Origin of the sequence: Daejeonella sp. (assembly GCF_044348475.1) — a bacterium.
Lineage (GTDB): Bacteria > Bacteroidota > Bacteroidia > Sphingobacteriales > Sphingobacteriaceae > Daejeonella.
The window spans coordinates 1-115,343 of sequence record NZ_JBIKSU010000002.1 but is presented as its reverse complement, the minus strand read 5'-3'; the positions used below and the strand labels follow the sequence as shown (position 1 = coordinate 115,343).

General features: G+C 36.3%; 99 protein-coding genes and 5 tRNA genes (1 of these 104 running past the window's edge). 41 read left to right on the top strand and 63 right to left on the bottom strand.

All coding sequences use genetic code 11. The features are described 5' to 3' along the window. From pyrR to ACIQZ6_RS01340, 9 genes are all read left to right on the top strand, one after another. Positions 1–357, top strand: partial view of a bifunctional pyr operon transcriptional regulator/uracil phosphoribosyltransferase PyrR gene (pyrR, locus tag ACIQZ6_RS01380; RefSeq protein ID WP_395807443.1) — the 3' portion only. Its footprint begins 186 nt before the window's first position; 357 of the gene's 543 nt are visible here — the last part of the coding sequence; its start codon lies beyond the left edge, outside the window; it ends in the stop codon at positions 355–357. Then, on the top strand, positions 357–1,295 hold the full coding sequence (locus ACIQZ6_RS01375; RefSeq protein ID WP_395807441.1) for an aspartate carbamoyltransferase catalytic subunit: 939 nt from the start codon (positions 357–359) through the stop codon (positions 1,293–1,295). Before pyrR ends, ACIQZ6_RS01375 begins: the two co-directional genes overlap by 1 nt. A 149-nt stretch (positions 1,296–1,444) precedes the next feature. Then, on the top strand, positions 1,445–4,477 hold the full coding sequence (locus tag ACIQZ6_RS01370; protein WP_395807439.1) for a tetratricopeptide repeat protein: 3,033 nt from the start codon (positions 1,445–1,447) through the stop codon (positions 4,475–4,477). Next, complete coding sequence (locus ACIQZ6_RS01365; protein ID WP_395807437.1) at positions 4,477–6,147, top strand: TonB-dependent receptor; 1,671 nt, start codon at positions 4,477–4,479, stop codon at positions 6,145–6,147. The genes ACIQZ6_RS01370 and ACIQZ6_RS01365 overlap by 1 nt, the downstream gene beginning before the upstream one ends. Positions 6,148–6,193: 46 nt before the next feature. Continuing rightward, entirely contained in the window at positions 6,194–7,237 is a 1,044-nt protein-coding gene (locus tag ACIQZ6_RS01360) for an SPOR domain-containing protein (RefSeq protein WP_395807435.1), read from the top strand. Further along, positions 7,237–7,935 (top strand): MotA/TolQ/ExbB proton channel family protein, encoded by a 699-nt coding sequence (locus ACIQZ6_RS01355; RefSeq protein ID WP_395807433.1) that lies wholly within the window; start codon positions 7,237–7,239, stop codon positions 7,933–7,935. The genes ACIQZ6_RS01360 and ACIQZ6_RS01355 overlap by 1 nt, the downstream gene beginning before the upstream one ends. After that, positions 7,932–8,333 carry an ExbD/TolR family protein gene (locus tag ACIQZ6_RS01350; RefSeq protein WP_395807431.1) on the top strand — a complete coding sequence of 134 codons (402 nt, stop codon included), beginning with the start codon at positions 7,932–7,934 and terminating at the stop codon, positions 8,331–8,333. The genes ACIQZ6_RS01355 and ACIQZ6_RS01350 overlap by 4 nt, the downstream gene beginning before the upstream one ends. After that, positions 8,330–9,151: an energy transducer TonB gene (locus ACIQZ6_RS01345; protein WP_395807429.1), complete on the top strand. Its 822-nt coding sequence runs from the start codon at positions 8,330–8,332 to the stop codon at positions 9,149–9,151. Before ACIQZ6_RS01350 ends, ACIQZ6_RS01345 begins: the two co-directional genes overlap by 4 nt. A gap of 366 nt (positions 9,152–9,517) precedes the next feature. Then, on the top strand, positions 9,518–10,828 hold the full coding sequence (locus ACIQZ6_RS01340; RefSeq protein WP_395807427.1) for a bifunctional folylpolyglutamate synthase/dihydrofolate synthase: 1,311 nt from the start codon (positions 9,518–9,520) through the stop codon (positions 10,826–10,828). Positions 10,829–11,107: 279 nt separating this feature from the next. Here ACIQZ6_RS01340 and ACIQZ6_RS01335 read toward each other — a convergent pair whose 3' ends face one another. Further along, on the bottom strand, positions 11,108–12,529 hold the full coding sequence (locus tag ACIQZ6_RS01335; RefSeq protein ID WP_395807425.1) for an APC family permease: 1,422 nt from the start codon (positions 12,527–12,529) through the stop codon (positions 11,108–11,110). Between the two features lie 288 nt (positions 12,530–12,817). Here ACIQZ6_RS01335 and ACIQZ6_RS01330 point away from each other — a divergent pair, with 288 nt between their 5' ends. The 3 genes from ACIQZ6_RS01330 (at position 12,818) to ACIQZ6_RS01320 (ending at position 17,435) form a co-directional block, all read left to right on the top strand. Then, a complete protein-coding gene (locus ACIQZ6_RS01330) occupies positions 12,818–15,088 on the top strand; it encodes a sodium-translocating pyrophosphatase (RefSeq protein ID WP_395807423.1) in 2,271 nt (756 codons plus the stop codon). A 193-nt stretch (positions 15,089–15,281) separates the two neighbouring features. Next, positions 15,282–16,757: an amino acid permease gene (locus tag ACIQZ6_RS01325; protein ID WP_395807421.1), complete on the top strand. Its 1,476-nt coding sequence runs from the start codon at positions 15,282–15,284 to the stop codon at positions 16,755–16,757. Positions 16,758–16,865: 108 nt separating this feature from the next. Beyond that, entirely contained in the window at positions 16,866–17,435 is a 570-nt protein-coding gene (locus ACIQZ6_RS01320; RefSeq protein WP_395807419.1) for a MarC family protein, read from the top strand. Positions 17,436–17,441: 6 nt separating this feature from the next. Here the strand turns inward: ACIQZ6_RS01320 and ACIQZ6_RS01315 are convergent, their stop codons facing one another. The 6 genes from ACIQZ6_RS01315 to ACIQZ6_RS01290 all read right to left on the bottom strand — a co-directional run bounded on the left by ACIQZ6_RS01315 (position 17,442) and on the right by ACIQZ6_RS01290 (position 25,452). Beyond that, positions 17,442–18,623 (bottom strand): RsmB/NOP family class I SAM-dependent RNA methyltransferase, encoded by a 1,182-nt coding sequence (locus ACIQZ6_RS01315; RefSeq protein WP_395807417.1) that lies wholly within the window; start codon positions 18,621–18,623, stop codon positions 17,442–17,444. Then, positions 18,620–19,798 (bottom strand): ABC transporter substrate-binding protein, encoded by a 1,179-nt coding sequence (locus ACIQZ6_RS01310; protein ID WP_395807415.1) that lies wholly within the window; start codon positions 19,796–19,798, stop codon positions 18,620–18,622. Before ACIQZ6_RS01310 ends, ACIQZ6_RS01315 begins: the two co-directional genes overlap by 4 nt. A 19-nt stretch (positions 19,799–19,817) precedes the next feature. Then, positions 19,818–21,368, bottom strand: a complete 1,551-nt coding sequence (gene guaA, locus ACIQZ6_RS01305; RefSeq protein WP_395807413.1) for a glutamine-hydrolyzing GMP synthase — start codon at positions 21,366–21,368, stop codon at positions 19,818–19,820. An 80-nt stretch (positions 21,369–21,448) separates the two neighbouring features. Further along, the gene (locus ACIQZ6_RS01300) at positions 21,449–23,290 is read right to left on the bottom strand and encodes a UbiD family decarboxylase (protein ID WP_395807411.1); all 1,842 of its coding nucleotides are present in this window, start codon (positions 23,288–23,290) and stop codon (positions 21,449–21,451) included. Between the two features lie 90 nt (positions 23,291–23,380). Continuing rightward, positions 23,381–23,812: a deoxycytidylate deaminase gene (locus tag ACIQZ6_RS01295; RefSeq protein ID WP_395807409.1), complete on the bottom strand. Its 432-nt coding sequence runs from the start codon at positions 23,810–23,812 to the stop codon at positions 23,381–23,383. Positions 23,813–23,844: 32 nt separating this feature from the next. Further along, complete coding sequence (locus tag ACIQZ6_RS01290) at positions 23,845–25,452, bottom strand: MFS transporter (RefSeq protein WP_395807407.1); 1,608 nt, start codon at positions 25,450–25,452, stop codon at positions 23,845–23,847. Positions 25,453–25,597: 145 nt separating this feature from the next. Between ACIQZ6_RS01290 and ACIQZ6_RS01285 the strand changes: the two genes are divergently transcribed. Next, positions 25,598–26,227, top strand: coding sequence for a LysE family translocator (locus tag ACIQZ6_RS01285; RefSeq protein ID WP_395807405.1), 630 nt, complete (start codon positions 25,598–25,600; stop codon positions 26,225–26,227). 89 nt (positions 26,228–26,316) lie between these two features. Here the strand turns inward: ACIQZ6_RS01285 and ACIQZ6_RS01280 are convergent, their stop codons facing one another. The 21 genes from ACIQZ6_RS01280 to ubiE all read right to left on the bottom strand — a co-directional run bounded on the left by ACIQZ6_RS01280 (position 26,317) and on the right by ubiE (position 47,980). Next, positions 26,317–28,218: an amidophosphoribosyltransferase gene (locus ACIQZ6_RS01280; protein ID WP_395807403.1), complete on the bottom strand. Its 1,902-nt coding sequence runs from the start codon at positions 28,216–28,218 to the stop codon at positions 26,317–26,319. Positions 28,219–28,333: 115 nt separating this feature from the next. Then, a complete protein-coding gene (locus tag ACIQZ6_RS01275) occupies positions 28,334–29,821 on the bottom strand; it encodes an NADH-quinone oxidoreductase subunit N (protein ID WP_395807402.1) in 1,488 nt (495 codons plus the stop codon). Continuing rightward, entirely contained in the window at positions 29,818–31,413 is a 1,596-nt protein-coding gene (locus tag ACIQZ6_RS01270) for a NuoM family protein (RefSeq protein ID WP_395807400.1), read from the bottom strand. Before ACIQZ6_RS01270 ends, ACIQZ6_RS01275 begins: the two co-directional genes overlap by 4 nt. Before the next feature lie 55 nt (positions 31,414–31,468). Further along, positions 31,469–33,508, bottom strand: coding sequence for an NADH-quinone oxidoreductase subunit L (nuoL, locus tag ACIQZ6_RS01265; protein WP_395807398.1), 2,040 nt, complete (start codon positions 33,506–33,508; stop codon positions 31,469–31,471). A 1-nt stretch (position 33,509) separates the two neighbouring features. After that, entirely contained in the window at positions 33,510–33,815 is a 306-nt protein-coding gene (gene nuoK / locus ACIQZ6_RS01260; RefSeq protein ID WP_395807396.1) for an NADH-quinone oxidoreductase subunit NuoK, read from the bottom strand. Continuing rightward, the gene (locus tag ACIQZ6_RS01255) at positions 33,812–34,345 is read right to left on the bottom strand and encodes an NADH-quinone oxidoreductase subunit J (protein WP_395807394.1); all 534 of its coding nucleotides are present in this window, start codon (positions 34,343–34,345) and stop codon (positions 33,812–33,814) included. Before ACIQZ6_RS01255 ends, nuoK begins: the two co-directional genes overlap by 4 nt. Next, positions 34,345–34,932: a 4Fe-4S binding protein gene (locus ACIQZ6_RS01250; protein WP_395807392.1), complete on the bottom strand. Its 588-nt coding sequence runs from the start codon at positions 34,930–34,932 to the stop codon at positions 34,345–34,347. The genes ACIQZ6_RS01255 and ACIQZ6_RS01250 overlap by 1 nt, the downstream gene beginning before the upstream one ends. A 60-nt stretch (positions 34,933–34,992) precedes the next feature. After that, positions 34,993–36,063 carry an NADH-quinone oxidoreductase subunit H gene (locus ACIQZ6_RS01245; RefSeq protein WP_395807390.1) on the bottom strand — a complete coding sequence of 357 codons (1,071 nt, stop codon included), beginning with the start codon at positions 36,061–36,063 and terminating at the stop codon, positions 34,993–34,995. Between the two features lie 69 nt (positions 36,064–36,132). Further along, positions 36,133–36,939, bottom strand: coding sequence for a glutamate racemase (gene murI, locus ACIQZ6_RS01240; RefSeq protein WP_395807388.1), 807 nt, complete (start codon positions 36,937–36,939; stop codon positions 36,133–36,135). Positions 36,940–37,066: 127 nt separating this feature from the next. Then, complete coding sequence (locus tag ACIQZ6_RS01235) at positions 37,067–37,618, bottom strand: OmpH family outer membrane protein (RefSeq protein ID WP_395807386.1); 552 nt, start codon at positions 37,616–37,618, stop codon at positions 37,067–37,069. Positions 37,619–37,658: 40 nt separating this feature from the next. After that, positions 37,659–38,189 carry an OmpH family outer membrane protein gene (locus ACIQZ6_RS01230; protein WP_395807384.1) on the bottom strand — a complete coding sequence of 177 codons (531 nt, stop codon included), beginning with the start codon at positions 38,187–38,189 and terminating at the stop codon, positions 37,659–37,661. A gap of 92 nt (positions 38,190–38,281) precedes the next feature. Then, entirely contained in the window at positions 38,282–40,825 is a 2,544-nt protein-coding gene (locus tag ACIQZ6_RS01225; protein WP_395807382.1) for an outer membrane protein assembly factor, read from the bottom strand. A 61-nt stretch (positions 40,826–40,886) separates the two neighbouring features. Then, positions 40,887–41,627 carry an isoprenyl transferase gene (locus tag ACIQZ6_RS01220; RefSeq protein WP_395807380.1) on the bottom strand — a complete coding sequence of 247 codons (741 nt, stop codon included), beginning with the start codon at positions 41,625–41,627 and terminating at the stop codon, positions 40,887–40,889. Positions 41,628–41,901: 274 nt separating this feature from the next. Beyond that, positions 41,902–42,690 (bottom strand): DUF6089 family protein, encoded by a 789-nt coding sequence (locus ACIQZ6_RS01215; RefSeq protein WP_395807378.1) that lies wholly within the window; start codon positions 42,688–42,690, stop codon positions 41,902–41,904. A gap of 15 nt (positions 42,691–42,705) precedes the next feature. After that, positions 42,706–43,590, bottom strand: coding sequence for an NAD kinase (locus ACIQZ6_RS01210; protein WP_395807376.1), 885 nt, complete (start codon positions 43,588–43,590; stop codon positions 42,706–42,708). Positions 43,591–43,599: 9 nt separating this feature from the next. Beyond that, a complete protein-coding gene (locus ACIQZ6_RS01205) occupies positions 43,600–44,262 on the bottom strand; it encodes a CBS domain-containing protein (RefSeq protein ID WP_395807374.1) in 663 nt (220 codons plus the stop codon). 9 nt (positions 44,263–44,271) lie between these two features. After that, the gene (locus tag ACIQZ6_RS01200; protein ID WP_395807372.1) at positions 44,272–45,030 is read right to left on the bottom strand and encodes an alpha/beta fold hydrolase; all 759 of its coding nucleotides are present in this window, start codon (positions 45,028–45,030) and stop codon (positions 44,272–44,274) included. 118 nt (positions 45,031–45,148) lie between these two features. Then, positions 45,149–45,601 carry a GatB/YqeY domain-containing protein gene (locus ACIQZ6_RS01195; RefSeq protein WP_395807370.1) on the bottom strand — a complete coding sequence of 151 codons (453 nt, stop codon included), beginning with the start codon at positions 45,599–45,601 and terminating at the stop codon, positions 45,149–45,151. A 110-nt stretch (positions 45,602–45,711) separates the two neighbouring features. After that, positions 45,712–46,467: an SDR family NAD(P)-dependent oxidoreductase gene (locus ACIQZ6_RS01190; protein WP_395807368.1), complete on the bottom strand. Its 756-nt coding sequence runs from the start codon at positions 46,465–46,467 to the stop codon at positions 45,712–45,714. A gap of 41 nt (positions 46,468–46,508) precedes the next feature. Next, positions 46,509–47,252, bottom strand: a complete 744-nt coding sequence (locus ACIQZ6_RS01185; protein ID WP_395807366.1) for an outer membrane beta-barrel protein — start codon at positions 47,250–47,252, stop codon at positions 46,509–46,511. Continuing rightward, positions 47,249–47,980 carry a bifunctional demethylmenaquinone methyltransferase/2-methoxy-6-polyprenyl-1,4-benzoquinol methylase UbiE gene (ubiE, locus tag ACIQZ6_RS01180; RefSeq protein ID WP_395807364.1) on the bottom strand — a complete coding sequence of 244 codons (732 nt, stop codon included), beginning with the start codon at positions 47,978–47,980 and terminating at the stop codon, positions 47,249–47,251. Before ubiE ends, ACIQZ6_RS01185 begins: the two co-directional genes overlap by 4 nt. A 139-nt stretch (positions 47,981–48,119) precedes the next feature. On the opposite strand from ubiE, the gene yihA reads away from it, so the two are divergent. From yihA to ACIQZ6_RS01165, 3 genes are all read left to right on the top strand, one after another. Continuing rightward, positions 48,120–48,722: a ribosome biogenesis GTP-binding protein YihA/YsxC gene (gene yihA / locus ACIQZ6_RS01175; protein ID WP_395807362.1), complete on the top strand. Its 603-nt coding sequence runs from the start codon at positions 48,120–48,122 to the stop codon at positions 48,720–48,722. A 72-nt stretch (positions 48,723–48,794) separates the two neighbouring features. Next, positions 48,795–49,655, top strand: coding sequence for a UbiA-like polyprenyltransferase (locus ACIQZ6_RS01170; protein WP_395807360.1), 861 nt, complete (start codon positions 48,795–48,797; stop codon positions 49,653–49,655). Between the two features lies 1 nt (position 49,656). After that, on the top strand, positions 49,657–51,372 hold the full coding sequence (locus tag ACIQZ6_RS01165; RefSeq protein WP_395807358.1) for a M3 family oligoendopeptidase: 1,716 nt from the start codon (positions 49,657–49,659) through the stop codon (positions 51,370–51,372). A gap of 219 nt (positions 51,373–51,591) precedes the next feature. Here ACIQZ6_RS01165 and ACIQZ6_RS01160 read toward each other — a convergent pair whose 3' ends face one another. Next, complete coding sequence (locus ACIQZ6_RS01160) at positions 51,592–52,248, bottom strand: phosphatase PAP2 family protein (protein ID WP_395807356.1); 657 nt, start codon at positions 52,246–52,248, stop codon at positions 51,592–51,594. Between the two features lie 75 nt (positions 52,249–52,323). Between ACIQZ6_RS01160 and ACIQZ6_RS01155 the strand changes: the two genes are divergently transcribed. Further along, complete coding sequence (locus ACIQZ6_RS01155) at positions 52,324–54,027, top strand: amino acid permease (RefSeq protein WP_395807354.1); 1,704 nt, start codon at positions 52,324–52,326, stop codon at positions 54,025–54,027. 91 nt (positions 54,028–54,118) lie between these two features. Here the strand turns inward: ACIQZ6_RS01155 and ACIQZ6_RS01150 are convergent, their stop codons facing one another. Further along, positions 54,119–56,059, bottom strand: a complete 1,941-nt coding sequence (locus ACIQZ6_RS01150; RefSeq protein WP_395807352.1) for a KUP/HAK/KT family potassium transporter — start codon at positions 56,057–56,059, stop codon at positions 54,119–54,121. 273 nt (positions 56,060–56,332) lie between these two features. Here ACIQZ6_RS01150 and ACIQZ6_RS01145 point away from each other — a divergent pair, with 273 nt between their 5' ends. The 11 genes from ACIQZ6_RS01145 to ACIQZ6_RS01095 all read left to right on the top strand — a co-directional run bounded on the left by ACIQZ6_RS01145 (position 56,333) and on the right by ACIQZ6_RS01095 (position 65,987). Continuing rightward, entirely contained in the window at positions 56,333–56,818 is a 486-nt protein-coding gene (locus ACIQZ6_RS01145; RefSeq protein WP_395807350.1) for a T9SS type A sorting domain-containing protein, read from the top strand. Positions 56,819–56,863: 45 nt separating this feature from the next. Further along, the gene (locus tag ACIQZ6_RS01140) at positions 56,864–57,475 is read left to right on the top strand and encodes a fumarylacetoacetate hydrolase family protein (protein ID WP_395807348.1); all 612 of its coding nucleotides are present in this window, start codon (positions 56,864–56,866) and stop codon (positions 57,473–57,475) included. 12 nt (positions 57,476–57,487) lie between these two features. Then, positions 57,488–59,194 carry a M23 family metallopeptidase gene (locus tag ACIQZ6_RS01135; RefSeq protein ID WP_395807346.1) on the top strand — a complete coding sequence of 569 codons (1,707 nt, stop codon included), beginning with the start codon at positions 57,488–57,490 and terminating at the stop codon, positions 59,192–59,194. A gap of 61 nt (positions 59,195–59,255) precedes the next feature. Next, on the top strand, positions 59,256–59,717 hold the full coding sequence (gene bcp / locus ACIQZ6_RS01130) for a thioredoxin-dependent thiol peroxidase (protein WP_395807344.1): 462 nt from the start codon (positions 59,256–59,258) through the stop codon (positions 59,715–59,717). A gap of 94 nt (positions 59,718–59,811) precedes the next feature. Then, on the top strand, positions 59,812–60,657 hold the full coding sequence (locus tag ACIQZ6_RS01125) for a transketolase (protein WP_395807342.1): 846 nt from the start codon (positions 59,812–59,814) through the stop codon (positions 60,655–60,657). Positions 60,658–60,728: 71 nt separating this feature from the next. Next, positions 60,729–61,682 (top strand): transketolase family protein, encoded by a 954-nt coding sequence (locus tag ACIQZ6_RS01120; RefSeq protein ID WP_395807340.1) that lies wholly within the window; start codon positions 60,729–60,731, stop codon positions 61,680–61,682. Positions 61,683–61,722: 40 nt separating this feature from the next. Further along, on the top strand, positions 61,723–62,274 hold the full coding sequence (locus ACIQZ6_RS01115) for an RNA polymerase sigma factor (RefSeq protein ID WP_395807338.1): 552 nt from the start codon (positions 61,723–61,725) through the stop codon (positions 62,272–62,274). Positions 62,275–62,304: 30 nt separating this feature from the next. Continuing rightward, positions 62,305–62,925 carry a hypothetical protein gene (locus tag ACIQZ6_RS01110; protein WP_395807336.1) on the top strand — a complete coding sequence of 207 codons (621 nt, stop codon included), beginning with the start codon at positions 62,305–62,307 and terminating at the stop codon, positions 62,923–62,925. Continuing rightward, a complete protein-coding gene (locus ACIQZ6_RS01105) occupies positions 62,922–63,359 on the top strand; it encodes a hypothetical protein (RefSeq protein WP_395807334.1) in 438 nt (145 codons plus the stop codon). Before ACIQZ6_RS01110 ends, ACIQZ6_RS01105 begins: the two co-directional genes overlap by 4 nt. Positions 63,360–63,429: 70 nt before the next feature. Further along, the gene (locus ACIQZ6_RS01100) at positions 63,430–64,632 is read left to right on the top strand and encodes an aspartate aminotransferase family protein (RefSeq protein WP_395807332.1); all 1,203 of its coding nucleotides are present in this window, start codon (positions 63,430–63,432) and stop codon (positions 64,630–64,632) included. 89 nt (positions 64,633–64,721) lie between these two features. Next, positions 64,722–65,987, top strand: a complete 1,266-nt coding sequence (locus ACIQZ6_RS01095) for a DEAD/DEAH box helicase (protein WP_395807330.1) — start codon at positions 64,722–64,724, stop codon at positions 65,985–65,987. Between the two features lie 39 nt (positions 65,988–66,026). Here ACIQZ6_RS01095 and ACIQZ6_RS01090 read toward each other — a convergent pair whose 3' ends face one another. Next, positions 66,027–66,692, bottom strand: a complete 666-nt coding sequence (locus tag ACIQZ6_RS01090; RefSeq protein ID WP_395807328.1) for an SGNH/GDSL hydrolase family protein — start codon at positions 66,690–66,692, stop codon at positions 66,027–66,029. An 85-nt stretch (positions 66,693–66,777) separates the two neighbouring features. Beyond that, on the bottom strand, positions 66,778–67,698 hold the full coding sequence (locus ACIQZ6_RS01085; RefSeq protein WP_395807326.1) for a DUF58 domain-containing protein: 921 nt from the start codon (positions 67,696–67,698) through the stop codon (positions 66,778–66,780). Between the two features lie 209 nt (positions 67,699–67,907). On the opposite strand from ACIQZ6_RS01085, the gene ACIQZ6_RS01080 reads away from it, so the two are divergent. Beyond that, complete coding sequence (locus tag ACIQZ6_RS01080; RefSeq protein WP_395807324.1) at positions 67,908–70,055, top strand: S9 family peptidase; 2,148 nt, start codon at positions 67,908–67,910, stop codon at positions 70,053–70,055. Positions 70,056–70,135: 80 nt separating this feature from the next. Here ACIQZ6_RS01080 and trxA read toward each other — a convergent pair whose 3' ends face one another. Beyond that, positions 70,136–70,456 carry a thioredoxin gene (trxA, locus tag ACIQZ6_RS01075; protein WP_395807322.1) on the bottom strand — a complete coding sequence of 107 codons (321 nt, stop codon included), beginning with the start codon at positions 70,454–70,456 and terminating at the stop codon, positions 70,136–70,138. 78 nt (positions 70,457–70,534) lie between these two features. Next, positions 70,535–74,167, bottom strand: coding sequence for a DNA polymerase III subunit alpha (gene dnaE, locus ACIQZ6_RS01070; protein WP_395807320.1), 3,633 nt, complete (start codon positions 74,165–74,167; stop codon positions 70,535–70,537). Positions 74,168–74,598: 431 nt separating this feature from the next. Between dnaE and mdh the strand changes: the two genes are divergently transcribed. The 3 genes from mdh to ACIQZ6_RS01055 are packed head-to-tail and all read left to right on the top strand — an operon-like array spanning position 74,599 to position 76,925. Then, entirely contained in the window at positions 74,599–75,537 is a 939-nt protein-coding gene (mdh, locus tag ACIQZ6_RS01065) for a malate dehydrogenase (protein WP_395807318.1), read from the top strand. A gap of 17 nt (positions 75,538–75,554) precedes the next feature. Next, complete coding sequence (locus tag ACIQZ6_RS01060) at positions 75,555–75,983, top strand: retropepsin-like aspartic protease (RefSeq protein ID WP_395807316.1); 429 nt, start codon at positions 75,555–75,557, stop codon at positions 75,981–75,983. A gap of 48 nt (positions 75,984–76,031) precedes the next feature. Continuing rightward, entirely contained in the window at positions 76,032–76,925 is an 894-nt protein-coding gene (locus tag ACIQZ6_RS01055) for a hypothetical protein (protein ID WP_395807314.1), read from the top strand. A gap of 180 nt (positions 76,926–77,105) precedes the next feature. Here ACIQZ6_RS01055 and gyrB read toward each other — a convergent pair whose 3' ends face one another. Continuing rightward, positions 77,106–79,064 carry a DNA topoisomerase (ATP-hydrolyzing) subunit B gene (gene gyrB / locus ACIQZ6_RS01050; protein WP_395807312.1) on the bottom strand — a complete coding sequence of 653 codons (1,959 nt, stop codon included), beginning with the start codon at positions 79,062–79,064 and terminating at the stop codon, positions 77,106–77,108. A gap of 161 nt (positions 79,065–79,225) precedes the next feature. Here gyrB and ACIQZ6_RS01045 point away from each other — a divergent pair, with 161 nt between their 5' ends. Then, positions 79,226–79,819, top strand: coding sequence for an OmpH family outer membrane protein (locus ACIQZ6_RS01045; protein WP_395807310.1), 594 nt, complete (start codon positions 79,226–79,228; stop codon positions 79,817–79,819). Positions 79,820–80,051: 232 nt separating this feature from the next. Here ACIQZ6_RS01045 and ACIQZ6_RS01040 read toward each other — a convergent pair whose 3' ends face one another. Then, complete coding sequence (locus tag ACIQZ6_RS01040; RefSeq protein ID WP_395807308.1) at positions 80,052–80,444, bottom strand: RNA-binding S4 domain-containing protein; 393 nt, start codon at positions 80,442–80,444, stop codon at positions 80,052–80,054. A 78-nt stretch (positions 80,445–80,522) separates the two neighbouring features. On the opposite strand from ACIQZ6_RS01040, the gene ACIQZ6_RS01035 reads away from it, so the two are divergent. The 6 genes from ACIQZ6_RS01035 to miaA all read left to right on the top strand — a co-directional run bounded on the left by ACIQZ6_RS01035 (position 80,523) and on the right by miaA (position 86,296). Continuing rightward, positions 80,523–81,341: a 2,3,4,5-tetrahydropyridine-2,6-dicarboxylate N-succinyltransferase gene (locus tag ACIQZ6_RS01035; protein ID WP_395807306.1), complete on the top strand. Its 819-nt coding sequence runs from the start codon at positions 80,523–80,525 to the stop codon at positions 81,339–81,341. A gap of 71 nt (positions 81,342–81,412) precedes the next feature. Further along, the gene (locus ACIQZ6_RS01030; protein ID WP_395807304.1) at positions 81,413–82,525 is read left to right on the top strand and encodes a glycosyltransferase family 4 protein; all 1,113 of its coding nucleotides are present in this window, start codon (positions 81,413–81,415) and stop codon (positions 82,523–82,525) included. Continuing rightward, entirely contained in the window at positions 82,526–83,092 is a 567-nt protein-coding gene (locus ACIQZ6_RS01025; RefSeq protein ID WP_395807302.1) for an L-threonylcarbamoyladenylate synthase, read from the top strand. 147 nt (positions 83,093–83,239) lie between these two features. Beyond that, complete coding sequence (locus ACIQZ6_RS01020; protein ID WP_395807300.1) at positions 83,240–84,649, top strand: CCA tRNA nucleotidyltransferase; 1,410 nt, start codon at positions 83,240–83,242, stop codon at positions 84,647–84,649. A gap of 82 nt (positions 84,650–84,731) precedes the next feature. Then, positions 84,732–85,376 (top strand): hypothetical protein, encoded by a 645-nt coding sequence (locus ACIQZ6_RS01015; RefSeq protein WP_395807298.1) that lies wholly within the window; start codon positions 84,732–84,734, stop codon positions 85,374–85,376. A 20-nt stretch (positions 85,377–85,396) separates the two neighbouring features. Further along, on the top strand, positions 85,397–86,296 hold the full coding sequence (gene miaA, locus ACIQZ6_RS01010) for a tRNA (adenosine(37)-N6)-dimethylallyltransferase MiaA (RefSeq protein ID WP_395807296.1): 900 nt from the start codon (positions 85,397–85,399) through the stop codon (positions 86,294–86,296). On the opposite strand, the gene ACIQZ6_RS01005 is transcribed toward miaA, so the two are convergent. The 21 genes from ACIQZ6_RS01005 to ACIQZ6_RS00905 all read right to left on the bottom strand — a co-directional run bounded on the left by ACIQZ6_RS01005 (position 86,268) and on the right by ACIQZ6_RS00905 (position 104,086). Further along, a complete protein-coding gene (locus tag ACIQZ6_RS01005) occupies positions 86,268–86,972 on the bottom strand; it encodes an ion channel (protein ID WP_395807294.1) in 705 nt (234 codons plus the stop codon). The two genes, miaA and ACIQZ6_RS01005, sit on opposite strands and share 29 nt — an antisense overlap. Position 86,973: 1 nt before the next feature. After that, on the bottom strand, positions 86,974–87,288 hold the full coding sequence (locus ACIQZ6_RS01000) for a DUF3467 domain-containing protein (RefSeq protein ID WP_306552188.1): 315 nt from the start codon (positions 87,286–87,288) through the stop codon (positions 86,974–86,976). Positions 87,289–87,380: 92 nt separating this feature from the next. After that, positions 87,381–91,667 (bottom strand): DNA-directed RNA polymerase subunit beta', encoded by a 4,287-nt coding sequence (rpoC, locus tag ACIQZ6_RS00995; RefSeq protein WP_395807292.1) that lies wholly within the window; start codon positions 91,665–91,667, stop codon positions 87,381–87,383. A gap of 84 nt (positions 91,668–91,751) precedes the next feature. Next, a complete protein-coding gene (rpoB, locus tag ACIQZ6_RS00990) occupies positions 91,752–95,561 on the bottom strand; it encodes a DNA-directed RNA polymerase subunit beta (protein ID WP_395807290.1) in 3,810 nt (1,269 codons plus the stop codon). 147 nt (positions 95,562–95,708) lie between these two features. Further along, positions 95,709–96,089 carry a 50S ribosomal protein L7/L12 gene (gene rplL, locus ACIQZ6_RS00985; protein WP_395807288.1) on the bottom strand — a complete coding sequence of 127 codons (381 nt, stop codon included), beginning with the start codon at positions 96,087–96,089 and terminating at the stop codon, positions 95,709–95,711. A 59-nt stretch (positions 96,090–96,148) separates the two neighbouring features. Further along, positions 96,149–96,667 carry a 50S ribosomal protein L10 gene (rplJ, locus tag ACIQZ6_RS00980; protein ID WP_395807286.1) on the bottom strand — a complete coding sequence of 173 codons (519 nt, stop codon included), beginning with the start codon at positions 96,665–96,667 and terminating at the stop codon, positions 96,149–96,151. A gap of 2 nt (positions 96,668–96,669) precedes the next feature. Continuing rightward, positions 96,670–97,368, bottom strand: coding sequence for a 50S ribosomal protein L1 (gene rplA, locus ACIQZ6_RS00975; protein WP_395807284.1), 699 nt, complete (start codon positions 97,366–97,368; stop codon positions 96,670–96,672). A gap of 22 nt (positions 97,369–97,390) precedes the next feature. Beyond that, a complete protein-coding gene (gene rplK / locus ACIQZ6_RS00970; protein WP_395807282.1) occupies positions 97,391–97,834 on the bottom strand; it encodes a 50S ribosomal protein L11 in 444 nt (147 codons plus the stop codon). 154 nt (positions 97,835–97,988) lie between these two features. Further along, the gene (nusG, locus tag ACIQZ6_RS00965; RefSeq protein ID WP_395807280.1) at positions 97,989–98,531 is read right to left on the bottom strand and encodes a transcription termination/antitermination protein NusG; all 543 of its coding nucleotides are present in this window, start codon (positions 98,529–98,531) and stop codon (positions 97,989–97,991) included. 9 nt (positions 98,532–98,540) lie between these two features. Next, positions 98,541–98,735: a preprotein translocase subunit SecE gene (secE, locus tag ACIQZ6_RS00960; protein ID WP_395807278.1), complete on the bottom strand. Its 195-nt coding sequence runs from the start codon at positions 98,733–98,735 to the stop codon at positions 98,541–98,543. A 17-nt stretch (positions 98,736–98,752) separates the two neighbouring features. Further along, positions 98,753–98,823: transfer RNA gene (locus ACIQZ6_RS00955), tRNA-Trp, on the bottom strand. Positions 98,824–98,935: 112 nt separating this feature from the next. Then, a complete protein-coding gene (gene tuf / locus ACIQZ6_RS00950; protein ID WP_395807276.1) occupies positions 98,936–100,123 on the bottom strand; it encodes an elongation factor Tu in 1,188 nt (395 codons plus the stop codon). Between the two features lie 61 nt (positions 100,124–100,184). Continuing rightward, a tRNA-Thr gene (locus ACIQZ6_RS00945) sits at positions 100,185–100,256 on the bottom strand. 68 nt (positions 100,257–100,324) lie between these two features. Further along, positions 100,325–100,397: transfer RNA gene (locus ACIQZ6_RS00940), tRNA-Gly, on the bottom strand. 105 nt (positions 100,398–100,502) lie between these two features. Beyond that, a tRNA-Tyr gene (locus ACIQZ6_RS00935) sits at positions 100,503–100,586 on the bottom strand. A gap of 10 nt (positions 100,587–100,596) precedes the next feature. Next, positions 100,597–100,669, bottom strand: a tRNA-Thr gene (locus ACIQZ6_RS00930). 228 nt (positions 100,670–100,897) lie between these two features. Then, on the bottom strand, positions 100,898–101,209 hold the full coding sequence (gene hpf / locus ACIQZ6_RS00925; protein ID WP_395807274.1) for a ribosome hibernation-promoting factor, HPF/YfiA family: 312 nt from the start codon (positions 101,207–101,209) through the stop codon (positions 100,898–100,900). A gap of 93 nt (positions 101,210–101,302) precedes the next feature. Then, positions 101,303–102,184 carry a tyrosine-type recombinase/integrase gene (locus ACIQZ6_RS00920; RefSeq protein ID WP_395807272.1) on the bottom strand — a complete coding sequence of 294 codons (882 nt, stop codon included), beginning with the start codon at positions 102,182–102,184 and terminating at the stop codon, positions 101,303–101,305. A 69-nt stretch (positions 102,185–102,253) separates the two neighbouring features. Further along, positions 102,254–102,445 carry a 30S ribosomal protein S21 gene (rpsU, locus tag ACIQZ6_RS00915; protein WP_090700886.1) on the bottom strand — a complete coding sequence of 64 codons (192 nt, stop codon included), beginning with the start codon at positions 102,443–102,445 and terminating at the stop codon, positions 102,254–102,256. Between the two features lie 221 nt (positions 102,446–102,666). Next, entirely contained in the window at positions 102,667–103,197 is a 531-nt protein-coding gene (locus tag ACIQZ6_RS00910) for an adenine phosphoribosyltransferase (RefSeq protein WP_395807270.1), read from the bottom strand. Next, the gene (locus ACIQZ6_RS00905; RefSeq protein ID WP_395807268.1) at positions 103,187–104,086 is read right to left on the bottom strand and encodes a helix-hairpin-helix domain-containing protein; all 900 of its coding nucleotides are present in this window, start codon (positions 104,084–104,086) and stop codon (positions 103,187–103,189) included. Before ACIQZ6_RS00905 ends, ACIQZ6_RS00910 begins: the two co-directional genes overlap by 11 nt. A gap of 161 nt (positions 104,087–104,247) precedes the next feature. Between ACIQZ6_RS00905 and ACIQZ6_RS00900 the strand changes: the two genes are divergently transcribed. Beyond that, positions 104,248–106,005, top strand: coding sequence for a lysophospholipid acyltransferase family protein (locus ACIQZ6_RS00900; protein WP_395807266.1), 1,758 nt, complete (start codon positions 104,248–104,250; stop codon positions 106,003–106,005). Positions 106,006–106,102: 97 nt separating this feature from the next. After that, positions 106,103–107,272: a hypothetical protein gene (locus ACIQZ6_RS00895; RefSeq protein WP_395807264.1), complete on the top strand. Its 1,170-nt coding sequence runs from the start codon at positions 106,103–106,105 to the stop codon at positions 107,270–107,272. Between the two features lie 87 nt (positions 107,273–107,359). Here the strand turns inward: ACIQZ6_RS00895 and ACIQZ6_RS00890 are convergent, their stop codons facing one another. The 6 genes from ACIQZ6_RS00890 to ACIQZ6_RS00865 all read right to left on the bottom strand — a co-directional run bounded on the left by ACIQZ6_RS00890 (position 107,360) and on the right by ACIQZ6_RS00865 (position 115,057). After that, positions 107,360–108,742 (bottom strand): hypothetical protein, encoded by a 1,383-nt coding sequence (locus ACIQZ6_RS00890; RefSeq protein WP_395807262.1) that lies wholly within the window; start codon positions 108,740–108,742, stop codon positions 107,360–107,362. A gap of 80 nt (positions 108,743–108,822) precedes the next feature. After that, positions 108,823–111,627, bottom strand: a complete 2,805-nt coding sequence (locus tag ACIQZ6_RS00885; RefSeq protein ID WP_395807260.1) for an outer membrane beta-barrel protein — start codon at positions 111,625–111,627, stop codon at positions 108,823–108,825. Between the two features lie 385 nt (positions 111,628–112,012). Further along, complete coding sequence (locus tag ACIQZ6_RS00880; RefSeq protein ID WP_395807258.1) at positions 112,013–112,519, bottom strand: DUF962 domain-containing protein; 507 nt, start codon at positions 112,517–112,519, stop codon at positions 112,013–112,015. Between the two features lie 201 nt (positions 112,520–112,720). Further along, positions 112,721–114,283 carry a ribonuclease Y gene (gene rny, locus ACIQZ6_RS00875; protein WP_395807256.1) on the bottom strand — a complete coding sequence of 521 codons (1,563 nt, stop codon included), beginning with the start codon at positions 114,281–114,283 and terminating at the stop codon, positions 112,721–112,723. 153 nt (positions 114,284–114,436) lie between these two features. After that, complete coding sequence (locus ACIQZ6_RS00870) at positions 114,437–114,727, bottom strand: cell division protein ZapA (RefSeq protein WP_395807254.1); 291 nt, start codon at positions 114,725–114,727, stop codon at positions 114,437–114,439. Between the two features lie 21 nt (positions 114,728–114,748). Then, on the bottom strand, positions 114,749–115,057 hold the full coding sequence (locus ACIQZ6_RS00865; RefSeq protein ID WP_395807252.1) for a hypothetical protein: 309 nt from the start codon (positions 115,055–115,057) through the stop codon (positions 114,749–114,751). Positions 115,058–115,343: the final 286 nt, after the last annotated feature.

Sequence of the window (115,343 nt, the reverse complement as noted above, 5' to 3'; positions counted from 1 at the left end):
GAAAGCGGGAACCTAGATATCACTTTCTTCCGGGATGATTTTCGTCGCAAAGATGGATTGTTAATTCCAAGCAGTACGGAGATAGATTTCATAATTGAAGAAAAAAAGGTAATTCTGGTTGATGACGTTTTATGGACTGGCAGAACCATACGTGCAGCTATGGATGCCTTGCAGTCATTTGGCAGACCAGAAAAAGTTGAACTACTCACCTTGGTGGATAGGCGATTTTCAAGGCATCTACCTATTGAAGCTGATTATATCGGAATCAAGGTAGACACAATAGATTCACAAAAGGTTATCGTAAATTGGAAAGAAACTGATCATGAAGACAAAGTAATCTTACTATCAGAAAAATAATGGCAGAACAAATTCTTACTTTAAGTACTAAACACCTGCTGGGAATAAAAGATCTTACAAGCAGAGATATCGAATTGATTTTTGAGACAGCTGATACTTTTAAAGATGTACTTAATAGGCCAATTAAGAAAGTCCCTTCTCTAAGAGATGTAACCATCGCCAATATATTCTTTGAAAACTCTACCCGTACACGTTTATCCTTTGAACTTGCGCAAAAAAGATTGTCAGCAGACACTGTAAATTTTGCAGCCTCATCTTCATCTGTAAGTAAAGGCGAAACATTGATTGATACGGTAAACAATATCCTATCTATGAAAGTAGATATGGTAGTTATGAGGCACCCCTATGCAGGGGCAGGCATATTTCTAAGCAAACATGTTAATGCTCAAATAGTAAATGCTGGAGATGGAGCACATGAACATCCAACTCAGGCTCTTTTAGATGCTTTTTCAATCAGAGAAAAATACGGTGAGGTTAGCGGAAAAAAAATTGCAATAATTGGCGATGTACTTCATTCAAGGGTAGCCCTTTCGAATATACTTTGTCTTCAAAAATTAGGAGCAGAAGTAATGGTTTGTGGACCAAGCACACTGATCCCTAAATACATTGGCACGCTAGGTGTAAAAATCGAACATGACCTTCTAAAGGCGCTCAACTGGTGTGATGTTGCCAATATGCTACGCATTCAACTGGAGCGTCAGGATATTAAATATTTTCCATCATTAAGAGAGTACTCCATGATGTATGGACTTAATAAACAACTACTTAACTCGCTTGATAAGGAAATAACAGTGATGCACCCAGGTCCAATTAATCGTGGGGTGGAGATTACCAGCGATGTGGCTGATAGCAAACAATCTATCATCTTAGATCAAGTAGAAAATGGAGTTGCTATCAGAATGGCAGTTCTATACCTTCTGGCCAATCAACGCAAGTAATTAATTAAATCACTTTGAAGTGACTATTTTTTTTTAAATAACTTCATTAATAAAAATTCGTTACTATTCTGTTTTCAACACATGTTAATTACTAATGTAAAAGTCTGAGACGGTTTAGATTAAATTAGCACTTATTATTTTGCTTACATATGTACAGAAATTACACAATCTTCACTTTGATTCTTGCATTTCTTACAATTCCGGCGCTAGCTCAAAACTCGGCATGGTTTAATTTGAACCAGGACTATAAAAGCGGAATTGAATTAGTAGAAAAAGGAAAATATGCTGCGGCTTCCAATCAATTTAATCGCGTACTAAAGAATGATCAAAAATCAAACGTAAAAGCAGAAATTAATCCTGAGATCAACCTTCTAAAAGAAAATGCAAGGTATTATATTGCATTATGTGCATTAGAACTTGGGAATAGCGATGCAGAATCCTTATTTGAAAGCTTTATTCGTGCTAATCCTGCAAACAACTTTACGAAGCTTGCATTTTACCAGGTTGGACGCTCCTACTTTGCGCTGAAGAATTATCCAAAGGTAATTGAATGGTTGAAAAAATTAGAAGGAACTGGTTTATCTGGCAAAGAATCGTATGAATATCGATATAAATTAGCCTACTCCCATTTTGAAATCAAAGAATACGACCAAGCAAAAGTTCTCTTCGCTGAGCTGAAAGATCAAAAAAGCATTTATAATGAACAGTCCATTTACTATTTTGCTTATATCAGCTACCTTCAAAAAGACTATAAAAAAGCATTGATAGAATTCGAGAGATTAAAAGGATCGGGTTTGTATGAAAATAGTTACCCATATTATATTTCTGCGCTATATTTCCTTGACAATCGGTATGATGATGTATTAAGTTATGCCATTCCTATACTCAAGTCAACAAAACAACTCTATGAAACAGAAATGTTTCGAATTGTTGGGGCATCCTACTTTGCAAAATCAGATTATACCAATGCAGGCATTTATTTTCAAAATTTTCAAGGAAAAGATCAGGGAAAAACGCAGAACAATCAGGATAATTATCAAATCGGCTATACTGCATTTAAGCTAAAAGATTATAAAAAAGCAATTTTGGAGCTTGAAAAGCTAGAAACTGCAGATGAATATTTTCAGAGTGGAATGATTGCTTTAGGTGAATCATTTCTTAAAACCAATACAAAACAAGCAGCTAGAAGTGCATTTTTTAAAGCTTCTAAATTAACATTCGACAAACAATTACAAGAAGAAGGTCTTTTCAACTACGCTAAACTATCTTATGAACTTGAATTCCATCAAGTAGCGCTAGATGCTACTCAACAATTCATAAAAACCTACCCAAACTCAGTAAAATTAGATCCAGCAAAAACTTTATTGGGAGAGATCCTGCTGACCACAAAAAATTATAAAGATGCCATAGATATCCTTGAAAGTATCCCTAATAGAAATCGTGAAGCTAACGCGGTTTATCAAAAGGTGACTTTTTATAGAGGTCTAGAATATTATAATGAGCGTGCTTTCCAGAATGGCATTTCTATGTTTATGCGATCCAATAAATATGCTGAAGACGATGAAATTCATTCACTATCAACTTATTGGCTGGCAGAAGCGATGTATGAGGTTAGAAAATTTGGAGAATCGGTTGATAATTTTGAAAAATTCATGAGCCTTCCGGCTTCACGAAAAACTGAAGTATATAATTTTGCTCATTACGCATTGGCTTACGCTGCCTTTGAGCATGAGAGTTATAGAAAAGCTGCTACATACTTCACGCGTTTCCTTCGTGGCAATGAAAAAGACGCAAATACAATCAATGACGCTATACTTCGATTGGCAGATTCATATTTTGTTTTAAAAAATTATGAGGAAGCACTAGTTTACTATAACCGGATTATTGCATCAAAAACTTCAAGTGAAGATTATGCATTGTTTCAACGAGGAATGATACAAGGCTTACAGGGGCAGAACGACTCAAAAATTGCAACTCATCAATCCTTATTACAACAGTTTCCAAAATCAAACTATTCGGATGATGCAAGTTTCGAAATTCCCTATACTTATTTTATTAAAGGTGATTTTGAAATTGCAAAAACAGATTTAAGCGCACTGATTCAAAAATATCCAAGAAGTAGCTATGTACCTCGTGCATTAATTACGATTGGCCTGGTAGAACTTAACCAAGATCAGGAAGAAGCGGCAATAGTGACATTTAAGCGCGTAGTGAGTGAGTACACTACTACAGACGAAGCAAAATTAGCCTTAGAATCCATCAAAAATATCTACCTGCAAAAATCGGATGCTACCGGTTTTCTAGATTATGCGAATACGACAAGTATTGGAAACCTAAGCACGTATGAACAGGATAATATCACTTTCCAGGCAGCAAACAATCGGTTTCTTACGGCTGACTATCAGGGTACATTTGAATCAGTAAATGCCTATTTTGATAAATTTCCAAAAGCTGTACATGACAAACATGCCCGCTTTATTAGGGCTGAAAGTCTAGTTAAACTTAAAAGGCCAAATGAAGCGATTCCGGATTATGAGTTTATTCTTAATGACTGGACCAGTGATTATACAGAACGTGCCCTGATTAGCATTTCAAAGATCTACCTTGCTCAAAAGAAATACAACGAGGCAATCGTCCACCTTAAAAAACTTGAACTAACTTCTGAGTATAAAGCTAATTATAGTTTTGCTGTTAATAATTTAATGGAGGCTTATTCGAGTATGAATTTACCAGATGAAACACTTCAGTATGTAAAATTCATAAAAGAGTCTAATAAATCATCTGAAGAAGACCTATTCAGAGCAGGACTTTATTCAGGAAAAGCTAATCTGATTATTGGGGATACCATTCAAGCAGTTAAAGACTTTACTGAAGTTGCAGAAAAAACACAAACCGTAACAGGTGCCGAAGCAAAATACAATATGGCTAATATTCTATATCTGAGAGGTGAATACAAAACCTCTCTTTCTTCAGCATTTGACCTAACAAATAAAATGCCTTCACATGATTATTGGGTAGCAAAAACCTATATTCTAATTGCCGACAACTACATTGGTTTAAAAGATACTTTCCAGGCAAAAAGCACGCTCCAGAGTATCATTGAAAATTACGAGAATAAAGATGATGACATCCTTACACTCGCCAAAGAAAAATTGGATAAACTGAAAAAAAATAATAGATAATGAATATTCCGACTTTAAAATATACACTGATAGTTAGTTTGTTTGTTTTATCTGTTACAGCTCAGTCACAGGATAAAAAAAACGAAACTACCACCGGTACACAATCTGCAAATATTACTGAAGAAATAGAAGTTATAAGGCCATATAAGCCAGTTTTGGCAGATGCTGTTAAGATTCGCAGAAACCCTGACATGAACAGCACCAAGCCATTTAAACCAGTTTTAAGCTATAGTGTAATTGATAAAAAGCTTAATCTGAATTCGAACATCAAAGAACTTCAAGCCCAGAAAATGGAAGACGAACGTCTACCAGTGCTTTCTAATAACTATTTAAAAGTGGGTGCGGGAAATTTCAATACTGCACAGGCTGAAGCTTATTTTAATTCAGGACGTGATGCAGCATTACAAACAGGAGCTTATTTTAAGCACCTTTCGCAGCAAGGCAATTTAGAGAAACAGCAGTTTTCAAATCAGGAACTTAGCATTTTTGGAAGGTCAGTAGCTGATTCATATAGTATTTCAGGAAATTTAAGCTATGACCGCCGATCAACTTTTTTCTATGGATTTGCTCCTGCATCGAGCGCTCCAATTGATATGAGTAAACAACGCTTCAGTACTATTGCTGCTGAGGCAGAAATAATGAATAATTATGCTCAGTCCTCCCCGTTTAATTATGCAGCAAGTATAAATGCTTACCAGTTTAGTACTATTGAAGATGCACAAGAAAGCTCAATACTATTAAAAGGATATGTTAATAAAGAAATTAGTCTTTTTAATGTTGGGCTGAATGCATCGGCAGATTTCACGTCTACAAAAGACGCTGCCTATAATCTGGGAAACAATATACTAAGGGCGAATCCTTATGTAAATTTGAAAGGCAAAGGATATGAATTAATATTAGGAGCAAATATTGTACAAGAATTTGGCGCAAAAAACCGCCTCAATATTTTCCCATCTGTATCGGCAGAGCTTCCTGTAATTCCTGAATATGCAGTTGTATTTGCAGGGGTTAATGGAGATGTATTAAAAACCTCTGTACGAGATCTAGCTCTGGAAAATCCATTTTTGAATAAAGATCTATCAATTAAAAACTCATTGGAGAGTATCAATTTACAAGCTGGAGTTAAAGGAAATGTAGGCGCAGAATTTGGATACAAAATCATGGGTTATTTTAAAAACATTGATGATATGCAGTTAATGGTAAATAATCAAACGATAGTTAACCGCTTTGATGTGATCTATGATAATGGCACGAGTACTATATTTGGTCTGGAAGGTGAATTAAATGTAAAAGCATCTGATGTATTTAGCATTGGTGGTAAAGCACAAATCTTCAAATATGATCTGGCTAATCAAACTCATGCCTGGTTCAAACCAACTGTCAGACTAATCTCTAATGCTAGCGCTCAGGTTAATCAAAAGCTTTTTCTGGATACCGAACTTCTTTTTCAGGGTGAAACATATGCAAGAATTAATACAGCTGGAAGTGGATTTTCTTCAAGTACCCTTAAAGGGTTTATTGATCTTAGTGTAGGTGCAGAATATAAGGTGCATAATAAAATTGGAGTTTATTTGAGAGCTAATAATTTAACCGGACAATCCTATCAGAGATATTTATATTATCCTAAAATGGGACTTACCTTATTAGGCGGAGCGAACTATTCATTTTAAGGCTTAGTTTGGCAGCTTAACAATTTAAATTTAAATTAGCCACATAATGGATATAGGTTTTTACATTAGAGAACTATTACTTGAACAGGATGAAATAAACGTTGCTGGATTAGGAACTTTTATGAAAATAAGGGTTGCTGGTTCATTTAATAGCGCTAGTCATGAATTCTATCCCCCTAGCTACCAAATATTATTAAAGGAGAGTGAAACCAACGATTTAAGTCTAATTCAGTTTATTAGTGTTGAAAAAAATCTAAGTTATTCTTCAGTAGAAGAACTCATTAAAAAATTCTCAAAAAGCATATTAGAACACCTTAATAGTTCCGAATCGGCAGAAATACAACATATAGGCGTACTTTACAAAGAAGATGGACTACTTAAATTAAGGCCATCGCTTAGTTTAGGAGCCATTGATCATTTTTTCGGTTTAAAACCTGTTTCTGAATTAAAAACAGAAGTACTTCTTGCAATAAATGAGGAAATGCCTGTTAATAATGTTCATGAAGATCTAGAAGAAGAAGAATATGAAGAAATCAAGAAGACGCGAACTTGGATTATCCTATTCATCAGTTTTTTTACGATTTTAATTGCAGTTTCAGCATTGTTTTATTTCAATTTTGATTTTAATACTTTCATTAAAAACAAAAGTGCCGGCCTGTTTTCTTCTAATAATACAGTTGAGCAGGAAACACCTGAATTAATTGATTCAACAAAAATAAGTTCAGACATATTAAAAAATACTGTTGATAGTGCATCAATAGTATCCGATAGCCTAAAGCAACAAACGGATACTGCACTAACAAGTGCTAATGAATCTGATGTTCTAAGTAATACAAGCGAAGTCGTTAATTATGAGATAATTGTAGCTGCATTTTCAATAAAAGCTGAAGCCGAAATTTTCATTAAACAAATCGGGTCAAAAGGAATCCAGGCAAAGGTTGTTGAAAATATGCCTGGGAAAATGCTTAAAATCAGTGCCGGTACGTTCTTAGATGAAGAATCAGCTAAAAAAGAATTAACCAGAATACACAAAAAAATAAATAAAGATGCCTGGATAGCCCGGGTAAAACCATCCATAAATCCAAAATAATGTTTTTACTTCAAATTGATACGCTTAATCCTATTGCTGATACCGCAGCAGCTACCACTCAGACGATGCAAACCGGTGAAGAATTAAGGTTTATTGAACTCCTTTTCAAAGGTGGTTGGGTAATGGTGCCATTGGCATTACTTGCATTCATGGGCCTAGTTATATTTGTAGAGCGGTATTTAACCATTAGAAAGGCTTCCAAAGATGAAATGAACCTGATGTTGCAGGTAAAGCAGAGTGTTAAATCTGCAAAACTAGATTCAGCCCTAGCTATATGCAGAAATAGTAATACCCCACTTGGAAGAATGCTTGAAAAAGGCCTTTTACGCATTGGCAGACCAATCAAAGATATTGAAGGTGCAATTGAGAATGTTGGAAAACTAGAAGTGTCAAAACTGGAAAAGAACATCAGTATTCTTGGAATTATAGCCGGTATAGCGCCAATGCTAGGTTTTGTAGGTACAATTATTGGGGTTATTACTATTTTTCATGAGGTATCTGTTAAAGGAATCATCGAAATAGGAACCATTTCTGGCGGACTTTATGTAAAAATGATCACTTCAGCAACTGGCTTGATTATTGGTATTATTGCCTATGTATTATATCATATTCTAAATATCATGGTCGACAGAATTATCCTTAAAATGGAGACTGATGCTATTGAGTTTATTGACCTTTTAGAAGAACCAGGCAAATGAATTTAAGAAAACGCCAAAAGAGAGGAACAGTTGAGGTTCATACATCGGCTTTGAACGATATTATGTTCTTTTTGCTGCTGTTCTTTCTCCTAGCATCAGCTGTGGCAAATCCCAATGTGGTTAAGCTATTCTTGCCAAGATCAAGTTCAGGTCAATCAATCCCACAAAAAACGATCAATGTTTCAATTACAAAGGATCTTGAATACTTTGTAGAAAAGAAAAAGGTCAATGCTTCTGATCTATTTCAGAATATAGAGGTTTATCAAAAAGCATCTCCTGACCTAACCATCATTCTATATGCCGATCGTACCATTGCAATTGAAAATGTAATAGAACTGACAGATATTGCCAATAAACTGAAGATAAAACTTGTTTTAGCTACAGAAACGAAAAAATGATAGAATATCGCAGACAAGAAGAGAACAATTATCCGAAAGCATATGCCATTTCAACTGGTATTATGATCGTGTTTCTGGTGATTAGCTTTTTCATTATTGCGAGCCGTGTTGAACCCGATACAGGTACAGGTGGAATCATTGTCAATTATGGTACCTCAGAATTCGGTATGGGCGATGATTACATGAGTGTTGAAGAGCCTTCAACTTCACCAGATGCCAACAATACTTCACCAGATAAAGTGATTGTTGACAATAACACTTCAGCTGATGTGAGTTCGGAGGTTACAGATAAAGCCATTGCAACTCAAAATAATGAAGATGCACCTGAAATTGTTACTAAAGAAAAAAGTACGGCTAAATCACCTTCTGTAAGTGTGCCGGCTAAAGACAACAAGCCTGCAGTTAATCAGAATGCGCTTTATAAAGGCAAAAAAAACGATGGTCTTGGAAAAGGTGATGGAACAAGTACCGTTGCCGGCAACCAAGGAAGCACTAATGGCGACCCACTTTCGCCCGACTATGGAGAAGGTGGATCAGGTAATGGAAGTTATGCACTAGACCTAAAAAGCAGGAAGTTTACTAATCTGTCTGTTCCGAAAGATAATGGTCAAAAATATGGTAAAGTAGCTGTAAGAATATATGTAGATAAAAATGGTATTGTGGTGAATGCCATTCCTGGTGTAAAAGGAACTACCCTATCCGATAAAGATATCTGGGAAAAATGCCGTATAGCCGTTATAGGATCTTCTCTAAACAAACTAGAATCAGCACCTGATGTACAAATCGGGGTAGTGATGTTTAATTTTAAGGTTAAATAATTCAGCCTCCAATTTTTTATTTCCCCACAAACGATTGGCCATTTTATCAGAACTATTCATTCAAATCTATGTTCTTAAGGTATTTATAAAAAGTTGAAAACTACAGTTATTGTAATTAATCGTAATTTTCCTGCTCATCTTATTTAGCGATGCTCTTGTTTCCTAAGTTCTAAAAACAAGCGCTAATCAATCAACAGATGATTCAATTTATACCAAGCAAAATTTTTATCTACAGACCAAAAAAATAGTAATTTCAAAGTTCCTGAAACAGAAGATATTTTAAATATCAGGCCGTTTTAATTTACCTTACATTTCCAGAATAGGATTCTCTTCAGGATATTAGCAAACAAAATCATTAGGACATTAATGAATTATCCTGAAACTCTCCACTATCTATATTCAAGGCTTCCGATGTTCAGTAGCCTTGGAAAGGGCGCAATTAAACCGGGCTTACAGAATACAATAAAATTCTGTCAGGAACTTGGAAATCCACAAAAAAAATTCAAATCTGTTCATGTCGGTGGCACCAACGGCAAGGGTTCAACCTCGCACATGCTGGCTGCCATACTTCAGGAAGCGGGGTACAAAACAGGCTTATACACCTCGCCGCATCTCCGCGATTTCAGAGAGAGAATCCGGATAAACGGAGAAATGATCGCTGAAATAGAAGTGATTCAATTTGTAGAAGCTCATCAGCAGTATATAGAAGAATTGGAGCCCTCATTTTTTGAGGTTACTGTAGCTTTGGCATTTGAATACTTTTCTGCACAACAGGTAGACATCGCAATTATCGAAGTAGGGCTAGGTGGTAGTCTTGATTCTACTAATGTGATTTATCCGGAATTAAGTGTGATTAGTAATATTGGCTATGATCACATGAATATTTTAGGAGATTCCTTAAATGAGATCGCATCGCAAAAAGCCGGTATAATAAAACACCAGGTGCCAGTAGTTATTAGTCAACGACAAGATGAAGTTGAAGACATATTCATCAATAAGGCATTTGAAATGAATTCAGTTCTTACTTTTGCAAGTGATGAATGGGATATATTTAGGTCTCAAACACAAAATAACTCATCTAGATTACTGAAATTAGAAATCAGACAAAAAATAACTACTGAAATTCCTGTTTTTAGTTTTAACAGTATTGAATTAGATCTTACCGGAAGCTACCAATTAAAGAATCTGGCAGGCGTATTAAGCGCTGTAAAGCAATTAAAACTTATTGGCTATCAAATAGATGACCAAGATATCCTGTCTGCTTTAAGGCAGGTAAAAAAGCTTACTGGCTTGATGGGGCGCTGGCATTCGCTAAATTATAATCCACAAATTATTTGTGATACCGGACATAATGAAGATGGGATCAGGGAGGTAATCAAAAATATCAATTTAACACCTCACAAGGAGCTTCATATGGTTATTGGCATGGTGAAAGACAAGGATATTTCTAAAATTTTGAGTCTATTACCTCAAAAAGCATATTATTATTTCTGTGAGCCAACTATTCAAAGAGCAAAGCCGGCAAATGACTTGCAATTAGAAGCAGCTAAATTTGGACTGAAAGGTGCTTTTTATCCAACAGTACAAGCCGCTTTTGATCAAGCAAAAAAGAATGCAGGAAATACCGACCTTATTTTTATCGGTGGCAGCACCTTTGTAGTAGCTGAAATTATTTAAAAATTAGAATACTATTCTTTTTATGGATTCCTTTTGATACTATCATGCAAAAGGTAAACAAACAGCAGGCTTTAATCGTTTCAGCAAGAATTGCACAAACCCCAGTGGCTAGTAATTCACTTTAAAAAAATCATAAATAAGCGCTTTTCTCCGACACTTTAAGCAATTAAATAATAAGCTTAGCTGCTAAACTTCCATTGCGGTTTACCCTAAAACAAAGAACCGGCAACAAAAAAATGTGCCGGTTCTCACAATAAGGATTAAATAAAAATAACTCTTTTAACTACTCTTATTTTTATCCAATGCTTTCCACATATAAAAAATAGGTACACCTGTTAACACGATGATCAATCCGGGCCAGGTAAAATTGGGCTTGTAAATAATAAGTAAAATACAAAAGCTGATTCCCATAATAATGTACAATGCCGGAAGAAAAGGATATCCAAAAGCTTTGTAAGGTCTTTCTGCCTCTGGTCGTTTAACTCTTAAGATGTAGATTCCCAAAATTGTCAATACATAAAAAATAACCACAACAAAAGAAATCATATCGAGCAGGTCGCCATATTTTCCACTCAAGCATAAAACAGATGCCACCAGACATTGTAACCATAATCCGAATTCAGGAACGGCATGCTTATTTAAATTGGCTGTCTTTTTAAAGAACAAACCATCATTTGCCATGGTATGGTATACCCGGGCTCCAGCCAAAATTAATCCATTATTACAACCAAAAGTCGAAACCATAATCATAAGTGCAATAATTACTGTTCCAACATTACCGAATATCACACTTGAAGCAGCAACAGCAACTCTGTCTTTTTCTGCATATGCAATTTCTTCTAAAGGCAGCACTGCCAAATAAACAAGATTGGCAAGAACATATACAATGGTTACGATCATTGTACCCAGAAATAAACTCAATCCGATATTTCTCTTCGGATTTCTAACTTCACCGGCAATGAAGGTCACGTTATTCCACGCATCACTGCTAAAGATAGAACCAACCATGGCCGCAGCAACTGCACCTAGAGCGGCAGCAATGGTGAGCGACTGAAATGTACCATCAGGGTTTAGCTTTTGCATGCTCCATGCATTCTCCCAATTAGATGTCCATATTTCAGGCTTCATTACAATAAATCCAAAGATAATCAGACCAAAAAGACTTAGCAATTTGGTTAGGGTAAATGAAGTTTGAATCATTTTACCACCCTTTACTCCTTTTGTATTGATATAGGTAAGCAATATAATTATACCAATTGCCAGAACCTGTGCTGCCGATATTTTAACTGAACCCAGAGTAAATAGGATGAGATCTTCACTAACCTGAGGCCATAAATATGCGGTAAACTTTGAAAAAGCCACTCCAACCGCTGCTATAGTACCAGTTTGTATTACAGCAAAGAAACTCCAGCCATATAAAAACCCCACCAATGGGTTGTAGGCTTCTTTCAGATAAACATACTGTCCACCAGCCTTAGGAAACATTGCACTGAGTTCTCCATAGCTAACCGCTGCAATTAAGGTCATTAATCCGGTAATTAACCAAACAGCAATCAGCCATCCGGCAGAACCAACATTACGAGTAATATCAGCTGCAACGATAAAAATTCCTGAACCGATCATACTACCTGCAACCAGTAATGTTGCATCTAAAAGACCGAGCTCTCGCTTCATTTCATTTTGGTCTAAAGCTTCATTCATATTAATATTGAGTTTTGATTTAAGATTAAACTTACATTAAAAAAATATCTGTAATCAATAAAATTATTCAAAATCCGATTATTCTTTATTTAGTGAAAAAAAAAGTACAAAAAACTCAAATTAATAATTTACATAACTAACTCATAATCAGACGCTATAGATATAACATGGAAGAAAAATGATTGAATATCCTAACATTCTTAATTTCAGTGTTTGATTAATAGAATAAGCCTGCTATTTTTGCCGATTGTATAAGAAAAAATAACGAATATAAACAAAGCATTATCCATGGAGTTTTTACAAAACAATTTAATTTATCTAATACCGGCGATGGGGGTTTTTGGCATCGTAATTATGGCTATAAAATCAGCCTGGGTTACTAAACAGGATCCTGGCGATGAAAATATGCAACGGCTTTCAGGTTATATTGCTGACGGAGCTATGGCTTTTCTTAAAGCTGAATGGAAGGTACTTGGATATTTCTCGGTAATCGCAGCTATTTTGTTAGCCTATTCGGGCACACTGGTTGAAACTTCAAGCTGGGTAATTGCAATTTCTTTTGTTATTGGTGCATTTACCTCAGCCCTTGCGGGTTATATAGGAATGAACATTGCCACTAAGGCAAATGTTCGTACTACTCAGGCTGCACGTACAAGCTTAGCAAAAGCACTACAGGTTTCTTTCACTGGTGGAAGTGTAATGGGAATTGGTGTTGCTGGTCTTGCTGTTTTAGGGCTTGGAAGCTTATTCATTGTATTCTATAATATGTATGTTGTAAATACGGGTGGCAGTGTGAATGGAAAAGAGATGGAAAAAGCACTCGAAGTTTTAGCTGGTTTTTCACTTGGTGCAGAGTCTATTGCATTATTTGCACGTGTTGGTGGTGGTATTTATACCAAAGCTGCCGATGTAGGTGCTGATCTTGTGGGTAAAGTTGAAGCAGGTATTCCTGAAGATGATGTAAGAAATCCTGCAACTATTGCTGATAATGTTGGTGATAATGTTGGTGATGTAGCTGGTATGGGTGCCGATCTATTCGGATCTTATGTTGCAACTATATTAGCAACCATGATTCTTGGTCGTGAAATTGTTTCTATCGATAATTTTGGAGGAATTGCTCCTATCCTTTTACCAATGCTAATTGCTGGTCTTGGATTAATATTATCAATTGTTGCTACGGCATTTGTAAGAATTAGTAAAGAAACCGACAGTGTTCAGAATGCGTTGAACATGGGTAACTGGTCTTCAATTATATTAACTGCTATTGTTTCTTTCTTCGCAGTAAAATGGATGTTGCCTGCCGGTGAAATGTTCATGAGCAGAGATATGGTAGGTGGCACCTTAAAAGAGGGCGCTATTGCCTTTACAAGTATGGATGTATTTTATTCCATCATTGTAGGACTGGTTGTTGGAACATTAATGAGTCTAATCACTGAATATTACACAGCAATGGGTAAACGTCCAGTTCTTAGTATTATCAAACAATCTTCAACAGGTCATGCAACCAATATCATTTCAGGTTTAGCCGTAGGCATGGAATCAACAGTTGCTCCAATCCTGGTGCTTGCTGCTGGTATTTACGGATCTTTCTATTTTGCAGGATTTTATGGTGTAGCAATTGCTGCAGCTGGAATGATGGCTACTACTGCCATGCAATTATCAATCGATGCTTTTGGTCCAATTGCAGATAACGCAGGTGGTATAGCCGAGATGAGTGGATTACCGTCAGAAGTTAGAGATCGTACCGATAACCTGGATGCTGTAGGTAATACTACTGCCGCAACTGGAAAAGGTTTTGCAATTGCTTCTGCTGCCTTAACATCACTTGCCTTATTTGCTGCATTTGTTGGTGTTGCTGGTATAGATCATATTGATATTTATAAAGCAGATGTACTTGCAGGATTATTTGTTGGAGGAATGATTCCATTTATTTTCTCAGCACTTTGTATTTCTGCAGTAGGCAGAGCAGCTATGGACATGGTGAATGAAGTACGCAGACAGTTTCGCGAAATTCCTGGCATCATGGAATACAAAGCAAAACCTGAATATGAAAAATGTGTTGCTATTTCAACAAAAGCATCTATTCGTGAAATGATGTTACCTGGTGCAATTGCCCTTATCGTTCCAATCATCATTGGATTTTCTTTTGGTCCTGAGGTTTTAGGCGGACTATTAGCAGGTGTTACTGTTTCAGGTGTGTTGATGGGTATGTTCCAGTCTAATGCAGGTGGCGCATGGGATAATGCAAAAAAATCATTTGAAAAAGGTGTTGAGATTGATGGTGAGATGTATTACAAAAAATCTGAGCCACATAAAGCTTCTGTTACTGGAGATACTGTTGGAGATCCATTTAAAGATACATCTGGCCCTTCGATGAATATCCTAATCAAACTTATGTCAATCGTATCCTTGATTATTGCCCCTCATATTTCTGCAGGTTTGAGTCATAAGGTAACTGTTGAAGTTAAAAAAGAAATAAAAGTGATCAAATCTGAAGATCAGGCCGGTAATACAACCATCGATACCATTGTAAATACAACTGATACAATTAGAAGATGATATTAACACAAAAAGGAATTCAAATTGAATTCCTTTTTGTGTTAACTGAATTCTCATCTGATAAGCTTACTACTATTTATCCTTATCCATTTGGCAAGAACAATCTGGTTTCATTATACCATTTTAATTAATTACGTTTGAAACCAGTAAAAATCATACTTTCACATAAACTATATTAACTAAACCAATTCGTATGTTCCACAAAAAATCTATCGAGCAGTTAATGTTCGAATCAAATGAGACAGGTGAAGGCACATTAAAACGATCGTTAAGCAGTATAAATCTAGTTGCTTTGGGAATAGGTGCAATTATAGGCGCCGGATTATTTTCTCTTACAGGAATTGCAGCTGCAGAAAATGCTGGTCCAGCAGTTACCATCTCATTTGCTCTAGCTGCTTTTGCTTGTGCATTCGCCGGACTCTGCTATGCAGAATTTGCATCCATGATTCCAGTTGCTGGAAGTGCATACACCTATTCTTATGCTACAATGGGTGAGTTTATGGCCTGGATTATTGGTTGGGATCTAGTTCTAGAATATGCTTTAGGAGCTGCTACAGTAGCCGTAAGCTGGTCAAGATACCTCTTAGAACTCCTTCACAAATACAATATTAATCTTCCGCATGAATTCATTGTATCCCCATGGGAAACGATGAAATTGGGAGATGGTACCGTAATTAATGGCGGTATAATTAATTTACCAGCCATTTTTATTGTCAGTGTTCTTTCTCTTGTATTGATTCGTGGTACTCAGGGATCTGCCAATATGAATAACTTCCTAGTAATTTTAAAGGTAACTGTCGTATTAATATTCATCATTTTAGGATGGAGTCATATTAATCCAGACAATTATGTACCCTATATTCCAGAAAACACCGGTAAATTCGAAAATTTTGGATGGTCAGGTATCTCAACAGGGGCAGCGGTAGTATTCTTTGCCTTTATTGGCTTTGATGCGGTATCAACTGCAGCTCAGGAAGCTAAAGATCCTCAAAAAGGAATGCCAATAGGAATATTAGGTTCACTAGTTGTTTGTACTATACTTTATGTACTTTTTGCTCACGTAATGACAGGTCTTGTAAATTATAAAGACTTTGCTGGCGATGCAAAACCTGCAGCTACAGCTTTTGCTATGACAGGTTATACCTATTTACAAGATGCTTTAATCATTGCAATACTTGCTGGATATACTTCAGTTATTCTGGTTATGCTTATGGGCCAATCACGTGTATTTTTCACTATGGCTAAAGATGGTTTATTGCCAAAGTTCTTTGCAGCAGTTCATCCTAGTTTCCGTACGCCATGGAAAACTAATTTATTCTTCCTTGTTTTTGTAAGTCTTTTTGCTGGTTTAGTGCCAGTATCAGATTTAGGACATATGGTAAGTATCGGCACATTGTTCGCCTTTACCTTAGTATGTATCGGAATCATGGTTCTACGTAAATCACTTCCAGATGTGGTCAGACCATTCAGAACTCCATGGGTACCTTTTGTACCTGTAATGGGAATTATAGTTTGTGTGTATTTAATGTACACTTTGCCAGCAGAAAGTTGGTACCGTCTAGGAATTTGGATGGCACTTGGAGTAATAATATACTTTATCTACGGTAAGAAGCACAGTAAAGTTCGTGAACTGAGAGACGGAAAAATAGTTGAAAAAGACAGAGAATAGTCTGAATTTCACTAGTATAAAAAAGGTTTCAGACAATTCTGAGACCTTTTTTTTAATTAAAAGAAATAAAATAGCATTATACTATTAGAAATTTAAAGAATCACAAGCATGGAAAATTTCAACTATAACCAGATTCTGTCTGTTACAATGATACTTTTTGCCATCATTGATATTCTGGGTTCAATTCCAATTGTGATCTCTCTGCGTAATAAAGTTGGCCATATCCAATCAGAAAAAGCATCTATTGTAGCACTACTACTCATGATATTTTTTCTCTTTATTGGAGAGGAAATGCTAAAAATAATCGGTCTTGATATTTCTTCTTTTGCGATTGCCGGTTCTGTGGTGATTTTTATTATTGCAATGGAAATGATATTAGGCATTAATTTATTTAAAGAAGAAGCTCCAGAAAGTGCATCTATTGTTCCACTTGCATTTCCATTGATTGCAGGGTCAGGAACACTAACCACCCTCCTATCTTTAAAATCGGAATATGCTACTCAAAATATCATTGTAGGAATAATTCTGAATATGATCTTTGTATACATTGTATTAAAGAATACCATCTATCTGGAAAAAATACTAGGAAAAACAGGCTTAAATATCATGCGTAAAGCATTCGGGATCATCCTTTTAGCTATTGCCATAAAGCTGTTTAGAAATAACACGGGATTGTAATTGATATTATTTGTTATCCGGCATAATTAACCGGGCAACAAACATAGTATCCGCCTTTCTGGTGTAGCCACTGATCAATTCTAAAGCTTCTAGCTTCATGCCATGTTCAGACTGAAGGAAACTAACTACATCTTCATTTTCCTCTCTGAAAACTGAGCAAGTTATATAAATCAGAGGTTTACCCGATTTAAGATACTTTATTGTATTTACGGCAATAGTCTTTTGCAAGTTTTGAAATCCCTTGATTTTATATTCCTCAAACTGACTGATCATTTCAGGAGTTCTTCCCCATGTACCTGAACCACTACAGGGAGCATCCAGAATGATACCGTCAAACTCATAATGATGGAGTTCAGGATCAGGATTTGTTGTAAGATCTATTAATTTCTTTTGATAGGTACGTAATCCCACTGCAATAAATCGTTCATCCAGATTATCTAGTACACTTTCTCGGATATCTGAAACTACAAGTTTAATATCAGGCTGTTCAGAAAACAATAACAATGATTTACCACCTGAAGCTGCACAAGCATCCCACCAATGTTCATAACGGTTTGGCTTGAAATAGTTCAAGGTATGCTGAGAAGAAAGATCCTGAACTTCAAATGGTTTAACAGCATAACTTGAATCCGGAAATAATGAACCCAGGTTGGTTCCATTTGGCAATACAATGGTAAAATCTCCAATTTGTTTGTATTCAATACCACTATCAAGGAGTATATTCAAAACATTGGACAGTGCCGCAGGATTTACCCGAATAAACAGGTCAGGCTGGATAAACAACGAGGAAAGAAATTGATATTCATCAATCCCATCAGACAAGTGACTTGTAAAAGGGAAAACATCGGTTAATACCAAGCCTTCATTTACTTCTGCATACTTTAGCTTTTCATCAAGCAACAAATCTATTTTATCATTCAAATCAGGACGAAAATGTTGAAGAAAAGGATTGTGTGCCGAGCTGCACAAGAACTCTGCAAGAAAAAGTCTTTGCTCGGTTGTTTTATCTGACAAGGCCCTTCCTAATCTGAAATAATTGTACAACAACCTGGATGCTGATCGACGATCTGTTGAGCCCATCTGCTTATTTTTCTTAAAAAAATCGGGCAGAAATTTAGTAATAGGCCTATCTCCAGGGTAAGTATTGAGAACCTTTATAAAGGATCTGAGCTGCTGTTCTGATCTCATTTTACCGGTTGAAGTTCAAAATTAGTATACCTGAGTAATATTAGCTCATCATTGATGTATCCAAATTTCGGATCTTTAGAAAACTTAAAAACAGTATGCAGGCCCTGATAAACGCTATCTTGCAGGTGATCTGCATAATCTTTTCCATACTTTTCAAGTAGCCCTCCAAAATAATAGCCAATATCAAACCCTTTAAATGAATACTCTGAGGGCTCAATGCTATACTCATCCCGATAGCGTGAAATGAAATTTTTAACATTCTGTGCTTTATAATTCACGAAATAGGATGTAGAGATTCGTGTGGTAAGAGCCTGCATCTTTTCTTGGCTTAAATACTTGGCTTTGATCCAGTTGGGGTGTCCAAATAACTCAATCTTATACCTTTGATTGAGTAATTTATACAGTTTATCTATTGTCGGCAGAAGAAATATTCTATCAGCCGATGCAATGATAAGCAGGTTAACTTTTGTAGGATCCAAATAGCTTTCAATGGCAATTGCAGTGGGCCTTTCAATAATACGAAACTTCCCTCCCGAAATTTTGGCCAAAGAGCTCTTAAAAAAGGAAGAAAACTTTGCATCCTCAGTCTTTTGAGTATTGATTAATACCAAGTTGACTAATTCAGGTTTATAATTCAGATGTATAAATTCAGCTATTTTCTGACCGTGCTGATTAATAGTATTAGTTACCGTAACGAGTCGCGGATTATTGAATTCGGCCGGTATAGATGCGGCTAAAGGTGAGATCTGTAACGTCTGGCCTAATTCCGAGAAATCAGCAAAGGTCTTGATTGCATCCGGAAAAACAGGCCCAATGATCAAGTCATTACTTCTTACCGAACTAGCCATAGCCAGGTTCACCACTCTGGTTTCCTGACTTTGTGTATCAAATACCTGAAGATTAAAATGATGACCGTTTATGATAAGTGAGTCAAGTGCAAGCTTAAAACCCTGATAAAAATCTATGGCTAGGTCAGCTTTTGCAATATCTTTGCGACCAGCAGTCTTAAGATTGATGGAATTTAATTCAAATGGCAGTAAAAGAGCTATTGAATGATTGGTTTGCTTTTTTACAGGTACAATTTCTTTCTGTTTCTCTCTTTCTACTGGCGAAGTTATTTCAACCGGCTTTGGAGCTGTAATCTTTTTTGAGCATGCAGATAAAAAAATCAGCATGCTCAATAGTATTACAAAATTATTCCCACTCAATAGTTGCAGGCGGTTTGGAACTAATATCATACACAACTCTGTTAATTCCTTTTACATTATTAATTATTTCATTGGATATCTTAGCAAGAAGATCGTATGGCAAATGACTCCAATCTGCAGTCATCCCGTCAACAGAACTTACAGCCCTTAAACAGATCACGTGCTCATAGGTTCTTTCATCGCCCATAACGCCAACTGATTGCACAGGCAAAAATATAGCACCTGCCTGCCAAACTTTGTCATACCATCCAGAAGATTTAAGGTTATTGATATAAATAGCATCGGCTTCCTGAAGAATAGCCACCTTTTCTGGGGTAATATCATCTAAAATTCGAATTGCTAGGCCTGGTCCTGGAAATGGATGTCTGCCTAACAGCGCACTATCCATACCTAATGTTTTACCAACTCTTCTAACTTCATCTTTAAATAGTGTATTTAAAGGCTCCACAACCTTAAGTTTCATAAAGTCAGGTAAACCTCCTACATTATGGTGTGATTTTATAGTTGCCGATGGACCTTTAACAGAAACTGATTCAATCACATCAGGATATATCGTACCCTGTCCTAACCATTTTACATCCTGAACTTCATGAGCAGCATCATCAAACACTTCTATAAATACCCTTCCAATTGCTTTTCTTTTGGTTTCAGGATCTTTAATTCCGGCAAGTTGACTTAAAAACCGGTCGCCAGCCCTTACCCCGCGAACATTAAGTCCCATATGCTGGTAAGAATCTAGAACCTGCTCAAACTCATTTTTACGCAATAAACCATTATCAACAAAAATACAATGAAGGTTTTTACCAATAGCCTGATGAAGCAGCACTGCTGCAACAGAAGAATCTACACCCCCAGACAATCCTAAAATCACCTTATCATTGCCAATTTTATCTTTGAGGGCCTGAATAGTGGTTTCAATAAAAGCATCAGGAGTCCAATCCTGCTTGCAAGCACAAATATCTACCAGAAAGTTTTGAAGTAATTGTTTTCCATCTGTGCTATGCGTTACTTCTGGATGAAATTGTATGCCATAAACCTTTGAATTCTTAATATGGTAGGCAGCAATTTTTACAGAATCAGTACTGGCAATGATCTCAAAATTATCTGGTATTGAGGCAATGGTATCTGCATGCGACATCCATGTTTGAGATCCTTCTGGGATATTTTTAAATAGAGGATGTGTATGATCAATAAAATCAAGGCAAGCTCTGCCATACTCACGTGTGGAGGATGCTTTAACCTCTCCTCCAGATTTCTGAGCTATGTATTGTGCTCCATAACAAACGCCAAGAATAGGGAATTTTTGCTGTAGCTCTTCTATGTCAACCTGAGGAGCATCCTCCTGTCTTACTGAATAAGGGCTTCCAGAAAGGATGATTCCTTTAACAGAACTATCAAATTCTCCAGAGGAGTCCTTGAAGACAGGAAGGTGATTAAATGGATGTATCTCGCAGTATACGTTAAGCTCTCTGACTCTACGTGCAATAAGTTGAGTGTATTGCGAACCGAAGTCAAGAATGATGATTTTTTCTTGCATGGGCAAAGATAACTTTTTTGTAGAGAGGCAGAAAGTATTATGATAAACCTTTGAAGGTTTTTATCATATTTTTATTTAAATCAGCGCATTATTCCATAAAGTGCACCACCCTTGTTAAACATACTGTCAACTTTCTTCTCCACTTGTGCATCTTTGATGAGTTCAGGGGCATGATGTTTTTTAATGCGGGCATCGATGATCAGCGGGCCTCTGCAGCCCCAATGTTTATGCTCTGTAAATGAGTTAATGCCATAAATATCATGCGAAGGATTACTTCTAGTAAAGCTTACCCAGACAAAATTATTAATCGTTTTAGCTACAAAACCTGCATCATCACACAAAATAAAAAGTGGCAAGCCATCCAAATCTGCAGAAGCTAATGTACTATTCAGAATTTTTAGTTCGCTTTCTGCCTGCTCATGGGTTAAAAATGGAGGAGCTTGAACGGCTAAAACACCTGGTATAACCATTTTAAATTGATCAAATGGCCTTGGCAGAGCAAAGGAATCTGGCAATTCTGTCCATAAGGTTCGTTTTTTATCTCCTGCAGCAGCAATAACAAGCTTTGAACCAGAATTAATATCAGTCCCGCTGTAATCAAGGGTATCTATAGTTGTTCTGGTATAAAAATGCAGATCGCGACTTAGATCAATGCGCTCCAATATGTGTTTAATGAAACCTGAAATATCACTTGTTTTAAGTAAAGGATCATCTTCCTTGCTAGAAATAAATAAATATTTAGCAAGGCTAAGTTGACTTTTACCTAAAATATGATTCGCTATAGTTAAAATTTCTTGAGGTTTTCTTTCCTTAAGGAAAGGAGTGTATCGTTCGCTACCAATAGCAAATAATAATGGATGCACTCCTGCAGCATCAACCGCATTAACTTCATGAAGTCCCGGAATTTCTTTTGGAATAGCAGAGCCGGTAATATCATGAATCAATGCACCAAAACTAGTATCCTCCTGTGGTGGTCGGCCAACTACAGTAAACGACCATATTGCATTTTTACGATGGTAGACATTGCGAACCTTCAGTAAAGGGAAAAGATGTTTAAGACTATAATAGCCCAAATGATCGCCGAATGGCCCCTCAGGTTTATTCTGACCGGGCTCAACGATACCAGTTATCACAAAATCAGCATCCGATGAAATGCAGAAGCCTTCAGAATCATAAAAATATCGGAAACGACGGTTACCTAGAGCTCCAGCAAATGTCATTTCAGATAAGCCCTCAGGCAAAGGCATTACCGCTGCTAATGGATGAGCTGGTGGTCCACCAATAAATATGCTAACCTTTAATGCCTTCCCTTTTGCATTAGCTTTAGTTTGATGAACACCTATTCCACGGTGCAATTGGTAATGTAGACCTATTTCTTGATTCTGAATATATTCATTTCCGCCAAGCTGGATACGGTACATTCCTAAATTTGCATTCATAATGCCAGGTTTATCGATATCTTCTGTATAAACCTGAGGCATTGTTACAAAGGGGCCGCCATCCATTGGCCAGTTTACTATCTGAGGCAAGGCTGAAATACTAGTTTTGCCAAATTTTATAGGAGAAAAAAGGCCATTATTCCAGGGCAAAGCAGAAAATGCAGTCATGCCTGCGCCTGCATATTTTAATGGATTTTTTAATGCTTTTAATGGGTCAGATTTCAAATCAACCAGGGTCTTAATGGCATCAAGAGTATCCCTGAACATAAATTTAGATCTCTCCAAAGTTCCAAACAAGTTTGATACTGCAGGAAACTTACTGCCTTTAATATTCTCAAAAAGTATTGCCGGACCTTCATTTTCAAAAACACGCAAATGTATCGCAGCTGCCTGGAGATAAGGATCTACCTCTTCTTTTATCCGGATGAGATGTCCATTTTTTTCAAGATCAGAAACACATTCGGCAAGACTTTTATACCCCATGAGTTAAACTAAAAAATTGCATTAATTTAGGATGCAATTTATGAAATTGTGGTTCAGGAAACTGAGTGTTTTAAATTTATGTTTAAAAGATTATAATAGGGTATCGTACCTTTTGCATTCGATACCAAATTTAATTAAAAAGTCAACCCCTTCGTCGCTCGGAAGCCCCTTATATTCGGCATAAGAAGCCTTATACCATACCTTTTTAATGCCAGATGAATAAATGATCCTTGCACAGGAAATACATGGAGAAAGCGTTAAATAGAGTGTTGTGCCATCTAGTGACATGCCGTTCTTAACAGCATACAGAATAGCATTTTCTTCAGCATGCAATGCAAGTGAACAACTATTCTTTGAATCGCGTGGGCAGCCAGAATCTGGCCATTCTTCATCACAATTATGTGTACCTGCAGGAGGTCCATTATAACCAATTGAGATGATCCTAGTGTCTTTAGTTAAAACAGCACCGACCTGGGCTTTCACGCAATGTGAGCGTGAAGCCAGGTCGGTTGCTAGATTCATAAATATCAAGTCGAAGCTTGGTTTTTCCTTCATTAATGCGATGCTTCTACGTCAAGTTTACTCACATCAATTCCTTGTTTTTTCAATTCTGAGCTTACTTTGATAGCAAAGTAGGCCAAATAAGCAAAACATAAGAAAGGAATGATATAGGAGAAGTGAATACCACTGGTATCTGCAAGAATTCCCTGCACTGGAGGAATAATCGCACCACCTAAGATCATCATGATAAGGAATGCAGATCCCTGAGAAGTGTATTTACCTAAACCTGTAATAGCAAGTGCAAAAATACATGGCCACATAATGGAACATGTAAGCCCACCGGCAAGAAATGCATAAATAGCAACCTGACCCGTAGTCAATAGCCCAATAACCATTGCCACCGCTCCTAAAACACCAAAGGTTAAAAGCGTCTTAGCAGGCTTATCCTGACTATAGAAAAATCCGGCAATCAAAATAACCAGACATACTCCATAGATAAAAAACTGCTGAACTGAAGTGCCGTTTAAATGATTCACAAATAAAATTAATGAGAATGCAATGAAAGGCATTACGATGGTAAGAATGGTTTTTGTAGTTTTTGACAGTTTAAATGCACTTACAGCACCCGTCCAGCGACCAATCATCATACTTCCCCAATAAAGTGAAATAAATGGAGCGATTTCAGAATCAGAATAACCTCCAAATTCAGGCAACTGCAACAAGGCCCCCATATTGCTCTGTATAGTAACTTCAACGCCTACATAAGTAAAGATTGCGATCATCCCTAGAATAAGTTGAGGATAACCCATAGCACCCCAGCCTGTCTTATCTTTTCCTGCTGCTTTTAGTGATAATAATAAGGTCACAATCATTATGAACAAAGAAAGATAAACCAATACTGAAATATCTACACCCGTAGCAACTGCAATAGGATTTGCAGCAAGGATCAATAGGAATGCCACGAAAATAATAAATAAAGGCAGATTTGTTTTTCCACTTGCTTCTACTTTCTCATCGCTTGTTACTTTAGGAAGTTTTGAAACCCAGAAGAATAGTGCAACTGCAAGGAATAGACCTGCTAAAATATAGTAGAGTGTATTTATTGACGAAATTTCAACTTCCTTTGGAGCTGCAGCCGTTGCAGTACCAAAAAGAATGACACTCACGGCTATAGGGCCTAAAATACCACCTAAATTGTTCACGCCACCAGCTAAGTTCAATCGGTTAGCACCAGTAACCGGACTACCCAATGCCACAACAAATGGATTTGCAGCAGTTTGCTGAAGTGAAAATCCAATGGCAACAAAGAAAAAAGAAGTCAGTATGAATGAAAAAGAACCTGAGTCAACCGCAGGAATCATCATTAATGCCCCACCTGCCGAAATAACAAGACCTAAAGCAATACTGTTCTTGTACCCTAACTTATTCAGGATATCAACTTTAATAATTTTTGAGGCATAAAACAAAATAAGAGAGCCAATAAAATAACCTCCATAAAAGGTAAAGTCAATTAACTGCGACTCAAATTGTGTTAAATTAAAGTGGGTTTTACAGAATGGGATAAAAATACCATTACTTGCAGCCAAAAAACCCCAGAAGAAAAACACTGTAATCAGCGTATATAATGCTGAAGCATAATTTTTTTGTGAATTGTTATCCATATCTAATTTTGTATGTTTTAAATAATTATCTAACATAAATTAATTTTCTCATATCTCTAAGTTTTAAATGTTTTTATCATTGATACAGTAAAATTCTTTGATTTTAAGTTAATTTGTACTTTCAATAAATGAATAAAAATTCGGAATGATAGAATCGATCATCTCAGGAATTAGTTTGGGATTTGTACTTTCTTTTTTAACTGGACCAGTTTTTTTTGCGCTGATTAAAACCAGTATAGAAAAAGGCTTCAACGCAGGAGTTTCATTAGCAGCCGGCGTGGTAGTCTGCGATATGTTTTATGTTGCTCTCACCATTTATGGAACTTCCTTTTTGGCCTTAGAAAACATGTACAGGATGCAGATAGGAATAGCTGGAAGCATTATCTTATTCAGTATAGGACTTTACTATTTGTTTAAAAAAGTTAAGGTCAATTATGAGGAAAACGCGTCTAAAAGACATTATACGGGTTATTTTCTCAAGGGCTTTTTCATGTGTATTTTTAATCCGGCAATCTTACTCTATTGGTTGAGTGTTACAAGTGGAGTAATTTCAATGTCAGGAAAAATAAAACCTGTTGACATCCTTCCATTTTACGGTTCAATATTGATCACACAATTTAGCTTGGATGTGCTGAAAGCCTATTATGCAAATAAATTAAGGTATAAGATCAAAGAAAAGATGATTTCTAATCTCAATAAAATTGCAGGAGCGCTTATCCTACTATTTGCAGCAAGAATAATCTACAACCTGCTTAGTGGACATTCACTAATTTAGCTCCAAAAGAACTCTATTGGCCAATAAATAAAATCAGAATTCAATTCATAAAAATCAAAAATTGAACAAAGATCCCAATTTTCAATAATTTAGTAAGCCCTTTGGTTCTTTCCTTCTACCCAATTCATAAAGGCTTTATTCACTACCTTATTCCCACCCGGTGTTGGGTAGTTGCCAGAGAAATACCAATCGCCCAAATGAGATGGAATGGCTTTATGAAGATTTTCAATCGTCTGATAAATAACTTTCACTTCAGCTTTTATATCTTTTGGAGTGATGATCTGAGCAATCCTGTCTGATATTTCCTGATCTGTAAACTGGCTGTATATTTCCTGAACATAATTTTTTACCTGTTTATTTCCTAGCTTTTCTGATTCAATACAATTACTATAAACACGTTTAATTACATCTTCTCTTCCGCTTTCTCTCAACAAAGATATGGTCGCTTCAAATGCAACAAACTCTCCCATTCTTGACATATCTATCCCATAACAATCCGGATATCTGATCTGTGGGGCAGAAGAAACTACAATTATTTTTTTAGGGCCTAAACGGTCGAGGATTTTTAGAATACTTTGTTTAAGGGTAGTACCTCTAACAATCGAATCGTCTAGAATTACTAGGTTATCTGCACCTCTATTGATCAGTCCGTAGGTTGTATCATAAACATGTGCAACCATATCCTGCCTATCAGCATCCTGGGTAATAAACGTTCTAAGCTTAACATCCTTTATTGCAATTTTTTCTATTCTGGCAGTCAGGTTCAATACATCTTCAAGTTCAGAATCGGATATTTTGTCGGCTCTATTTAGTAAAGTATCTTTTTGAAAATCTCTTAAATATTTATGAACACCCTCAACCATCCCATAGAAAGCTACCTCTGCCGTATTGGGAATATAAGAAAATACCGTGTTTTTAAGATCATCCTTAATGGCATTGAATATCTGCGGGCAAAGATTGAGTCCAAGCTGTTTTCGTTCCTTATAAATGGAGGCATCACTTCCTCTTGAGAAATAGATCCGCTCAAATGAGCATGATTTTTGTTCTTCAGGTTCTCTAAACTGCTCTTCAGTTACCTTTCCATTCTTTTTAATGATTAGGGCATAACCAGGTTTAATTTCCTTTACTGATTCTAAAGGAACATTAAATGCAGTTTGTATGGCTGGCCGTTCAGAAGTAACAATTACAATTTCATCATCATGATAGTAGAATGCTGGCCTGATTCCTACAGGGTCACGCATTACAAAGGCATCACCGTGACCAAAAATACCGCTGATTGTATATCCACCATCCCAAGTCTTAGCAGAACGTCTCAGGATCGAAGCTACATCAATATGCTCTGCAATCTGGTGGCTGATCTCCTCATTAGAGAAGCCTTCATTTTTGTATTTATCAAACAATATCTGATTCTCATCGTCTAAAAAGTGTCCAATCTTTTCAAGGACGGTAACAGTATCTGTTCTTTCTTTGGGATGCTGTCCCAATTCAAATAACTGTTCCAAGAGTTCATCAACATTGGTCATATTAAAATTACCACTTACTACCAGGTTTCTGGTCATCCAGTTATTCTGGCGTAAAAAGGGGTGACAACTTTCAATACTATTTTTGCCATGAGTTCCATAGCGCAAATGACCCATGAGTACTTCACCAGTAAAGCTGATATTCTCTTTCAGCCAATCCGTATCTTGCAGAAGTTCAGGGCTTTCTTTGTGAACATCGGCAAACTTTTTTTGAACATACTCAAAGATTTCTGCAACCGCATTCGCTCCCATTGCCCGATGGCGACTGATATAGCGCTTGCCGGGTTTTACATCTAGTTTGATCGTTGCAATACCCGCTCCGTCCTGCCCTCTGTTATGCTGTTTTTCCATCAGCAAATACAATTTATTCAAACCATACAGGGCGGTACCATATTTTTCCTGATAATAAGATAAGGGCTTTAAAAGACGGATAAGTGCGATTCCGCACTCATGTTTGATTTGATCACTCATAAGTAGTTCTGAGATTTCAAAAATAGATATTTAATCCCTAAGAAGCCAAGGAAAAAATGCTGAAAATCATCAGCCAATCGTATTAATTCAAAAGAAGTATACATAGGCTTCAGAATCAAAGGAATTGTTGAATTAGTGAAGGAAAAACTAGTAGTAGAAGTAATAAAAATGCTAAAAACATGCCAAGATAAGCTTTGGCCGTATTAGCAATTCTTACATCAGAACTAATTGATTCTTTTAAATATGCATTTAAAGGAATTTTAAAATAGTAGAATAAAGATACCAGGGTACTAATCGCTGCTAGTATTATCATTACCAAAATTATCAATGAACCCGATGAGTTATAGGCATCCAATGCAGTTGAGAATACTAAAAACTTTGCGGTAAAACCAACGGTAGGAGGTAAACCTGTTAGGGAAACTAAAACAAACACAAAACAAACCATTAACACACTAAATTGCCGGCCAAGCCCCCTGTAGTCTTCCAGATTTTGTTTCCCGGTTTGTTCCTCAATCTCATCTACAATTAAAAATGCTGCCATATTCATGATCACATAAATAAACATGTAAAAAATAAGTGTATGATATCCCTGACCAGGGGCTACAAACAGAGCCATAAACATAAATCCGGTATGCCCTATTGATGAATAAGCAAGCATACGTTTCGTATTATTTTGCCAAATTGCAGCAAAGTTTCCAAGCACCATACTTGCAATAGCTATTGAAGCTAGTATTAATTTAATGTCTAAAAATGGATGATCAAGGGCATTAATTAACACAATAAACTTAATTAGCAGGGCAAAACCAGCAATTTTTGGAGCTGTAGACAGAAAAGCAGTGACCGGCGTTGGTGCTCCTTCATAAACATCGGGTGCCCAAAAATGAAGCGGCACAACAGCTAATTTAAACGCGACTCCAACCAGTACCATGGTCAAGGCAAGGCCTAAAGCCATGGGCGGAATATTATTTAATCCGGAAATAAACGCAGGATCATTCAGATAAAGGCTACCTGTAAATCCATACAAAAGCGACATCCCATAAAGCATAATAGCAGAACATACTGCACCAAATAAAGCATATTTCATAGATGCCTCACTTTGTTTTTGATCGCGCGAAATATAACCTACCATTAAATAAGATCCCAAAGACACCATCTCTAAAGCCATAAATACCATTAGTAAATTAGCTGACATGGCCATTAAATTCATTCCAAGATGAACAGCCAAGAGAATAGCATAAAGATCACCAGTGCCTTTTTCATGAGCCAGCAGGGAACGATTATACCTGATAAACAAAACAAACAACAAACTAACCAGGCAAAAAAGAATCTTAAAGAGAATGGAAAGATGATCCATGATTACCATTCCACCAAATAAAGGCGTGTTTTCTACATTCAGGAATGCAAAACTTTGAACCAATACAATCAATAAAACACCAAGTGTTAAACCAAAACTTAACTGAGAAAATCGTTTCGATAAAAAAAGGTCTGACAAAATCACCAAAAGGAATCCAATCACCAAGGTTGCTTCAGACTGAAAATACGTTAAGCTTGCAATCGTATCATTAATTGAAGAAGATATTAACGGTAAATATTCGTTCATCATCCAGAAATTAATTGAATAAAGGCTAAAACAGAAGCATTCATTTTATCAAATAGCAAAGAAGGAAAAATCCCGAGTGCTAAAGCCAATGCTACCAGAGGTATTAATGCTAATTTTTCACGTGCATTAACATCACTAAGTTTGGAAAGCCAATCAGCAGCTCCCTTTAAGCGCAGCTGCCCAAAGAACATACGCTGTAAGGTCCAGAGAAAATAGGCAGCACTCAACAGAATTCCTATTGAAGCCACTACAGACATCCAACGAGGAATAAGTCCATTTACCTGCTCAGAAGTAAAGGCACCAATTAAAGTGAAGGCTTCGGCCATAAATGCAGAAAAACCAGGTAAACCCAAGGATGCGAAAAAAGCGACGATGACAAACGCTGTAAACTGAGGCATAATTTCTGCTAATCCGCTGAAATTTGCAATCTGTCGGTCTTGTACACGCTCATAAATCATTCCTACCAGGAAGAATAGCATAGCTGATAAACCACCGTGACTAATCATTTGAAGCATGGCACCACTTACACCCTCGGTTGTTGAAGATGCAATTCCAAGCAGTACAAATCCCATGTGGGATACTGAAGAGTAAGCAATCAGTCGTTTAAGATCTGTTTGAGCAAGCGCATTCAATGCACCATAAATAATGGAGACGATGCCGATAAGACCAATCCACCAGGCAGATAACATTGCTGAGTCGGGAAAAATGCTGTAGCAAACTCTGATCATACCATAACCACCAACCTTTAGCAGTAAGCCTGCAAGAATTATTGAAATCGGTGTTGGAGCTTCAACATGCGCATCAGGCAACCAAGTATGCAGTGGTACTATTGGCACTTTGATTGCGAATGCAACAAACAAAACAATGAAAGCAAGTAATCTAGCTGAAATACCAAACAAGTTTTTTGCAGCTATAGCTGAAAAAATAGATCCATCAGAATAGTTCGATGGGTCCATCATCAAGATCATATTAAAGGTATGATTACCTGTTGCAGGATTAATAACAGAAAAATATAAACCTATTATAACCAGCAGCATAAACACAGAACCAAATAGGGTGTATAAAAAGAACTTAATGGCAGCATATTCCCTTTTAATTCCACCCCACATTCCAATCAGAAAATAAAGTGGCAAAAGCATTAATTCATAGAAAATATAAAACAGGAAAAAATCCAATGCGCAAAAAACACCAATTATGGCCGTGTTCAACAATAGAAATAGTGAAAAGTAGGCCTTAAGTTTTGTTTTAATTTGCCAAGATGCCAAGGTTGCTACAAAGGTAACAAGGGCAGACAAGATCAAAAATGGCATAGACAAGCCATCAATACCCAAGAAATAATCAATTTCAAGGTTGCCAATATTGCCCAGGTTTAAACGAATCCATGGAAGTTTTTCAACCAATTGGTATTGAGATTCTTTATTAATACCCGCAGCAAATGCAGCGCTATTAAATTTTAAATAAATGAACAGACTCATTACAAATTGAATCACACTCACTCCCAGTGCAATGTATTTATAGTGTTGCTGGAATCGCGATGGCAAGATCAAAATGAACAATGCGGCAATAAGCGGCAAAAAAATCAATAGTGATAACATAGTTAATTGGTCCCTTCCGAAATCCGCATAGCGGTGTTGAATGATTTGATTAAGATCATATAAAATAAGTTAGAATAAAAAATGAGAGCACAACCAATAGCATTGATATAAGATAATGCTGCAATTTACCGGTCTGAAAATTACGTGAAAAATTTCCGATCCATTTTGCACATGTTCCTAATGCATTCACAAAGCCATCAACTAGGATTCTGTCGAACCAATGAGTAATTGCTGATAATATGTTAATCAATGTAGCAGATTTCAATACCAGTGCATCGATAATGTTTCTGTCAAACCAATAGCATACTCTTGAAAATTTTTCAACAGGTACAGTAAATAAATACCTGTAAAGTTGATTCAGATACCATTCCTGCTTAAAAAACCGATGAAAAATATTTTTTTCAGAAATAGACATACCATCATTCTTTACATAAATTTTATAGGCTGTAAAAATGAGTACTACGGTTCCAATATTAAGGATCATTGGAATGAGCCAATGGTAAAGTTTCACCTTTTGAAATAAGCTAGACGAAAACCCATTCCAAAGCCATGAGCTTTCAAATGAAAGCGGATTCAATGAAAAGGCAAAAAATAAACAGAAAAAAGCAAGAATCAATAATACATAGGACATTTGCTTTGGCGCGTCCTGAATTTGATCAGCCTGTTCCCTACTCATTTGTTTTGGTGCAGAAAAAAATACTTTAAAAACCAATCTACTGATATAAAAAACAGTAAGCCAGCTTGTTATAACCATTGCATAGGGTATCATTTTGTATATTCCATTTCTTGATCCGGCCCATTCAAAAGCGGCGATAAGAATAGCATCCTTTGATAAATAACCTGAGCTAAGTGGTAAGCCAATAAGAGCTGCTGAGGCCAGGCACATTCCAATTAGAGTAATTGGCATCCCTTTTCTAAGTCCTCCCATTAACCGAATATCCTGACAATTTAAATCAAGGCTATACTCATTGCGATAGTGATGAAGCTGATGAATTACAGAACCAGCTGCAAGAAAAAGTAAACATTTAAAAAAAGCATGCGTGGCTAAGTGAAAAATACTCTCAGAATATGCACCTATTCCAAGGGCCATGACCATAAATCCAAGCTGAGAAATAGTTGAATAAGCAAGAATACGTTTAATATCATTTTGAGAGATCGCAATTGTTGCCGCCATGAATGCAGTAAATGCACCTATACAAACCATACTATTCAATACAAAAGGATCAAAAACAGGATAGACCCTAGCAATTAAGAAAACACCGGCAGCAACCATTGTAGCAGCATGAATTAACGAGGAAACAGCAGTTGGGCCCTCCATCGCATCAGGGAGCCAGGTATGCAGTGGAAACTGGGCAGATTTTGCCATAGCGCCAATAAAAAAGCCTAAACCCGCAATACTGAGCCATACTTCAGGCATCTGCCGGGAAGCACTTATCCATAATCCTTTATCAAACAAAGATGCTTTCACGAGCCCGATATCACCAAAAAGTGCAGTAATATCAAGTGTGCGGAACTGGCTAAAAATGATTATTATTCCAAGTAGGAAACCAATATCACCGATACGGTTCATGATAAAAGCTTTTTTGGCAGCCTGAGAAGCAATTGGTTTGGTATACCAAAAACCTATTAACAGAAAGGAAGAAAACCCAACTAGTTCCCAGAATAAATAAATCAATAAAAGGTTGTCAGAAATAACCAGGCCAAGCATTGAAAAACAAAACAAGCCCAAATAAGCCCAATACCTATGAATATTAAGATCACCTTTCATGTATGATCTTGAATAGATATGCACTAGTACTGAGATACCTGAAACCAAGGTTATCATTAATACAGAAAGATTATTCAATAATACACCTGCTTTAAATTCAATATCTCCAATTAAAAACCAAGGAATTTGGTAATGTATAGGCTGTTTATTCCAAATAAAATAGAAAAGATAAACTGAAAGAATGAATGATATTGAGCTATTAATTAGAGCAAGATTAGCTCCCTTTCCTTTTTTACCGGCAAGAATTAACAGGAACGAAAATAATGGCAACAAAATCACCAGCAGTGAAATTAAACCAACAAAGCCTGAAAATTCAATTTCTTCCATCTTAATCTTTCAGCTTATCAATTTTTGAAGGATCAATCGTTTTAAAATGTTTATAAACATTTAAAATAATTGCTAGTGCTACTGCAACACCTGCAGCTGCAAGTACAATTGCAAATAATGCAAAAAGCTGGCCCCCACCATTTACTTGATCAAATTTGCCAAAAGCTACAAAATTCAATACTGCGGCATTGATCATAAACTCAATTCCTATTAAAATTTGAATGGCATTTTTTTTAGTCAACACTGCATATAAGCCAATACAGAAAAGACCGGCACTTATGATCAAAAAATGACTTAAAGGAATCATATCTTCTTGTCCTTTCTTGCTAAATGTGCAGCCCCTATTAAAGCCATCATTAAAAAAACAGACAATACTTCAAATGGAAGTAGGTATTTGGTCATACTGAGTATACCAATGTTGTGAGTAGTATTATCTATTTCCTTGATAGTATTGGATGATTTTATCCAATTTAACGCAGAAAAATCTATTTGTAAATTTAAACTGACCAAAATAAATAAAAATGCAAGGCAGATAAATATGCCCATAACTTGATAAAATTTAAAGCTTGTTTTAATGGGCTGAAGAGAATTTAGCAATTCCTTATTTGAAAGCATAAATGCAAATAACATCAAAACAAGAACACCTCCAACATAAATTACAACTTGAGTAATTGCAATAAAATCTGCAAGTGCAAACACGTACAAGGCTGCTAAAGAAAAAAGAGAGACAAAAAACAAGAAAATACTTCTTACCAAATTCTGCATAGTAACAACCATTAATGCAGATATCAGCAGCAATGCAGCAAAAAAGTAGAAGATCAGTTGTTCTGTATTCATTATTTATTTTCTGTGTTTTGTTGCAAAGCTGCTTGTTTTGCAGCGAATCGTTCCGCATTTAATTGCTCTAATGCCAAACGCTTTTCATCAGCTTCTGCAGCTGTCATATCTGAAAATTTATAGGTCATTTCATTCAGGTCGATCATACTGCGATCGTAAGTATCGGTCATCACAATGCATTCTGTTGGACAAACAACAGTACATAAACCACAGTACATACATTTTGCCATATCAATATCAAATTTTGCGGCATACAATCTTTTAGTAGTACCATCCGAAGTTTTACCAATAGCTTCGATTGACTTGATGCTTTCTATGTCAATACAATCTACAGGACAGATCTTTGCACAAAGGTCACATACAATACAATCATCCATCTCAACATCCAACTGATAACGACCAACCTCTGGTACAGGTAGTTGAACATGCGGATATTGAATCGTAGTTATTCCAGAATTTTGAGCAAAATAATCAGGATCTGATATAGCCTTCACTTTTCTACTTTCTGTTGCAGCAAAGAAATGTCTAAGCGTTAATCTTAAGCCTTTAAAAACTGTTTTGAAACCATTTAATACTTTCTTTATCATGTTATCTGGATTTAGGGAACTAACCCGACTCCAATTATTTTTGATTTAAAATCAATGATTTTACATCATTGTTAAGCGCCATATTCCAGAAATAAGCATACATAAAAATGCTAGAGGTGTTAATATTTTCCAGCAAAAACTCATCAACTGATCTACCCTAAAACGTGGTAGCGTCCACCTAATCCATATTTGTATGGCTACAACGCTTAACGTTTTAAAGAGTATCCAAAAAATACCCCAACCTATTCCTGTTGTCCAGTTTGCTAGTGAAACAGACCCTACATTAGGCAGAGGGCTGTTCCAGCCACCCAAAAAGAGTACCACACCTATCATTCCAACTAAAAACATCATAGAATATTCGGCTAAAAATATAAAGGCAAACCTCAAACCCGAATATTCTACATGAAAACCACCAATCAATTCAGATTCTGCCTCAGGAATATCAAAGGGAGCACGATTACATTCAGCCAGAGAGGCAATAAAATAGATGATATAGGCAAGTATAAGATGCGGCGCTTGAAAAACATTCCATGAAAGAATACCTCCAATAGCCTTAACATCCCAAATTCCAAGAAAATTTACAGCTTCTGAACTGAGTATTCCCTGCCTAATCGTTATCTCTTGGAGGTTTAAGGACTGAGAAATCATCACTACCGACAAAAGGGAAATACCGGCCGGAATTTCATAAGACACCATCTGAGCTACTGAGCGCATTGACCCTAATAAAGCATATTTATTATTTGAACCCCAACCTGCCATTAAAATTCCGAGCGTTTCTATTGATAATATAGCAAAAATGTAAAAAACTCCAAGGTTTAAGGAGGCGGGAATAAGCCCCGGAGCCCATGGCAAAGCAGCAAAACCTAGGTAAACAGAAACAAAAATAATTATCGGAGCAAGAATAAAAAGGATTTTATCGGCGGCAGTTGGAATAATAAACTCCTTTTGCAGCATTTTTAAAATATCGGCAAATGCTTGTAATGAACCATACTTTCCAACCTCCATAGGTCCTAAACGATCCTGTATAAAGGCAGATATTTTTCGCTCAGAATACAGTGCAAACAAGGTAAAAAGTGCAGTAAATGCAAATAGTGCGCTTGCAACCAATACATATGTCAGATAGAAATTCAATTTATCGGGCTTATGTACGCAAACTTACATAATCTGCTTAAAAATGCAGTGCAAATCATAGTTTTAAACTTAATCCCAGATTGGTTTATATGACAAATGTATCTTTTCGCCAAAAAAAAGCTGGGTACTTCGCGCAAAAGATGGAGTATAATCAGAAATAAAGAACTGATGTTTTTTTGGAACACCCTCATTGAGTAAATTAAGACTTGTTAATTGATTTTTGAGATACTCTGCAACAATCTCAGCCGTATTAATTATTTCTACTTTTCCATTATAATATGAAGCTATTTCTGGCTTTATTAATGGATAATGGGTACATGCAAGGATTAAGCTATCAATCCTTTTTAATTTTTTGGAAGACAGATAAGAATTAATGACCGTTTTACTGATATTATTATTGAAAAACCCTTCTTCTATCATTGGTGCCAATAAAGGAGTTGGAAGTGAAGAAACCTGGATTGACGGATCAATTGCCTTAAATTTTTGAGCATAAATATCAGAACGAATAGTTGACTTTGTACCAATCACCCCTATTCGGCCATGAATTCGCGATTTGACCATTTTATCGACCACAGGGTCAATCACGTTAATAATTGGAACCTGATTACCTAAAAAATGAACTAATTCATGAAAGGCATGCGCAGAGGCAGTATTACAAGCGATAAGAATCAACTTGCAATTTTTATCAAGCAAAAATTTAGCAATCTTAAGACTGTAAAATTTAATAGCTTCTGGCGATTTATCACCATAGGGCATATGCGCGGTATCACCAAAGTAAATTATTTGCTCATTTGGCAATATCTTCCGGATTGCGTTTGCTACCGTAAGGCCTCCGATACCGGAATCAAAAATTCCAATGGGTAGTGCTGAACTCATGCTTCAAAAATAGGTTATTATTTTTATCCATCAACTTGAAGGTTACATATAATAGGCAAGCTATAAATTATTGGTCAAAAAAAAATGCGAAGCTTGAGCTTCGCATTTTTTTTTAGCTTTAGCTTATTTATTTTGTAGCAGGCGCAATTGCAATTCCAAGCTTTGTTTTAACCACATTGATCAAATCTTCACCACCGTCAAAATACACAACTCCAGGTTGTGATACATCAAACACATAGGCGAACCCTTTTTCTTTTGCAACCAATTTAACTGCATCTTCAGCCTTTTTAAAAACCGGAGTATACAATTCGGTACGCTTGGTTGTTAATTCTTCCTGAGCCTTTTCCTGCGCTTCAGTAATACGTTTCTCTAGATCCTGAATAGTAGCTCCTAACGTAGTCAATTCTTTTTCTAAAGTAGCTCTATTAGCCTCACTTAATGTTTTGTATTTTTCTTCGTAAGTAGTAACTAATTTTTGGCGCTCTGCACCCATCAACTCTAATGAGGTTTGCTTTGCTTTTGCATAGGTCTGAAAACTGGCATCGGCTGTTTTCATTTCAGGCATAGCTTGTAAAAGATCAGCTGAATTAATGTGTCCAAATTTTTGCTGAGCATTTGCCGAATTAAATGTAAGAACCATTCCAACTGCAATCACTCCTATTTTTAATAAATTTTTCATTTTTTCTGTATTCTATTTTTTGTTTATGATTAGTGAGATCTTATTTATTAGTAGTACCTGGCTTATACCCAAGCTTAGTTATTACATCATTACTTTTATCTAAACGCGGACTCGCATACAATAGCGTAATTTCGCTGTTTTTGTCAAATATCATATCCAATTGCTGCGCATCAGCAACTGCTTGAATAGCTTTAGAAACACGATCCTGAATTGGCTTGATCAATTTTGTACGAACCTGAAAAAGTTCACCTTCAAATCCAAATTTCAATCGCTGAAATTCCTTTGCCTCCTTTTCTTTTTCTATAATTTCGTTTTCACGACTTTTACGCATTTCATCAGTTAGTAAAACCTGATCTGCCTGATATGCCTTAAACATTCGTTCAATACCAGCAAATTTAACATCTACCTCCTTCTGCCATTGTGAAGATAATGCATCAAGCTGCTTTTGAGAAGAATTATATTCCGGAATATGCTTCAGGATATAATCACTATCTACATACGCGAATCGTTGTGCATATCCTCCCAAACTTGAAAGAACTAATAATAATGCGATAATAACGATTTTTTTCATTTGTATATAATTGTTTCTTGAATTAGCTTACGAATTAATAGTAGATTTTTAATTATAAAAACTAAAGATATGCTATTACCCATTAATACCAATTAATTGAAGCCTCCATTCATTGCTTGTGAGATACTAAACGTGAAAGGGTTTCTTCCATTATCGGGCACACCAGGTATTTTATCAAATGCAAAGCCATAATCAATACCAAGTAATCCAAAAATTGGCAAGAACACTCTGGCACCAATACCTGCAGTACGTCTTATATTGAAAGGTGCAAATTCTCTGAATGTATTCCAGGTATTACCACCTTCAGCAAATGCAAGAACAAAAATTGTTGCAGTTTGACTGGCTGTGATAGGGTGACGCACCTCTAGAACATATTTATTAAAGATCGGACTTCCTGAACCCTGAGCAATGGTTGGATTTGATCCGGCAGGAATAACTGCATTATTAGCATATCCACGCATGGCTATGATTTCTGAACCTTGAAGAAAATCGAATCCTTGCATACCATCACCCCCAAGTTTAAATCGTTCAAAAGCCGATTGACCAACTGCTTGATTATAGATCCCAAGAAATCCAAACTGAGCTTGTGCTTTTAAAATTAATTTACCATAAATTCTCTGAAACCATTGCGATTCAAATTTCCACTTATGATACTCCGTAAAACGATACTTTTCTTTATCAGTGGCAACAGCATAATTTTTGTTGTTTAACAAAGAGAATGGAGGAGTTGCCTGAACAGTTAACTTTAAATTTGAACCTGAAGTTGGGAATATTGGTGCATCTACGGAATTCCTACTGAATTCTTGTGTTAAGTTAAAATTATAAGAATTACCGGTTGAAAATATAAACTGGTTATAATTATTCAGGATATACTGTTGCAGATTAATTGAAGTGTTAGCCTGAAAATAATCATCTGGCCATTTTAAACGCTGACCCAATGAGAAGGTCACACCATTTAAACGGATTTTTTGCTGATTAAAATCTGTATTTCTAAGTCCGTTAGATTGAAGTGATGTAAAAGCACTTATTCCAAAATAGATCGGTTTTTTACCTCCTAACCATGGCTCTGAAAATGAAAAACTATACGACTGGTAATATTTTCCATTCGTTTGCCCCCTGATACTTAGTTTTTGACCGTCGCCCTTAGGCAATGGTTTCCAAGCACTGGTATTAAATAGATTTCGTGCCGAGAAATTATTAAAAGTCAAACCTAGCGTACCCACAACACGACCTCCACCAAAACCACCAGATAGTTCAATCTGATCAGAAGGCTTTTCAACTACATTATATTCAATGTCTACGGTTCCATCATTAGGATTTATATTAATCGGCTTAGGGTCAGTCTTTGTATCATCAAAGTTTCCTAACTGAGCAATCTCACGAGTACTTCGCACAATTAGTTCTTTTGAGAATTTCTGTCCCGGTTTAGTACGAATTTCTCTAAGAATAACTTTATCATTTGTCAACTCATTGCCTTTTACCATTATTTTATTTATGGTGTACTGCGGGCCTTCATACATCCTTATTTCAAGGTCAATTGTATCACCATATATTTTAGTTTGAACCGGATCTACAGTAAAAGTAAGATATCCATCATTCAAGTAAAGAGATGAAACATCATCACCACCAGGGCTATTAGACAATTTTCTATCTAATTTCTTTTCGCTAAAAACTTCCCCCTTTTTGATTGCAAGTATTGCATCCAATATTTTGGTTGAATATTTTGCATTCCCAGCCCAGGTAACATTACCAAAATAATATTTAGGACCTTCGTAAAGATCAATCTTCACGCCTATAGTGCTATTTCCTGTACGGTAAGTTGTATCTTTTATTATTTCTGCATCTCTATACCCTTTTTCCTGCATTTTAGCGATCATTTTTAGTTTGTCTTCATCATACTTATTCTGAAGAAACTTTCCTGAGCCAAATACTTTATAGATAGCTTTCTCTTTAGTCTTTTTTAAATATTTTTTTAGCGTCTTATTTTTAAAGTCCTTATTTCCAGTAAATAATACTTCGCTTATTTTTACCCGATCATTTTTCTCAACTTTAATATCGAGAATCATATTATTAGCCTCTGCTGTATCTTTTCGCTGAACAATTGTTAGATCAGTAAACAGATATCCTTTTTCAGTGAAATGCTTTTTAATGATATCGGTTGTAGTTTTTAGTAAATTCTCATTAACAACTTTGCCGGTCTTATCATTCAATTTTTCATTCACATCAGTTACCTCACCTTTTTTCAATCCAATTAATTCAATCCTAGTTAAACGAGGACGCTCTATCACAGCGATCTCAAAAAAGATGGTGTCAGATCTAATCTCAGCAATATTCAATTTTACATCGTCAAAAAGTCCTTGAGCCCACAAGTTCTTAACTGCATTAGAGGTGGCATCACCAGGAACAGTTATCCTGTCGCCCTTAGTAAGTTTTGAAATGGTAATTAAAACATCCTTATCTAGAAATTGGGTGCCGCTAACAAGGGTACCACCTATAACCATTTCTTTAGGATTAAGATAGCTTAACTCATCATTAGAAGTGGTCCTTGTGGGTGTTGGCGTTCCTGTTCTTCCAAACTGGGCCATTGCAGAAGTGCCAGATATTAGTAATATAAATAGTATGAGAATACGGTTCATTTGGTGTATTTAACGGTGCTAAAATAAGCTAATCGCTTGTTAAAAAGTGTTAAAAGTGAAATTAGTTCAGCTGCTCACTGGTCATTCCAAAGCGTCTTTCACGTTTCTGATAATCTACAATGGCTTCAAAAAGATCTTGCCTTCTAAAATCGGGCCATAATTTTGAAGTGAAATATAGTTCGCTATAGGCTATTTGCCATAACAAATAATTGCTTATTCTGTACTCCCCGCTTGTTCGAATCATAAGTTCAGGATCAGGCATATCTGCTGTAGTAAGGTGGTGAGCAAACATTTCTTCAGTAATATCTTCTGCTTTCAATTCACCATCTCTGACCTTAACTGCAATTTTTTTCGCAGCTTCGGTAATTTCCCATCTTGAACTATAACTTAAGGCAAGTGTCAGTGTACAATTAGTGTTCCCAGCGGTCTTTTTCATCGTTTCCTGCAACTGAAGAAGGCACCTATCTGGAAGGGAATTTAAATTTCCAATAGCATTTAAACGAACACCATTATCCATCAAGGTTTTGGTCTCTTTACTAATTGTAGAAACTAATAGCTCCATAAGTGCCATTACTTCAAGTTTAGGTCGATTCCAATTTTCAGTAGAAAATGCATAAAGAGTTAAAAATTTAATTCCAAGTTCTACAGCACCCTCTACCGTATCCCGAACAGCCAAAACTCCATTTTGATGTCCAAAAACACGCAGTTTACCCTTCTCCTTGGCCCAACGGCCATTTCCGTCCATAATAATTGCCAAATGCTGAGGCAAACGGTCTTTATCTATCTGTTCAAGTAAACTCATTGACTCCTATTAACATTAAAATTAGTACCATTTAAAACAGAAAAATTGCCTGTTTAAAATAAAATTTTAATAATTAAGCTTAAAAATTGTTTCAAATTTTGGAAATGCAAAGTTATGACTTAATTATGTTATTCTACTACATGAATTAAAAAGAGCATGACACATAAAAATAAGAATTAAATTAAGTCTGCACAGCTAAAAGGGCATAAAGTATTTTATGAAAATTGCGAGAGCCTTTTGTAATTAATTTAATGACAGATTTCATATCCGTACATTAAAAAGTAGGGCATTTACTAGACACAAAAGTATAGGTCAGGCTAATTCCAGCAAACATGTATGTATCACGTGGCCTGAAATCTCCACGCTGATTTCCCGGAATTTGGGCAATTACTGATCGATCAGACAACTGCTGTGATATCGGACTTTTAGGTGTGATTACTGTAAAATCAGGATATCTACCGCTAATATCATCCAGATAATCTGTAAAGGTTGTTCGATAACCAATTTCTCCAATCAAATTTAAATTTCCACGAATGTTATATTTTACCCCGGTGCCATATGGGACACTTATTGCATTATTTTTATACGCAACATCTTCAGTCTGAACGGCAATTAGTTCTATTTCGTTTCCGAGAAATTCTGTAAGTGGATTGAATGAGAATCCCGCAACACCTAGGAATAAATACGGACTTATTTTTCGTGATCCATAACCGTACTTATCACCACCAGACAAATATTTGAAAAGATTGAACTCAACTTGTAAAGAAAGCTCTGAAATTGGAGAATAAAAGTTGAGGTTCCTTTGTCTTTGGTTTAAATTAGATGTATTGGCATCATTTCCCTGCAACTTACCCTGCATAAAAGCGAGCTTTGCTGACCAATAACCGTCAAAATTTCTTTTTAATTGGGCACCAAAAGCGAAATCAGTAAACTTAAAGGGCTTTACAGGATTGATGTCTCCCATATAACCGGAGCTTCCCAAAAATCCGCCAGCTTCCCATGTCTGTGCAGAAGCAAATGTAAAGCTAAGTGAGAAAAGTGCAATAAGTATTAATCTACGCATGATTACAATTGAACATCAATAATTTCTGGTATCAATTCCCCAAAGCAATTTATTCCTTAACGTAGATAAATAGTTTTCATTATTAAGCCTAATTAAATTTATTCCAAAATCAGCCTTTTTCACGCTTATTTTTATGGAAGTATCTATTACTTCGGTTCGTGAATCACAAGTTAAGAGGTATTTTGAGCTCCGTCCTTCAATTTCAAACGAAAGGATATTGGTGTCTGATAAGACTATAGGCCTTACATTCAGATTATGCGGAGAAATTGGAGTAACAGCCATATTTCCGGAGCCAGGGAATATGATTGGACCTCCACAGCTTAGAGAATAAGCAGTAGAACCTGTAGGTGTTGCAACGATCAATCCATCTGCCCAGTATGAATTCAAAAAATCACCATTTAAATACGCATGAACAATCATCATTGCTGAAGTATCACGCTTATGAATGGTCACATCATTCAAAGCAAAATTTTCATTGCCAAATAAATTCAGTTCAGATTCAATACAAAGTTGAACGCGCTTATCAAGTGTATACTCTTTATTAATCAGGCTATTAATTGCAGATGATATATCATCCTTGTTAATACTTGCTAAAAATCCAAGCCTGCCAAAGTTAATCCCAATCACAGGAATATTTGAATCACGTATCAGGGTAACCGTATCGAGTAATGTTCCGTCTCCTCCAAGGCTAATCATGACATCAACGTCAGATGATATCAGGTCTTGGTAATTTCTATAAATCTGGAACTTCTTTGGGAAGAATATTTTCCCCGATATGAAGTGATTATATTTATCATGAACAAGCGTTTCTATATTTTGCTCGGCAAGAATATTGAATATTTGTTGAACATGCGGCAATACAGTATTATTGAATTGCCTGCCGTAAATTGCAATCTTCATGTTGATTTATTAAATATCAAGGTAATTCATAAGTTGATCATATCTGTTCGTTGTACCATCGTCAGATTTTAAGTCATTGAAGGTGGCCTTTACATGATAATCATACCTTAGAAATGAGGCTATTATAGATGATATCTCTGTTCGATTGAGCTTGAGCGTAATTTCAAGTCTAGTTGAATCTGGAAAAGACTGAACAAAAGAACTAAGTATTTGGGCGTTGTCGGATTCTACAATCTGTGCAATATGGGATAAAGAATTGTTTCTATTATCAACCTCAAGAACAATAATCCCACCGGGGTTGTTTGCAGATGTAATTGTGGCTAAGTGCTCAATAATTGCATTAATTGAAATTGAACCCTTATAATTCTTATTCGAATCAAGAACAGGAACAAGACTTAATTTCTGTTCAAATAATAGACGAATGACATCATAAATATGCTGATCTTCAGATACAAAAGGCCTGTAAAGAGATAAAATAAGCTGGCCTGCAAGAAGTGAATGATCATGCTCATCGAGTAAGTCGTAGTCAGAAATAAGTCCGATATATTGATTGCCATCAACAATTGGAAAATGATTTACACGGAACTCAGCCATCCTGTCAATAATCTTCTGAATGGTATCAGCAGTTCTGACCGGCCGTATGGCATCAGATATCAGTTCATGTGCATACATAGTACAAGTCTAATAAATGCGATCTAAAAACTTTTTTAAATGGGCATTAAATTCAATCGGTCGTTCCATCATTGGAGCATGTCCACATTTTTCTACCCAATTCAATTCAGAATCAGGCAAAAGCTCATGAAATTCAAGTGCAACCTCAGGTGGTGTAATTTTATCGTCCCTACCCCATATTAAACAGACAGGAGCTTTAATCATATGAATATCGTTAGACATGTTATGTCTGATAGCAGACTTAGCCATTGCCAGTATCTTAATCACTTTAATCCTGTCATTAACTATCTGGTAAACCTCATCTACTAACTCTTTAGTGGCAGTTGCAGGATCATAAAATGTAAATTCAACTTTTTCTTTTATGAAATCATAGCTTTCACGACGCGGAAAAGAGCCTCCAAATGCATTTTCATAAAGTCCAGAGCTGCCAGTCAAAACAAGAGATTTTACTTCTTCAGGATGGCTTAAGGTATATATCAATCCAACATGGCCGCCAAGTGAATTACCTAAAACAGTAAAATTCTTTAGCTTTTTATATTTAACAAATTTATGAACAAATTTTGCCAAAGACTTAACCCCGGTTGTGAGGAGTGGAAGATCATATAAAGGCAATAAAGGAATGATTACTCTGTAATCTTTTTTAAAATCATTTACTACGTCAGTCCAGTTACTAAGTGCTCCCATTAAGCCATGAAGCAATATAAGCACCTCGCCTTCACCCTCATCAATAAATTTAAAACCGTTTTCTTCTTTTATCGAGAACTCCATATAATTGTTAAGTACATATATCGTTTTACATGCTAAGATATAAGTCTGAATCTTAAATCAATATAAAAACTTAATTTAATACTGAAAAATAAGCATTAAAAATCAGGATTAGATTTTTTTAATTACCCAAGATTTCTTTAACCACTTCCGAAATGGTTTTTCCGTCTGCCTTACCAGATAACTCCTTGTTTACGATACCCATTACTTTACCCATATCTTTCATCGTGTTAGCACCTGTACGAACAATTGCATCTTTAATGTGTAAAGTTATGGCAAGTCTATCCATTTGCTGAGGCAGATAGGCTTCAATAACCAATAATTCCTCATTTTCAATCTGATAAAGATCCGGCCGATTTTGTGCCTGATAAATATCAGCAGACTCTTTGCGCTGTTTAACAAGCTTTTGAAGAACCTTGACCTCCATTTCTTCAGATATACCTTCTTCTGCGCCTTTTTCTGTCTTGGCAAGAAGCAATGCAGCTTTAATGGCCCTTAGCCCCCGAAGACGTTCACTGTCTTTACTCAGCATGGCAGATTTTATATCCTGATCAATAGTTTGTTGAAGAGACATTGCCTAAATTGGTTAATAATTGGTTAGTAATTTTATCAAAACTACACAATCCTAATTAGTTGAAGTTAAATATTAAAAAAATACACGCAATCCTACGATCTAGTGTTGGATTATTCCCTTAAAAGGTGTGAAGTGCTTGCCTGAGCAGTAGGCATTACCAGCAAATCATTAATATTTACATGAGCAGGACGTGAAGCAGCAAACCAAATTGTTTCAGCAATATCTTGTGCATGCAAAGGCTCATATCCATCATAAACTTTTTTAGCTCGATCTTTATCCCCTTTAAATCTAACTTCCGAAAATTCGGTGTCAACCGCACCGGGATGTATTGCAGTTACCTTTATTTTATGTGGCAAAAGGTCAATCCGCATAGCCTTATTTAAAGAGTCTACGGCATGTTTTGTAGCGCAATAAACATTCCCATTTAAATAGGTTTCTTTTCCTGCAATAGATCCGATGTTTATGATATGACCAGATCCATGCTGTATCATCCAGTTGGATACAAGTTTGGTAACATATAAAAGACCTTTGATATTTGTATCAATCATCACCTCCCAATCTGTAGTACTTCCAGAATTAATTGGATCCATACCTTGAGAAAGTCCTGCATTATTAATCAGTAAATCTACTTTCTTCCAATCGTCAGATAAAGTTTCAAGCTTTTCAACTTCCTCTTTATTTCTTACATCCATAGTAAGAATATTAACACGGATACCATATTCTGACACAAGTCGAGTGGCTAGGGCATCTAAGCGCGCAGTTCTGCGTCCTGTGAGAATAAGGTCATAATTTTGCTGCGCAAAAAGATTTGCGCAAGCCTCGCCAATTCCGGCAGTTGCTCCGGTTATTAATGCTATTTTAGACATAATGATTATAAAATTCGAAATTAATCAATTCTTGCGGAATGCTATTCAAAAAATAAGCTGAACTGTATATTCCTGTAAAAAAGCTTATTAATTGGTGCGGTATACGGATTTTCTAATCTATCATTATCCTTTAACACGCTTTTTCTAGATTGTGAAAATTTGATTTCGGGTGACAATTTGAAAAATTCAAAATACAGGTCGAAACCTATACCTGCTTCATACCAAACGGTATTTTTAAGACTCTTTAAGTACTTGGCCTCCGGACTTAAGGCGATATCATCGGTTTTCTTTTTTGAAACTATATCTATAGAATATTTTGCACCTCCAAGAACATAAGCCCTAAAATTCTTTCTTCTATCTGATTTTAATTTTATCCCCAAAGGCAGATCTATCAGTGTTCCCTGTATTGTTCTACTATTAGAGAGGCTTGGATCTTCATATTCATAGTTTACAGTGACATCTGCAAAAACCATACCCGGGGTAAATCGTACATTCGCGTTATTGCCAAGTCTATAATCAGAAACAAAGCCTAAGCCAAAACCAGGTGTAACAGGAGAACTTAAGCTTCTGAGCGGGCTATTAATCATAGGAAGCCCATCGAAAGAATCTATAAAGGGGCCTTTCCAATTCTCTACTTTCTGTATCTTATATTCTGATGATACAAATTGAAACTTAAATCCAAAGTGTAGTTGTTCATCATCTACACCTCCGCCCCAGTTATTTTGTGCAATTGAACTTTTAAACAAAAACAGGGAAAGTATACAAAGCAGTATAAGCTTCTTCATTTAGAACCGATATAAATGGAACAAATTCCAAACGTTAAAGGGCGAAATTTAGTATTAAGAAAACCAACTTTTTGCATTAAAGATTTAAATTTATCACCATCAGGGAATGCCTCAACAGACTCAGGCAGATAGGTATAAGCGCTACTATCCTTAGAAAAAATCCTACCAACGGTAGGGGTTATATATTTAAAATAAAAATTATAGGCCTGCTTAACCGGAAACACCTTTGGTTTTGAGAATTCCAAAATTACGGCTTTGCCTCCAGGTTTTAATACCCTGAGCATATCACTTAGGCCTTTTTCAAGGTCTTCGAAATTACGCACACCAAATGCCACGGTCACCGCATCAAAAGTGTCTTTTTCAAAAAGAAGTTTTTCAGAATCACCTAGGCGAACTTCGAATTTATCCTGCATATTTCTTTTCAGAATCTTCTCCCTGGCAATGCTCAGCATACCATCTGAAATATCTATCCCAATAACTTTATCTGGATTTAGAGTTTGAATTGCCTCAAAAGCAAGGTCGCCAGTACCTGTAGCTACATCTAATATGTACGCGGGTTTATCTTTTATAAGCTCCCTGATAGCTATTTTCCTCCAAATCATATCAATACCGAATGATAAAAAATGATTTAAGAAATCATAAGTTCCAGAAATATTATTAAACATACTTGCTACCTGCTCTTTCTTGGTAGCATCCGAATTCTGATAAGGACGTACAGTTTTAGACATATGCAAAGATAATGGATTAAGCATTGAGATAATGAAGCTATTATTCCTTTTCGAATAATATAGAAGTAAAATGACCCTGAACAGATTGAATTAAAGATTCAATCTTAAAACATTGCGGTCAATATTCTACCTTTGTCAAATGATCATCAAAAGCGCAGAATTTCAATGCAGTAATACCAGGACAGATAAATTACCTCCTCCTGAATTACCAGAATATGCCTTTATTGGCCGATCAAACGTAGGAAAATCTTCTTTGATCAACATGCTTGTTCAGAAAAAAGGGCTTGCAAAAACCTCACAAACACCAGGTAAAACCCAACTGATCAATCATTTTTTGATCAATGAAAACTGGCAGCTTGTAGATCTTCCAGGCTATGGATATGCAAAAACATCTAAAAGCAACCGGGGTGAATGGCAGAAATTCATTAGTTTTTACCTCAGAAACCGTGAAAATTTACAATGTGTTTTTGTTCTAGTTGATAGCCGACTTGATCCTCAAAAAATCGATATTGAGTTCTGTTCCTGGCTTGGAGAGAACGGCCTTCCCTTCCAACTGATCTTCACAAAAGCAGATAAACAATCACATGTTAAATCTGATCAGAATGTCGCTAAATTTAGGAAATCATTATTAGAAATATTTGAGGAAGTGCCTATGCATTACATTACTTCAGCAGAAAATCAGCAGGGTCGTGATGAAATTCTTAATTTTATCAATGAGCTCAATAAGTCGTTTACCCGTTAAATCTATTCGATCTTAGAATTTTATCAAGTTTAATTCATTTTAAGAACGGCTCAATTAAATACAAAGTTGCAAATGAAAAAATATTTTTCTCTGGTATTATTTGCTCACACAATTTTTGCAATGCCGTTTGCTTTTATTGGTTTTTTTCTTGCCATTGCAGTAACCGATCAAGAGTTTAACTGGCTAAAACTAGTGTTGATGGTATTGTGTATGATCTTTGCAAGAAATGCAGCAATGGCATTTAACAGGTACTTAGACAGTGCAATTGATGCCCGAAATCCGAGAACAGCTATACGTGATATCCCTTCAGGAAAAATTAGTTCGAATGAAGCCTTGATATTCACTATCGTAAACAGTATTCTTTTCATTCTTACTACTTTACTCATCAATAAACTTTGCTTTTATCTTTCGCCAATAGCACTCGCTGTTGTACTCGGCTACAGTTTTACCAAAAGATTTACTCCACTATGCCATCTTATTCTGGGTCTGGGGCTTGCCTTGGCACCTATAGGAGCTTATTTAGTTGTAGCTGGAGAATTTGCCATGCTTCCTCTATATTTTTCTCTGGCCGTATTATGCTGGGTTAGTGGATTTGATATTATTTATGCACTTCAGGACGAAGAATTTGACAGGGAAAACAATCTAAACTCTATTCCTGCCTGGCTAGGAAAGAAAAAAGCACTGAATGTATCGTCTGTATTTCACATTCTTGCTGTGATATTCGTAACGCTGCCCTATATCGTTTCAGACTTGTCATGGTTCTATTTGGCAGGTGTATTATTTTTTATCATTTTACTGATTTATCAGCATCAATTGGTAAAACCAAATGATCTTTCGAAAGTAAATCGTGCTTTTTTCACAACCAATGGCATTGCATCAGTTGTATTTGCTGTCTTCTTTTTACTTGATGCTTACCTGAGAAATCAAATTTAATATGAACAACCTTAAGATCTCCAAAAAACCAAGAACCTATATCCCTGAAACTCTTACCATTGATTGGATTAGTCTTGAACCCCTATTTAACGAATTACTTTCTCGAAACATAAGCTCTGTTTCAGAGCTTGAAAAATGGCTTGTAGATAGAAGTGAAATTGAAGCAGCCCTCGAAGAGGATTTTGCATGGAGGTATATTCGTATGACGTGTGATACTACAGACGAAACGCTTTTGAAAGACTTTCAATTTTTTGCAACTGAAATCGAGCCTAAGATTGCTCCAATCACTAATCAATTAAATAAGAAATTTGTTGACAGTCCGTATTCTGAAAAATTAGATAAAGAAAGATACTTTGTTTACACACGTGGTATTAAAAAAGCACTTGAGCTATTCCAAGAAGAAAACATCCCCTTAATGACTCAAATTCAGGTTGAGCAGCAAAAGTATCAAGGAATCACTGGTTCAATGTCTGTAAAACTTGGCAAAAAGGAATACACGTTAGAACAAGCTGCAGTCTTTTTAAAAGACACAGACCGCAAAGTAAGACAGGATGCCTGGGAAGCCATTACCGCTCGCAGATTACAAGACAAAGATAAGCTGGATGAATTATTCAATAGCTTGTTAAAGCTTCGCCATCAGGTAGCCATAAATGCAGGATTTGAAAATTTCAGAGATTATATGTTCCAGTCATTGGGTCGCTTTGACTATACCCCGACTGACTGTTATAAATTTCATGAAGCAATTGAAAAAGAAATCGTCCCTATATTAAAACATCAGGCAGAAAGTCGTTGCAAAGCTTTAGGATTAGCTGAGTTAAAACCATGGGACATGGAGGTTGATGTTTCTGGGAAACCAGCACTAAAGCCATTTAAGAACGGCGAAGAGCTCATTGAGAAATCAATCAAGTGTTTTCATGGTTTAAGCCCATACATTGGCCAAAGGCTTGAAATAATGAAAGCTAATGGTTTCTTTGATGTAGATAGCCGTAAAGGAAAAGCACCGGGCGGCTATAACTATCCACTGGCCGAAAGCGGAGCGCCTTTTATTTTCATGAATTCTGCTGGTACCTTCAGAGATCTAACAACGATGGTTCATGAAGGAGGACATGCAATTCATACATTCATCACTTCAGACCTAGAATTAAACGATTTCAAGCATACACCATCTGAAGTTGCAGAACTTGCTTCTATGAGTATGGAACTGATCTCGATGGATCATTGGGATGTGTATTTTGATAATCCGGAAGAATTAAAAAGAGCTAAGAAAGATCAATTAAAAGATGTGCTTAAAACTCTTCCATGGGTAGCCGTTGTTGACCGGTTTCAGCACTGGATATATACCAACCCTGAACATACGAGTGAACAAAGAGCGCAAGCCTGGAAAAATATATTCGAACCCTTCGGAAATAATTTTGCCGACTGGTCTGAACATTCATTTGCACTTGAAAACCTCTGGCAAAAACAACTTCATATTTTTGAAGTTCCATTTTACTATATAGAATACGGAATTGCTCAACTAGGAGCAATTGCAGTTTGGAAAAACTATAAAAATGATCCTGAAACAGGGCTTTCAAAGTATCTAGACGCATTAAAGCTTGGTTATACAAAAACTATAAAAGAGATCTATGAAACTGCCGGGATTGAATTCAACTTTAGTGCTACTTATGTAAAAGAGCTTGCTGATTTCATTAAAAGTGAATTAAAAAAGCTAGATTAAATCTAATATTTTATAAGCTCAAGCTATATAAAAATAGTGTAGAGGCAGCTTTTTGGTTCTGATCTATTCAATAAAAATTGAACGACCTAATTTTCATAAAAAAGCATCATACAAGCCTAATCCGTATTTTTAGCTTGATCAAGAAAAATATAATGGATTTATACAGGTTGAGCAATAGTCAAACTTAGAAAAAATCAGAGAAAAGCCTTGGTCTGTCAATCAAGCTTTTCCAAACAAGCTGCCGTCTAACTTCTTAGAATGATACCATGCAGTATGCTCAAGCCAATAAATTAGCTGCAAAGTCATTATCACTGCAATTAACGACCCTGCAATAATATCTTCCATAAAATGCTGCGCTAGATAAACTCTTGAAAATGCCGTTAAAACTGCAAGAGGTATAAGAATCCAATGACGATATTTATAGGAAAGTATATAGGATAAAACAACAGCAAGAGTAAATGCTGAAGCGGTATGTCCGGAAGGAAAACTATTCCATTCATGCATGGCATAACCATCAATGGTTCTTATTGGAGTGATGTTTTCAAAAAATTTAACAGGCCTTGGAGCGTTGAATAGTATTTTAAGAATCTGAACAGCCATAGAACTGTAAGCATAGGCAAGTGCCATGAGTACAGCATAGCGATATTTGAAAAATAGCATTCCACAAACTACTGCGATGGTCATCCAGCCATCTCCAAGCCTGGTATTAAGTTTAAAAAACTGATCGAAAAAAGGATTGTGCTTACTGTTAATCCATAAAAAAAGTTCTGTTTTAGAAAACAAAAGCATTAGAAAAAACCCTGTGATCATTACAATCAAAAAAGGAATCAAAAAATACCGCTGTTGGAAGATGATTTCAGAGAGGCTTTTTTTCATTATTTAGCTTGAATGTGCTATCAAAACTAAATAATTTTTATGTTTGATTCTTAAACCATTCAATATTCAGAGGATATGTCAATAAACCTGTTTCGAAAAAAGTCGATTGAGCTGATAATGAAAGACCAAAAAGCAGGTTTTTCTGATGCTGAAAGTGCGGCTGAAGGATTAAAACGGGTTCTTAACGTAAAAGACCTTACCTTAATGGGTATTGCAGCCGTTATTGGCGCCGGAATATTTTCAACTATTGGGAATGCAGCCTTTCAGGGCGGACCGGGGGTGAGTATTTTATTTATTATCACTGCCATTACATGCGGTTTCTCGGCTTTATGCTATGCAGAATTTGCCTCAAGAATTCCGGTTGCCGGTAGTGCCTATACCTATGCATATGCTTCTTTTGGTGAACTTATTGCCTGGATCATTGGCTGGGACCTTTTAATGGAATATGCAATTGGTAATATTGCGGTGGCCATTTCATGGAGTGAATATTTTACTAATTTGCTGGAAGGTTTCAATATCCATATTCCAGCATACCTAACTATGGATTACCTGACCGCATCAAAAGCCCATGCCGAAGTGATTGCGGCCGGAGCAGATCTTAGCGGGATCAGCGAAAAAGCAAAATTTGCCGCCCAGGCTTGGGCTAATGCCCCCGGTTCTGGCAATTTTAAACTAATTGCCGATATACCTGCGCTTGGTATCGTATTTTTAATTACCTACCTAGTTTATATCGGAATCAAAGAGACTAAAAGAGCAACCAATGCAATGGTAATTTTAAAAGTTGCTGTAGTAATTGGTGTAATCATTCTCGGATTTTTCTATGTTAAACCAGCCAACTGGCATCCTTTTATGCCCAATGGCTTTGAAGGAATGATGAAAGGTGTTTCGGGAGTATTCTTTGCTTATATTGGTTTTGATGCCATTTCAACTACCGCAGAAGAATGTAAAAATCCACAGCGCGACCTACCCAAAGGCATGATCTACTCCTTGATCATTTGTACGGTTTTATATATCCTTGTTGCACTCGTATTAACCGGAATGGTAAGTTATAAAGAGTTACAGGTTGAAGATCCCCTGGCATTTGTATTTAAAAATGTGGGATTGGAAAACATCAGTTATATCATTTCAATCAGTGCTGTTATTGCCACAGCGAGTGTTCTTCTGATCTTCCAGATGGGTCAACCACGAATCTGGATGAGCATGAGCAGAGATGGATTGTTACCGGCCAAATTTTCAAGCATTCATCCCAAATATAAAACTCCATGGTTTGCTACATTGGTAACAGGTGCTGTAGTGGCAATTCCGGCATTATTCATGAACTTAACCGAGGTAACTGACCTAACCAGCATTGGTACCTTATTTGCATTTGTCTTAGTATGCGCCGGTGTACTACTCCTGCCAAAAGAAGATGCCGAACAATCCAAAAATAAACGTTTCCGCATCCCTTACATAAACTCAAAATTTATAGTGCCCTTACTCTTCATTGGAGTATTTATTGTATTCAAAGAGCAGATTTTGGCACTGTTTGACTACAATGGAGACTGGCATGTTTACAAAGATAAACTTCCCTATTTTCTGTTCATTCTGGCAGCGATTATCATGTCTGTACTATCATTCATGAAAAATTTATCGCTGATTCCTGTTTTGGGAATGTTAAGTTGTTTATACCTGATGACAGAGCTGGGTTACACCAACTGGCTACGGTTTTTGATCTGGCTTGGATTAGGTCTGATCATTTACTTTTCTTATTCTTATCATAAGAGTAATCTGAATAAATAATAAATTTAGAACTTTAAAAATATCTCTATAAAGAAAAGAGCTTATATCATGCATGATATAAGCTCTTTTCTTTGTTTAAATAATTCCAAATCTATTCCATTCGCGTTAATTCGCTAGTATCCTGATAAGAGATCATTAATGGTACTCTTTCTACAGTTACAAAGCTAACATCCAGACCAAAACCTCGTTCCTCAGAAAGTGAAAACTTCTTTAGTATAAAATAATAGTCCATGATGAATTTATCCTTAAAGCTTAAAATATTCGATTTAGACAATACCTTTTCTAATACCACGAATCTGAAATCACCAATAATCTTATATTTATTCAATGAGGTATACTTACTCGTAATGTCTACTTCCTTGTTTTTTACCAGCTCTTCTACAACTTTCCTGAATAAGACATTGATCTGCTGTTCCACACGGAATCCTAGCTTAAAATCAATCCGAATCAGTTTATTTGGAATTAATGACTCAGCTCTGTAATCTCTGGTGAAAGGTTCATCCGTAACATCAACATGCACTATCCAGTATACATCTGCCCTCTTAGGCTGCTTCTGTAAAATAGAATACATTATTTTTGATTCTATCTCCGAGTTAAAATTTGAACTCGTTAAATAAACCAACTGCGAGGCATATTTAGGCACCGTTTCGTCCTCACTTAATTCAGTCAAAATAGGATAGTATGAATCTATCTCAACAAACTTTACAAAACGGTTTTTGATTTTCCTTGCAGAATACCAAGCCCACATAACTGATAATAATAAAGAAGCTAACAATAAGGTAAACCATCCACCATGCATAAATTTAGCCATGTTAGCTACAAAAAACCCTAATTCAATGAGCCCGTAGATCGTTACAAACAGTATAATCAGATAATTAGGAAATTTCTTCCGCTTTAGAAAAACAGCAACAAGGATAGTAGTCATCATGAAGGTAAGGTTTATAGCTAAACCATAGGCCCCTTCCATGTTTTGAGATTCGCGAAAAATCAGAACTACAATAATACATCCTATCCACAATAAAATATTTATTGAAGGAACGTACAACTGCCCCTTTTGATTACTTGGGTAATTGATTTTAACCTTAGGCCATAGGTTAAGTCTAACTGCTTCTGATATGAGCGTAAAAGAACCCGAAATCATAGCCTGACTAGCAATGATTGCAGCAGCAGTAGCGATACTGATTCCGGCAATTAAGAACCATTCAGGCATAATGCTAAAGAATGGATTATCGCCAGGAGTTAAGGCACTTCCCTGATGCTGCCAAAGCCAAACTCCCTGGCCAAAATAATTTAATAAAAGACAAAGTTTAACATAGATCCAACTCATACGAATATTAGGACGCCCGCAATGCCCAAGGTCAGAATAAAGGGCCTCTGCACCTGTGGTACAAAGGAAAACCGCACCAAGAATAAATAAGGCACTTGGATTAGTTGACAATAAGGCGTATGCATAATAGGGGCTAATCGCTTTGAGTATTTCAGGGTACTGAATTAGATAAAAACTACCCAAAACGGCCATCATGGTAAACCATATAAACATAATCGGACCAAATGCCTTTCCTACAATGAAGGTTCCAAATTGCTGAATTAAGAATAGCAAAGAAATAATAACAATTACGATTGGAACAGTTGGTATGTCTTTATAAAAGATTCTTAACCCCTCAATTGCAGCAGAAACTGTAATGGGCGGTGTAATCATTCCATCGGCAAGCAATGCTGATCCACCAATCATAGCTGGGATAACCAGCCATTTCCCCTTTTTCTTGACCAAAGAGTAAAGCGATAAAATACCCCCCTCACCTTTATTGTCGGCACGTAACGTAATTATCACATACTTTATGGTGGTTTGTAAAGTCAATGTCCAGAATATGCAAGACAAGCCTCCCAAAATAAGATCAGCAGTTATGATTCGATCTGCGATGATAGCCTTAAATACGTAAAGAGGAGATGTTCCAATATCACCGTAAATGATACCTAAACTAATCAATAAACCTGCAGCAGATAGCTTGTGGAGATTTTTTATGTTTGACACGTCAATAAAATTATTTGACAAAAGTACATCTTAAAAACAATATCACAACTGTATAAATGAACCATTGATTTACAACCATTTTTTTTTAAATTTAGAGCAACATATATAGGTTTTCAACCGTATCTAAAACTTGGTTTAGTTAAATTTTGTTAAAAAGGCTCAAAACCCTGTTTGTATATTTTAAAATGCCTTATATTTATATTTTCGTTGTAATTGCGTATGATAAATTTCTACCTGCGAGTTTTTCTTATATCCATAGTGCTAACCATCTTCATGGCTGGCAATACCTATGCATATAAAAATTTGCAGGGACTTAGGCCAGATTCATCAAAAATAAAAGCAAAAGTCTCAACCAAAATAACGGATACCCGACTCAATAAACCGGCCTACCTTAAGAATGGGGTAAAGGTTAATTTCATTCCATTTAAACCTGCAAAAGACAGTTTTTTTGGCAATACGAAAATCATGAGTGCTCCTAAATCTGGCGATAATGACAAGGTATTGAATAATGTAAAAGTGTACCCAAATCCAATTTCTGATCAATTAAATTTAAGCTTTAACATGAGCAAAGATGCTAATGTAATTGTAAAAATTATGGACGTTTTAGGAAATGAGATCACTACCCTACTTTCTGAACGAGTTGCTGCTGGCGATCAAACTAAACCTTTCATCATCGCTTCCCGTATCACTAGCGGTTTCTATTTTATTCGAGTTAGTGTAGGTTCAGAGATTGTTACAAAACGTATCTCGGTACTTTAATCAAAATTTCATCTTGTTTTTATTCTGTATTTATATATTCGCTGTATGAAAATAATAGCTATTGGACGTAATTACGCCGAGCATGCCAAAGAATTAAATAATCCTGTTCCAACCGTACCTGTGATATTCATGAAACCAGATACAGCTATTTTAAAGGATAATAAACCATTTTACCACCCTGAATTTTCAAGTGATATACATCATGAAATTGAACTCGTTTTAAAAGTTTCAAAAGAAGGAAAGCATATTGCTGAAAAATTTGCAGGTAATTACTTTGATGAAATTGGTCTGGGTATAGACTTTACCGCAAGAGATATACAACAAAAACATAAAGAAAAAGGGCTTCCATGGGAACTGGCCAAAGCATTTGATCATTCTGCTCCGATAAGCAAATTTTTTCCTAAATCAAATTTCAAGGATTTAACTAAGCTAAACATCAGGCTAGATCTTAATGGAAATACTGTTCAAAGCGGTAATACTAGTGACTTGCTATTTTCTTATGAATATATTATTGCCTTTGTATCCAAATATATTACTCTAAAAAAAGGAGACCTTATCTTCACAGGTACCCCTCAGGGAGTTGGAAAAGTTAATGTTGGCGATCATTTGGCAGGTTATTTGGAAGATGAAAAGTTACTGGATTTTTATGTCCGGTAATCCTGCATTCAAATGTTTAAAAGGTATTTAACTCTTTTCTTTGTAGTTATAAATGGTCTGGTTTATAGCCAGACAACTCAGCTCAGCTACCCATTAAATTATTTCAGGCCTCCGCTTGACCTGCAACCAATTATTTCGGGTAATTTTGGAGAAATACGTACCAATCATTTTCATTCGGGGCTTGACTTTAAAACCAATCAGCGTGAAGGTTATCCAGTTTTTGCAGTTGCAGATGGTTTTATTTCCAGAATCAGAGTTCAGATTGGTGGCGGTGGCAATGCACTTTATGTAAATCATCCCAATGGCTTTACTTCGGTTTATATGCATCTAAGAAATTACAATGATCGCATCAGCCAGGCATTAACATCCCAGCAATACAGCGTCGAAAAATTTGATGTTGACTTTCTGCTTCTTCCTGTTGCAATTCCAGTTAAAAAAGGAGAAATCATTGCCTATGCCGGAAATACAGGTGGCTCTAGTGGCCCTCACCTTCATTTTGAGCTTCGTGATACAAAAACTGAAGAAACCATTAATCCGCAACTCTTTGGCATTACCATTCCTGACAGAATAAAACCTACAATAGCAGGCTTATACGTATACCACCTGAATGGAAATCCGTTTAGCGAACATACACCAAAGCAATTTTACCAGGTTAACGGAGCTGCTGGACAATACCAGGTTTCAAGCCAAGCCATAATCCCACTTGAAGAAGAATCTGGCTTTGGCATTATCGCTTCTGATAAAAACTCTGCATCAGAGAACCAAAATGGTACTTATTCTATAGAATTGTTTATTGATGGCAGGCTAATTTATTCTTCTGTTTGGGAAAAATTCTCTTTTGAACATTCACGTGGCATCAATTCACATATTGATCATCCTGCATTGATTTTAAGCGGGAAACGTATACAGAAGAGCTTCATAGAACCAGGTAATGAATTGACTATTTATAAAAATTTGGTCAATACTGGGCTAATAAATAGTACTGACAAAAATATACACGAAGCAAAATATGTCGTAAAAGATATTGCCGGCAATGAAAGTGTATTAAACTTCAAAGTCAGATTTGAACCTGCATCAAAAAAATTAGTTAAACAGCCTGAAGGAAAAAAAATGGCCTTTAACCAAATCAATACGTTTGATACCACCGGGCTCAGTATTACATTACCCTTAAAAACGCTATTTAGTAACCTGAACTTTGTTTATAGCAAATCTCCCAGGCCAATTGGAGGGTATTCACCTATACATCATGTCCACAATGGTTTAATTCCTTTAAAAGGAACCTATAATTTATCGATAAACACGGCTGAAGATCTCCCGTCCAATTTGCGAAGCAAAGCCTTGATCGTAAATACCCGAAAAATTGCACAGGGCGGGTATTATGAAAATGGATCTGTAAAAGCTGAATTAAAAACCTTTGATAGCTTTTATCTTACCCTAGATACTGTAGCTCCTAAAATTATCCCTTTAAATATCAGAGATGGAGTAAATCTAGCCTCGACCTCGAAGATTCAATTTCGTATAGCTGATAATCTATCAGGAATCGAGAGCTTTACCGCACTGATTGACGGACGTTGGGTTTTGATGGAATATGATTCTAAATCTGGTACATTATGGCATCGTTTAAACGATTTACTTGTCAAAGGAAAACATGATTTTCAACTTATTGTAACCGATAAGAAAAATAATACCGCCATGTTCCATGCTTTATTTTACAAGTAACAGAAATATTCCCTTCACAATATTTATTTTACTAATTTTAGTGCATCAAAAAATCCAATAAATGAATGAATTAAGCGAAGGGCAAAAAGCACCTGAATTTACTGCAAATGATCAAAATGGCAAATCTGTAAGCTTAAATAATTTTGCCGGAAAGAGTATAATCCTTTATTTCTATCCCAAAGATGATACACCGGGATGCACTGCAGAAGCCTGCAGCTTTAGGGATAATTACGAATCCTTACTAGCAGAAGGATTTGAAGTTTTGGGAGTAAGTACTGACGACGAAAAATCACACCTGAAATTTATTGGTAAATATAATTTGCCGTTCTCGTTAATCGCTGATACAGAAAAGAAAATTGTTGAAGCTTATGGCGTTTGGGTTGAAAAGAACATGTACGGAAAAAAATACATGGGTGTTTCGCGTAAAACTTTCATTATTGATAAAAATGGAATGATTCGCAAGATCATTGATAAAGTTGATACTAAGAATTCATCTGCCCAGGTATTAGAAATCCTGAAATAATTAATACCCAATACAACAAGAAATAATAAAATACATAAGCAGCTCATCTATTCAGAAATCATGGCTATTTTAGTAGAGCCATTAAGCATTAAATATGACTCCAGATATTGAAAAATTAGCAAAAATTGCCTCTCAGGTTCGCAGAGATATCGTTAGAATGGTACATGCCTGCCAGTCAGGTCATCCGGGTGGTTCACTTGGCTGTGCTGATTATTTAGTAGCCTTGTATTTTCATACCCTGAAGCATAATACCAAGTTTGATATGGACGGCCATGGTGAAGACCTGTTCTTTTTATCCAATGGACATATTTCACCTGTTTGGTACAGCGTATTAGCCCGTTCGGGATATTTTGAGGCATCTGAGCTTGCTACGTTCAGAAAAATTAATACCCGCTTACAAGGGCATCCAACAACTCATGAAAATTTACCAGGAGTACGTATTGCCTCAGGCTCTTTAGGCCAGGGAATGTCTGTTGCTATTGGTGCTGCACTTGCTAAAAAATTAAATAAAGACAGTCGGCTTGTTTTTTCATTACATGGTGATGGAGAATTACAGGAAGGTCAGGTTTGGGAGGCAGCAATGTATGCCAGCCATAATAAAGTAGATAATCTGATTTCAACTATAGATGTTAATGGTCAGCAAATTGATGGGCCAACTGACCAGATTCTTTCATTAGGAAATTTAAAAACCAAATGGGAGGCTTTTGGATGGGAGGTGCTTGAAATGAGTGGAAATGATATGGCAGATGTAGTACGGGTATTAGATCTTGCAATTTCTAAAACGTGCAAAGGGAAACCGATCATGATCTTAATGCAAACCATGATGGGCAATGGAGTAGATTTCATGATGCACACCCATAAATGGCATGGAACAGCTCCAAATGATGAACAGCTTGCAACTGCTTTAGGGCAACTGGAAGAAACTCTTGGCGATTTTTAAGCATTACCAGTAAAAGATCAGAATACCTAAAATTTACTTATGCCTGATTCAGATCAGGAAACGTTTTTTATATGAAAAAATATACATACACTGAGAAAAAAGATACTCGTTCAGGTTTTGGAGCTGGTTTATTGGAAGCAGGCAAAAAGAATGGTCAGGTTGTTGCCCTTTGTGCAGATTTAATCGGTTCATTAAAAATGGATGCTTTTATCAAGGAATTTCCAGAACGTTTTTTCCAAATCGGGATAGCGGAGGCAAATATGATGGGCATTGCTGCTGGATTAACTATAGGTGGTAAAATTCCATTTACTGGCACATTTGCGAATTTCTCAACCGGTCGTGTATATGATCAAATAAGACAATCGATTGCTTATTCTGATAAAAATGTAAAAATCTGTGCATCACATGCCGGTCTTACCTTGGGAGAAGATGGAGCAACTCATCAAATTCTTGAAGATATTGGGATGATGAAAATGCTTCCAGGAATGGTAGTGATTAACCCTTGTGATTATAATCAAACAAAAGCGGCTACCATGGCAATTGCCGATTATCATGGACCTGTTTATTTAAGATTTGGAAGGCCAGCAGTACCTGTATTTACAGATCCTGATCAGAAATTCGAAATAGGAAAAGCATGGATGGTTAATGAAGGTACTGACGTAAGTATTTTCGCTACCGGACATATGGTATGGAAAGCCATTGAAGCTGGAGAACTGCTAGCAGAGGCAGGCATTAATGTTGAAATAATAAATATTCATACCATTAAACCTTTAGATGAAGAAGCAGTCTTAAAGTCAGTAGCTAAAACTGGATGTGTTGTGACTGCTGAAGAGCATAATCGAATTGGTGGATTAGGAGATAGTATAGCTCAGCTTTTAGCAAGAAACAATCCGGTTCCACAAGAGTATGTAGCAGTGAATGACAGTTTTGGCGAAAGCGGAACTCCAGATCAGCTCATGAAAAAATACGGTTTAGATACCGAAGACATTATAAAGGCAGTGAATAAGGTTATCAAACGCAAGTAAAATACCTTAGCTCCGAGGATCCAGGCCAATTAATATAAATATGCAGGTTGAGGATTCAGAAATATTAAAGAAATTCGCACAGGAAAATACCCGTGATGAAGCTTTCCGTTTGTTACTTAATAAGTATCAGCAAAAACTATACTGGCATATCCGCAGAATGGTAATCAGCCATGATGATACCGATGACCTTGTACAGGATGTGTTTTTAAAAGTATGGAAAAGCCTTTCCAACTTCAGAAGCGACTCTCAGCTTTATACCTGGCTATACCGGATTGCAACAAATGAGAGCATCACTTTTTTAAAGCGAAAAAAAATAAGGAATAGTGTTTCTATTGACGATGATAACGGTAAAAATTTAGTTGAAAAGCTAAAAGAAAGCCCTTATTTTGATGGCGACAAAGCCCAAATGAAACTTCAAAAAGCTTTACTTACACTACCTGAAAAACAAAGGCTGGTGTTTAACATGAAATACTTTGATGATCTCAAATATGAAGATATCTCTGAAATATTGGGAACTAGTGTTGGGGCTTTAAAAGCATCCTTCCATATTGCCGTAAAGAAAATTGAACATATATTATTAAATACAGATTAAACCTTTTTATTTGAAAAGTATCAAAGGATTATGAAATTAAAACATTCAGATAGCAAATGGGAAGAAGATGCACCAACTCTTGCAGCGATCAAGCGGGTGAATCCTTTTGTTGTGCCATCTGGATATTTCGAATCTTTAACTGATCAATTAAATTCAAAAGCACTGATTGAGTCAGCTCGGTTTGAATCAGAAGAAGAATTTAATACACCTGCTGATTACTTTCAAAAGCTACCTTCGCGTATTGAAGAAAAAATTGCAATAGAAGCTATTCAATCATTAGTTCCTTCAACAGGATTTACTGTTCCTGAAGCTTATTTTTCAGACCTAGGTGAACGTATTCAAACCAAATTAGCCGAACAGAAACCAGAAAGAAAGAAAAATGTTTTCAAATCATGGATCAGTTATTCAGCTGCTGCATGTATTACACTTGTTTTAGGCACCGCTGTATATTTTAATTCTTCGGGCTATACCATTAATAGAGATCTCTCAGAAGTTCCTGATCAAGAGATCATCAATTATCTGCAAATTCACAGTACCGTAAATGATAACCAATTCATTATTGAAAACTTAAGTGAGGATGGACTGCAGCAAATTACTTCTGATGTTTCATCACAAGACATTGAACAATACATTAATAATACTACATTATGAAAAGAAAGCTATTAACTAGGATATGTTGTATTATTTTCTGCCTTACTCTTCATGTATCATTATTTGCACAACATCATCGTGAACGTAATGAACAGATTGAAACCATAAAAGTGGCTTTTATTACCAATAAATTAGATCTCACATCTGAAGAAGCTCAAAAATTTTGGCCGGTTCACAATAATTACCAAAAGGAACTCATGGAGTTGATGAAAAAGCGAAGAGAAGACAGGCAGAAAACAGACATCACTCCGAATGATAAAATTAATGCAGAGCTTGCTTTTGAAAGTAAGATATTAGACCTTAAAAAAAGGTATAAAAAATTGTACTCAAAAGTAATTCCTTCTCAAAAGATCCTACTTTTATACCAAGCTGAACGCGAATTCAGAGAACATCTGATCAAGCAACTAAATCACCGTCGCAAATCAGCTAATTAAGCTGCATATTTGCTGAGAACACATTTTTATAGCCGATTTTTAACACGCTTTAAAATATGTATTTTTACACATGCTAAGTCCGCGACAGCTTTTCTTACTCAATACTGCACAAACATCACCATCTCCTCGCCTGCTTGAAATTGAAAGTGCAGAAGGCATGTATTTATATGACTATAATGGAAAAAGTTATATGGATCTTGTTTCAGGTTTTGCGGTCAGTAATACAGGGCACAGAAATGCAAAAGTTGTTCAAGCAATCAAAGACCAGGCAGACAAATACCTTCATCTGACAGTCTATGGCGAATTTATACAGTCGCCACAGGTAAAGTTTGCAAGTAAATTATCTTCTATCCTCCCGGATTCTTTAAGTTCTGTGTATTTCGTTAATTCTGGTGCCGAGGCCACAGAGGGAGCCATGAAACTGGCAAAACGCTTTACCGGACGATCTGAGATTATAGCATGTAAAGATTCCTATCATGGAAGTACCCAGGGGGCTCTTAGCGTAATGGGTAACGAACACTATAAGCAAGCATACAGACCACTGCTTCCAGGTATTCGTTTTATCGAATTCAATAATTATATCGATTTGGATTTAATAAGCACGAATACTGCGGCCGTAATCATGGAAACGATTCAGGGCGAAGCAGGTGTTAGAGTACCAGATATTAATTATATGCAGCGTTTAAGAAAACGCTGTAATGAAACAGGCACCTTATTAATTCTGGATGAAATTCAAACAGGATTTGGTCGTACGGGTACATTATTCGCTTTTGAGCACTTCAATATAAAACCTGACATTTTATTACTTGCAAAAGGAATGGGAGGAGGAATGCCAATTGGTGCTTTTATCTCTAGTAATGAGATCATGAGTGTGCTAAAGGAGAATCCAATCCTCGGACATATTACCACATTTGGCGGCCATCCAGTTAGTTGTGCTGCTGGTTTAGCCAATTTAGAAGTGATTATAGAAGAAGAATTATATAAAGATGTACCCTTAAAAGAATCCCTATTTAGAAAGTACCTTCAGCATCCAGAAATCAAAGAAATCAGAGGAATGGGATTAATGTTATGCATTCAGTTAAACAGCTTTGAACAAGTTGAGAATGTGAGCAGACGCTGCGTTGAAAACGGGATAATCATAGATTGGTTCTTACACTGCGATACCGCCATGCGAATTGCTCCACCTTTGATCATTACTGATAATGAAATACATAAAGCATGTGCAACCATTATTGAAGCACTTGAATTTTACCGAGCTGGAATAGCCAAATAATTCTTAACCAGAACATTATCAGTTTAAAGCCGTACCTTTGCAGAAATATAAAATCGCTGGCATTTTTAACAGCGATGTAAAATCATTACATGTCATTCGAAAATTTAAACTTAATTGAGCCTATTTTAAAGGCTTTAAAAACAGAAGGTTACACTACCCCCACTCCTATTCAGGAACAATCAATACCAATCATATTAGAACGTAAAGACCTTTTAGGCTGTGCACAAACCGGTACAGGAAAAACCGCCGCATTTGCCATACCTATTCTTCAAATTCTGGAGGGTGGAAAAATATATGATCAAGGGCCCAGAGCAATCAAATGCCTAATTTTAACGCCTACACGTGAACTTGCCATACAAATTGGAGAAAGTTTTACAGCATACGGGCGTCACACAGGAATGAAGCACACCGTTATATTTGGAGGTGTTTCACAAGGTTCTCAGGTATCGGCTTTAAAAGCCGGTGTTGATATTCTTATCGCAACCCCAGGAAGATTACTGGATCTGATCAATCAAAAATTTATTCAGTTGCATTATTTGAAAATATTTGTACTTGATGAAGCCGACCGTATGCTTGACATGGGTTTTATTCATGATGTAAAAAAGATTATAACCAAGATTCCACAAAAACGTCAAACCTTGTTTTTCTCAGCTACCATGCCTGATGAAATCCAGAAATTGGCTAATACTATTTTGGTTAATCCTGAAAAAGTTGAAGTAACACCGGTTTCTAGTACTGCCGATACCATTGATCAGTCTTTATTCTTTGTTGAAAAAAACGATAAGAAAAAATTGCTTATCCATATCCTCAATGACAAGAGTATTAAGTCTGCGTTGATTTTTAGCAGAACGAAACATGGAGCTGATAAAATAACTAAGGATCTTGTTAAAGCTGGAATTAAGACAGAAGCAATTCACGGAAATAAATCTCAGAATGCTCGACAAAAGGCATTATCTAATTTTAAAAGCGGACAAATAAAGGCTTTGATTGCAACCGATATCGCCGCAAGAGGAATTGATATTGATGAACTTTCGCACGTGATCAATTTTGAATTGCCAAATATTCCTGAAACATATGTGCACCGGATCGGAAGAACTGGCCGCGCAGGTTCAAGCGGTATTGCTTATTCTTTTTGTGATGAAGAGGAAATGGAATATCTTAAAGATATTCAGAAATTGATCGGCAGGGAAATCCCTGTTATTGAAGATCAACCTTATCACATGCGTGGCGCATCCTTTATTATGAGCAAGTCAACAAAGAAGAAAGGCGGATCTGCTAAAAAATCGAACTCCTCATCCGGAAATACTCCAATGAGCGGAAGTCCAAATAGACGATTTGGAAATAAAAGAAGGTAGAAAAACAAAAATGCTCCGAAATAAATTCCGGAGCATTTTTTAGTTAGTGGATAAGCCTTTAAACATTAGATCAGCAAGTAACTGATTCCCTTTAGGATTTAAATGCACCCGATCGGTTGTGAGGATGCCAGATTCTTTATTATCTGGATTATTAACCCTATTATACTCTAAAAATGCCTTTCGCAAATCAACTAACCTGCATCCATATTTTGATGCCAGATCGCGTATCATCTGGCTATAACGATTAAGATCACCATCCAATGAATTACTGAAATCAGTTCTTTCACCAATTACTGCAGGTGTACAAACAATTACCTGAATGCCAGAAGCCTGCAACTTTTTGATCATTGCCGTATAAAAAGCAAGGAATTTATCGGGATCAGTACCTGTTTGACTGCTTTGCTTATGCCAAACATCATTTACACCAATGTAAATAACTACCACATCTGGCTTTTTATCTAAAACATCTTCCTGAAATCTGAGGTAAAGGTCATAAACCTTATTACCACCTATTCCCGCGCCAATCAGCTCATACGATGGGCCTCCATCCTGCTTAATTTTTTCCTGCATTAGGGTAATGTAGCCACCAGGCTTTACACCAGCATTAGTTATTGAATCACCAAAAAATATAACCTTTAAGGGTTTTTGGATCTGCATACCACTTAATAAGATGATCATTGTAAAAGAAAGAATTATTTTTTTCATTGTTGTTTTGATTTAATTGATCAAAGTACAAAATTGAAATTGCAAACTATACTTAAAACTATTTTAAGCAAACATGATGCCTGTTTTAGACCATTTTTGCTCTTTTTATAAGATAAGAATTTAAAACCTGATAAAAACCTGAGTGAATATCGGCATCAACAAAGTCGATCTTATATTGAGCACATTTCAATTGCAGTTCTTTATGATAGGAATTTACAGCCTCAAGATAGGATTCCCTGACATTATTGGGATGGATTTTGAGACCCTCACCGCTTTCGATATCAATAAAGTGATAAGGACGATTATCAAACTCAAAGCCAAGCTCCATCTTGTGATCTAACACATTGAAAATTATTACCTCGTGTTTGTTATGCTTTAAATGCTGTAGGGATGCAAAAATATTATTTAGCCCCTCTGCTGACTCAGCTTCGAGCATATCACTGAAAATAATAACCAGAGATCGCTTATGAATTTGCTCAGCTATCTGATGCATAGCAGAAGCAACATCGGTATGATCGCCACTACTCTTTCTAGTCATCAATTTTTCGAGCTCTGAGAATAAATATTTTTGATGTGCTGTTGTTGATTTTGCAGAGCTTGTTAATTCCAATTGATCTGAGAAAAAACTAAGCCCAAATGCATCTCGCTGCTTTTTAAACAAATGCATCAATGAAGCTGCAGCATATACTGAAAACAAAAGCTTATTAAAAGTTTTCTCGGGATAATACATCGATGAAGAAACATCTATTACTATCTGACACCTTAGGTTTGTTTCTTCCTCAAACCGCTTTACAAAAAGCTTATCCGTGCGACCATATAATTTCCAATCAACATTTTTTATAGAATCTCCGGTATTATAAAGTCGATGCTCTGCAAATTCAACAGAGAAACCATGAAACGGACTTTTATGCAGACCCGTTATAAATCCCTCTACAACCTGCTTGGAAAGTAATTCAAGATTCCCGAAATCCTGAAGATCTTTATAATTTGACAGATTAGGTTCCATGCTCTAAAATAATATAATTTCGGGGTAAAGGATTCTGATTTTTTGAAATAATGTAAAGAAATTTTAGGAGCAGCAGGATAAATACAGCCCCAAAACATTTGATGAATTATATAAAAAAATTAACTTAGAAAGATTTTTTGCTATTGACCAAATAGCCTAATTATCTATCCAAAAGTCCAGTTATATACATTAAAGAAAATCAACATCCTATGATGATTTATAAATTCAGATATGTCTTAATTTCAGCGCTGCTGATTGGTTCATTTTCAACACAAGCTCAACTCAAAGACCTAAGCTTCAAAGAAATTTTTTCAAACCCGGTAAAAGATATTATCAATCCAATTCCGGCATACAGGGGCTGGGCAGATAATACACATTATATTGAATACCGCATGGAAGGGCAGCAAAGTAAGCCATACACTGTTGATGCACGCACAGGAGAGGCAGTTCAATCAGCACCCGCACAGGTAAATGAAGCTTCAGTAAGCATCAAGAATAAAGATGTTTTTTTTAAGGATGCTTTGGGAACAGAGAAACAATTAACTAAAGATAGTATTCCTGAAAAAAATCCCACCTTATCTCCTGATAAAACTCAGGTGGCATTTACAAAAAACAATGACCTATATTCTATCGATATTGCTTCAGGCAAAGAAACGCGATATACAAACGATGGCTCGGATGTGATTTATAATGGATGGGCTTCCTGGATATATTATGAAGAAATTCTTGGCAGATCAACCCGATATAAGGCTTTTTGGTGGAGCCCGGATAGTAAACAGATCGCATTTATGCGTTTTGACGATTCAAAAGTTCCTGTATTTCCTATTTACAATTCAAACGGGCAGCATGGCTTTCTTGAAAATACCAGGTATCCTAAACCAGGAGATAAAAATCCTGAAGTGAAAATGGGATTAGTTAACAGAGGGTCAAATGGGATAGTTTGGGCAGATTTTGATCCAAAAAACGATCAATATTTTGGCACTCCTTTCTGGATGGCCGATAGCAAAACACTGTGGATGCAATGGATGAACCGCGATCAAAATAATCTCATTATTTATAGTGTCAATCCAATGAATGGTAGCAAAAAGGCTATTCATGAAGAAACACAAAAAACCTGGGTCGACTGGTTTGATGAACTGTATTTTCTTAAAAATGGACAAGGTTTTATCCTGAAAAGCGATAAGAGCGGCTGGGGTCATTTTTATTATTATGACCTCGAAGGTAATTTGAAGAAACAAGTAACATCCGGATATTGGAGAGTGAATCAATTGGTATTAGTTGATGAAAAGGATCAAGAACTATTTTTCACGGCAAGACAAGAAAATTCAACGAGAAACGACCTTTACCGTGTTAGCTTGAAGGGTAATGAAGAACCTATCCGATTAACATTTGGGAATTATGACCATCAGATAAGTATTTCACCTGACGGCAACTATTTCTTGACAACGTATTCTAATATAACAAGTGCCCCTAAATCAGCTTTATTGGATAATAAAGGTACTGTTATTCGTGAACTATCCGATTCGAAAGGCGCTGCATTTGATTCCTATCAACTTCCTAAAACAGAGCTTAGCTATTACAAGACGCGCGACGGCCTTGAACTCCCGATGACCATTACTTTACCTTTAAATTTTGATCCAACTAAAAAATATCCTGTCTGGATCTCTGTTTATGGTGGGCCGGATGCCGGAACTGTTTACGACCGATGGAAAAGCCCACTGGGGCTTACCTATTGGTGGGCTAAAGAAGGTATCATTCAAGTAGCCATTGATAACCGAAGTTCAGGGCATCTGGGAAAGACAGGAATGGATTTCATTTATCGAAAAATGGGGAAATACGAGATCGAGGATTATATGGATGCGGCCATTCTACTAAAATCTAAGCCTTATGTAGACGGTACACGAATTGGAATTACGGGGGGCAGCTTTGGCGGGTATATTACTGCAATGGCACTCACTTATGGCTCTGATGTATTCACACATGGTATTGCTAATTACTCTGTAACTGATTGGTCACTTTATGATACACATTATACCGAACGCTTTATGGGAACCCCTAAGAATAATCCTGAAGGCTATAAGATTACCTCAGCAATAACCTATGCAGACAGGCTAAAAGGAAATTTACGTATTGTACATGGTACAATGGATGATAATGCTCACATGCAAAACAGCATTCAACTAATCAACAAACTGCAGGATTTAAATAAACATTTTGAATTCATGCTCTATCCAGGTGAACGTCATGGCTGGGGTGGTTCAAAAGCAAGACATAGCAATCAGGAAAATGTGCGCTATATCTATATGAATATGCTACAAAAGCCAGTGCCTACAGAATACCTTGAGTATTGGAAATAAATTCAATGCAGATTAATAAAAACAAAGAAGCTCCTGCAAATTATTGCAGGAGCTTCTTTGTTAAGCGATATGTATAATGCTTATGCCAATTGCTTGCTTAGTTTTTCAGCAAGAACTGATTTAGGCACTGCACCAATTTGTTTATCTACAATTTCACCATCTTTGAAGAACAAAAGAGCGGGGATATTACGAATCCCGAATTTCATTGAAATTCCAGGGTTGTTATCTACGTTTACTTTTCCAACAACTGCTATACCTTCGTATTCTTTTGCGAGTTCTTCAACAACGGGGCCTACCATACGGCAAGGACCACACCATTCTGCCCAAAAATCAACCAGAACAGGTTTATCAGATTTAAGGACTAATTCGTCAAAGTTTGCATCTGTTAATTCTAATGCCATAATAATAAGATTTTCGTGTTTATAATTTAAAGATAGTATTCAATATTCCTGCCACAAATATACCCTGCTTTTGTGACATTAATTCAACTTATAGCGAACTCCAACCAATTTAGAAATTTCTTCTAAAAACTCATTACTTGGATTGATCCTAACTGATTTTGAGGGCATTTCCAGTGTCGTTTCTTCATCATAATCCATGATCATGAATTTCAACTGGCAATTTCTACTTTCATTTTGATCAGAATTGATCTTTACAATTTCATCTATCTTATTCATGAAAGTTTCGGATAGTTCTGTAAGAGGAAGTTGAATAGTCAGACATTTTGACATTTTATCTCTCAATTCTGATAAAAGAACTATACTATTAACTTTAAACTCCCAATTATCCTTTTGTTTAAACCGCTCTGTAACTATACCTCTAACTTGTAGAAACAAACCAATAACTAAATATTGTTTCAGCTTGATATAATCTTCACCAAAAAGAGCCATTTCAAAAGTCTCGCCATAATCTTCGAACATGAAAGAACCAAAAGGTTTACCCGTTTTGGTAGTACCGTGCCTACAAGCTGAAACTAAACCGCCAATAACCAAATCGCGATTACTTATTTTCTTGAACTCCTCTTGATCTTCAGGCATAATCTCAGTGCCTTTCATTCTATTTACAAGGCTTAGGTGTTTAACCTGATGCGAACAGAAATTGTCAAGCTCAAACTTATAATTGTCTAAGGGATGCCCAGTAAGATAAATTCCTATCGATTCCTTTTCATATTTTAACTTCTCTATCAACCCCCATTCTTCACATTCAGGCATTTGAGGTTCTGAAATTTCAGCATCATTTGTGCCTCCAAACAAGGAAGCCTGGGAGGAGTTCAAGTTATTCTGAAAATCATTCGTGTATTTTATCAGACGCTCAATACCGTTATAAAAACTGGCGTCAGGCTTAAAGAAAAATTGCGATCTATTATGTCCAAAGCAATCAAAGGCTCCACCATAAACAAGATTTTCATACACTTTTTTACTAACAGATCTGGAGTTGGTACGTCGTGCAAAATCATAAATACTTTGATAAAGTCCGTTTTCTGTTCGCTCTTCAACAATACTTTCAACAGCCTTCTCACCCACACCTTTCATTCCTGACATACCAAAACGAACCTCACCTTTTTTATTAACGGTAAAACTCAGTTCAGATTCATTAATATCTGGTCCTAACACAGAAATTCCCATTTGTTTACATTCTTCCATAAAGAAGGATATTTTTTCAATGTTATTCTGATTGTTCAATACAGCAGCCATGTACTCAGATGGATAATTAGCCTTTAAATAAGCAGTCTGATAGGCTACAAATGCATAGCATGTAGAGTGTGATTTGTTAAATGCATATTGTGCAAAAGCTTCCCAATCTGTCCAAACCTTCTCAGCTACGTTTGCATCATGCCCGTTTGTTTTACAGCCCTCCATAAACTGGGCTTTCATTTTATTCAGCACTTCGATCTGCTTCTTACCCATGGCTTTACGCAGCACATCCGCATCACCTTTACTAAAACCTGCTAGTTTTTGCGATAACAGCATGACCTGCTCCTGGTAAACCGTAATTCCATAGGTTTCTTCCAGATGCTCCTTCATGTCCAACAGGTCATAACTTACCTCCTCCCGACCATGTTTACGGGAAATAAATTTGGGGATGTATTCAATTGGGCCAGGACGATAAAGCGCGTTCATGGCAATCAAATCCTCAAATTTATCTGGCCTCAGATCACGAAGGTACATTTGCATACCATCACTCTCAAACTGGAAAGTTCCATTGGTATCACCACGCTGATAAAGTTCAAAAGTCTTTTGGTCTTCGAGTGAGATATAATCAATATCTATGTCAACATTATGATTTTGCTTGATTAAACGGAGGGCATCCTTGATGATTGTCAAGGTTTTGAGTCCCAAAAAGTCCATCTTAATTACACCCGCATCTTCAATAACCCGCCCATCAAACTGGGTAACCAGCAAGTCAGATTCTTTGGAAGTTGCCACAGGAATAATATCAGTAAGATCGTATGGAGCAATAATGATACCCGCTGCATGAACACCCACGTTTCGCACCGACCCTTCTAGGATCATTGCCTCTTTCAAAACATCCGCCTGAAGTGATTTACCATCTTCTAGAATCTTGCGAAGCGTTTTAATATTCTCAAAATCTTCGGGGTTCTGCTCCTTTTTAACTGTATCAATTGGAGCGGTCATTACCTGCACTAAATTAGTACCAGGTTTGTCGGGAACCAGCTTTGCCAGCATATTGGACTCGGCAAGAGGAAGATCTAATACACGGGCAACATCTTTAATACTTGATTTTGCGGCCATAGAGCCATAGGTAATAATCTGGGCTACCTGATTTTTACCATATTTATCCACTACATAATCAATCACTTTCTGGCGGCCGGCATCATCAAAGTCTGTATCGATATCGGGCATCGACTTACGGTCTGGATTCAGGAAACGCTCAAACAGTAGATTGTATTTAATGGGATCGATATTAGTAATCCCAATGCAATAGGCCACTACAGAACCTGCAGCAGAACCACGCCCTGGGCCAATGAACACACCCAAATCGCGACCCGCACGTATAAAATCAGCTACTATCAGAAAATAACCTGCAAAACCCATCGTACGGATGGTAAAGAGCTCGAAATTGAGACGCTCTTCAACCTCCGCACTGATATCCACGTATCGGTTTTTGGCACCTTTAAATGCCAAATCTTTCAGGTATTCCCACTGATTCATGTTCTCAGATTCAGGACCTTGATGGATTTTAAACTCATCAGGAATCGGAAAATTTGGGAGCATGATGTCTCGCTTCAATTGAAGAATATCAACTTTATCTACTATCTCATTCGTATTGTCGAGCGATTCGGGTAGGTCATGAAAAATTGCGCCCATCTCTTGCTGACTCTTAAAAAAGAACTGATCATTTGGGAATCCAAATCGAAAACCCTTGCCGCTCTCTTCATCAGTTGCAATCGGCGTACTTTTCATATCGCCGGTATTCACGCATAACAGAATATCATGCGCATTGGCATCCTGCTGATCCACATAATGCGAATCGTTTGAGCATATTACCTTAACATTATATTTCTTAGCAAATTTTAGCAGTACAGCATTAACCGTTTCCTGCTCGGGGATATTATGACGTTGAAGTTCGATGTAATAATCCTCACCAAAGAGGTCTAACCACCATTTAAATTCAATCTCAGCTTCTTCCTCGCCTTTTTTCAAAATAGTTTGCGGTACTGAGGCGCCCAGGCAACAGGTTGTGGCAATAAGCCCCTTATGATATTTCAGGATCAGTTCCTTATCAATGCGAGGCCATTTACTATATAAGCCTTCGATATACCCCAAAGAGCATAGCTTTACCAGATTTTTATACCCTTCAGCATTTTTAGCAAGTAATAGTTGATGAAAACGCTGATCACGCTTTTCTTTGGTGAACTGCTTAATATGACGGTTCTCTACTACATAAAACTCACAACCTACGATGGGTTTCACATTATGCTTTCCGGCTTCGGCTACAAATTTAAACACCCCAAACATATTTCCATGATCGGTAATGGCCATGGCTTTCATACCATCGGCTTGAGCCTTTTTGAAGAGCCGCGAAATATCTGCCGCACCATCCAACAGTGAAAATTGCGTATGTACGTGCAGGTGCGAAAAATCAGGCATAAAAATAATTTTGGGATAAAATCAAATTTACAAATCTTTTAGAGTGTGAAGAAGGGTGTTGAAAAGTAAAAAAGAAATGTTTTCGCATAATCACAAAGACGCTAAATTCATTCCCTGGAAATATATCCCAGAGCAATCTTTATCACTCTAATTTCAGCATACTTATGAATAAAAATTAAAAAACGTTCAATAAGAATTGATAAGAAAAAAAAGACGGGGTTTCAACGCGTGTGAACGTAGAAGCAGCCGGTTTGATTTAGAAACAAAAAACTTACACAACAGGTATTAATAATTTCATAAAAAAGATTGAATTATCTATCTTCGTTTCAGCAAATCAAAATAACCGTTAAAGACGGTTTAAAACAATAAAAAGGCAGATTTTAAATAAAAATCTCTAACAAATTCGATCTCAAATTTAAATTAATCATAAAATGAAAATTACAGTTGTAGGAGCCGGTGCCGTAGGAGCAACCTGTGCTGATAACATCGCCAGAAAAGAATTAGCTGAAGAACTTATTTTGTTAGACATCCGAGAAGGTTTTGCTGAAGGCAAAGCGATTGACATGATGCAAACTTCTGCCCTGCTTGGTTTTGATACTAAAATCAAAGGTGTTACCAATGATTATGCAGCTACTGCAGATTCAGAAGTTGTTGTTATTACTTCCGGCTTACCGCGTAAACCGGGTATGACCCGTGAAGAGTTAATAGGCACCAATGCAAACATTGTAAAAAGCGTTACCGAGAATATCCTTAAACACTCTCCTAACACCATAATTATCGTGGTTTCAAATCCAATGGATACCATGAATTACCTTACCTTAAAAACTTCAGGCCTTCCTAAGAACAAGATTCTGGGCATGGGTGGAGCATTAGATTCAGCAAGATTTAAATATTATCTAAGTGTTGAGCTTGGCTGTTCTCCTGCTGATCTTAATGCAGTAGTTATTGGAGGACACGGTGATACCACCATGATCCCGCTTATTCATCATGCTACCTGGAATAGTATTCCGGTTACCCAACTTCTATCCAAAGAGCAGCAAGAACGTGTAGTTTCATCAACAATGGTAGGTGGGGCAACATTAACTAAATTAATTGGAACCTCTGCTTGGTACGCTCCCGGAGCAGGTACTGCCGCAATGGTTGAAAGCATTGTTCGCGATGAAAAGAAATTGATTTCTTGTGGAGTTGCACTAGATGGCGAATATGGCCAAAAAGATATCTCATTAGTTGTTCCAGTAATTATCGGGAAAAACGGTTGGGAAAAAATCCTTGATTTTAAATTATCTGATTCTGAACAGGCTGAATTTAACAAAAGCGCCGATGCAGTACGAGCTATGAATGAGGTGTTAAAAGAGTCTAATCACATCTAAAAAACTGCTTTTATAGCATGGCAAATACCTTAGTTCCGTTAGAACTAATCAATTTAAATGACGACGGCTTCCACCTATTGGTGGAAGTTGTTGTTTTTGGACAATCCTTTCATGCAGTACTTGATACTGGGGCTTCAAAAACAGTTTTTGATAAAGGAACAGTTGAGAAACACAAAATGGATGGTGAATTAAGGGCTTCAGACAAACTTTCTACTGGCCTGGGTACAAATACCATGGAAAGCCATACCATTATTCTTCCCATTTTAAAGATTGGGAAGCTCAAATTAAAACACTTTGAAGTGGCTGTACTTGATCTTTCTACTATTAATCAGGCATATTCTGCACTTAACCTTCCACCCATCATCGGAGTTTTGGGTGGCGATATTTTATACCAGCACAAGGCAATTATAAGTTATAAAAAGTTGCGTCTTAAACTATTCAAATAAAGATCAATGCTAGCATTTAAATCAGTAAATTGATTTAAATTATCCTATATGAAATGGCTATCCTGCATTTTACTATCCTTACTTGTAAGCAATGTTTTTTCACAAGAAATTAGTGGGAAGTGGTACGGTAAATTAACACAAGGCCCAGGAGGTTATAACAATCTATATGATTTAGAGCTTAATCTTAATCAGAAAAAAAATATTTGGGGCGAATCTTTTGCCTCTTATGGAAATGCAAATAAAGTCAGGGTTGGGCTTTCTGGCCAACTTGCAGGAGATCGTATTCTACTATCTGAAAACATCGAACTTATCCGCGAAGATACAGTTCCTTGGGGCTGGATTGCTTGCATTAAGAAGTTTAACTTGACCTATCGAAAAGAAAATAACCTAGAATATCTTGAAGGAACTTGGACAGGTGTAAGTAAAGATAATCCGAAGGATACGTGTATTCCAGGTCGGGTAATCTTATCGAGATCCTTATCGGGTTTAAATATACTTTTAACAGAACTCAAAGATTCAGTAATCAACACCCAACAAATTGCATATCAAACCAAGGAGCTCCCGGTTATAAATTTTACAGAAAAATTTCAAAATACCATCCCAAAAAAAGTAACTGAAATAAACGTTTATCAACAGGATCTACAAATCATGCTTTTAGATTATATGAAGATTGACAATGACACTGTTTCTGTTTATTTGAATCGAGATATACTATTAAAAAATATCAAAATCACTAAAAGGCCTACCACTATAAATTTGAAATTAGATCCGCGTATCGAACTTCATGAGGTATTACTTTATGCAGAAAATCTAGGATTAGTGCCTCCAAACACATCTGAACTAATTTTAATTGATGGAGAAAACAAACACAGGATTATGATCGTATCAGATAAAGAAAAAACTGCAGCATTATATTTACGGTATAAACCAGGCGTAAAATAAAAGAGGAGCTAGTAAATGATTGATGATGAACTATCTCATTTTCATCAATTATTACTATTATCCATTTCAAATTTTGATTCAATCGAGCAATGATTAAATTCTGCATCAACGATCAAATCGGAAACAAAAAAGCCCTCCAAAATAAATTGAAGGGCTTAATTTTAATGACTAACGCTTGAATTAAATATCAATCCGAGCATATTTTGCATTTTTCTCAATAAATTCACGTCTTGGAGCAACTTCATCACCCATTAACATTGAAAATATATGATCACATTCAGCTGCATTTTCAATGGTCACTTTTCTTAAAGTACGAGTCTCTGGGTTTAAAGTAGTATCCCATAATTGTTCTGCATTCATCTCTCCAAGACCTTTGTAACGCTGAATATTAACACTTTCCTCTTTACCTGCACCTTTCAGTGCTTGTACAGCTGCATCACGCTGTTCATCGTTCCATGCATATTGAAATTCTTTACCTTTTTTAACCATGTAAAGTGGAGGTGCTGCGATATAGATATATCCAAACTCGATCAAAGCCTTCATGTATCTGAAGAAGAACGTTAAAATAAGCGTAGTAATGTGGGAACCATCCACGTCGGCATCGGTCATAATGATGATCCTATGGTAACGTAATTTCTCCATATTAAGAGCCTTTGCATCTTCTGGAGTTCCAATACTCACACCCATTGCAGTGAACATATTCTTGATCTCATCATTTTCATAGATCTTATGCTCCATTGCCTTTTCAACATTCAGAATTTTTCCTTTTAATGGAAGAATTGCCTGAAAATTACGATCTCTGCCTTGTTTTGCAGTTCCACCCGCTGAATCTCCCTCAACTAGGTAAAGTTCACAAGCAGCAGGATCATTGTTTGCACAATCTGCAAGTTTTCCTGGCAAACCAGAACCTCCCATTACAGTTTTACGCTGAACCATTTCACGCGCTTTTCGTGCAGCAGCTCTGGCGGTAGCAGCAAGGATCACCTTATTAACAATCATCCTAGCTTCCTTCGGGTTTTCTTCAAGATAATTACCCAGAATCTCACCTACAGCAATATCTACTGCCCCCATCACCTCATTATTGCCTAATTTGGTCTTGGTTTGTCCTTCAAACTGTGGTTCCTGAACTTTTACTGATATAACAGCTGTAAGTCCTTCCCTGAAATCATCACCTGTAATTTCGATCTTCATGTTTTTCAACATGCCCGATTTTTCAGCATAAGCTTTCAATGTTCGGGTTAAACCTCGACGAAATCCGGCTACATGTGTACCACCCTCATGGGTATTTATATTGTTAACATAAGAATGCACATTTTCAGTATAGGTATCATTATACTGAAGGGCTAGTTCAACTGGGATTCCTTGTTTAATTCCTTCTACGTATATCGGTTCAGGAATTATTGAAGTACGCATTGCGTCAAGGTATTTAACAAATTCTTTCAATCCACCTTCTGAGAAAAACTCTTCGAACAAGAATGATCCCTCATCGGTAGTTTCACGCTCATCTGTTAGCGATAAGCGGATACCTTTATTTAAATAGGCTAACTCACGCAAACGTGCAGCAAGGGTATCAAATTTATAATCAGTGGTCAGTGTAAAAATCTCAGGGTCAGGCTGAAAGGTAACTGTTGTACCAGTTTTATCGCTTTCGCCAATTACTTTAACATCATACTTTGGTTTACCACATGAATATTCCTGAACAAAAAGTTTACCTTCACGCTGAACCTCAACCTTCAAAAGAATTGAAAGGGCATTCACACAACTTACCCCTACACCATGTAAACCACCGGAAACTTTATAGGTATCCTTGTCAAATTTACCGCCGGCATGAAGCACCGTCATTACTACTTCTAGCGCAGACCGTTTTTCTTTGGTGTGCATAGCAGTTGGAATACCACGCCCATTATCAGTGACAGTAATGGAATTGCCCTTGTGAATGATTACTTTAATGTCGGAACAATAACCGGCTAAAGCCTCATCAATTGAATTATCAACTACCTCATATACCAGGTGATGTAATCCTTTAAACCCGGTATCACCAATATACATTGATGGGCGCTTTCTTACCGCTTCCAGGCCTTCAAGGACCTGTATATTATCCGCCGAATAATTAGATCTGTCTTCTGTTTCTTCGCTCATATTTTCTTATAACAACAAGTATCAAAAATAACCATTTACTATGGAATTTGTTGCAATGTGGATAAAATAACACCACATTTATTTACCAATAGTTAGTAGTAAATAAAATGGTTGAGATAATGGTTTGAAAGTTTATATTTGTTAAATTTTTATAAAAAAATATGAAAAAAGTAATCAATACCATAAGTAAAATTGCAGCTATTTTAACTATTGCAGCACTAGTTACCTCATGTAACAAAGAACAATCTAAATCTGCGAACTCTAAAGCAAGCTCATCTGCAAACAATTCTGAAGCTGTAGTATATGTAAATTCAGACTCATTGTTAACTAATTATGACTATTTCAAAGCTGTGCAGCTTACTTTTCAGGAAAAATCTAAAAAAGCACAGGCAGACTTAACTGCAAAAGGAGCTGCGTTTCAACGTGAAGTTGCAGCTTATCAGCAAAATGCTGGTAGTTTAAGTGCAGATCAGCGAGCTTCTACTGAAGAGCGACTAGCTAGAAAACAACAAGAACTTGCAACATATAATCAAAATGCAGGAAATGCACTTTCAAATGAAGAGGCTGTAGAGAATGAGAAATTATACAATAAAGTTTCTGAATTTTTAAAGGTTCATGCTAAAGCAAAGGGATACAAATTTGTATTAACCTATTCAAAATCTAATCCAGCAGTTTTATATGCTGATTTAAGTCTGGATATTACCAAAGAAGTAGTAGAAGGTTTGAATGCTGAGTATAAAAAAGATAAAAAATAAATAGCATTTTAAAAAGTATTTTAAAAAACCTCGGAACCCACCGGGGTTTTTTAGTTTAAATTAAAATTGCATTACTAAATGGTATAATTTGATTAACCCAGAGTTACCTACAGAAATAGAAACAAGGGCTATACCCATACTATTTAGATAAGTGTGTCAAAATACAGGTCTTTAATTTTGAGTGCTCACAGTTAAATAAAAACAGTTTAAGCCTGTAATTTATCTAAAAATACTACTCAAACCAGCCCTCCTGCAAATCATCAATTTCTCTGCGATCTCGTTTTGTAGGCCTTCCAGTACCTCTATCCCTACTCAATGTTGGACTTTGGAACATCGATTTATATGCAGGAGTATCCTCAACAGGAGTCAGATCTTTATAAAAATTTACTGCTGTTTTTGCATCTACTCGTCGATCTAGCAAACCAACAACTTGTATGATCTTTTTATCGCTTCCCTTTTGTAGCGTATAAACCTCGCCTATTTTTACTGCATGAGATGCTTTTAGATTTTGTCCGTTTAATTTTATTCTTCCGGCTTTACATGCTTCGGCAGAAACACTCCTTGTTTTAAAAGCGCGTATTGCCCATAAATATTTATCGATACGCAATTTCTCTAATTCCTGCATTCCCAAAATTACGTAACAATTGATTGATTGATACAAAAATTGACAGAAAATTCCTTTAATTTGTTATAAATTAAACGTATGACTACCGAATTAAAAAAACTGATTGAAACTGCATGGGAGGATCGCAATCTCATCAATTTCAAAGAATACAGAGATGCAATCAACAGTGTGATTTTACATCTAGATAAAGGCGAGATTAGAGTTGCTGAACAAATCGGAAATCGTTGGCATGTAAACGACTGGATCAAAAAGGCAGTTATTCTTTATTTTCCTATCAGAGAAATGAAAGAAATTGAAGTGGGCCCATTTGTGTTCCATGACAAAATGAAATTAAAAACCGACTATAAAGAGAATGGAGTCAGAGTAGTTCCTCATGGAATTGCACGTTATGGAGCATTTCTTGCAAGAGGAGTAATCATGATGCCTTCGTATGTTAATATTGGTGCTTATGTAGACGAAGGCACAATGGTTGATACATGGGCAACGGTTGGATCATGTGCTCAGATAGGAAAGCACGTTCATTTAAGTGGTGGTGTAGGTATTGGCGGAGTTTTAGAACCTATACAGGCCTCTCCTGTAATCATTGAAGATAATTGCTTTATTGGATCAAGAGCCATTGTAGTAGAAGGTGTACACGTTGAAAGAGAAGCAGTGCTTGGAGCAAACGTTGTTCTTACAGCTTCAACTAAAATCATTGATGTAACTGGCGATGAACCCGTTGAATATAAAGGATTTGTACCTGCACGCTCTGTTGTAATACCGGGATCGTATGCAAAGAAATTCCCTGCCGGCGAATACCAGGTGCCTTGTGCATTAATCATCGGACAAAGAAAAGAATCAACAGATAAAAAAACTTCTCTTAATGAAGCATTAAGAGATAATAATGTAGCAGTTTAATGCTAAAATAAGAGCTTTTTTAATTATAAAGGATGAAAGCCATTCATCCTTTATAATTTTATAGCATAAACATGAAAATAGGCTTTGACGGTAAACGCGCAACCCAAAATTTTACTGGTTTAGGCAACTATAGCCGGTATGTGCTTCAAATACTGGGAGAATATTATCCTGGAAATCAATACTCTGTATTTGCTCCAACACCCGCCAAAAAACCTCTCTCTCTTTTGGAATGTCGTTCCATACACTTCCATTATCCAAAAAACCAATTATTCAAAAATTTTTGGAGGAATAGTGGAATTGTTAAAGATCTAAAAAAGGAAAAAATAGACCTCTTTCACGGACTCAGCAATGAAATTCCAATTGGTTTAAAAAAAGCAGGAATCCCTTCTGTTGTGACTATCCATGATTTGATATTTTATCGATACCCTCAATATTACCCCTATTTTGACAGAAAGATTTATGAACTAAAAGTTCGCTATGCTTCAAAACATGCAAATAAGATAATTGCAGTTAGTGAACAAACCAAAGCAGACCTAATCAATTTTTTGAATGTTGAAGAATCCAAGGTTGAAGTAATCTACCAAAATTGTGACCCTATCTTTAGATCAATAGTAACAGAGCAAGAAAAGATCAGAATCAGGAATACTTATAATTTACCAAAAGAATTTCTTCTGAATGTAGGCACTATTGAAACACGAAAAAATTCTCTTCTTATTATACAAGCCCTAAAAAAGCTGAAAGACACTATCCACTTGGTACTTATCGGAAAAGAAACGCCATACGCACAAGTACTTAAAGATTTTATTGCTAACAATAACCTGACAAGCAGGGTGCATTTTCTGAAAAACGTTTCTTTCCAAGACCTGCCTGGAATATATCAACAGGCTAGCCTATTCATTTATCCATCAAAATTCGAAGGGTTTGGGATACCCGTGGTTGAAGCTTTAAGTTCAGGAATACCTGTTATTGCAGCTAAGGGATCCTGCCTTGAAGAAGCAGGTGGCAAAAACAGCATCTATATAGATCCAAATAACAGTGATGAACTTGCAGATCAGATCAACCTGACTATGAACAACACCGAAAAAAGAGAGTTAATGATACGTTCCGGATTTGAACACATTAGTAATTTTTCCAATCAAAAAATTGCAGATAAATTATTCAAACTTTACCAAAACCTAATCTAAATGCTAAGAGATGAAGTAAATAAGGCGTTTGAAGTATTAAAGAATGGAGGCCTGATTCTTTACCCAACCGATACCATTTGGGGTATTGGTTGCGATGCTACAAATATAGAAGCAGTTGAAAAAGTTTTCAAACTTAAAGGAAGATCAGAAGAAAAAAGTTTGATTGTTTTATTAGATAGCTCCAATAAACTTCAAAGCTATGTGAATGAGATTCCAGAAGTAGCTTACGACCTCATTGAATATGCAGAAAATCCAATGACCATTATTTATTCAAATGCAAAGAATCTGGCAAAGAATGCAATTGCCAAAGACGGAAGTATCGGTATTCGGATTGTAAAACATACATTTTGCGAGCAATTACTGCAGCGTTTCAGAAAACCTATCATTTCAACCTCAGCAAATTTGAGTGGACAGCCATCTCCTGCATGCTACAACGAAATCAGTGAAGAGATAAAAGAAGGGGTCGATTATGTAGTCAATTGGGAACAAGATGATACTTCCATAAAGAAAGCATCTACAATAATGAAACTTGAACCAGGAGGATTATTTTCATTCATTAGAAAATAAGAATATAAAAACCATAATTTCAAGGCTAATGTTTTCAATCACTTGAAAAAGTGCAATAATATGTTGTCCTTTGCTGATAAATTATTGCCTGCTCAGATCAGGTTTAATGATCCCCATCTCCTCAAATGAGATCCGATCTGATTTTATATGAAAGAATATTTACAACATCCCATATTTGAAAAATTAAGTAAACTGGCAGATGAATCACAGACAGAAATTTATGTGATTGGCGGATTTGTAAGAGATCTTTTTCTTAATAGGCCATCTAAAGACATCGACATTCTAGTAATTGGAAATGGAATTAAATTTGCAGAAGCGGCAGGTAAACTATTACATACTAAGGTTTCAGTATTTAAGAATTTTGGAACTGCCCAGCTTAAGCATGGGGATCTCGAAATAGAATTTGTAGGAGCAAGAAAAGAATCCTATCGCTCAGAGTCTCGCAAGCCTATTGTTGAGAATGGCAGTCTTGAAGATGATCAGAAACGCCGTGATTTCAATATCAATGCGATGGCTCTGGGATTAAATATTTCAAATTTCGGAACTTTAATAGATCCATTTGACGGGGTAAAAGATCTTGATAACAAGCTTATACGTACGCCTCTCAATCCAACAGAAACATTTTCTGATGATCCTTTAAGAATGTTAAGAGCAATTCGGTTTGCTACTCAACTTAACTTCAAAATTCATGCTGAGGCTATTGACGCAATTAAAAAGAATTGCGAAAGAATCAAAATCGTTTCTCTTGAAAGAATAACCGATGAGTTAAATAAGATCATACTGGCACCCAAGCCATCAATAGGATTCATCCATTTGTTTGATACAGGCCTCCTGCATCTAATTTTCACTCAAATGGCAGATCTGCATGGTGTTGACGTAGTAGAAGGTAAAGGGCATAAAGATAATTTTTACCATACGCTTCAAGTTCTTGATAATTTAGCTGAAAATACGAATGATTTATGGCTAAGATGGGCAGCAATTCTGCATGATATTGCAAAACCTGCAACAAAACGTTTTGAGCCAGGCCATGGATGGACATTTCATGGTCATGAAGACCGCGGGGCACGCATGGTTCCAAAAATATTCGCGCAGCTGAAGCTACCCTTGAATGAAAAAATGAAACTGGTTCAAAAATTGGTACAATTACATCTGAGACCAATAGTGCTTGCTCAAGATATAGTGACCGATTCAGCGGTTAGACGACTATTATTTGAAGCCGGCGAGGAAATAGATAGTCTTATGTTGTTATGTAATGCAGATGTAACTACCAAGAATGAATATAAAGTAAAAAAATATCGCAGAAACTTTGACCTCGTAAAACAAAAACTAAAGGACGTAGAGAAAAGCGATCAACTTAGAAACTGGCAACCACCGATTAGTGGCGAAGATATCATGCAGGCATTTAATTTAAGTGCCGGTAAAAATGTTGGTATTATCAAAAATCAAATCAGAGAGGCTATTCTTGAAGGAGAAATTAAAAATTCTAGAGAAGAAGCGTATGAGTTTATGATACAAAAAGGAAAAACTCTAGGATTGGTTCCAGTTAAACCTAGCTAACAGACAGACAAAAAAAAATAAAAAATGTTAATCAGTCTTTTCAAATAGTATTTTTGTAGAATAATAAAATAATAGAATAAAAATGGCAATTTATAGATTTAAGGTTTCTTTTGAAGATTATGATGATATTGAACGAGATATTGACATAAAATCCAATCAAACATTTGAAGACCTTCATCGTGCTATCCATCAATCAACAGGATACAATGCTGATTTATCCTCCTCTTTTTATGTAAGTAGTGATCAATGGATAAAGAAAGAAGAAATTGCCTACCTACCAAACCAGCGGAAAATCAATAATGGTGTTGCTACAATGGAGAATTCTAAACTGAGCAGTTTCATAGATGATCCACATCAAAAATTTTATTATACCTATAACTTTGACAGACCATTTGACTTCCATGTTGAACTCATTAAAATTATACTTAGTGAGGAAGATGGAAAGATATATCCTTGTGTATCACGTAGTTTGGGCGAAGCACCAAAAATGGCTGGCAGCCTTATTATACCTCCTGTAACAACTGCAGCTTCTGAAGACTTTGATTTTCTAAATGAACTTAACTTCCAGCCTGAAGATGCAGAGGAGCTTGAACAAATGAGCGAAATGGGTATAAATACCGAGCAGGAAACCGAAGAGGAAGAGGAAGAAGAAAAGGATGAGTTCATGGATGAATTTTCAGATAATGATGGTTATGATTCTGATGATATCCAAAAAGATGAATATTAAATTCTAAAACGGGATTGCTAATGAGCAAAACATTGATCATTATCGCAGGCCCAACCGCAATTGGCAAAACAGCATTAGCCATAAGGCTGGCAAAACATTTTAAAACAGAGATCATATCAGCCGATTCCCGACAGTTTTACAGGGAAATGAACATTGGTACCGCCAAGCCATCAGAAGCAGAACTTAAGGAAGTTAAACATCATTTAATCAATAGCCATTCGGTTCTGGATCAATATAATGCTGGTGATTTTGAAAAAGAATCTATTCAAATAATTAACAAATTATTTATTGATCATGAGCAGGTAATAATGGTGGGTGGCTCCGGACTATTTATCAACGCTGTTTGCAATGGATTTGATCAGCTCCCGGTAGCTTCAGAGAAAATTCGTGATCATTTAAATAAATTATTTGCAGAAAAGGGAATAGAATTTCTTCAAGAACGGTTAAAAAAAATAGACCCGGTCTATCATGAAGAGGTTGATATCTTCAATCCGCAACGCATCATAAGAGCCTTAGAAGTATTTGAAAGCACAGGGAAAACTTTTTCATCATTAAGAACTAACCTAAAAAAGCAAAGACCATTTAATATTGTCAAAATAGGGCTTATTACCGATCGCAATATATTGTATGAAAGAATAAACCTTCGCGTTGATCAAATGATTAATGATGGATTGATTGAAGAGGTTGAAAGCCTGAAATCATTCCAACATTTAAACCCTTTAAATACTGTTGGATATTCTGAAATTTTTAATTACCTAGATGGCAAAAGCAACAGAGAAGAAGCTATTGAGAAGATCAAACAAAATACCAGAAGGTTTGCTAAAAGACAAATAACTTGGTTCAAAAAATCAGAAGATATAAATTGGTTTAAGCCTGATGAACTCGAATCAATTATTCAGTACCTGAATCCCGCACTCTAGTAATATCTTGGGATCGGGGTGCAAAAAAATTAAAGAATAAGAAGAGAAAAGAAATAGTGCTCATTACCTGCACAATTACCAAAATTTTTCCGGTCTCATTAATAGGATAAAAATCGCCATAACCAATAGTAGCACCAGTTATAAAACTAAAATATAAAGCGTCTATCCATGTTGAAACTGGTTGATTAAGATAATTTCCGGCAGCATATATAACCCCAAATGACGCTATAACTTCAAAGAAATTGAAAAACAGAAGAATAATCGACCTGTTTGCCAATGCCTTATAATTATGCTCTGGTAAAAATATTTTATTGAAAACGTATAAAAAAGTCTCTATCAGCAGATAAATATTAATTACGTAGAGCCAATAATGATCCCAAAGACCATAAAAAAGTATAATAAATGGTACTAAAGTTTTAAAAATAACATAAAACTCACCATAAATTTTCTTAGAATGTGTAGGCAAATTTCGAGTGAGCAGTTCAATATAGATTACCGGAAAAAAAACCTTTGAACTAACCAAAAACAACCTAAAAAAACGTTCAATTCCAAAATCATGATATTGTGAGCTATTCCACACATTACTGATTTTTGTAAACTGCGACGTAGAAGGCGGAATTTTGAATTTCTCAGGGTCATGACTCCCAAACAGTAATTTACTAAGATGCTTTTTCAATTTAAGCTTGTGCTGTAGGGCCACCAAAATTCATAGGTATCCCTGGCTGTCCTTCATTGATCTTAATACGACCATTCAGCGCTTCAAATTTCTCAACATTTTCTTCAAGAGCAACCAAAAATCGCTTTGCATGCTCTGGAGTTAATACTATTCTTGATTTTACACGGGCTTTAGGCACACCCGGCATAACCCGAATAAAATCTACAACAAACTCAGTGTTTGAATGAGTGATAACCGCTAGGTTGGAGTATATACCTTCTGCAACTTCTTCAGAAAGCTCAATGTTTAATTGATTTTCAATGTTCTGTTCTTCCATACCATAAAGTTATCAATTCTAAAATATTTTTAATGAAATAAAAAAAGTCCTTCTGAAAAGAAGGACTTTTTTTATTTGAAAAATGGTGTGAGTTAAGCCTCCACTTCTTCCTGTTTGGAAGCCATTAATTTATCATATTCATCTTGTGAACCTACGATGATACGTTCGTATTGACGTAATCCTGTTCCTGAAGGAATCAAGTGACCTACGATCACATTTTCTTTCAAACCTAACAGATTATCACGTTTTCCGCTGATCGCTGCCTCATTCAATACCTTAGTAGTTTCCTGGAAAGAAGCTGCAGAGATGAATGATTTAGTTCCTAATGAAGCACGGGTAATACCTTGCAACATTTGACTTGAAGTAGCTGCAATTGCATCACGAGTTTCAACAAGCTTCATATCCTTACGCTTAAGAACAGAATTTTCATCCCTTAATTTACGTACTGAAATGATTTGACCAGATTTCAAATTAACAGATTCTCCTGGATCGGTTACAATTCTCTTATCATATATCTCATCGTTCTCCAATTGGAAATCCCAACGATCAACCAATTCTTTTTCAAGGAAACGGGTATCACCGGCATCTTCGATCATCACTTTTTGCATCATTTGGTGAACGATGGTTTCAAAGTGCTTATCATTGATTTTCACACCTTGCAGACGATATACTTCCTGAATACCATTAACTAGGTATTCCTGAACTGCTGCAGGTCCTTTAATTGATAAGATATCAGCAGGCGAAATTGATCCGTCTGATAAAGGCATTCCAGCTTTCACAAAGTCATTATCTTGAACAAGAATATGTTTAGACAATGGAACAAGGTATTTTTTAACTTGTCCGTCTTTCGACTCGATTGACATTTCACGATTACCACGCTTAACACCACCTAAAGTTACAACACCATCAATTTCAGTTACAACTGCAGGATTTGAAGGATTACGAGCTTCGAATAATTCGGTTACACGAGGTAAACCACCTGTAATATCTCTTGTTTTACCAGTAGAACGAGGTATTTTAGCAATAATCTGTCCGATTTTCACTTTTTCATTCTCTTCAACAGCAATGTGTGCTCCTACAGGAATGTTGTATCCCTTAATACCATTTCCCTTTTTATCCGCTACACGGATAACTGGATTCTTGGTTTTATCACGGGTATCAATAATAACTTTCTCTCTGTGACCGGTTTGCTCATCAGATTCTTCACGGAAGGTAACACCTTCAATGATTGCCTCAAATTCAGCCTTACCTTCAAATTCTGAAATAATAACAGCATTATATGGATCCCAGCTACAAATTTTATCGCCTTTAGAGATCTTAGCACCATCCTTAACATACAGAAATGCACCATAAGGAATGTTGTTAGACATGATCATTTTGTTGGTACCTGCCTCTACGATACGGAATTCACCTGAACGTCCTAAGACAACTTCAAGGCTTCCTTCTGTAGTTTCATGACTAACAGTTCTAACGTTTTCAAACTCAATAATACCATCAAACTTAGCATTGATCTGAGATTCAGCAGCAATGTTCGAAGCAGTACCACCCACGTGGAATGTACGTAATGTTAACTGTGTTCCAGGCTCACCAATTGACTGAGCTGCAATTACACCAACAGCCTCACCCATCTGCACACGTTTACCGGTTGCAAGGTTACGTCCGTAACATAAAGCACAAACACCACGCTTACTTTCGCAAGTAAGAACTGAGCGAATTTCTATTCCCTCTAGCGGCGAGTTTTCAATTTTAACAGCAACATGCTCTTCAATATCCTCACCAGCAGAAACTAATAATTCATTAGTTAATGGATCATATACATCATGCAAACTGGTTCTACCTAAGATACGGTCATATAAAGGCTCAACAACATCTTCATTATCTTTCAATGCAGTTGTATAAATTCCTCTTAATGTACCACAATCGGTCTCACCAACAATCATATCTTGAGCAACATCATGCAAACGACGAGTTAGGTAACCAGCATCTGCAGTCTTTAATGCTGTATCAGCCAAACCTTTACGAGCACCGTGAGTTGATATGAAATACTCTAATACCGATAATCCTTCTTTAAAGTTAGAAAGAATTGGATTTTCAATGATCTCTCCACCTGAACCTGATTTCTGAGGCTTAGCCATCAAACCACGCATACCGCAAAGCTGACGAATTTGCTCTTTTGAACCACGAGCTCCTGAATCAAGCATCATATATACCGAATTAAAGCCTTGATTATCGCTCGAAAGCTGATTCATCACATTGGCCGTCAAACGGTTATTGATACGAGTCCAGATATCGATGATCTGGTTGTAACGTTCGTTGTTGGTAATGAAACCCATATTATAGTTATTCATTACTTCTTCAACTTCCTTACTTGCCTGATCAATCAAATGAGCCTTTTCTGCAGGAATGTTAAGATCCTGAAGATTAAAGGAAAGACCACCCTGGAATGCCATCTGGAAACCTAATTCCTTGATATCATCAAGAAACTGTGCTGCACGAGCCATACCAGTGTTTTTCACCACATCACCAATGATATCACGAAGTGATTTCTTGGTCAGAAGTTCATTGATATATCCAACCTCTACCGGAACTCTCTGGTTAAAGAGAACACGTCCGACAGTTGTTTCAATAATTTTATTAACGATGCTTCCATCTTTTTCTTTCACAAAGGCCTTAACCTTAATGAATGCATGAAGATCTATTTTACGCTCATTGTAAGCGATGATAACTTCTTCAGGAGAATAGAACGTTTGATCCTGTCCTAATACAACTCGACCTTCGTCGGTTCTGCGGCCTTTAGTTATATAATAAAGACCCAAAACCATATCCTGTGAAGGAACTGTAATCGGAGTACCATTTGCAGGATTTAGAATGTTATGCGAAGCAAGCATTAGCATTTGGGCTTCCAAAATTGCAGCATTACCTAATGGTAAGTGTACCGCCATCTGGTCACCATCAAAATCCGCGTTAAATGCAGTACAAACTAATGGATGTAATTGAATTGCCTTACCTTCAACCAATTTTGGCTGGAAAGACTGGATACCTAAACGGTGCAATGTTGGAGCACGGTTTAATAATACCGGGTGACCTTTCAATACATTTTCAAGAATATCCCAAACAATTGGATCTTTACGATCTACGATTTTTTTGGCTGATTTTACTGTTTTTACCACTCCTCTTTCGATCATTTTACGAATGATAAATGGTTTGAACAGCTCGGCTGCCATATCTTTAGGTAAACCGCATTCATGCAATTTCAGATTCGGTCCTACAACAATTACTGAACGAGCTGAATAATCTACACGTTTTCCAAGTAAGTTTTGACGGAAACGACCCTGCTTGCCTTTCAAAATATCTGAAAGTGATTTTAAAGCACGATTACCTTCTGTTTTAACTGCATTAACTTTACGAGAGTTATCAAATAATGAATCAACAGACTCCTGAAGCATACGCTTCTCGTTACGTAAAATTACTTCTGGAGCTTTGATCTCGATCAAACGCTTCAAACGATTGTTACGAATAATTACACGACGGTAAAGATCATTCAAATCGGAAGTTGCAAAACGACCACCTTCTAAAGGAACCAAAGGACGTAATTCAGGTGGAATAACCGGTACAATCTTAACGATCATCCATTCTGGATTATTTTCAATACGGGTATTTGCGCCACGGAAAGCTTCTACAACCTGAAGACGTTTCAAAGCTTCAGTTTTACGCTGCTGCGAAGTTTCAGTTGCTGCCTGATGACGAAGGTCATAAGACTGCTGATCCAGATCCAAACGACCTAAAAGATCTTGAAGAGCCTCAGCACCCATCTTTGCGATGAATTTCTCAGGGTCTTTATCATCAAGATATTGATTTTCTTTTGGTAAGGTATCTAGGATATCTAAATATTCTTCTTCTGTTAAGAAGTCCATTTTTAGAATACCGTCTGCCTCCTTTAATCCTGGCTGAATAACAACATAACGCTCATAATAAATGATTAAATCTAGTTTTTTGGTAGGTAAACCTAACAAATAACCGATTTTGTTTGGCAATGAACGGAAATACCAGATGTGTGCAACAGGAACCACAAGGTTGATGTGTCCCATACGCTCACGACGTACTTTCTTTTCAGTTACTTCAACACCACAACGGTCGCAGACAATACCTTTATAACGGATACGCTTATATTTACCGCAATGACATTCGTAATCCTTTACGGGACCGAAAATACGCTCGCAGAATAAGCCATCACGCTCAGGTTTGTAAGTCCGGTAGTTGATAGTTTCCGGCTTTAACACCTCGCCGCTTGAACGCTCCAGGATTGATTCAGGAGAAGCCAAACTAATGGTTATCGAGGTGAAATTACTTTTGATTTTATTATCTTTCTTGTAAGACATAGCTTTTTTTTAGTTGTAAGTCTTGAGTTGTAAGTTGTAAGTAAATGGGTCAAAACTTATTACTTACAACTTATAACTTTTAACTTAATCCAATGTGATATCCAAACCTAAACCTCTTAATTCATGAACCAATACATTGAATGATTCTGGAACTGATGGAGTTGGAAGGTTTTCACCTTTAACAATCGCTTCGTAGGTTTTTGCACGTCCTACCACATCATCAGACTTAACAGTAAGTATTTCCTGAAGGATGTTGGCAGCACCAAATGCTTCGAGAGCCCAAACCTCCATCTCACCGAAACGTTGACCACCAAACTGAGCTTTACCACCCAATGGTTGTTGTGTAATCAATGAATATGGTCCGATTGAACGGGCGTGCATTTTATCATCAACCATGTGACCCAGTTTCAGCATATAAATAATACCCACTGTAGTCTGCTGATCAAAACGATCTCCCGTTAAACCATTGTATAGGTAGGTTCTTCCTGACTTAGGAATTCCAGCTTTATCAACCCATTCTTCAACTTCATCATGAGATGCTCCATCAAAGATTGGTGTAGCGAACTTCATTCCAAGTTCTTTACCAGCCCATCCTAAAACGGTCTCATAGATTTGTCCAAGGTTCATACGTGATGGTACACCCAGTGGATTAAGTACTATATCCACAGGAGTTCCGTCTTCAAGGAAAGGCATGTCTTCATCGCGAACGATTCTTGCAACAATACCCTTATTTCCGTGACGGCCCGCCATTTTATCCCCTACTTTCAGCTTACGTTTTTTAGCAACATAAACTTTAGCCATTTGTACAATTCCTGATGGAAGCTCATCACCAACACTGATCGCAAACTTATCACGCTTGTAAGCGCCAAGTTCTTCGTTCAGCTTAATGTTATAGTTGTGAAGAGTTTGTTTGATTAGCTCATTCTTATCCTCATCAGTTGTCCATTTAGTTGGGTTCACGTTTGCATATTCAAGTTCAGTTAGTATTTTCTGGGTGAATTTTACACCTTTAGCTACTAGCAGCTCTTTATACACATTAAATACACCTTGTGATGTTTTACCATTCACAATAACGAACAATTTCTCAATTAAGGTTTCTTTCAATTCCTTAACTGCTTTATTGTGCTTCGTGTCTAACTTCTCAATAAGAGCTTTCTCTTCTTGTTTGGTAGTTTTCTTAGCACGTGAGAATAATTTAGTATCAATAACTACACCATGAATAGACGGTGGAGTTTTCAACGAGGCATCCTTCACATCACCTGCTTTGTCGCCAAAGATTGCGCGTAAAAGTTTTTCTTCAGGTGAAGGATCAGATTCTCCTTTAGGAGTGATCTTACCAATCAGAATATCACCTTCTTTAATCTCAGCTCCAACACGGATAATTCCGTTTTCGTCAAGATCTTTAGTAGCTTCTTCTGAAACGTTAGGAATATCTGGAGTTAATTCTTCTTCACCACGTTTTGTATCACGAACTTCTAATTCAAATTCTTCAATATGTAAAGAAGTAAAAATATCTTGTGAAACAACACGCTCTGAAATAACAATCGCATCCTCAAAGTTAAATCCTTGCCAAGGCATGAATGCAACTTTAAGATTTCTTCCTAATGCTAATTCTCCATCCTGAGTTGCATAACCTTCACAAAGAACCTGACCTTTTTCAACTTTCTGACCTTTTCTTACGATAGGCTTTAAGTTGATACACGTACTCTGGTTGGTTTTCTTGAACTTAATCAGGCGATATGATTTAACTTCGCCCTCAAAAGATACAAGAACATCGTCCTCATTTCTTTCATAACGAATACGAATTTCATTGGCATCAACATATTCAACAACACCAGTACCTTCAGCATTGATAAGTGTACGTGAATCACGAGCTACACGGCCTTCAAGACCAGTACCAACAATTGGAGCTTCAGGACGTAATAAAGGTACGGCCTGACGTTGCATGTTGGATCCCATCAACGCACGGTTAGCATCATCATGCTCCAAGAAAGGAATCAATGATGCAGCAATAGAAGTGATTTGATTTGGCGCAATGTCCATTAAATCTAACTTCTTAGGCTCAATTATAGGGAAGTCACCTTCATAACGTGCCTTTACATGCGGAGTTTCAAAATTACCTTTATCATCGTATACTGCATTTGCCTGACCAATAGTTTTTCCTTCTTCATCTTCTGCAGAAAGGTAAATTACAGGTTCTTCAACTACAACACGACCATCTTCAACCTTACGGTAAGGAGTTTCGATAAAACCAAGATTATTGATCTTAGCATGAACACAAAGAGAAGATATCAAACCAATATTCGGACCCTCAGGAGTTTCAATAGTACATAAACGACCATAATGGGTATAATGTACGTCACGAACCTCAAACCCTGCACGCTCACGAGAAAGACCACCTGGGCCTAAGGCTGAAAGACGACGCTTGTGCGTGATCTCTGCAAGAGGATTGGTTTGGTCCATGAACTGTGACAACTGATTCGTTCCGAAAAACGAGTTGATTACTGAGGATAATGTACGTGCATTGATCAAGTCAGTTGGTGTGAATACTTCGTTATCACGAATATTCATTCGTTCACGAATGGTACGAGCCATACGGGCTAGACCAACACCAAACTGTGCATAAAGTTGTTCACCAACAGTACGTACACGACGGTTTGACAAGTGATCAATATCATCCACCTCTGCTTTTGAGTTGATCAATTTGATCAGATACTTAACAATGGCAATGATATCCTGCTTAGTTAAAACTTTAGTTTCAACAGGAGTACTTAATTTCAATTTACGATTGATGCGGTAACGACCTACATCACCAAGATCATATCTCTTATCAGAGAAGAATAAACGATCAATGATACCACGAGCTGTTTCTTCATCAGGTGGTTCAGCGTTACGTAATTGACGATAGATATGCTCTACCGCTTCCTTCTCAGAATTTGAAGTATCTTTTTGTAAAGTATTGTATATAATGGTATAATCACCGCTGTTCACAGCATCCTCTTTAGTAAGGATAATTGTTTTAACACCAGCTTCGATGATCATATCGATATGCTCGTCTTCTAAAACGGTTTCACGTTCCATGATGATCTCATTACGATCAATTGAAACAACTTCACCGGTATCTTCATCCACAAAATCTTCGACCCATTTCTTGAGCACTCTTGCTGCAAGTTTACGGCCTACGGCTTTTTTCAAGCCAGATTTGCTAACTTTTACTTCATCCGCTAATTCGAATAATTCAAGAATATCCTTGTCAGAATCATAACCGATTGCACGCAATAAGGTGGTAACCGGGAATTTTTTCTTACGATCGATGTATGCGTACATGACATTATTAACGTCAGTTGCAAACTCGATCCAAGAACCTTTGAAAGGAATTACACGGGCTGAATACAATTTGGTTCCGTTTGTATGACGGCTTTGGCCGAAAAATACTCCCGGAGAGCGGTGTAATTGAGAAACGATTACGCGCTCTGCGCCATTTATCACAAAAGTTCCTTTTGGAGTCATGTATGGGATCGTTCCCAAATAAACATCCTGAACTATTGTTTCAAAATCTTCGTGTTCTGCATCATTACAAGATAAGCGAAGCTTAGCCTTTAAAGGAACACTATACGTTAAACCACGCTCAATACATTCATGTATGTCATAACGCGGGGGATCAATGAAATAATCAAGAAATTCTAAAACGAATATATTTCTTGAATCAGAGATCGGAAAATTTTCGGAGAAAACTTTAAACAAACCTTCTTGATGGCGGTTGTCTGAAGTGGTTTCAAGCTGAAAAAATTCCTTGAAAGATTGTAACTGAACATCCAGAAAATCAGGATAGTCCATTACATGCTTACTGGTAGCAAAATTTACTCTTTCGTTGTGCTTAATTTTGTTTGCCAAGGGATTGAGAATTTAGTTTAGTAAATAAACTGCGACCTGTTATGCCAATATTACGGCGATGTAGATCATACATACAATGGGTATTATACAAATGGCAATAGACCCCGACGAAAATCGGGGTCTAAACCATAATTTATGAGTTAAGAATTACTTAATCTCAACAGTAGCACCAGCTTCTTCTAATGCTTTTTTCAATGACTCAGCTTCTGCTTTATCAACACCAGTTTTAACTTCTTTTGGTGCTCCATCAACTAAATCCTTAGCTTCTTTCAAACCTAAACCGGTAAGGTCTTTTACAAGTTTTACAACTCCTAATTTAGCACCACCCGCTTCTTTCAATATTACATCGAAAGATGTTTGTTCTGCTGCTGCTGCTGGTGCATCACCACCACCACCAACTGCTGCCACTGCTACTGCTGCTGCAGCAGGCTCTATACCATACTCATCTTTAAGGATTTGAGCTAATTCATTAACTTCTTTTACTGTTAAGTTTACTAATTGCTCAGCAAACGATTTTAAATCTGCCATTTTATTTTAATTTTAAAATTTCTGTACTTGAATAATTTAATCGAACTTCTAGGTGCCCGTTAACCTCTTTCTTGTAATGTTTTAACAATTCCTGCAAGTTTATTACCACCAGACTGTAAGCCTGAAATAACATTTTTAGCTGGAGATTGAAGCAATGCAATGATGTCAGCCACTAATTCTTCCTTAGATTTAAGGTTTATTAGGGCATCTAACTGATTATCGCCAATGAAAATTGATGAATCAATATATGCAGCTTTTAGTACCGGTTTATCACCTGTTCTTCTCAATTGTTTGATCAACTTTGCCGGAGCATTAGCTGACTTTGAAAATAAAATAGAGGATGATCCTTTAAGTACTTCAAACATTTCACTAAAATCACCTCCAGATGCCTCCATGGCCTTTCTGATCAGTTTATTTTTAGCTACCTGCATTTTGATACCGTTCTCGAAACATTTGCGGCGAATATCATTTACTTTTGCTACAGACAGGTTTGCGGTGTCGGTAATATAAAAATTACCATACTCAGCAATCGTCTCTGTTAAAGCAAGAACAACTTCGTGTTTTTCTTCTTTTCTCATGATTAGATTCCCGCTACTGATTTAGTTTCAATTTCGATTCCCGGACTCATTGTCGAAGAGATATGAATGCTCTTGAAATAAGTTCCTTTTGCTGCCGATGGTTTCAATTTAGAAATCGTTTGAATTACTTCTAACGCATTTTCATAGATTTTATCAGCATCAAATGATACTTTTCCGATCGAAGTATGAATGATTCCTGTTTTGTCAACTTTGAAATCGATCTTACCACCTTTAACATCACTAACAGCTTTACCCACATCTGTGGTAACTGTTCCTGATTTAGGGTTTGGCATAAGGTTACGCGGACCTAAAACACGGCCGAGTTTACCTACTTTAGCCATAACGCTAGGCATGGTAATAATGATATCAACGTCAGTCCATCCACCTTCTATTTTGGCAATATATTCATCCAAACCTACGAAATCTGCGCCTGCTGCTGTAGCCTCTGCTTCCTTATCAGGAGTACAAAGTACCAATACACGGACAGTTTTACCGGTTCCATGAGGAAGTGTTGCGATACCTCTTACCATTTGATTCGCTTTACGAGGATCAACGCCTAAGCGTACGTCCAGGTCAACCGATGCATCAAACTTGGTAGTGGTAATATCTTTAACTAATGCCGCAGCCTGAGTTAAAGTATATGCTTTACCTTCCTCAATTTTTGAATGTGCCTGTTTTTGATTTTTTGTTAATCTAGCCACTTCTTAAACTGATTTTATAAAATTAATTGTTCCAGGGTGCATCACCGCTAACGGTAATTCCCATACTGCGTGCTGTACCTGCAACCATTTTCATGGCTGATTCGACAGTAAATGCATTCAAATCGGTCATTTTATCTTTAGCAATGCTTTCAACCTGATCCCAGTTTACACTAGAAACTTTTTTACGGTTAGGCTCTGCTGAACCACTCTTTAAACCTGTTGCATCCAATAATTGGATTGCTACAGGAGGAGTTTTAATGATAAAATCAAATGACTTGTCTACATATACAGTGATTACAACCGGTAAAACTTTACCAGGCTTATCTTGGGTACGCGCATTAAATTGCTTGCAAAACTCCATGATGTTTACACCTTTTGCTCCCAATGCGGGACCAACTGGTGGAGATGGATTTGCAGCGCCGCCTTTGATCTGTAACTTTATTAAAGCACCGACTTCTTTTGCCATTTTTATTTATTTGTTTTTAACTCAATGTTAGTAGTGGAAGCTATGTAACATTTAAGACCTTTAAGTTGAAAGTTATAGGTTATACGTTATAAGTTATAAGTCCTAGGTTATAAGTTTCGCGACTTACAACTTACAACTTACTACTTACTACTTACTACTCCTTCTCAACTTGCATATAATTCAACTCAAGTGGTGTTCTTCTTCCGAAGATCTTAACCATAACCTTAAGTTTCTTTTTCTCTTCATTTACCTCTTCAATCACACCGGTAAACCCATTAAATGGACCATCCATTACTTTGACATTTTCACCAACGTAATAAGGAACATTCATTGCTTCACCTTGTTCAGCCATTTCATCAACCTTACCAAGGATCCGGTTAACTTCTGCAGCTCTCATTGGAACGGCATTTCCACCTTTATCTCCAAGAAAACCAATAACACTATTAATACCTTTAATTACGTGTTCTAACTCACCATCTAAAGCAGCTTCGATTAGTACATAACCAGGGTAAAAATTACGTTCTTTAGCAATCTTTTTACCATCTTTCATCTGGTAGTATTTCTCCATGGGGATTAATACCTGAGGTAATAGATGTGAAATACCAAGACGGTTAACTTCAGCCTCTAAGTATTGCTTTACTTTCTTCTCTTTGCCACTTACAGCCCGTACAACATACCATTTTAATTGATCGCTCATTTGCTTTAATTATGCCAGAGATTTATAAAACATCTTCAATGCATTACCAGCAGTTTCATCCATAGCTAAAATCACAAGTGAAATAATTATGGATGCTACTAATACCAATACAGCTGAATTTTGCAATTCTCCCCATGTAGGCCAAGAAACCTTTTGGGTCATTTCTGTATATGATTCTTTAAAAAATTCTACTACGTTAGCCATTTTACATTTAGCGTAAGCACGGGAACAAGGATTCGAACCCTGATCAAAGGTTTTGGAGACCTCTATTCTACCATTGAACTATTCCCGTTTAATAAATAACTAGGTTCACAAAATTAATTGTAAACTAAGCCCGTGTATTATAAGAAAACATAAGTCCACATTGGACTTATGTTATCGAATTAACCTTTATAAGAAATTGCTTATTTTACAATCTCAGTAACTTGTCCGGCACCTACAGTTCTACCACCTTCACGGATCGCAAAACGAAGACCTTTTTCCATAGCGATTGCGTTGATCAGCTTTACACTGATTGTAACGTTATCACCTGGCATAACCATTTCTACACCATCTGCAAGAGTGATCTCACCAGTAACATCTGTTGTACGGAAATAGAATTGTGGACGATATTTGTTAAAGAATGGAGTGTGACGTCCACCTTCTGCTTTTGACAATACATAGATCTCAGCTTTGAAATCAGTATGCGGAGTTACAGAACCTGGCTTACAGATAACCATACCACGACGGATATCAGTTTTCTCAATACCACGTAATAATAATCCTACGTTATCTCCAGCTTCACCTCTATCTAATATTTTACGGAACATCTCAACACCAGTAACAACTGATTTTAAGTTTTCAGCACCCATACCTAAGATATCAACTGCTTCACCTGAGTTTATAACTCCTCTTTCGATACGTCCTGTTGCTACAGTACCACGACCAGTGATCGAGAATACATCTTCAACTGGCATTAAGAAAGGAAGTTCAGTCAAACGCGGAGGAATTGGAATGTAGCTATCTACAGCATCCATTAACTCCATGATTTTACCAACCCATTTTGCATCACCATTAAGACCTCCCAAAGCAGAACCCTGAATAACAGGAATATCATCACCAGGGAATTCATAGAAGCTTAAAAGTTCACGAATTTCCATCTCTACTAATTCAAGTAATTCTGGATCGTCAACCATATCAACTTTGTTCATAAAAACAACCAATGAAGGAACACCTACCTGACGTGCAAGAAGGATGTGTTCACGAGTTTGTGGCATAGGACCATCAGTAGCAGCAACTACTATAATAGCTCCATCCATTTGAGCAGCACCAGTTACCATGTTCTTCACATAATCCGCGTGACCTGGACAGTCAACGTGAGCATAGTGACGAGTAGCAGTTGAATACTCCACGTGTGCAGTATTAATAGTGATACCTCTTTCTTTTTCTTCTGGAGCAGAGTCAATTGAATCAAATGAACGTGCTTCAGAAAAGCCTGCATCTGATAACACTTTTGTTATAGCTGCTGTCAGTGTAGTTTTACCGTGGTCAACGTGACCTATAGTACCGATATTTAAATGCGGCTTACTGCGGTCAAATTTTTCTTTTGCCATTTTGTTTTATACTAATTGTTAGGTTAATTTTATTATTGTTTTAATCTTAAATTCTTTACTGAGCCAACGATGGGACTTGAACCCATGACCTCTTCCTTACCAAGGAAGTGCTCTACCGCTGAGCTACGTCGGCTTTTAATTTGCTCTAAGCTTGCTACCCAAAGTTCTTTTATAAACTTTTGAATGACAAACAAACCCTTGAGCGGAAGACGAGGTTCGAACTCGCGACCTATAGCTTGGAAGGCTATCGCTCTACCAACTGAGCTACTTCCGCAAATCAATTCGATAATTAGCAAATGAGCAAATTAGCAAATTGGTAAATTAGTTATCAAAAATCTCAGCTGTTCAAATGAACTACTGATTCAATTTGCAAATTTGGTGGTGGGGGGGGAAGGATTCGAACCTTCGAAACCGAAGTAACGGATTTACAGTCCGTCCCATTTGACCGCTCTGGAACCCCCCCAACATTTTCGAGCCTCCTATCGGGATCGAACCAATGACCTACTGATTACAAGTCAGTTGCTCTACCAGCTGAGCTAAGGAGGCAAAATGTTTTAAACCTATTCTTAAGATAAAAAAGAACAACCTTTCAATGATTGATAACCTTTAATGGCAACCCCTCTCTGAAACGGACTGCAAATCTACGAAAATTTGGAGTTAGACAAAATTTTTTATAAAAAAAATTCGACAGTCATTTAGACTGCCGAAAAAGCAAATAATAATAGGTTGCTATGATTGAAAAAAAAATGAGTTTTGAGCCAATAGGCTTAGTAGCTAAAGATTACTGACATGGGAACGCAATTTTTCTTTACGTTTATCAAGCTGACGTTTGAGTGACTCCACAGCCTTGTCAGTTGCTTCTTCAAAAGTTTTACATTGCTCTTTTGCAAAAAGATCATTCCCAGGGATCAATAATTTAATTTCTGTTATCTTATTTTCTTCAACATCCGTATTTTCTAATTTAAGGTAAACTTCTCCACTAATAATCTGATCAAAAAACAGATCAAGCTTGTCTGCTTTCTTCTGAATAAAATCCAACAACTTAACGTCAGCTGTAAAATGGATTGATTGTACTCTGATTTTCATATTGCCTCCCTTTTTTTAATTAATGTAATCATTGATGAAATCGTAGCTTATTGAGTAGTAATAGCACAATACCCTAAGCACCTTTCAATAGTATTAAGCTTTAGGATGAGCCTGTTTATAAATTGATTTTAGTTTTTCTACTGAATTGTGAGTATAAACCTGTGTTGCTGCCAAACTTGAATGACCTAATAACTCTTTGATTGCATTCAAGTCTGCTCCTCTGTTTAATAATGACGTTGCGAAACTATGCCTCAAAATATGTGGACTTTTTTTATCGTGGGTTGAAATAAATGATAAAACTAGATTAACTGTTCGATAAATAAACTTTGCATAGACCTTATTACCTTGATTAGTAACGATCAAAGCAGCTGATTTGTTGTTGAAATTTTGATTTAATTTTTGAAGTTGATAATCGCTTATCAATTTTGTTAACGAGTTACTGATTGGAATGATCCTTTCCTTATTTCGCTTACCTAAAACCTTAATTTGTTGCTCATATACATTTATGTCATAGTCAGACAGGTTTACAAGCTCAGAAAGACGCATTCCGGTTCCATATAAGAGCTCTACTATCAAACGATCACGCATTCCCTGAAAATCATTACTAAATACATCCTGAGCATCTAGAAGAATATCCATCTTCTGTTCAGTGATAACTATAGGTAGTCGTTTAGGTATCTTAGGAGCCCTAACATAGATCATTGGACTATTTCCAATCAGATTTTCACGTTGAAGAAATTTGTAAAACGAACGGAGGCTTGAAATTTTACGATTGATTGTTCGAGCTTCAATTCCATCATCCATCAATGATACTATCCATGTTCGCACATGCTGATGAGTAACATTTAATAATTCAGATTGAAATGAAACTATATATTGAGAAAACTGATCGAGATCATTTTTATAGGCAGTTACGGTATGGGGAGAAAACCGTTTTTCGAATTGCAGGTATCGTATAAATTGCTCAATAAACATCAAAAACTATTTGCACATCCAATAGTTTGAATATACAAATAGTTTTAGAAATTATATGCTAAAATGAAATTAAACAGTTTCTATGTTTAATCCCTGCTTGTAAATAGCTTTTTTAACTTGCGTACGACGGGTGATAGATTTTTTCTCGTAGGCCTGACGGCTGCGAAGTTCTCTCAATACACCGGTTTTTTCGAATTTCTTTTTAAAGCGCTTAAGTGCTTTATCCAATGATTCGCCGTCTTTTACATTAATTATGATCATAATATACAGATACCCCCTTTCGGTTTTGGATTGCAAATGTACAATAAAATTTAATTCCAATGATATAGGAACAAAAAAATAGTGTGCCCAAGATTAGATTTAAACAGATTCCACTAAATAACTAGCTTTAAAAAGCAATGATTTTATTCATTAAACATCTAATCATGAATTTCAGAGCTGAAATTTAATTGAGATTATTTATGCAAGTATCAAAATATTAGTCATTTATAAGATACTAGAGAAATAATATTAGGAGTTACTTTTTTGAGTTTATCATTGGCATTCAAAAAATCAAGACTTATTACAAATGCATAACCAGCTACAAGCCCATCAAGCTTTTGCACAAGTCGGGTGGCAGCACTAACGGTACCGCCAGTAGCCAAAAGATCATCATGAATCAATACCCGTTGACCAGGTGTAATAGCATCTTCATGCAGTTCAAGAATAGCTGAGCCATATTCTAATTCACAAGGCTCTTCAACTGTCTTAAATGGCAATTTTCCCTTTTTGCGAATAGGCACAAATGGTATTTTCAATCTGTTCGCAAGCATTAAACCAAATAAAAATCCTCGGCTCTCAATTCCGGCAACCACATCTATTTCGACACCATTCAGTTGCCTAACAAACTCGTCGATTACGGATGTACATAATTTAGCGTCTTTTAATATAGGAGTTATATCCTTAAATAATATTCCAGGTTTTGGAAAATCGGCTATATCCCGAATAGCAAAATCAAGTTCCTTACTGATCATGGGGTAAAAATGCAAAGTATGGCTCAATTTTACGGATTATTTCTTTATTCAGGATAGCTACCTTATTTAAATCTTCAATTGATTGGAAATAACCATGCTGCTGTCGATATTGAATGATCGCATTCATTTGTTTATAGGTTAAGTAGGGATGTTTTTTAAGCTGGTCAAAGCCCGCTGTATTAAGGTTTATTTTTTGAATAAGCGCGGCGTCAATAGAAAACTGACCTTGAATCTGAGAATATTTAAGGGAGTCTATGCCATAAACTTCTTTCAGTTGCTCCTTGGTATAAAACCCTCCCAAGCGATCTCTATAGCGAATAATTCTGGAAGCGAAGGCTGGGCCAATACCCCTTACGGTTAATAGCGATAATGAATCAGCCAAATTTAGCTCAATAAGTGATCTAGGAATTTGATTATTGGATCTTGCAGCCTTTTCATCCTTCGCAAATTTATTAGCAGTATATGTTGCAACAATACGAATATAAGGTTCCAGCAAAGCATATTGAGCTTCTGAAATTGAATAAATTCTTTTCAGATCTTCTTTCTTGTAGAATTTGCCTCCTTTAGCTATATAATTATTGATAACCCTGATCTGCTTTATAGAAAAACCCAATTTCAGCCATTCCTTTTCGCCAATACTATTCGGATCAAATTCAAAATACACTGCCTTTACAGCTTCTTTTTTATTAGATGAATGGTAAACCCTAAGCTCTGAATTTTTAAAATTAGCTGCCTCAAGTTTAAATTTTTCAAGATCATAAACCTGCAGTTTGCTAAGCTTACGATAAAACCAGGGGCTTACCAGAATGACAAGAATAAGCAGAAATAGAAAGAATATACCATTCAACTCTTTTTTAGAAAAATTAAAAAATGATCGTAAAGAACTCAAATAATGTCGCATTGTTTTGAATGAGTAGTAAACAATAAAAACAGCTGTTCTTTGGAATACCGCGATGGAAATAACGGCACTGGGGGAATCTTTATAGAGACAGATTTAACATAAAGATAATATTAAAATATCCAATTTTGAAACACAATTAAATTAAAATCATGAAGATCATAACCAAAGCAGAATTTGAAAAGGCAAGCAAAATTGACAAATTGTATATGCCCGGCTTGGCTTCATTACTAATGGAGATCATGAGAATAAATGAATTGAATCAAGTATTTAAAAAAGCAGAGCATTTACAAGGTGAAGCATTTATAGATAAAATATTGCAAATTATCGGAATTGCCATTGATTTTGATGAGTCTGAATTAAAAAATTTTCCGAAAAATGGTGCTTTTCTAGCCATTGCGAACCATCCATATGGAGGAATTGAAGGATTGATACTCTTAAAAATCATGTGCCGTGTTAGGCCAGATTCAAAACTAATGGCCAATTTCTTACTTAAAAAGATTCCAAATCTTTCTGACTACTTAATTGGTGTCAATCCTTTTGAAAACATAGAAAACTCTTCGAGTATCAGCGGAATCAAAAGTACGCTCTTACAGCTCAATTCTGGTATTCCAATTGGTATATTCCCTGCCGGCGAGGTTTCAACTTATAAAACAAAGATTCAGAAAATAACAGACAGAACCTGGCATCCTGTAGTTGGTAAACTAATTAAAAAAGCTAATGTTCCTGTAGTTCCTATCTATTTTCATGGCAATAATGGAATCCTATTTAACCTACTGAGCTTTATTCACCCTACTTTAAGAACAGCAAAACTACCATCCGAACTTTTCAATAAAAAAGGGCATATCATCAGACTAAGAATTGGCAAACCTATCAAACCTTCTGAACTTCCAATTTATGATAATCCGAACAAACTGCTAGATTATCTTAGAGCTAAAACTTATGCATTAGGTGCCGGACTTGAAAATGAGAAAATAATATTCAATCCTCGTACTATTTTTAAAATCAAGAAAAAATCTCAGGAAATTGTAGCACCAATGTCAGTTAAAGATCTAGATAGCGAAATTGCTAATCTTACCGAATACCTAGTTTGCACCGAGAGAAATTATGAAGTCTATATTTGCTCTTCAACAGCAATTCCAACTATATTGAAAGAAATTGGCCGATTGAGGGAGATCACTTTTCGTGAAATTGGCGAAGGGACAAATAAACAGACTGATCTTGATGGATACGATATCAATTATTACCATTTATTTATTTGGGATAAGGAATCAAAAATGATTGTTGGCGCTTATCGAATTGGGAAAGGATCCGAGATATTCCATAGCATGGGAAAAAGGGGATTCTACCTGAATGAATTATTTAAAATTAAAAAACAATTTTATCCGGTACTCATGAAAAGTTTGGAGCTTGGACGATCCTGGATAAGAAAGGAATACCAGCAAAAGCCACTTCCCCTATTCTTACTATGGAAGGGAATAGTACAATTCCTTTCAAAAAATTCAGAATATCGTTACCTAATTGGACCTGTAAGTATCAGCAATTGGTTTACAAAACTATCAAAATCATTAATTGTAGAATTTATCAGAAATAATAATTTCGATCATGAACTTGCCCAGTTTGTTAAACCAAGAAAAAAATTCAAAGTTGATTTTTCGAAAATAGATAAAGATATGCTCACAGAAGGCAGCAAGACATTAAAGGATCTTGATTCACTAATTTCAGATATTGAGATCACTAACATGAGGATACCAGTATTACTGAAGCAGTATCTGGCACTAAACGCCAAGATAATCAGCTTTAACATTGATCCTAAATTCTCAGATAGTTTGGATGGATTTCTGATACTTGATATTCACACAATCCCAAATGAAATACTTAAAAAATTAGGAAAAAATATCCAGGATTGATTTATTAATGTTACCTTAACATAATTTTAATGTTAATTTAATGTTAAGTAATTAAAAATTGAGGCCTCAGATAGCTATTTTAAGCATAAAATTGTCAATGATAATCACATTTTGTTTATCAACTGCCAATGTATTTGCCGACAATTTCAGCATTGAATTTTATAATGGAACCTTCAATTTTGAGTTAAACGAAACCTCCAAAATTTCTTTTACTAAAGAACTTACACCTGAATCAATCTCAAATTTTTACAATAAACTAAACCAAAGTGATTATCAACCACTGCTATCTTCGCTTTTAGCCTACAAAGAAACACACCAATTAAATGATTGGATATACTATCAATTGATACGCAAAACTGCCGAGCAGATAAGCCCTAAAGTAGAAAATTACCATCGTTACACCTTGTATAAATGGTTTTTACTTAGTAAATCAGGATATGATGCGCGATTATCTATCGGGAATAATCGATTGATCTTTTATGTTAAGAATGATGAAAACATCAATGACATACCCTTTTTCAATATAGAAGGCAATAAATATATGTGTTTAAACTACCATGACTATGGTAAGGTAGATTTCGAAAAAGACAAAGTTTATCCTGTTCATGTGATTATCCCCGAGGCTGTGCATGCATTCTCTTATAAAGTTACCCGAATGCCCGATTTTAAGCCTGAATCTTATAGCGAAAAAGAAATTCAGTTCAACTACCGACAAAAGGCTTACCACTTCCAGATCAAATTAAACTCAGAAGTGGAAAATATCTTCAAAAATTATCCCGGAGTTGATTTTGAGTCTTATTTTAACATTCCGCTAAGTCATGAAACATACCACTCATTAATTCCGATGCTGAAAAAGAATGTTTCAGGCATGGCACAGAAAAAAGGGATTGATTATTTAATGCGGTTTACGCGCTATGCTTTTTTATATCAGAGTGATGAAAATAATTTCGGGAAAGAAAAACGTTTATCACCTGAACAAACCTTATTTTCAAAATACAGCGACTGCGACGACCGTGCAGCATTGTTTTTCTACTTGGTTAAGGAAATATATAACCTACCGATGATTGCTTTGCTCTACCCTACTCATATTAGTATGGCGGTACAGTTCGACAAAGCACAAGGACAGTCTATTATTTATAAGGGACAAAAATATTCAGTGTGTGAGCCAACACCACAAGAACAAGATCTCAGAATAGGTCAAATAGCAGAAAACCTTCAGAAGGTTAATTATGAGGTAGTTTACCAATATAGCCCAGTGGCTAAATAGGTTTGTAAAATTTAACAGAATCAAAATCAAATCAAAAAAAATACCCGCAATTGCGGGTATTTTTATAAAGGTTAATCTTAAAAAGGTTTAATATCCATTTGCGCCTTTAGTGAAGTTGAAACTAGTCCAGCCAGCCATCCAGTCTGTTGTTCCGAATGCACCGCGGTAGGTAGTTGCAGTGAAGTGACTATTAGTCAAATCGCCGGCAAATGCAGCACCTGTTAATGCAGGTGAACCTGCAGCAGGAAGCAAGTTAGGGGCTTTTAAATTAAATGGATCATTAATTTTTACTTCAGCAGTAGTGGCTAAGGTTAATGTAGCACTTGCCTCAGCCTTAGTTTTTACAGCATCACCAGTTGCTCCTGCAACAGTTACAGAACCAATTCTATATTGTGCTGTATTTGCATGTAATAAATTGTTCTTAAATTCAGAAGTTGTAGTGGTACCCACTAAACTATTGTAAGTTCCATCCGACTCTAAAGATAATCCACCTTTCATCCATCCCATTAAAACAGAATTGTTTAAAACAAAATTAGTAGACCTTCTGAAACGATTCGCGAAATTGTGGTTCTTTGAAGCGGTATTGTCAACGTTCGGACCTATGAAAGTGAAGTTAGAAAGTACCGGACGGGTAAGTGGTGTTGCCGTAGTACCTGTAGCGTCATTATCACACTCTATACCATTACCAGCATCACCAGCATCAATAAATGAAGGGTCTCTTAGGGCAACTCCAAACTGAATTCTACCGGTATATCCAAAATCGAAATCGAAATCATCATCAGCTGTTGCAAATGCTACTAAGTATTTTGCATTAACCGTTCCACCAAATATTTCGAAGGCATCATCATTACCATAAATAACCTGAACATATTCAATAGTTGTACCTGAACCAACTCCGCCTAAAGTCAAACCATTAATCTCAGAATTTGGCTGTGCAGCGATACCTGCAAATTCAATTCTAACGTACTTCAAAGTACCTGAATTATCGGCAGCAACAGTACCACCATAATTTTTACCAACACCACCCTCAATTGTTGGTTCTGTAGTACGGTTAGTAGTAGATTTACCAAGGATAACTACACCACCCCAGTCGCCCGGATTACGCTCACCAACGGGTTTTCCAGATGTAAATACAATTGGTTTTGCAGCAGTTCCTATGGCATTAATTTTTGCACCTCTTTCGATAATTAATGCTCCTTTATCTGCAACATCACTTTTAATAATTGCACCTGCAGCAATATTAATTTCACTGCCATCTTCAAAGTAGACATATCCTTTAAGTGTAAAAGTTCCTTCAGGAACATTTAAGACAGTGTTTTTATAAACACCTGTAATAATTTCACCATTTTTTAAGGTTACGATTTTTTTTGCGTTTGGATCGATCACCACCTCAGGTTCAGAATTCTTTTTACAAGAAGCAACTAGAACAACTAGCGCCAGAATTAAAGTTTTAAATTTCAATGATTTCATATTATTTTTTTTTATTTATTTAAAGATAGCTTGTGTAGGTTAGCTCAATTTTAAGCCAATATTAACTTTTCATACAAAAATTACTTTTTATTATTCCCAAGGCCTAAGTTATATGAAAATGACAGCGACACATTTGACCCAAGCTTTAATGAATTGATCATCCTGTCTATTCCAGCTCCTTCATAGGCCCTCTTCGTATTTCCGGCATTATTCTGATAAAATACCGTGCTTTGATTTAGGATATCACCAACATTAAGTTTAACCTCAGCTTGAGATTTAAGAATTTTCTTACTTACTTGAAAATCAAATACATCACGCGCATTTTCATAGATATCTGGGTATCCCTGATATCCTACAAGAAATATTCTTTGCCCAATACGGTTATAAACTGATGTGAATGTAAGAGCAGTTTTGGGTGAGAAATACTGCAAACCTGCATTGATCAAATAAGGGGATTGCCCTTGAAGTGGTCGGTCAATGCCCTCACCCTGAACTTGCGAATGGATGTAAGTAGCATTGGCGAAAGCAGTTAAATTATTTAACCATTCTTTATCGCCCATAAAGCTTAGCTTTTTACGAATATCAAGCTCAATACCTAAAGATGTTGCCTGATCTGCATTCAGGTAATTTATACCCCTAACCACAGGTGTTGAGTTTGAATTTACACGTTGCTCAATTGGATTATTAAAATTTTTATAAAAAGCTGAAACAGTAAAAGTTTCACCTGCAGAAGGATATAACTCATATCTTAAATCGCCATTGAAAATCTTAGCACGTTTTAAAGCAGGATTACCAGTTATCGAAGTCTGAGTAATGAAATCGTAATAATTAAATAAAGCTAATTCCCTGAATTCTGGCCTCGAAACTGTTTGAGATCCTGATAAACGAATGTTTGAGCGAGAATTTAAACTATATGAAAAATTAGCCGATGGAAGAACATCAAAATTATCCTGTTGTGCTGCAATTTTCTGTCCCGAAAAATCAATAGCATTTAAGGTTTGAGCAAATTGCTCAAAACGTGCACCATAAGAAAGTCTTATTTTTTCACCTAATTTATTATCCATTAATAAAAACCCGGCATTCAGATCAGAATTAGCATCATAACTATCCGTGTTATTTGAAAAATCGGTAAGGATATATCCATTAGTGCCGATATTGGCCGGTGCAAAAATTTGTTCTTTGGGCAAACCACTGATTGATGGCTCAAATGCTGATGGTCCTACAAAAAGATAATTGAAGATTCTGGCGCCAAAATTACGCTGCTTATATTGTTTCAAAAATCCAACTTTAAAGGTTGATGGCTGGTCAAACAATTTTACTGGAATTGCCAAAGCTGCCTGTGCGCCATAAGTATCTTCCTCTAGATTAGAGAATAATCTTCTGGTGTTTCTGTCAATTAAGCGGAAGGGCTCTTTTGATCCTAATGAACGGCGATAATCCAAAGAACGCTGATCAGGCTGATCACGCTCTACTCTAGAATAGTTCAAATTCCAAGTAAGTTTAACCTGCTTTTTTCCTAACTGACTTTCACCTTCCAATTGCGAATTCAAAAGACTTTTTGTGGTCAGGTCTGAAACATTCAAGCGAACATCCTGAATATTATCATTGGTAAAACCGGTTCTTGCAGTATAATTATCTTCAAACGAACGATTGTATATATTTTTGAATGCAATCTTATTGCCACCTTTGATGTAAGCAAAATTAGCTAGAGCTCCTAAATTGGTACTGTATTTAGAGATATTTTCGGAATACTCATAAAATGGACTGCCTGAAAACTCGTAATCAATTCTTTCTGCAAAAGCTGTATTTTGAGAATTTCTATAACTCAATGAAACTACACTTCCGAATGATCCGCTATTCTTTAAATCTTTTCTCTTTCCCCAGGTTAACTGATGATTTTGAGTAGGAATTGCCATGGGAGTAGATTCAGCATAAGCATTTTTGAGCTGCGCAGTATATTTTGCCTTTTCGGCATTTGACAAAGGATTATAAGATTGGAATGATCCAGGAAAACCTGCAGGAAGGTTACGACTACCATCGTCGAAACCAAGAAAATCATATTTATTTCTGTTATTCGAAGTAAAATCCTTAAAAGTAGATTGATTGTTATACCCAAAGCTAGCCGAAGCATTCAAAAAATTCTCTTCAGGAACATCGCGCGTAATCACTTGAATGATTCCTCCTGCAAAATCTCCGGGAAGATCTGCAGATGCTGTTTTATTAACAACTATACGGTCAATTAAATTAGATGGAATGATATCGAATGAAAAAGCCTTTCTATCCGGTTCAGATGAGGGTAACACTGCATTATTCAAAATGGATGAATTATACCTGTCGGCAAGACCTCTAATAATCACAAATTTGTTTTCCTGAATACTTGCTCCGCTGACGCGTCTCAATACTTCTGACGTATTTCTATCTGGCGTTTTTTTGATCAGCTCGGAGGTAATACCACTTGAAATACTGATGCTGTTCTTTTGCTGAGCATATAAAGCACTAATGCTTTCTTGTCTTACAGTTGCTGTGATCACTACTTCTTCTAAGGCGACTGAAGTAGCTTCTTCCATAATCACATCAAGATTTGTAGTTTTTCCGGCAAGAACCTCAATTTCTGTAATATTCTTACTTTGATAACCAACATATGAAAAAGTCAAATTATATTTTCCGGGATTTAGATTACCTAACGTATATCTACCCTCAATATCAGTTGAAGCACCCAATGCTGCTCCAGTAATTTTAACGGTAAGTCCTATTAAAGTTTCGCCTGATTTAGAATCAGTTACTTTACCTGAAATTTTACCGTTAAGCTGACTGTAGCCTACCTGAGTGCCTAGAATTAACAGGAATAAAAAGCTTAAAAATCGGAGAATACTTTTGTGTTTCACGTTGTTTGATTTTAATTTATACAAAAGTATTACCACAATATTAACACAACGTAGTATTAAGGTTATGTATAAATCACCAATCTGTTAAGCCTATGTTAAATATGTTAAGATAGTATTAACAAATAGGACGATTAATCTAAGAATGAGTACTAGAATTTACAATAAGATGATTCTTTGAAGCATTTCAAGGAGGAAATAGGGCAAATTTAATCTAGTTTAGAGAACAAATAAACTAGCTTAAATTTATACGAATTAAGAAAAAAATACTTTAGATGAAAAAGACCACCGTGGAGATAAAAACCGCTAATAAAAAATTCTGATATTAGGAATGTCAGCGAGGTCTTGAAATTTTGCAACAAATCTTTTTACTAGATTGTGAGAATGTTTAGTACTTGATCTTTGCCTTTTTCAGAATGAAATGAAGTAACCAGATTGGCCCAATTAAGAGAAATTTAATATCGTCTAGAAAGGAAGGTTTTTTTCCTTCAATCTTATGCCCAATAAACTGTCCAATCCAGGAAATAATAAAAATACCAAGGCATATCTGCCACATCTGGGGCCAGCCTGCGGTATTATGCATTTTCTCAAGAGAGACAATCCCTGCAGAAAAAAACATCATCAGCAAAAGCATGAGATAAGACAGTACTGGTGATAATTTATAATAATAATAAATTGCAAAAGCGATTAAAAAAGAAGCCCAATTGACATAGCCATTATATTTCCCTAGAAACTCCAAATATGGAAAGGGAATAGCCCAAACTAAACCAAACAAACTAAACACGATAGCCGGAACGCATATCCAGTGAATAAGTTCATTGGTATGGTTCTGATGACTTTCAGAATATTTATCAAAGTAAACATCAACTAGGCGCGATTCTGCTTGTTTTTGCATATCTAAGGGAGTTGTAAGTTATAGGTTGTAGGTTGTAGGTTATAGGTTATAGGTTTTAGGTTTAAATACGCTTAAAATTCAAATCCAATTATTAAAGGATTAATGATATACTTATAACTTATAACTTATAACTTATTACTTATTACTTATTACTTATTACTTATTACTTACAACTTACAACTTATTACTTCTAACTTAATACTACTTCGCGTAAGCAACAGACCTTGTTTCGCGTATCACGGTAACTTTTATCTGTCCAGGATAAGTCATTTCTGTTTGAATACGGTTAGAGATATCAGCAGCAAGGATCTCTGCAGCAGCATCGGTGATTCTTTCACTTTCTACAACCACTCGCAATTCTCTACCTGCTTGTATCGCAAAAGTTTTTTCAACTCCCGGATATGATAAGGCAAGTGACTCAAGTTCTTTAAGACGTCTGATATAACTTTCTACTACTTCTCTTCTTGCTCCCGGCCTTGCGCCTGAAATTGCATCACAAGCCTGAATAATTGGAGATATCATGGAAGTCATCTCAACTTCATCGTGGTGAGCACCAATTGCATTACATACTTCAGGATGTTCCTTGTATTTTTCTGCAAGTTGCATACCTAAAATTGCATGTGGCAATTCCGGATTATCATCTGGCACTTTACCAATATCATGTAAAAGTCCGGCGCGTTTAGCCATTTTAACATTCAATCCAAGTTCTGCGGCCATGGTTGCACAGAAATTAGCTACTTCACGGGAGTGTTGTAAAAGATTTTGTCCATAAGATGAACGATAACGCATTCTTCCAACCATCCTGATCAGTTCAGGATGTAGCCCGTGGATTCCAAGATCAATTACGGTACGCTCACCAATCTCAACAATCTCATCTTCAATTTGCTTTTTAGTTTTTGCAACTACCTCTTCAATTCTTGCAGGATGTATACGTCCATCTGTTACTAAACGGTGTAAAGCCAAACGGGCAATCTCACGTCTTACGGGATCAAACCCTGAAAGAATGATCGCCTCTGGTGTGTCATCAACAATAATCTCAATTCCGGTAGCAGCCTCAAGTGCACGGATATTTCGCCCTTCACGCCCAATTACTCTTCCTTTGATTTCATCATTTTCAATATTAAAAATCGAAACGGTATTTTCAATTGCACTTTCAGTAGCGGTGCGCTGAATAGTCTGAATTACAACTTTTTTAGCTTCCTTACTTGCTGTTAATTTAGCCTCGTCAACAATATCCTTAATCTGGATCATTGCTTGTGTACGAGCATCCTCACGCAATGAATCAATTAATTGATTTTTAGCATCTTCTGCAGATAAGCCAGCAATTGCTTCCATTTGCTGAATATGTTGATTCTTTAAAGCATCTACATCTTCCTGCTTCTTTTTGGTGAGTTCAATCTGTTTTTCCAGGTTAGATTTAACAGTGGTTAATTCTTCTTCCTTACGTGTCAGATTTTCGAGTTTCTGGTTAATTGACTGCTCTTTTTGCTTGATTGAATTTTCTCGCTGATTGATGGTATTATTCTTCGTATTAATTTCCTGCTCATGATCAGCTTTCATTTGCAAAAACTTTTCTCTTGCTTCAAGAAGTTTATCTTTTCTAAGAATCTCGGCATTGGTTTCAGCATCTTTTAGAATCTTTTTAGCCTTATTCTGAGCTCCTATTTCCTGGTTACGGAATAGTTGGCTAAGTAAAAACCGCCCAAGTACTACCCCTGCAGCAAGTCCAATTAAAATGTAAAGTGCTATCTGTAATATGTCCATAATTATTTTAAATAAAAAAACCGCAAAAATTTAAGTTTCATGTACTGTAAAAGCTTGATACATTAGCATGCTAACATATTAAGCTTTAACTAGTGAAACTCAAAAATTTAACTGCGGTTAAATCTTGAATGCTCTTAAATATTGAAAACGATACTACTTTGAAAAAAAATCTGTCAACAGCTGATCCAATTGATAAACCTTTTCTGTAACATCTGTGTCTTCATGCATTACTTTCTTTTCAGCTTTTAATGTAGCTGTAGCATAATGTAAAACACACATGGATAACAAATCCTGTTTATCCCGAACCGCATAATTTTCTTGATATTCTTTTATGCGATCATTAATTATTTTAGCTGCCCGTCTAATCACTTCCTCTTCTTCCATGTTTACCTTTAACGGGTAAACTCGATCGGCAATATTTATTTTTATGGAGATTTCTCCCATTTGAGCTTAGTTCACTAAGTATTACTTTTTTAGCAACACAATACACTTATCTATTTCGCGTACAAATTCGGTAATTTTTTGCTTTATGTCAAGAGTTTTTTCACTAAGGTTCAAATCAGCAGAAGAATTACCCTCTAATGAACGAGCTAAGGTTAAAACTCTTAACTTTTCTTCAAGATCTGTTTTCAATAAATTTCGGCTATCAACAGCCTGTTTTAATGAAAGATTCTCCTGTTTCAATAAGTCATTTTCCTCCTGCAAAGCCGTACAAAGCTCTATTAACCTGCCTGTTTTATCTATTACTTTACTAAGCTGATCTGCGACTGTCATTTAAGTAGTAAGTTTTAAGTAGTAAGTTTTAAGTGGTAAGTAGTAAGTATTAAGTAATAAGTATTATTTCAGTCCTTTAATAATTGAATTTTAAGAGATAATTAAACCTATAACTTACAACCTATAACCTATAACTTATAACTTACAACCTATAACTTATAACCTATAACTTACAACCTACTTCCTTATCTCTGCTCCTGCCTGCTTTTCGAAATTAAGTATTAATTTCTGCATAAGCGCCTCAATTTGCTTATCCGTCAAAGTTTTCTCTTCATCTTGAATCAGA

Excerpts from the sequence above, each read along its gene's own strand:
- ACIQZ6_RS01375 (WP_395807441.1), top strand. The coding sequence starts at position 357 with ATGGCAGAACAAATTCTTACTTTAAGTACTAAACACCTGCTGGGAATA.
- ACIQZ6_RS01370 (WP_395807439.1), top strand. The coding sequence starts at position 1,445 with ATGTACAGAAATTACACAATCTTCACTTTGATTCTTGCATTTCTTACA.
- ACIQZ6_RS01365 (WP_395807437.1), top strand. The coding sequence starts at position 4,477 with ATGAATATTCCGACTTTAAAATATACACTGATAGTTAGTTTGTTTGTT.
- ACIQZ6_RS01360 (WP_395807435.1), top strand. The coding sequence starts at position 6,194 with ATGGATATAGGTTTTTACATTAGAGAACTATTACTTGAACAGGATGAA.
- ACIQZ6_RS01355 (WP_395807433.1), top strand. The coding sequence starts at position 7,237 with ATGTTTTTACTTCAAATTGATACGCTTAATCCTATTGCTGATACCGCA.
- ACIQZ6_RS01350 (WP_395807431.1), top strand. The coding sequence starts at position 7,932 with ATGAATTTAAGAAAACGCCAAAAGAGAGGAACAGTTGAGGTTCATACA.
- ACIQZ6_RS01345 (WP_395807429.1), top strand. The coding sequence starts at position 8,330 with ATGATAGAATATCGCAGACAAGAAGAGAACAATTATCCGAAAGCATAT.
- ACIQZ6_RS01340 (WP_395807427.1), top strand. The coding sequence starts at position 9,518 with ATGAATTATCCTGAAACTCTCCACTATCTATATTCAAGGCTTCCGATG.
- ACIQZ6_RS01335 (WP_395807425.1), bottom strand. The coding sequence starts at position 12,529 with ATGAATGAAGCTTTAGACCAAAATGAAATGAAGCGAGAGCTCGGTCTT.
- ACIQZ6_RS01330 (WP_395807423.1), top strand. The coding sequence starts at position 12,818 with ATGGAGTTTTTACAAAACAATTTAATTTATCTAATACCGGCGATGGGG.
- ACIQZ6_RS01325 (WP_395807421.1), top strand. The coding sequence starts at position 15,282 with ATGTTCCACAAAAAATCTATCGAGCAGTTAATGTTCGAATCAAATGAG.
- ACIQZ6_RS01320 (WP_395807419.1), top strand. The coding sequence starts at position 16,866 with ATGGAAAATTTCAACTATAACCAGATTCTGTCTGTTACAATGATACTT.
- ACIQZ6_RS01315 (WP_395807417.1), bottom strand. The coding sequence starts at position 18,623 with ATGAGATCAGAACAGCAGCTCAGATCCTTTATAAAGGTTCTCAATACT.
- ACIQZ6_RS01310 (WP_395807415.1), bottom strand. The coding sequence starts at position 19,798 with ATGCTGATTTTTTTATCTGCATGCTCAAAAAAGATTACAGCTCCAAAG.
- guaA (WP_395807413.1), bottom strand. The coding sequence starts at position 21,368 with ATGCAAGAAAAAATCATCATTCTTGACTTCGGTTCGCAATACACTCAA.
- ACIQZ6_RS01300 (WP_395807411.1), bottom strand. The coding sequence starts at position 23,290 with ATGGGGTATAAAAGTCTTGCCGAATGTGTTTCTGATCTTGAAAAAAAT.
- ACIQZ6_RS01295 (WP_395807409.1), bottom strand. The coding sequence starts at position 23,812 with ATGAATCTAGCAACCGACCTGGCTTCACGCTCACATTGCGTGAAAGCC.
- ACIQZ6_RS01290 (WP_395807407.1), bottom strand. The coding sequence starts at position 25,452 with ATGGATAACAATTCACAAAAAAATTATGCTTCAGCATTATATACGCTG.
- ACIQZ6_RS01285 (WP_395807405.1), top strand. The coding sequence starts at position 25,598 with ATGATAGAATCGATCATCTCAGGAATTAGTTTGGGATTTGTACTTTCT.
- ACIQZ6_RS01280 (WP_395807403.1), bottom strand. The coding sequence starts at position 28,218 with ATGAGTGATCAAATCAAACATGAGTGCGGAATCGCACTTATCCGTCTT.
- ACIQZ6_RS01275 (WP_395807402.1), bottom strand. The coding sequence starts at position 29,821 with ATGATGAACGAATATTTACCGTTAATATCTTCTTCAATTAATGATACG.
- ACIQZ6_RS01270 (WP_395807400.1), bottom strand. The coding sequence starts at position 31,413 with ATGTTATCACTATTGATTTTTTTGCCGCTTATTGCCGCATTGTTCATT.
- nuoL (WP_395807398.1), bottom strand. The coding sequence starts at position 33,508 with ATGGAAGAAATTGAATTTTCAGGCTTTGTTGGTTTAATTTCACTGCTG.
- nuoK (WP_395807396.1), bottom strand. The coding sequence starts at position 33,815 with ATGATTCCTTTAAGTCATTTTTTGATCATAAGTGCCGGTCTTTTCTGT.
- ACIQZ6_RS01255 (WP_395807394.1), bottom strand. The coding sequence starts at position 34,345 with ATGAATACAGAACAACTGATCTTCTACTTTTTTGCTGCATTGCTGCTG.
- ACIQZ6_RS01250 (WP_395807392.1), bottom strand. The coding sequence starts at position 34,932 with ATGATAAAGAAAGTATTAAATGGTTTCAAAACAGTTTTTAAAGGCTTA.
- murI (WP_395807388.1), bottom strand. The coding sequence starts at position 36,939 with ATGAGTTCAGCACTACCCATTGGAATTTTTGATTCCGGTATCGGAGGC.
- ACIQZ6_RS01235 (WP_395807386.1), bottom strand. The coding sequence starts at position 37,618 with ATGAAAAATTTATTAAAAATAGGAGTGATTGCAGTTGGAATGGTTCTT.
- ACIQZ6_RS01230 (WP_395807384.1), bottom strand. The coding sequence starts at position 38,189 with ATGAAAAAAATCGTTATTATCGCATTATTATTAGTTCTTTCAAGTTTG.
- ACIQZ6_RS01225 (WP_395807382.1), bottom strand. The coding sequence starts at position 40,825 with ATGAACCGTATTCTCATACTATTTATATTACTAATATCTGGCACTTCT.
- ACIQZ6_RS01220 (WP_395807380.1), bottom strand. The coding sequence starts at position 41,627 with ATGAGTTTACTTGAACAGATAGATAAAGACCGTTTGCCTCAGCATTTG.
- ACIQZ6_RS01215 (WP_395807378.1), bottom strand. The coding sequence starts at position 42,690 with ATGCGTAGATTAATACTTATTGCACTTTTCTCACTTAGCTTTACATTT.
- ACIQZ6_RS01210 (WP_395807376.1), bottom strand. The coding sequence starts at position 43,590 with ATGAAGATTGCAATTTACGGCAGGCAATTCAATAATACTGTATTGCCG.
- ACIQZ6_RS01205 (WP_395807374.1), bottom strand. The coding sequence starts at position 44,262 with ATGTATGCACATGAACTGATATCTGATGCCATACGGCCGGTCAGAACT.
- ACIQZ6_RS01200 (WP_395807372.1), bottom strand. The coding sequence starts at position 45,030 with ATGGAGTTCTCGATAAAAGAAGAAAACGGTTTTAAATTTATTGATGAG.
- ACIQZ6_RS01195 (WP_395807370.1), bottom strand. The coding sequence starts at position 45,601 with ATGTCTCTTCAACAAACTATTGATCAGGATATAAAATCTGCCATGCTG.
- ACIQZ6_RS01190 (WP_395807368.1), bottom strand. The coding sequence starts at position 46,467 with ATGTCTAAAATAGCATTAATAACCGGAGCAACTGCCGGAATTGGCGAG.
- ACIQZ6_RS01185 (WP_395807366.1), bottom strand. The coding sequence starts at position 47,252 with ATGAAGAAGCTTATACTGCTTTGTATACTTTCCCTGTTTTTGTTTAAA.
- ubiE (WP_395807364.1), bottom strand. The coding sequence starts at position 47,980 with ATGTCTAAAACTGTACGTCCTTATCAGAATTCGGATGCTACCAAGAAA.
- yihA (WP_395807362.1), top strand. The coding sequence starts at position 48,120 with ATGATCATCAAAAGCGCAGAATTTCAATGCAGTAATACCAGGACAGAT.
- ACIQZ6_RS01170 (WP_395807360.1), top strand. The coding sequence starts at position 48,795 with ATGAAAAAATATTTTTCTCTGGTATTATTTGCTCACACAATTTTTGCA.
- ACIQZ6_RS01165 (WP_395807358.1), top strand. The coding sequence starts at position 49,657 with ATGAACAACCTTAAGATCTCCAAAAAACCAAGAACCTATATCCCTGAA.
- ACIQZ6_RS01160 (WP_395807356.1), bottom strand. The coding sequence starts at position 52,248 with ATGAAAAAAAGCCTCTCTGAAATCATCTTCCAACAGCGGTATTTTTTG.
- ACIQZ6_RS01155 (WP_395807354.1), top strand. The coding sequence starts at position 52,324 with ATGTCAATAAACCTGTTTCGAAAAAAGTCGATTGAGCTGATAATGAAA.
- ACIQZ6_RS01145 (WP_395807350.1), top strand. The coding sequence starts at position 56,333 with ATGGCTGGCAATACCTATGCATATAAAAATTTGCAGGGACTTAGGCCA.
- ACIQZ6_RS01140 (WP_395807348.1), top strand. The coding sequence starts at position 56,864 with ATGAAAATAATAGCTATTGGACGTAATTACGCCGAGCATGCCAAAGAA.
- ACIQZ6_RS01135 (WP_395807346.1), top strand. The coding sequence starts at position 57,488 with ATGTTTAAAAGGTATTTAACTCTTTTCTTTGTAGTTATAAATGGTCTG.
- bcp (WP_395807344.1), top strand. The coding sequence starts at position 59,256 with ATGAATGAATTAAGCGAAGGGCAAAAAGCACCTGAATTTACTGCAAAT.
- ACIQZ6_RS01125 (WP_395807342.1), top strand. The coding sequence starts at position 59,812 with ATGACTCCAGATATTGAAAAATTAGCAAAAATTGCCTCTCAGGTTCGC.
- ACIQZ6_RS01120 (WP_395807340.1), top strand. The coding sequence starts at position 60,729 with ATGAAAAAATATACATACACTGAGAAAAAAGATACTCGTTCAGGTTTT.
- ACIQZ6_RS01115 (WP_395807338.1), top strand. The coding sequence starts at position 61,723 with ATGCAGGTTGAGGATTCAGAAATATTAAAGAAATTCGCACAGGAAAAT.
- ACIQZ6_RS01110 (WP_395807336.1), top strand. The coding sequence starts at position 62,305 with ATGAAATTAAAACATTCAGATAGCAAATGGGAAGAAGATGCACCAACT.
- ACIQZ6_RS01105 (WP_395807334.1), top strand. The coding sequence starts at position 62,922 with ATGAAAAGAAAGCTATTAACTAGGATATGTTGTATTATTTTCTGCCTT.
- ACIQZ6_RS01100 (WP_395807332.1), top strand. The coding sequence starts at position 63,430 with ATGCTAAGTCCGCGACAGCTTTTCTTACTCAATACTGCACAAACATCA.
- ACIQZ6_RS01095 (WP_395807330.1), top strand. The coding sequence starts at position 64,722 with ATGTCATTCGAAAATTTAAACTTAATTGAGCCTATTTTAAAGGCTTTA.
- ACIQZ6_RS01090 (WP_395807328.1), bottom strand. The coding sequence starts at position 66,692 with ATGAAAAAAATAATTCTTTCTTTTACAATGATCATCTTATTAAGTGGT.
- ACIQZ6_RS01085 (WP_395807326.1), bottom strand. The coding sequence starts at position 67,698 with ATGGAACCTAATCTGTCAAATTATAAAGATCTTCAGGATTTCGGGAAT.
- ACIQZ6_RS01080 (WP_395807324.1), top strand. The coding sequence starts at position 67,908 with ATGATGATTTATAAATTCAGATATGTCTTAATTTCAGCGCTGCTGATT.
- trxA (WP_395807322.1), bottom strand. The coding sequence starts at position 70,456 with ATGGCATTAGAATTAACAGATGCAAACTTTGACGAATTAGTCCTTAAA.
- dnaE (WP_395807320.1), bottom strand. The coding sequence starts at position 74,167 with ATGCCTGATTTTTCGCACCTGCACGTACATACGCAATTTTCACTGTTG.
- mdh (WP_395807318.1), top strand. The coding sequence starts at position 74,599 with ATGAAAATTACAGTTGTAGGAGCCGGTGCCGTAGGAGCAACCTGTGCT.
- ACIQZ6_RS01060 (WP_395807316.1), top strand. The coding sequence starts at position 75,555 with ATGGCAAATACCTTAGTTCCGTTAGAACTAATCAATTTAAATGACGAC.
- ACIQZ6_RS01055 (WP_395807314.1), top strand. The coding sequence starts at position 76,032 with ATGAAATGGCTATCCTGCATTTTACTATCCTTACTTGTAAGCAATGTT.
- gyrB (WP_395807312.1), bottom strand. The coding sequence starts at position 79,064 with ATGAGCGAAGAAACAGAAGACAGATCTAATTATTCGGCGGATAATATA.
- ACIQZ6_RS01045 (WP_395807310.1), top strand. The coding sequence starts at position 79,226 with ATGAAAAAAGTAATCAATACCATAAGTAAAATTGCAGCTATTTTAACT.
- ACIQZ6_RS01040 (WP_395807308.1), bottom strand. The coding sequence starts at position 80,444 with ATGCAGGAATTAGAGAAATTGCGTATCGATAAATATTTATGGGCAATA.
- ACIQZ6_RS01035 (WP_395807306.1), top strand. The coding sequence starts at position 80,523 with ATGACTACCGAATTAAAAAAACTGATTGAAACTGCATGGGAGGATCGC.
- ACIQZ6_RS01030 (WP_395807304.1), top strand. The coding sequence starts at position 81,413 with ATGAAAATAGGCTTTGACGGTAAACGCGCAACCCAAAATTTTACTGGT.
- ACIQZ6_RS01025 (WP_395807302.1), top strand. The coding sequence starts at position 82,526 with ATGCTAAGAGATGAAGTAAATAAGGCGTTTGAAGTATTAAAGAATGGA.
- ACIQZ6_RS01020 (WP_395807300.1), top strand. The coding sequence starts at position 83,240 with ATGAAAGAATATTTACAACATCCCATATTTGAAAAATTAAGTAAACTG.
- ACIQZ6_RS01015 (WP_395807298.1), top strand. The coding sequence starts at position 84,732 with ATGGCAATTTATAGATTTAAGGTTTCTTTTGAAGATTATGATGATATT.
- miaA (WP_395807296.1), top strand. The coding sequence starts at position 85,397 with ATGAGCAAAACATTGATCATTATCGCAGGCCCAACCGCAATTGGCAAA.
- ACIQZ6_RS01000 (WP_306552188.1), bottom strand. The coding sequence starts at position 87,288 with ATGGAAGAACAGAACATTGAAAATCAATTAAACATTGAGCTTTCTGAA.
- rpoC (WP_395807292.1), bottom strand. The coding sequence starts at position 91,667 with ATGTCTTACAAGAAAGATAATAAAATCAAAAGTAATTTCACCTCGATA.
- rplL (WP_395807288.1), bottom strand. The coding sequence starts at position 96,089 with ATGGCAGATTTAAAATCGTTTGCTGAGCAATTAGTAAACTTAACAGTA.
- rplJ (WP_395807286.1), bottom strand. The coding sequence starts at position 96,667 with ATGAGAAAAGAAGAAAAACACGAAGTTGTTCTTGCTTTAACAGAGACG.
- rplK (WP_395807282.1), bottom strand. The coding sequence starts at position 97,834 with ATGGCAAAAGAAGTCGGTGCTTTAATAAAGTTACAGATCAAAGGCGGC.
- nusG (WP_395807280.1), bottom strand. The coding sequence starts at position 98,531 with ATGAGCGATCAATTAAAATGGTATGTTGTACGGGCTGTAAGTGGCAAA.
- secE (WP_395807278.1), bottom strand. The coding sequence starts at position 98,735 with ATGGCTAACGTAGTAGAATTTTTTAAAGAATCATATACAGAAATGACC.
- tuf (WP_395807276.1), bottom strand. The coding sequence starts at position 100,123 with ATGGCAAAAGAAAAATTTGACCGCAGTAAGCCGCATTTAAATATCGGT.
- hpf (WP_395807274.1), bottom strand. The coding sequence starts at position 101,209 with ATGAAAATCAGAGTACAATCAATCCATTTTACAGCTGACGTTAAGTTG.
- ACIQZ6_RS00920 (WP_395807272.1), bottom strand. The coding sequence starts at position 102,184 with ATGTTTATTGAGCAATTTATACGATACCTGCAATTCGAAAAACGGTTT.
- rpsU (WP_090700886.1), bottom strand. The coding sequence starts at position 102,445 with ATGATCATAATTAATGTAAAAGACGGCGAATCATTGGATAAAGCACTT.
- ACIQZ6_RS00910 (WP_395807270.1), bottom strand. The coding sequence starts at position 103,197 with ATGATCAGTAAGGAACTTGATTTTGCTATTCGGGATATAGCCGATTTT.
- ACIQZ6_RS00900 (WP_395807266.1), top strand. The coding sequence starts at position 104,248 with ATGAAGATCATAACCAAAGCAGAATTTGAAAAGGCAAGCAAAATTGAC.
- ACIQZ6_RS00895 (WP_395807264.1), top strand. The coding sequence starts at position 106,103 with ATGATAATCACATTTTGTTTATCAACTGCCAATGTATTTGCCGACAAT.
- ACIQZ6_RS00890 (WP_395807262.1), bottom strand. The coding sequence starts at position 108,742 with ATGAAATCATTGAAATTTAAAACTTTAATTCTGGCGCTAGTTGTTCTA.
- ACIQZ6_RS00880 (WP_395807258.1), bottom strand. The coding sequence starts at position 112,519 with ATGCAAAAACAAGCAGAATCGCGCCTAGTTGATGTTTACTTTGATAAA.
- rny (WP_395807256.1), bottom strand. The coding sequence starts at position 114,283 with ATGGACATATTACAGATAGCACTTTACATTTTAATTGGACTTGCTGCA.
- ACIQZ6_RS00870 (WP_395807254.1), bottom strand. The coding sequence starts at position 114,727 with ATGGGAGAAATCTCCATAAAAATAAATATTGCCGATCGAGTTTACCCG.
- ACIQZ6_RS00865 (WP_395807252.1), bottom strand. The coding sequence starts at position 115,057 with ATGACAGTCGCAGATCAGCTTAGTAAAGTAATAGATAAAACAGGCAGG.